Annotated in this window: 102 protein-coding genes, 1 pseudogene and 1 riboswitch (2 of these 104 cut by a window edge); of the genes and pseudogenes, 25 read left to right on the top strand and 78 right to left on the bottom strand. The window is 73.2% G+C overall.

All coding sequences use genetic code 11. The annotated features are described in order from the left end of the window. From gltB to hisI, 15 genes are all read right to left on the bottom strand, one after another. On the bottom strand, nucleotides 1-2,281 hold the 5' portion of the coding sequence (gene gltB / locus ACZ7KX_RS12930) for a glutamate synthase large subunit (protein ID WP_470326682.1). Its footprint begins 2,321 nt before the window's first position; 2,281 of the gene's 4,602 nt are visible here — the first part of the coding sequence; the start codon lies at nucleotides 2,279-2,281; the stop codon falls past the left edge of the window. A gap of 455 nt (nucleotides 2,282-2,736) precedes the next feature. Next, nucleotides 2,737-3,474, bottom strand: a complete 738-nt coding sequence (locus ACZ7KX_RS12925; protein ID WP_350523523.1) for a VIT1/CCC1 transporter family protein — start codon at nucleotides 3,472-3,474, stop codon at nucleotides 2,737-2,739. Nucleotides 3,475-3,622: 148 nt separating this feature from the next. Next, nucleotides 3,623-4,684 carry a prolipoprotein diacylglyceryl transferase gene (gene lgt / locus ACZ7KX_RS12920; protein WP_470326477.1) on the bottom strand — a complete coding sequence of 354 codons (1,062 nt, stop codon included), beginning with the start codon at nucleotides 4,682-4,684 and terminating at the stop codon, nucleotides 3,623-3,625. Between the two features lie 121 nt (nucleotides 4,685-4,805). Beyond that, nucleotides 4,806-5,669 carry a DsbA family protein gene (locus tag ACZ7KX_RS12915; RefSeq protein ID WP_470326476.1) on the bottom strand — a complete coding sequence of 288 codons (864 nt, stop codon included), beginning with the start codon at nucleotides 5,667-5,669 and terminating at the stop codon, nucleotides 4,806-4,808. Nucleotides 5,670-5,745: 76 nt separating this feature from the next. Beyond that, nucleotides 5,746-6,264: a MauE/DoxX family redox-associated membrane protein gene (locus ACZ7KX_RS12910; protein ID WP_470326475.1), complete on the bottom strand. Its 519-nt coding sequence runs from the start codon at nucleotides 6,262-6,264 to the stop codon at nucleotides 5,746-5,748. 632 nt (nucleotides 6,265-6,896) lie between these two features. Further along, nucleotides 6,897-7,709, bottom strand: a complete 813-nt coding sequence (gene trpA, locus ACZ7KX_RS12905; protein ID WP_470326474.1) for a tryptophan synthase subunit alpha — start codon at nucleotides 7,707-7,709, stop codon at nucleotides 6,897-6,899. A 2-nt stretch (nucleotides 7,710-7,711) separates the two neighbouring features. Further along, nucleotides 7,712-8,962: a tryptophan synthase subunit beta gene (gene trpB, locus ACZ7KX_RS12900; protein WP_470326473.1), complete on the bottom strand. Its 1,251-nt coding sequence runs from the start codon at nucleotides 8,960-8,962 to the stop codon at nucleotides 7,712-7,714. 49 nt (nucleotides 8,963-9,011) lie between these two features. Continuing rightward, the gene (gene trpM, locus ACZ7KX_RS12895) at nucleotides 9,012-9,161 is read right to left on the bottom strand and encodes a tryptophan biosynthesis modulator TrpM (protein WP_396547533.1); all 150 of its coding nucleotides are present in this window, start codon (nucleotides 9,159-9,161) and stop codon (nucleotides 9,012-9,014) included. 9 nt (nucleotides 9,162-9,170) lie between these two features. Further along, nucleotides 9,171-9,977 carry an indole-3-glycerol phosphate synthase TrpC gene (trpC, locus tag ACZ7KX_RS12890; RefSeq protein ID WP_470326472.1) on the bottom strand — a complete coding sequence of 269 codons (807 nt, stop codon included), beginning with the start codon at nucleotides 9,975-9,977 and terminating at the stop codon, nucleotides 9,171-9,173. Between the two features lie 212 nt (nucleotides 9,978-10,189). After that, nucleotides 10,190-10,630, bottom strand: coding sequence for a DUF2752 domain-containing protein (locus ACZ7KX_RS12885; RefSeq protein ID WP_350522444.1), 441 nt, complete (start codon nucleotides 10,628-10,630; stop codon nucleotides 10,190-10,192). A gap of 126 nt (nucleotides 10,631-10,756) precedes the next feature. Next, nucleotides 10,757-11,026 carry an HGxxPAAW family protein gene (locus ACZ7KX_RS12880; protein ID WP_470326471.1) on the bottom strand — a complete coding sequence of 90 codons (270 nt, stop codon included), beginning with the start codon at nucleotides 11,024-11,026 and terminating at the stop codon, nucleotides 10,757-10,759. Between the two features lie 242 nt (nucleotides 11,027-11,268). After that, the gene (locus ACZ7KX_RS12875) at nucleotides 11,269-11,868 is read right to left on the bottom strand and encodes a TIGR02234 family membrane protein (protein WP_470326470.1); all 600 of its coding nucleotides are present in this window, start codon (nucleotides 11,866-11,868) and stop codon (nucleotides 11,269-11,271) included. Next, a complete protein-coding gene (locus ACZ7KX_RS12870; protein ID WP_396547541.1) occupies nucleotides 11,865-12,398 on the bottom strand; it encodes a Uma2 family endonuclease in 534 nt (177 codons plus the stop codon). Before ACZ7KX_RS12870 ends, ACZ7KX_RS12875 begins: the two co-directional genes overlap by 4 nt. 20 nt (nucleotides 12,399-12,418) lie before the next feature. Next, complete coding sequence (locus ACZ7KX_RS12865) at nucleotides 12,419-13,942, bottom strand: anthranilate synthase component I (RefSeq protein ID WP_470326469.1); 1,524 nt, start codon at nucleotides 13,940-13,942, stop codon at nucleotides 12,419-12,421. A gap of 40 nt (nucleotides 13,943-13,982) precedes the next feature. Next, the gene (gene hisI, locus ACZ7KX_RS12860; RefSeq protein ID WP_396547545.1) at nucleotides 13,983-14,354 is read right to left on the bottom strand and encodes a phosphoribosyl-AMP cyclohydrolase; all 372 of its coding nucleotides are present in this window, start codon (nucleotides 14,352-14,354) and stop codon (nucleotides 13,983-13,985) included. Nucleotides 14,355-14,488: 134 nt separating this feature from the next. Here hisI and ACZ7KX_RS12855 point away from each other — a divergent pair, with 134 nt between their 5' ends. Next, entirely contained in the window at nucleotides 14,489-15,064 is a 576-nt protein-coding gene (locus ACZ7KX_RS12855; protein WP_470326468.1) for a hypothetical protein, read from the top strand. A gap of 21 nt (nucleotides 15,065-15,085) precedes the next feature. Continuing rightward, nucleotides 15,086-15,730 carry a TIGR03085 family metal-binding protein gene (locus tag ACZ7KX_RS12850; RefSeq protein WP_350522451.1) on the top strand — a complete coding sequence of 215 codons (645 nt, stop codon included), beginning with the start codon at nucleotides 15,086-15,088 and terminating at the stop codon, nucleotides 15,728-15,730. Nucleotides 15,731-15,849: 119 nt separating this feature from the next. Here the strand turns inward: ACZ7KX_RS12850 and ACZ7KX_RS12845 are convergent, their stop codons facing one another. The 5 genes from ACZ7KX_RS12845 to ACZ7KX_RS12825 all read right to left on the bottom strand — a co-directional run bounded on the left by ACZ7KX_RS12845 (nucleotide 15,850) and on the right by ACZ7KX_RS12825 (nucleotide 21,380). Next, entirely contained in the window at nucleotides 15,850-16,989 is a 1,140-nt protein-coding gene (locus ACZ7KX_RS12845) for an FG-GAP-like repeat-containing protein (protein WP_470326467.1), read from the bottom strand. A gap of 68 nt (nucleotides 16,990-17,057) precedes the next feature. Then, nucleotides 17,058-19,130 carry a glycoside hydrolase domain-containing protein gene (locus ACZ7KX_RS12840; RefSeq protein WP_470326466.1) on the bottom strand — a complete coding sequence of 691 codons (2,073 nt, stop codon included), beginning with the start codon at nucleotides 19,128-19,130 and terminating at the stop codon, nucleotides 17,058-17,060. Between the two features lie 204 nt (nucleotides 19,131-19,334). After that, on the bottom strand, nucleotides 19,335-20,735 hold the full coding sequence (locus ACZ7KX_RS12835; protein WP_470326465.1) for a C40 family peptidase: 1,401 nt from the start codon (nucleotides 20,733-20,735) through the stop codon (nucleotides 19,335-19,337). Between the two features lie 104 nt (nucleotides 20,736-20,839). After that, on the bottom strand, nucleotides 20,840-21,115 hold the full coding sequence (locus ACZ7KX_RS12830) for a hypothetical protein (protein WP_350522455.1): 276 nt from the start codon (nucleotides 21,113-21,115) through the stop codon (nucleotides 20,840-20,842). Nucleotides 21,116-21,152: 37 nt separating this feature from the next. After that, entirely contained in the window at nucleotides 21,153-21,380 is a 228-nt protein-coding gene (locus ACZ7KX_RS12825; protein ID WP_350522456.1) for a hypothetical protein, read from the bottom strand. A gap of 349 nt (nucleotides 21,381-21,729) precedes the next feature. Between ACZ7KX_RS12825 and ACZ7KX_RS12820 the strand changes: the two genes are divergently transcribed. Continuing rightward, nucleotides 21,730-22,716, top strand: a complete 987-nt coding sequence (locus ACZ7KX_RS12820) for a LuxR C-terminal-related transcriptional regulator (protein WP_350522457.1) — start codon at nucleotides 21,730-21,732, stop codon at nucleotides 22,714-22,716. 179 nt (nucleotides 22,717-22,895) lie between these two features. Further along, nucleotides 22,896-23,675: a VOC family protein gene (locus ACZ7KX_RS12815; protein ID WP_470326464.1), complete on the top strand. Its 780-nt coding sequence runs from the start codon at nucleotides 22,896-22,898 to the stop codon at nucleotides 23,673-23,675. 55 nt (nucleotides 23,676-23,730) lie between these two features. Here ACZ7KX_RS12815 and hisF read toward each other — a convergent pair whose 3' ends face one another. The 8 genes and pseudogenes from hisF to hisD all read right to left on the bottom strand — a co-directional run bounded on the left by hisF (nucleotide 23,731) and on the right by hisD (nucleotide 29,576). Next, a complete protein-coding gene (gene hisF, locus ACZ7KX_RS12810) occupies nucleotides 23,731-24,501 on the bottom strand; it encodes an imidazole glycerol phosphate synthase subunit HisF (RefSeq protein ID WP_470326463.1) in 771 nt (256 codons plus the stop codon). Next, entirely contained in the window at nucleotides 24,498-24,929 is a 432-nt protein-coding gene (locus tag ACZ7KX_RS12805) for a RidA family protein (protein WP_350522460.1), read from the bottom strand. The genes hisF and ACZ7KX_RS12805 overlap by 4 nt, the downstream gene beginning before the upstream one ends. After that, on the bottom strand, nucleotides 24,926-25,651 hold the full coding sequence (gene priA, locus ACZ7KX_RS12800) for a bifunctional 1-(5-phosphoribosyl)-5-((5-phosphoribosylamino)methylideneamino)imidazole-4-carboxamide isomerase/phosphoribosylanthranilate isomerase PriA (RefSeq protein WP_470326462.1): 726 nt from the start codon (nucleotides 25,649-25,651) through the stop codon (nucleotides 24,926-24,928). Before priA ends, ACZ7KX_RS12805 begins: the two co-directional genes overlap by 4 nt. A gap of 20 nt (nucleotides 25,652-25,671) precedes the next feature. Continuing rightward, nucleotides 25,672-26,307, bottom strand: a complete 636-nt coding sequence (gene hisH, locus ACZ7KX_RS12795) for an imidazole glycerol phosphate synthase subunit HisH (RefSeq protein ID WP_470326461.1) — start codon at nucleotides 26,305-26,307, stop codon at nucleotides 25,672-25,674. Nucleotides 26,308-26,338: 31 nt separating this feature from the next. Next, on the bottom strand, nucleotides 26,339-26,491 hold the full coding sequence (locus ACZ7KX_RS12790) for a hypothetical protein (protein ID WP_350522463.1): 153 nt from the start codon (nucleotides 26,489-26,491) through the stop codon (nucleotides 26,339-26,341). Beyond that, nucleotides 26,488-27,081: an imidazoleglycerol-phosphate dehydratase HisB gene (gene hisB / locus ACZ7KX_RS12785; protein ID WP_030062236.1), complete on the bottom strand. Its 594-nt coding sequence runs from the start codon at nucleotides 27,079-27,081 to the stop codon at nucleotides 26,488-26,490. The genes ACZ7KX_RS12790 and hisB overlap by 4 nt, the downstream gene beginning before the upstream one ends. 111 nt (nucleotides 27,082-27,192) lie before the next feature. Next, nucleotides 27,193-28,272 (bottom strand): annotated as a pseudogene (locus tag ACZ7KX_RS12780) (histidinol-phosphate transaminase); the annotation flags it as partial. Next, nucleotides 28,269-29,576 carry a histidinol dehydrogenase gene (gene hisD, locus ACZ7KX_RS12775; RefSeq protein WP_470326460.1) on the bottom strand — a complete coding sequence of 436 codons (1,308 nt, stop codon included), beginning with the start codon at nucleotides 29,574-29,576 and terminating at the stop codon, nucleotides 28,269-28,271. The pseudogene ACZ7KX_RS12780 and the gene hisD, both read right to left, overlap by 4 nt. A 90-nt stretch (nucleotides 29,577-29,666) precedes the next feature. Between hisD and ACZ7KX_RS12770 the strand changes: the two genes are divergently transcribed. The 3 genes from ACZ7KX_RS12770 to ybaK all read left to right on the top strand — a co-directional run bounded on the left by ACZ7KX_RS12770 (nucleotide 29,667) and on the right by ybaK (nucleotide 32,646). Beyond that, nucleotides 29,667-31,247 carry an oxidoreductase gene (locus ACZ7KX_RS12770; RefSeq protein ID WP_470326459.1) on the top strand — a complete coding sequence of 527 codons (1,581 nt, stop codon included), beginning with the start codon at nucleotides 29,667-29,669 and terminating at the stop codon, nucleotides 31,245-31,247. A 153-nt stretch (nucleotides 31,248-31,400) separates the two neighbouring features. Then, the gene (locus ACZ7KX_RS12765; RefSeq protein ID WP_350522467.1) at nucleotides 31,401-32,129 is read left to right on the top strand and encodes an LON peptidase substrate-binding domain-containing protein; all 729 of its coding nucleotides are present in this window, start codon (nucleotides 31,401-31,403) and stop codon (nucleotides 32,127-32,129) included. A gap of 22 nt (nucleotides 32,130-32,151) precedes the next feature. Further along, nucleotides 32,152-32,646 (top strand): Cys-tRNA(Pro) deacylase, encoded by a 495-nt coding sequence (ybaK, locus tag ACZ7KX_RS12760; RefSeq protein ID WP_470326458.1) that lies wholly within the window; start codon nucleotides 32,152-32,154, stop codon nucleotides 32,644-32,646. 123 nt (nucleotides 32,647-32,769) lie between these two features. Here ybaK and ACZ7KX_RS12755 read toward each other — a convergent pair whose 3' ends face one another. The 6 genes from ACZ7KX_RS12755 to ACZ7KX_RS12730 form a co-directional block, all read right to left on the bottom strand. Continuing rightward, on the bottom strand, nucleotides 32,770-33,525 hold the full coding sequence (locus tag ACZ7KX_RS12755; RefSeq protein WP_470326457.1) for a hypothetical protein: 756 nt from the start codon (nucleotides 33,523-33,525) through the stop codon (nucleotides 32,770-32,772). Between the two features lie 54 nt (nucleotides 33,526-33,579). Further along, nucleotides 33,580-34,389, bottom strand: coding sequence for an ABC transporter permease (locus ACZ7KX_RS12750; RefSeq protein WP_470326456.1), 810 nt, complete (start codon nucleotides 34,387-34,389; stop codon nucleotides 33,580-33,582). Beyond that, nucleotides 34,386-35,384 (bottom strand): ABC transporter ATP-binding protein, encoded by a 999-nt coding sequence (locus ACZ7KX_RS12745; protein ID WP_470326455.1) that lies wholly within the window; start codon nucleotides 35,382-35,384, stop codon nucleotides 34,386-34,388. The genes ACZ7KX_RS12750 and ACZ7KX_RS12745 overlap by 4 nt, the downstream gene beginning before the upstream one ends. 138 nt (nucleotides 35,385-35,522) lie before the next feature. Continuing rightward, on the bottom strand, nucleotides 35,523-36,866 hold the full coding sequence (locus tag ACZ7KX_RS12740) for an NYN domain-containing protein (protein WP_470326454.1): 1,344 nt from the start codon (nucleotides 36,864-36,866) through the stop codon (nucleotides 35,523-35,525). A gap of 304 nt (nucleotides 36,867-37,170) precedes the next feature. After that, nucleotides 37,171-38,199, bottom strand: a complete 1,029-nt coding sequence (locus ACZ7KX_RS12735) for an aspartate-semialdehyde dehydrogenase (RefSeq protein ID WP_470326453.1) — start codon at nucleotides 38,197-38,199, stop codon at nucleotides 37,171-37,173. Nucleotides 38,200-38,336: 137 nt separating this feature from the next. Then, nucleotides 38,337-39,269 (bottom strand): dihydrodipicolinate synthase family protein, encoded by a 933-nt coding sequence (locus tag ACZ7KX_RS12730; RefSeq protein WP_470326452.1) that lies wholly within the window; start codon nucleotides 39,267-39,269, stop codon nucleotides 38,337-38,339. Between the two features lie 29 nt (nucleotides 39,270-39,298). On the opposite strand from ACZ7KX_RS12730, the gene ACZ7KX_RS12725 reads away from it, so the two are divergent. Next, entirely contained in the window at nucleotides 39,299-40,186 is an 888-nt protein-coding gene (locus tag ACZ7KX_RS12725) for a LysR family transcriptional regulator (protein WP_350522473.1), read from the top strand. 108 nt (nucleotides 40,187-40,294) lie between these two features. Here ACZ7KX_RS12725 and dnaE read toward each other — a convergent pair whose 3' ends face one another. From dnaE to ACZ7KX_RS12710, 3 genes are all read right to left on the bottom strand, one after another. Continuing rightward, a complete protein-coding gene (gene dnaE, locus ACZ7KX_RS12720; RefSeq protein WP_470326451.1) occupies nucleotides 40,295-43,828 on the bottom strand; it encodes a DNA polymerase III subunit alpha in 3,534 nt (1,177 codons plus the stop codon). A 141-nt stretch (nucleotides 43,829-43,969) separates the two neighbouring features. After that, nucleotides 43,970-44,812, bottom strand: a complete 843-nt coding sequence (locus tag ACZ7KX_RS12715; protein ID WP_470326450.1) for a hypothetical protein — start codon at nucleotides 44,810-44,812, stop codon at nucleotides 43,970-43,972. A 76-nt stretch (nucleotides 44,813-44,888) separates the two neighbouring features. Continuing rightward, nucleotides 44,889-46,067, bottom strand: coding sequence for a GyrI-like domain-containing protein (locus tag ACZ7KX_RS12710; protein ID WP_470326449.1), 1,179 nt, complete (start codon nucleotides 46,065-46,067; stop codon nucleotides 44,889-44,891). Between the two features lie 200 nt (nucleotides 46,068-46,267). On the opposite strand from ACZ7KX_RS12710, the gene ACZ7KX_RS12705 reads away from it, so the two are divergent. From ACZ7KX_RS12705 to ACZ7KX_RS12695, 3 genes are all read left to right on the top strand, one after another. Then, the gene (locus ACZ7KX_RS12705; RefSeq protein ID WP_470326448.1) at nucleotides 46,268-47,047 is read left to right on the top strand and encodes a VOC family protein; all 780 of its coding nucleotides are present in this window, start codon (nucleotides 46,268-46,270) and stop codon (nucleotides 47,045-47,047) included. Nucleotides 47,048-47,187: 140 nt separating this feature from the next. Beyond that, nucleotides 47,188-47,994, top strand: coding sequence for a hypothetical protein (locus ACZ7KX_RS12700; RefSeq protein WP_470326447.1), 807 nt, complete (start codon nucleotides 47,188-47,190; stop codon nucleotides 47,992-47,994). Between the two features lie 84 nt (nucleotides 47,995-48,078). Beyond that, a complete protein-coding gene (locus tag ACZ7KX_RS12695; protein ID WP_470326446.1) occupies nucleotides 48,079-48,612 on the top strand; it encodes a HEAT repeat domain-containing protein in 534 nt (177 codons plus the stop codon). A gap of 126 nt (nucleotides 48,613-48,738) precedes the next feature. Here ACZ7KX_RS12695 and ACZ7KX_RS12690 read toward each other — a convergent pair whose 3' ends face one another. The 11 genes from ACZ7KX_RS12690 to ACZ7KX_RS12640 form a co-directional block, all read right to left on the bottom strand. Further along, on the bottom strand, nucleotides 48,739-49,989 hold the full coding sequence (locus ACZ7KX_RS12690) for an MFS transporter (RefSeq protein WP_470326445.1): 1,251 nt from the start codon (nucleotides 49,987-49,989) through the stop codon (nucleotides 48,739-48,741). Then, a complete protein-coding gene (locus tag ACZ7KX_RS12685) occupies nucleotides 49,982-50,707 on the bottom strand; it encodes an HAD family hydrolase (protein WP_470326444.1) in 726 nt (241 codons plus the stop codon). Before ACZ7KX_RS12685 ends, ACZ7KX_RS12690 begins: the two co-directional genes overlap by 8 nt. Before the next feature lie 168 nt (nucleotides 50,708-50,875). Continuing rightward, nucleotides 50,876-52,603, bottom strand: a complete 1,728-nt coding sequence (locus ACZ7KX_RS12680; protein ID WP_350522481.1) for a carbamoyltransferase family protein — start codon at nucleotides 52,601-52,603, stop codon at nucleotides 50,876-50,878. Nucleotides 52,604-53,147: 544 nt separating this feature from the next. Next, the gene (locus ACZ7KX_RS12675) at nucleotides 53,148-53,969 is read right to left on the bottom strand and encodes a class I SAM-dependent methyltransferase (RefSeq protein ID WP_470326443.1); all 822 of its coding nucleotides are present in this window, start codon (nucleotides 53,967-53,969) and stop codon (nucleotides 53,148-53,150) included. Nucleotides 53,970-54,130: 161 nt separating this feature from the next. Beyond that, on the bottom strand, nucleotides 54,131-54,769 hold the full coding sequence (locus tag ACZ7KX_RS12670; protein ID WP_470326442.1) for a dienelactone hydrolase family protein: 639 nt from the start codon (nucleotides 54,767-54,769) through the stop codon (nucleotides 54,131-54,133). Between the two features lie 13 nt (nucleotides 54,770-54,782). After that, nucleotides 54,783-55,655 carry an ABC transporter permease gene (locus tag ACZ7KX_RS12665; RefSeq protein ID WP_470326441.1) on the bottom strand — a complete coding sequence of 291 codons (873 nt, stop codon included), beginning with the start codon at nucleotides 55,653-55,655 and terminating at the stop codon, nucleotides 54,783-54,785. After that, nucleotides 55,652-58,444, bottom strand: a complete 2,793-nt coding sequence (locus tag ACZ7KX_RS12660; RefSeq protein ID WP_470326440.1) for an alpha/beta fold hydrolase — start codon at nucleotides 58,442-58,444, stop codon at nucleotides 55,652-55,654. The genes ACZ7KX_RS12665 and ACZ7KX_RS12660 overlap by 4 nt, the downstream gene beginning before the upstream one ends. A gap of 233 nt (nucleotides 58,445-58,677) precedes the next feature. Beyond that, entirely contained in the window at nucleotides 58,678-59,151 is a 474-nt protein-coding gene (locus ACZ7KX_RS12655; protein WP_470326439.1) for a GNAT family N-acetyltransferase, read from the bottom strand. Nucleotide 59,152: 1 nt separating this feature from the next. Continuing rightward, a complete protein-coding gene (locus ACZ7KX_RS12650; RefSeq protein WP_470326438.1) occupies nucleotides 59,153-60,091 on the bottom strand; it encodes an RluA family pseudouridine synthase in 939 nt (312 codons plus the stop codon). Between the two features lie 61 nt (nucleotides 60,092-60,152). Then, nucleotides 60,153-60,788 (bottom strand): signal peptidase II, encoded by a 636-nt coding sequence (gene lspA / locus ACZ7KX_RS12645; RefSeq protein ID WP_470326681.1) that lies wholly within the window; start codon nucleotides 60,786-60,788, stop codon nucleotides 60,153-60,155. A gap of 172 nt (nucleotides 60,789-60,960) precedes the next feature. Then, nucleotides 60,961-61,425, bottom strand: a complete 465-nt coding sequence (locus ACZ7KX_RS12640; RefSeq protein WP_350522488.1) for a TraR/DksA family transcriptional regulator — start codon at nucleotides 61,423-61,425, stop codon at nucleotides 60,961-60,963. Nucleotides 61,426-62,077: 652 nt separating this feature from the next. Here ACZ7KX_RS12640 and ileS point away from each other — a divergent pair. Further along, nucleotides 62,078-65,209: an isoleucine--tRNA ligase gene (gene ileS / locus ACZ7KX_RS12635; RefSeq protein ID WP_470326437.1), complete on the top strand. Its 3,132-nt coding sequence runs from the start codon at nucleotides 62,078-62,080 to the stop codon at nucleotides 65,207-65,209. A gap of 214 nt (nucleotides 65,210-65,423) precedes the next feature. Here ileS and ACZ7KX_RS12630 read toward each other — a convergent pair whose 3' ends face one another. The 16 genes from ACZ7KX_RS12630 to rsmH form a co-directional block, all read right to left on the bottom strand. Further along, nucleotides 65,424-66,779 carry a DivIVA domain-containing protein gene (locus ACZ7KX_RS12630; protein ID WP_470326436.1) on the bottom strand — a complete coding sequence of 452 codons (1,356 nt, stop codon included), beginning with the start codon at nucleotides 66,777-66,779 and terminating at the stop codon, nucleotides 65,424-65,426. Nucleotides 66,780-66,838: 59 nt separating this feature from the next. After that, nucleotides 66,839-67,120: a YggT family protein gene (locus ACZ7KX_RS12625; RefSeq protein ID WP_030060143.1), complete on the bottom strand. Its 282-nt coding sequence runs from the start codon at nucleotides 67,118-67,120 to the stop codon at nucleotides 66,839-66,841. Between the two features lie 98 nt (nucleotides 67,121-67,218). Then, complete coding sequence (locus ACZ7KX_RS12620; RefSeq protein ID WP_030060144.1) at nucleotides 67,219-67,833, bottom strand: cell division protein SepF; 615 nt, start codon at nucleotides 67,831-67,833, stop codon at nucleotides 67,219-67,221. Nucleotides 67,834-68,139: 306 nt separating this feature from the next. Continuing rightward, nucleotides 68,140-68,949, bottom strand: a complete 810-nt coding sequence (locus ACZ7KX_RS12615; RefSeq protein WP_470326435.1) for a YggS family pyridoxal phosphate-dependent enzyme — start codon at nucleotides 68,947-68,949, stop codon at nucleotides 68,140-68,142. Continuing rightward, the gene (gene pgeF / locus ACZ7KX_RS12610; protein WP_470326434.1) at nucleotides 68,949-69,680 is read right to left on the bottom strand and encodes a peptidoglycan editing factor PgeF; all 732 of its coding nucleotides are present in this window, start codon (nucleotides 69,678-69,680) and stop codon (nucleotides 68,949-68,951) included. The genes ACZ7KX_RS12615 and pgeF overlap by 1 nt, the downstream gene beginning before the upstream one ends. Continuing rightward, a complete protein-coding gene (gene ftsZ, locus ACZ7KX_RS12605) occupies nucleotides 69,677-70,915 on the bottom strand; it encodes a cell division protein FtsZ (RefSeq protein WP_470326433.1) in 1,239 nt (412 codons plus the stop codon). Before ftsZ ends, pgeF begins: the two co-directional genes overlap by 4 nt. A 365-nt stretch (nucleotides 70,916-71,280) precedes the next feature. Next, complete coding sequence (locus ACZ7KX_RS12600) at nucleotides 71,281-72,057, bottom strand: cell division protein FtsQ/DivIB (RefSeq protein ID WP_470326432.1); 777 nt, start codon at nucleotides 72,055-72,057, stop codon at nucleotides 71,281-71,283. Then, nucleotides 72,050-73,156, bottom strand: a complete 1,107-nt coding sequence (gene murG / locus ACZ7KX_RS12595) for an undecaprenyldiphospho-muramoylpentapeptide beta-N-acetylglucosaminyltransferase (protein WP_350522495.1) — start codon at nucleotides 73,154-73,156, stop codon at nucleotides 72,050-72,052. The genes ACZ7KX_RS12600 and murG overlap by 8 nt, the downstream gene beginning before the upstream one ends. A gap of 6 nt (nucleotides 73,157-73,162) precedes the next feature. Next, entirely contained in the window at nucleotides 73,163-74,503 is a 1,341-nt protein-coding gene (gene ftsW / locus ACZ7KX_RS12590; protein ID WP_396547604.1) for a putative lipid II flippase FtsW, read from the bottom strand. Nucleotides 74,504-74,581: 78 nt separating this feature from the next. Next, nucleotides 74,582-76,021 carry a UDP-N-acetylmuramoyl-L-alanine--D-glutamate ligase gene (murD, locus tag ACZ7KX_RS12585; RefSeq protein WP_470326431.1) on the bottom strand — a complete coding sequence of 480 codons (1,440 nt, stop codon included), beginning with the start codon at nucleotides 76,019-76,021 and terminating at the stop codon, nucleotides 74,582-74,584. Next, entirely contained in the window at nucleotides 76,018-77,079 is a 1,062-nt protein-coding gene (gene mraY / locus ACZ7KX_RS12580; RefSeq protein ID WP_470326680.1) for a phospho-N-acetylmuramoyl-pentapeptide-transferase, read from the bottom strand. Before mraY ends, murD begins: the two co-directional genes overlap by 4 nt. Next, entirely contained in the window at nucleotides 77,079-78,482 is a 1,404-nt protein-coding gene (locus ACZ7KX_RS12575; protein ID WP_470326430.1) for a UDP-N-acetylmuramoyl-tripeptide--D-alanyl-D-alanine ligase, read from the bottom strand. The genes mraY and ACZ7KX_RS12575 overlap by 1 nt, the downstream gene beginning before the upstream one ends. Next, on the bottom strand, nucleotides 78,479-80,044 hold the full coding sequence (locus tag ACZ7KX_RS12570) for a UDP-N-acetylmuramoyl-L-alanyl-D-glutamate--2,6-diaminopimelate ligase (protein WP_470326429.1): 1,566 nt from the start codon (nucleotides 80,042-80,044) through the stop codon (nucleotides 78,479-78,481). Before ACZ7KX_RS12570 ends, ACZ7KX_RS12575 begins: the two co-directional genes overlap by 4 nt. Before the next feature lie 93 nt (nucleotides 80,045-80,137). Next, nucleotides 80,138-82,366, bottom strand: coding sequence for a peptidoglycan D,D-transpeptidase FtsI family protein (locus tag ACZ7KX_RS12565; protein WP_470326428.1), 2,229 nt, complete (start codon nucleotides 82,364-82,366; stop codon nucleotides 80,138-80,140). Then, entirely contained in the window at nucleotides 82,363-82,872 is a 510-nt protein-coding gene (gene ftsL / locus ACZ7KX_RS12560; protein ID WP_470326427.1) for a cell division protein FtsL, read from the bottom strand. Before ftsL ends, ACZ7KX_RS12565 begins: the two co-directional genes overlap by 4 nt. Before the next feature lie 159 nt (nucleotides 82,873-83,031). Beyond that, the gene (gene rsmH, locus ACZ7KX_RS12555; protein ID WP_470326426.1) at nucleotides 83,032-84,006 is read right to left on the bottom strand and encodes a 16S rRNA (cytosine(1402)-N(4))-methyltransferase RsmH; all 975 of its coding nucleotides are present in this window, start codon (nucleotides 84,004-84,006) and stop codon (nucleotides 83,032-83,034) included. Nucleotides 84,007-84,545: 539 nt separating this feature from the next. On the opposite strand from rsmH, the gene ACZ7KX_RS12550 reads away from it, so the two are divergent. The 4 genes from ACZ7KX_RS12550 (at nucleotide 84,546) to ACZ7KX_RS12535 (ending at nucleotide 90,381) form a co-directional block, all read left to right on the top strand. Then, the gene (locus ACZ7KX_RS12550; protein ID WP_470326425.1) at nucleotides 84,546-85,088 is read left to right on the top strand and encodes a beta-class carbonic anhydrase; all 543 of its coding nucleotides are present in this window, start codon (nucleotides 84,546-84,548) and stop codon (nucleotides 85,086-85,088) included. A gap of 577 nt (nucleotides 85,089-85,665) precedes the next feature. Next, nucleotides 85,666-86,610: an AAA family ATPase gene (locus ACZ7KX_RS12545; RefSeq protein WP_470326679.1), complete on the top strand. Its 945-nt coding sequence runs from the start codon at nucleotides 85,666-85,668 to the stop codon at nucleotides 86,608-86,610. Between the two features lies 1 nt (nucleotide 86,611). Continuing rightward, complete coding sequence (locus ACZ7KX_RS12540; RefSeq protein ID WP_470326424.1) at nucleotides 86,612-87,934, top strand: DUF58 domain-containing protein; 1,323 nt, start codon at nucleotides 86,612-86,614, stop codon at nucleotides 87,932-87,934. Then, complete coding sequence (locus ACZ7KX_RS12535) at nucleotides 87,931-90,381, top strand: transglutaminase TgpA family protein (protein WP_470326423.1); 2,451 nt, start codon at nucleotides 87,931-87,933, stop codon at nucleotides 90,379-90,381. Before ACZ7KX_RS12540 ends, ACZ7KX_RS12535 begins: the two co-directional genes overlap by 4 nt. Nucleotides 90,382-90,471: 90 nt before the next feature. Here the strand turns inward: ACZ7KX_RS12535 and ACZ7KX_RS12530 are convergent, their stop codons facing one another. The 3 genes from ACZ7KX_RS12530 to ACZ7KX_RS12520 form a co-directional block, all read right to left on the bottom strand. Beyond that, nucleotides 90,472-90,861 carry a DUF3040 domain-containing protein gene (locus tag ACZ7KX_RS12530; RefSeq protein WP_350522504.1) on the bottom strand — a complete coding sequence of 130 codons (390 nt, stop codon included), beginning with the start codon at nucleotides 90,859-90,861 and terminating at the stop codon, nucleotides 90,472-90,474. A gap of 458 nt (nucleotides 90,862-91,319) precedes the next feature. After that, nucleotides 91,320-92,072 carry a methyltransferase domain-containing protein gene (locus tag ACZ7KX_RS12525; protein WP_470326422.1) on the bottom strand — a complete coding sequence of 251 codons (753 nt, stop codon included), beginning with the start codon at nucleotides 92,070-92,072 and terminating at the stop codon, nucleotides 91,320-91,322. 29 nt (nucleotides 92,073-92,101) lie between these two features. Continuing rightward, entirely contained in the window at nucleotides 92,102-92,692 is a 591-nt protein-coding gene (locus tag ACZ7KX_RS12520) for an SAV_6107 family HEPN domain-containing protein (RefSeq protein ID WP_470326421.1), read from the bottom strand. Nucleotides 92,693-93,245: 553 nt separating this feature from the next. Between ACZ7KX_RS12520 and ACZ7KX_RS12515 the strand changes: the two genes are divergently transcribed. Together ACZ7KX_RS12515 and ACZ7KX_RS12510 are read left to right on the top strand one after the other, a co-directional pair. Then, a complete protein-coding gene (locus tag ACZ7KX_RS12515; RefSeq protein WP_470326420.1) occupies nucleotides 93,246-93,875 on the top strand; it encodes a DUF4126 domain-containing protein in 630 nt (209 codons plus the stop codon). 32 nt (nucleotides 93,876-93,907) lie between these two features. Next, nucleotides 93,908-95,401: a phytoene desaturase family protein gene (locus ACZ7KX_RS12510; RefSeq protein ID WP_470326419.1), complete on the top strand. Its 1,494-nt coding sequence runs from the start codon at nucleotides 93,908-93,910 to the stop codon at nucleotides 95,399-95,401. A 24-nt stretch (nucleotides 95,402-95,425) separates the two neighbouring features. Here ACZ7KX_RS12510 and ACZ7KX_RS12505 read toward each other — a convergent pair whose 3' ends face one another. Further along, nucleotides 95,426-96,301 carry a hypothetical protein gene (locus ACZ7KX_RS12505; RefSeq protein WP_470326418.1) on the bottom strand — a complete coding sequence of 292 codons (876 nt, stop codon included), beginning with the start codon at nucleotides 96,299-96,301 and terminating at the stop codon, nucleotides 95,426-95,428. A 237-nt stretch (nucleotides 96,302-96,538) separates the two neighbouring features. After that, nucleotides 96,539-97,453: a methylenetetrahydrofolate reductase [NAD(P)H] gene (metF, locus tag ACZ7KX_RS12500; RefSeq protein ID WP_470326417.1), complete on the bottom strand. Its 915-nt coding sequence runs from the start codon at nucleotides 97,451-97,453 to the stop codon at nucleotides 96,539-96,541. Nucleotides 97,454-97,672: 219 nt separating this feature from the next. On the opposite strand from metF, the gene ACZ7KX_RS12495 reads away from it, so the two are divergent. Continuing rightward, a complete protein-coding gene (locus ACZ7KX_RS12495; RefSeq protein WP_470326416.1) occupies nucleotides 97,673-98,788 on the top strand; it encodes a polyprenyl synthetase family protein in 1,116 nt (371 codons plus the stop codon). A gap of 19 nt (nucleotides 98,789-98,807) precedes the next feature. Here ACZ7KX_RS12495 and thiE read toward each other — a convergent pair whose 3' ends face one another. Genes thiE through ACZ7KX_RS12480 form a run of 3 tightly spaced genes read right to left on the bottom strand, consistent with a single transcriptional unit; the run spans nucleotide 98,808 to nucleotide 101,077 of the window. Beyond that, nucleotides 98,808-99,452 (bottom strand): thiamine phosphate synthase, encoded by a 645-nt coding sequence (thiE, locus tag ACZ7KX_RS12490; protein ID WP_470326415.1) that lies wholly within the window; start codon nucleotides 99,450-99,452, stop codon nucleotides 98,808-98,810. Continuing rightward, on the bottom strand, nucleotides 99,452-99,817 hold the full coding sequence (locus tag ACZ7KX_RS12485; RefSeq protein ID WP_470326414.1) for an Rv2175c family DNA-binding protein: 366 nt from the start codon (nucleotides 99,815-99,817) through the stop codon (nucleotides 99,452-99,454). The genes thiE and ACZ7KX_RS12485 overlap by 1 nt, the downstream gene beginning before the upstream one ends. 54 nt (nucleotides 99,818-99,871) lie before the next feature. Then, the gene (locus tag ACZ7KX_RS12480; RefSeq protein WP_470326413.1) at nucleotides 99,872-101,077 is read right to left on the bottom strand and encodes an NAD(P)/FAD-dependent oxidoreductase; all 1,206 of its coding nucleotides are present in this window, start codon (nucleotides 101,075-101,077) and stop codon (nucleotides 99,872-99,874) included. 85 nt (nucleotides 101,078-101,162) lie between these two features. Beyond that, a riboswitch (TPP riboswitch) is annotated at nucleotides 101,163-101,275 on the top strand. Nucleotides 101,276-101,278: 3 nt separating this feature from the next. Here ACZ7KX_RS12480 and thiO point away from each other — a divergent pair. The 4 genes from thiO to pknB all read left to right on the top strand — a co-directional run bounded on the left by thiO (nucleotide 101,279) and on the right by pknB (nucleotide 105,457). Beyond that, nucleotides 101,279-102,451 (top strand): glycine oxidase ThiO, encoded by a 1,173-nt coding sequence (thiO, locus tag ACZ7KX_RS12475; RefSeq protein WP_470326412.1) that lies wholly within the window; start codon nucleotides 101,279-101,281, stop codon nucleotides 102,449-102,451. Continuing rightward, nucleotides 102,448-102,768, top strand: a complete 321-nt coding sequence (gene thiS, locus ACZ7KX_RS12470) for a sulfur carrier protein ThiS (RefSeq protein ID WP_470326411.1) — start codon at nucleotides 102,448-102,450, stop codon at nucleotides 102,766-102,768. Before thiO ends, thiS begins: the two co-directional genes overlap by 4 nt. Nucleotide 102,769: 1 nt before the next feature. Continuing rightward, on the top strand, nucleotides 102,770-103,567 hold the full coding sequence (locus ACZ7KX_RS12465) for a thiazole synthase (RefSeq protein ID WP_350522517.1): 798 nt from the start codon (nucleotides 102,770-102,772) through the stop codon (nucleotides 103,565-103,567). A 111-nt stretch (nucleotides 103,568-103,678) separates the two neighbouring features. Next, nucleotides 103,679-105,457 (top strand): Stk1 family PASTA domain-containing Ser/Thr kinase, encoded by a 1,779-nt coding sequence (pknB, locus tag ACZ7KX_RS12460; protein WP_470326678.1) that lies wholly within the window; start codon nucleotides 103,679-103,681, stop codon nucleotides 105,455-105,457. 69 nt (nucleotides 105,458-105,526) lie between these two features. Here pknB and ACZ7KX_RS12455 read toward each other — a convergent pair whose 3' ends face one another. Then, nucleotides 105,527-106,156 (bottom strand): sulfite oxidase-like oxidoreductase, encoded by a 630-nt coding sequence (locus ACZ7KX_RS12455; RefSeq protein WP_350522518.1) that lies wholly within the window; start codon nucleotides 106,154-106,156, stop codon nucleotides 105,527-105,529. 243 nt (nucleotides 106,157-106,399) lie between these two features. Here ACZ7KX_RS12455 and bfr point away from each other — a divergent pair, with 243 nt between their 5' ends. Further along, the gene (gene bfr / locus ACZ7KX_RS12450) at nucleotides 106,400-106,879 is read left to right on the top strand and encodes a bacterioferritin (protein ID WP_396547634.1); all 480 of its coding nucleotides are present in this window, start codon (nucleotides 106,400-106,402) and stop codon (nucleotides 106,877-106,879) included. A gap of 4 nt (nucleotides 106,880-106,883) precedes the next feature. Here the strand turns inward: bfr and ACZ7KX_RS12445 are convergent, their stop codons facing one another. Then, the gene (locus tag ACZ7KX_RS12445) at nucleotides 106,884-107,183 is read right to left on the bottom strand and encodes a (2Fe-2S)-binding protein (RefSeq protein WP_350522519.1); all 300 of its coding nucleotides are present in this window, start codon (nucleotides 107,181-107,183) and stop codon (nucleotides 106,884-106,886) included. A 174-nt stretch (nucleotides 107,184-107,357) separates the two neighbouring features. Then, nucleotides 107,358-108,707, bottom strand: coding sequence for a class II 3-deoxy-7-phosphoheptulonate synthase (locus ACZ7KX_RS12440; RefSeq protein ID WP_396547637.1), 1,350 nt, complete (start codon nucleotides 108,705-108,707; stop codon nucleotides 107,358-107,360). A 299-nt stretch (nucleotides 108,708-109,006) separates the two neighbouring features. On the opposite strand from ACZ7KX_RS12440, the gene ACZ7KX_RS12435 reads away from it, so the two are divergent. Beyond that, nucleotides 109,007-110,944 carry an anthranilate synthase family protein gene (locus tag ACZ7KX_RS12435; protein ID WP_470326410.1) on the top strand — a complete coding sequence of 646 codons (1,938 nt, stop codon included), beginning with the start codon at nucleotides 109,007-109,009 and terminating at the stop codon, nucleotides 110,942-110,944. 42 nt (nucleotides 110,945-110,986) lie between these two features. Here ACZ7KX_RS12435 and ACZ7KX_RS12430 read toward each other — a convergent pair whose 3' ends face one another. The 3 genes in view from ACZ7KX_RS12430 to ACZ7KX_RS12420 are tightly spaced (at most 29 nt apart) and all read right to left on the bottom strand, a layout consistent with a single transcriptional unit that may run on beyond the window. Beyond that, complete coding sequence (locus ACZ7KX_RS12430) at nucleotides 110,987-111,682, bottom strand: response regulator (RefSeq protein WP_470326409.1); 696 nt, start codon at nucleotides 111,680-111,682, stop codon at nucleotides 110,987-110,989. Continuing rightward, nucleotides 111,679-112,899 carry a MacS family sensor histidine kinase gene (macS, locus tag ACZ7KX_RS12425; protein ID WP_350522523.1) on the bottom strand — a complete coding sequence of 407 codons (1,221 nt, stop codon included), beginning with the start codon at nucleotides 112,897-112,899 and terminating at the stop codon, nucleotides 111,679-111,681. The genes ACZ7KX_RS12430 and macS overlap by 4 nt, the downstream gene beginning before the upstream one ends. A 29-nt stretch (nucleotides 112,900-112,928) precedes the next feature. Further along, on the bottom strand, nucleotides 112,929-113,503 hold the 3' portion of the coding sequence (locus tag ACZ7KX_RS12420) for a lysophospholipid acyltransferase family protein (protein ID WP_470326408.1). 247 nt of this gene lie beyond the right edge of the window; the window shows 575 of its 822 coding nt (coding positions 248-822); its start codon lies beyond the right edge, outside the window; its stop codon occupies nucleotides 112,929-112,931.

Raw genomic sequence — 113,503 nt, 5'->3', positions numbered from 1 at the left:
AGACCTGGGCGCCGCGGTAGGAGGCGACGGTGGAGATGCCCATCTTGGACATGACCTTGAGCACGCCCTTGCCGAGCGCCTTGATCAGGTTCTTGATGGCCTTCTCGGGCTCGACGCCCTGGATGAACACGCCCTGGGCGACGAGGTCCTCGACGGACTCCATGGCCAGGTACGGGTTGACCGCGCCGGCGCCGTAGCCGATCAGCAGCGCGACGTGGTGCACCTCGCGGACGTCGCCGGCCTCGACCAGCAGCGACACCTGGGTGCGCTGCTTGGTGCGGATGAGGTGGTGGTGGATCGCGGAGGTGAGCAGCAGGGAGGGGATCGGGGCGTGCTCGGCGTCCGAGTGGCGGTCGGAGAGCACGATGATCCGGGCGCCGTCGGCGATCGCGGCGTCGGCCTCGGCGGCGATCGCGGCGAGCCGGGAGGCCAGGCCCTCGCCGCCGCCGGAGACCTTGTAGAGGCCGGAGAGCGTGACGGCCTTGAGGCCGGGCTGGTCGCCGTCGGCGTTGATGTGGACGAGCTTGGCCAGCTCGTCGTTGTCGATCACCGGGAAGGTGATGCCGACCGAGCGGCAGGAGGCGGCCTCGGCGGCCAGCAGGTTGCCCTCGGGGCCGAGGTTGGAGAGCAGCGAGGTGACGAGCTCCTCGCGGATGGCGTCCAGCGGCGGGTTGGTGACCTGCGCGAAGAGCTGCACGAAGTAGTCGAACAGCAGGCGCGGCTTCTCGCTGAGCGCGGCGATCGGCGAGTCGGTGCCCATCGAGCCGAGGGCTTCGGCGCCGGTCTTGGCCATCGGCGCGAGGATGACCCGCAGCTCCTCCTCGGTGTAGCCGAAGGTCTGCTGGCGGCGGGTGACGGAGGCGTGGGTGTGCGCGATGTGCTCGCGCTCGGGCAGCTTGGCGAGCTGGATCTGCCCGGCGCCGACCCATTCCTGGTAGGGGTGCTCGGCGGCGAGGGCGGACTTGATCTCCTCGTCCTCGACGATGCGGCCCTCGGCGGTGTCGATCAGGAACATCCGGCCGGGCTGCAGGCGGCCCTTCTTGGCGACCTTCTCCTGGTCGATGTCGAGCACGCCGACCTCGGAGGAGAGGACGACCAGGCCGTCCTCGGTGATCCAGTAGCGGGCCGGGCGCAGGCCGTTGCGGTCGAGCACGGCGCCGATCTGGGTGCCGTCGGTGAAGGTGACGCAGGCCGGGCCGTCCCAGGGCTCCATGAGGTTGGAGTGGTACTGGTAGAAGGCGCGGCGGGCCGGGTCCATGGTGGCGTGGTTCTCCCACGCCTCCGGGATCATCATCAGCACCGAGTGCGGCAGCGAGCGGCCGCCGAGGTGGAGCAGTTCCAGGACCTCGTCGAAGGAGGCGGAGTCCGAGTGGTCCGGGGTGCAGATCGGGAAGATCCGCTCCAGGCCCTGCCCGTTCCGGTTGGCCGGGATGAGGTCGGTGACGAGCTGGGACTCGCGGGCGCGCATCCAGTTGCGGTTGCCCTTGACCGTGTTGATCTCGCCGTTGTGCGCGACGAAGCGGTACGGGTGGGCGAGCGGCCAGCTCGGGAAGGTGTTGGTGGAGAAGCGCGAGTGCACCAGGCCGATCGCGGACGCGTAGGTGCGGTCCGAGAGGTCGGGGAAGAAGGGCTCCAGCTGGCCGGTGGTCAGCATGCCCTTGTAGACGATGGTGCGCGCGGACAGCGACGGGAAGTAGACCCCGGCCTCGCGCTCGGCCCGCTTGCGGACGACGAAGGCGGTCCGGTCCAGCTCGATGCCGGCGAGGCCGTCCTTGCTCAGGAAGACCTGGCGGAAGCGAGGCATCACGCTGCGCGCGGTGGCGCCGAGCAGGTCCGGGGTGACGGGGACGTCGCGCCAGCCGAGGACGGTGAGGTCCTCGTCGGCGGCGATGGCCTCGATCTGCGCGACGGCGGCGGCGTCCTGGTCGTCGTCGTCGGGCAGGAAGGCGATGCCGACGGCGTAGGCGCCGGCGGCCGGGAGTTCGAAGTCGACGCGGCCGCGCAGGAACGCGTCGGGGATCTGGGTCAGGATTCCCGCACCGTCACCGGAGTCCGGCTCGGCGCCGGTGGCGCCGCGGTGCTCCAGGTTGCGCAGGACGTTCAACGCCTGCTCGACGATGGTGTGGTCGGCGATGCCGGTCAGCGTGGCGACGAAACCGACGCCACAGGCGTCGTGCTCGTTTCGCGGGTCGTACAGGCCCTGAGCAGCAGGTCGCGCATCCGGCACGAGCGAGTACGGCTGGCGGGCGGCGCCGGCCTGGAGCTCGTTGGCGGAGTGCATGGATGCAGGCAGCATCGGCTCTCCCGTCGTCGTCTTTCGGCAAGTTGGTGCAAGTAGGGACGACGTTGGCCCTGATGCGATGGTGCGGTGTCGTGCAAGTTACATGATGCCCAGGATCCCGAGAAGCGGAATATCCCGTCCACATGGCGGGACGAGCCGCAGGTCAGGGGGTGTGGGAAGAAGGACGTGCCACAGTGCACGTCCCGACGATTGTGCCCAACGGTCCCCGGCCTGAAACAGGGGCGAAACCGGATCGCCACAGAGGCCGATCATGGCCGCCTGCGAATCCATTCCGGGAGTCGGCCCACGGATGCGAATCCGCGGCGCCGAGGCCCGGATGGTGAGACTAGGCCAGGCATGACGCGACGCCCATGTGTGAAACGTCACGCATTGCCCGGCATAATCATGCAGAGTTCTGGGTCATCCCACAGGTCCCGACGACCGCCCGGCGGGCCTCAGCCCACGTGCCCGCCGATCAGCGAGCCGAGCAGGTAGGTCACCCCGGCCGCCGCGCCGCCCAGCACCAGCTGCCGCAGCCCGCTGAACCACCAGCTGCGGGCCGTCACCCGGGCCACCACCGCGCCGCACAGGAACAGCCCGGCCGCCGCCAGCACCAGGGCGGGCAGCAGCGAGGTCGCGCCCAGCAGGTACGGCAGCAGCGGCAGCAGCGCGCCGAGCGCGAAGCACAGGAACGACGACCCGGCCGCGACCAGCGGCGAGGGCAGGTCGGTGGGGTCGATGCCCAGCTCCTCGCGGGCGTGCACCTCCAGGGCCAGTTCCGGGTCGACCGACAGCTGCCGGGCCACCTCGTGGGCCAGCTCCGGATCCACCCCGCGCGAGACGTACAGCTGGGCCAGCTCGGCCAGCTCACCGTGCGGGTTGCGGCTCAGCTCAAGCCGCTCGGCCTCGATCTCGGCCTGCACCAGCTCCCGCTGCGAGGCCACCGAGGTGTACTCCCCCGCGGCCATCGAGCAGGCGCCGGCCGCCAGGCCCGCCAGGCCGGTGAGGATCACCGTGCCGTTGGACACCGCGCCGCCGACCACACCGGTCATCAGCGCGAAGTTGGACACCAGGCCGTCCACCGCGCCGAACACGGCCGGCCGCAGCCAGCCGCCGTTGACGTCCCGGTGGTGACCGGCCGCGGGTATCCGGGGCTGGTGCCCGGCCTCGGGTTCCAACGTGGTCGCACTCATGTCCCTGTCCCCTCCGTCGTCATTGGTCCGCCCTGAACGTAGCCCTCCTGACCTGCGCATTTCCAGCAAAGTAAGGCTGTCCGAACACGACTGAGGCCACCCTTCGCAAGCGCTGCGAAGGGTGGCCCCGGTCGGGGGAAGCCCCAGGTCAGATCGGGTTCTTGGCGTCCTCGTCGGCCTTTTCGGCGGCCACCGCAGCGGGTGCGGCGGCCGGCATTCCGTCCACGGAACGGGACGGCTTCGCCCCGTCCCCGCTCTTCCCGGCGTCGGCGTCCGACTTCTCCGCGGCCTTGGCATCCGCCTTCGCCGCGACCTTCGCCGCGCCCTTGGCGTCCGCCTTCGCCGCGGCCGTGCCCTCGGCACCCTCCGCCTCCAGGTGCGCGGCCGGGTCGATGGTCGCCGGGTCCTCCCGGCCGGGCCGCGTCCTGCCGACGATCACCAGGTACGCCACGGCGCACAGGAACACCGCGATCGACACCCAGTCGTTCAGGCGCAGACCGAAGTAGACGTGCGCCTCGTCGATCCGCAGCCACTCGGTCCAGAACCGGCCCACCGTGTACGCGGCGACGTACAGCGCGAAGGCCCGGCCGTGGCCCAGCGTGAACCGGCGGTCCGCCCAGATCACCAGCAGCGCGACACCGACGCACCAGAGCGACTCGTACAGGAAGGTCGGGTGGTAGACGCCCTGCACGACCGTGCCGTCCGGCAGCACCTTGTGGATCTTCAGGCCCCACGGCAGCGTGGTCTCGCGGCCGTACAGCTCCTGGTTGAAGTAGTTGCCCCAGCGGCCCAGCGCCTGCGCGAGCGCGATGCCCGGCGCGATGGCGTCGGCGTAGGCGGGCAGCGGCACGCCCCGGCGGCGGGCACCGATCCAGGCGCCGACCGCGCCCAGCGCGATCGCGCCCCAGATGCCGAGGCCGCCCTCCCAGATCTTGAGGGCGTTCCAGGGGTTCTTCCCCTCACCGAAGTACAGCCGGCCACCATCGGTGATCACGTGGTAGAGGCGGCCGCCGACCAGGCCGAACGGCACGGCCCACACGGCGATGTCACCGACCGTGTGTTTGGCACCGCCCCGGGCGACCCAGCGCTTGCTGCCGAGCCAGACGGCGACGACGACACCGAGGATGATGCAGAAGGCGTAGGCGCGCAGCGGGACTGGTCCGAGGTTCCAGACGCCCCGCGACGGGCTGGGAATGTAGGCGATATCCATGGCAGTTCCGACGCTACAGGGTCAATGGCCCGGGTCGGACACCCCCGGGGTCACAGAAGCCGAACAACAGGGGAAGCCGCCCCCTCCGGACGGGGAGGGGGCGGCGGGCCGGGCAGGGGGTTCAGCCGGCGTTCGGCGACGGGTTGTTGGCCTCCGAAGCGGCACTGGTCGGCGCCGGGGTCTGCCCGTGCGAGCCCGCCGTGCCGAGCTGCTTGCCCTGGTTCGCGGCGTCCACCCACTTCGCCAGGTTCTCCGGGGTGATCTCCTCGCTGCCGTTCTTCGGGTAGATCGGCTGGCCGTTGAGCAGCACCGTCGGGGTGGACTTGTAGCTGGACTTGTCGAAGTCCTGCTGCACCGAGGACACCCATCCGCCGTACTTGTTGTCGTTGACGCAGGCCTGGAACTCGGGCGTGTCCAGACCGTTGACCTGCTTCGCCAGGTTCAGCAGGACGGCCTTGTCACCGAAGGCGTCGTTGGTCTCCTCCGGCTGGTTGCGGTACAGCACGTCGTGGTAGTCCCGGAAGTGCCCGGCGTCCTGGGCGCAGGCCAGCGCGTTGGCGGCGGTCTTGGAGCCCTTGCCCGGCACGGCCCGGTCGATGAACGACACGATGTGGTAGTTGGTGTAGACCTTGCCGGCGTCCTCCAGCTGGTCGACGGTCGGGGAGAACTCCCGCTCGAACATGCCGCAGGCGGGGCAGCGCGGGTCCTCGTAGACGGTGAGGACGGAGGGCGCGTTACCGGCACCGACCGGGATGACGAGGTTCTTGTCGCCGATGGTGCCGGCCGGGGCGGCGGTCGGGGTCTCCGGCTTGGAGCGCTCGTTCTGCACCACGACGCCGACGACCACCGCGGCGGCGATCACCGCGAGCACGGCGCCGCCCGCGATCAGCTTCTTCCTGCGCCGGGCGGAGGACTCCTCGGCCGCCCGCTGCTCCTGCATCCGCTCACGGGCGGTGCGCTTGCCTTCTCGGTTCTTCTCGCTCATTGCCTTGACATCCACGGTCGGGGGCCTTCGTCGGGTGCGGGGTGGGCGGGGACGGGGGTGCGGCGGGGCCGGCGGGTCAGGTCGCCAGCCAGCGGTCCACCGAGAACCGGGTACGGGGCCGCCACAGCAGCCACCCGGCCAGCAGCAGGAACCCGGTGTCGCGCAGGATCTCCTGCAGGTACGTGGTCTGGGACTCGTCGACGTGCCCGCCGCCGCCGAAGCAGCCGCAGTCGATCGAGATGCCGCGCGCCGAGGCGGAGGCGATCCCGGCGATGAAGACGAGCAGCAGCAGCGCCGAGACCCCGGCGACCAGCCGGACACCGAGCCCGATCACCAGCAGGAACGCGAGCGCCAGCTCCAGGAAGGGCAGGCCGTAGCCGATCGGCTTGACCAGGCCCTCGGGCAGGATCTCGTAAGCCCGGACGGCCTGGGCCGCCTCCGCCGGGTCGGCGATCTTGGCCAGCCCGGCCCAGCCCCACACCACCGCGAGTCCGAGCCGTACGGCCAGGCCGACCCACTCGCTCCAGGCCGGCACAGGCCGCCGCTCCGACGGCGCGGGGGCCGGGCCGTCGGGCTGCGCTGCCGGGCCGGCCATCAGGGAAACCCCCTCGGGAAACTCGTTCACTTCCTGACGAACCGCAGGGAAGGAAGGGGGGTTCCTCCCCTTTCAGGAATCAAGCCGGAAGAGTGACGGCCCGTCCGATTCCGGCGAACACCCGTACGTCAGTGGCACCCCGGCATCCGCCCCGGATCGAACAGATCCGGCCGCCCGTGCCCCGCCCGCTCGGCCGCGTCCCACCGAGCCGCCTCGGCACACGCGACCGCGTCCCGCTCCGCCCGCTCCGCCCCCCGCTTGGCCAACGCCTGCCCCACCTCGGTGTGCGCCACGACGGCAGCACCCAGAGCCAGCGCAGCAGCCGCCGCCCGCAGCAGAACGGCCCGATGAAAACCCCGCACCGGCTCACCCCTTTCGCTCGCTCCGCTCCCCCGTGCACCTCGTTCGTGCACTCGTCCCTCCACTCAACGCCCGTCAACCCCGCCTGATGCGTGTCGCCCCCACTGTTCACCCGTTCGGTGCCGCCCCAGCACCCCCGCACACCACCGAGGGGAACACCCCCACCACCCCAGCGAAAGTGCTCCCCCCAGCCCCCCACCCACCCCGAACCCCGACGGCCCGCCACTCCCCCAGGAGTGGCGGGCCGTCGGCCAACCGTTTCCACCCGCGCGTCAGCGCCTCCGCACGCCCGCCGCCAGCTCCCCGGCCAGGCCCCGCACGGCGTCCAGCCCGGCCGCCTCGTCGTCGCCCGCCTCCAGGATCCGCTTCACGAACGCCGAGCCGACGATCACGCCGTCGGCGAACCGCGCGACCTCCGCCGCCTGCGCGGCGTCGGAGACCCCGAGCCCGACGCAGACCGGCAGGTCCGTGGTGGCCCGGGTGCGCGCGACGAGGTCCTCGGCCAGCGAGCCGACCGCCGAGCGGGTGCCGGTCACGCCCATGACCGCGGCCGCGTACACGAACCCGCTGCCCGCCGCGGTGACCTCGGCCAGCCGGGCGTCCTTGCTGCTGGGGGCGACCACGAACACGGTGTCCAGCCCGTGCTCGTCCGCCGCCTTGCGCCACTCCTCCGACTCCTCCACCGGGAGGTCCGGCAGGATGCAGCCGGCCCCGCCCGCGGCCGCCAGGTCGGCGGCGAAGCGCGCCACGCCGTAGCGGTCGACCGGGTTCCAGTACGTCATGACCAGCACCGCGGCGTCGGGGTGCGCGGAGGCGACCTCCTGGACGGTGCGCAGCACGTCCTTGATGCGCACGCCGCCGCGCAGCGCGATGTCGTCGGCGGTCTGGATGACGGCGCCGTCCAGCACCGGGTCGGAGTGCGGCAGGCCGACCTCGACCACGTCGCAGCCGCCCTCGATCAGGGCGTTGACCGCCCGGATGCCGCCGTCGACGGTCGGGAAGCCGGCCGGCAGGTAGCCGATCAGTGCGGCGCGGTCCTCGGCCTTGGCGGCCGCCAGGACGCCGCTGAGCTTCGATGCAACCATGGTCAGTTACCCCCCTGGGCGTTGCCGGCGCCCGGCTCGTCGTACAGGCCGAAGTACTCGGCGGCGGTGTGCATGTCCTTGTCGCCGCGCCCGGAGAGGGAGACCAGGATGGTGGCGTCCGGGCCGAGCTCGCGGCCGAGTTCCAGGGCTCCGGCGAGGGCGTGGGCGCTCTCGATGGCCGGGATGATGCCCTCGGTGCGGGACAGCAGCCGCAGCGCCTGCATCGCCGCGTCGTCGGTGACGGGGCGGTACTCGGCCCGGCCGGTGTCCTTCAGCCAGGCGTGCTCCGGGCCGACGCCCGGGTAGTCGAGGCCGGCCGAGATCGAGTGCGACTCGATGGTCTGGCCGTCCTCGTCCTGGAGGACGTAGGTGCGGGAGCCGTGCAGCACGCCCGGGTCGCCCTTGGTGAGGGTGGCGGCGTGCCGGGGGGTCTCGGCGCCCTCGCCGGCCGCCTCGCAGCCGATCAGGCGCACGTCGGCGTCCGGGATGAACTCGTGGAAGATGCCCATCGCGTTGGAGCCGCCGCCGACGCAGGCGACCACGGCGTCGGGCAGCCGCCCGGTGCGGTCGAGCACCTGCTGCCGCGCCTCGACGCCGATGATCCGGTGGAAGTCGCGGACCATCATCGGGAACGGGTGCGGCCCGGCGACGGTGCCGAACAGGTAGTGGGTGGAGTCCACGTTGGCGACCCAGTCGCGGAACGCCTCGTTGATGGCGTCCTTGAGGGTGCGGCTGCCGGACTTGACGGCCACGACCTCGGCGCCGAGCATCCGCATCCGGGCGACGTTCAGCGCCTGGCGCTGGGTGTCGACCTCGCCCATGTAGATGGTGCAGTCGAAGCCGAAGAGCGCGCAGGCGGTGGCGGTGGCCACGCCGTGCTGGCCGGCGCCGGTCTCGGCGATGATCCGGGTCTTGCCCATCCGCTTGGTGAGCAGGGCCTGACCCAGCACGTTGTTGATCTTGTGCGAGCCGGTGTGGTTGAGGTCCTCGCGCTTGAGCAGGATGCGCGCGCCGCCCGCCTCGGCGGAGAAGCGGTGCACGTCGGTCAGCGGGCTCGGGCGCCCGGTGTAGTCCTTGAGCAGCGCGTCCAGCTCGGCGGCGAAGGCCGGGTCGCTCTTGGCCTTCTCGTACTCCTCGGCGACCTGCTCGACCGCGGCGACCAGCGCCTCGGGGATGAAGCGGCCGCCGTACGCGCCGAAGTATCCGCGCGCGTCCGGCACCTGGGCACCGGGCAGGTAGTCCTTCTCGGACATGTGGTTTCCCTTGGGGAGTGGGACGACAGTGACGTCTGATCGGCTGGGGTCAGCCGCGCGTCACGCGCCATCGCCGTCCCGGCACCTGCCCGGGCTCACAGCCGATCACGTACCGCACCCGACGCCCCAGCACCCGGCGTGCGGGCGCGCGGCAGCCGCGCGGGCGGCAACCGGGGGCGAGTCGGGCGGCGATCTTCATCGGGCTGTGTCAGTCCTTGTGCCGGACGGCCGGGTGGGCCCCCGCGGCGACCAGGTCGGCGACCGCGGCGCGCGGGTCCTTGCCGGTCACCAGGGACTCGCCGACCAGCACCGCGTCGGCGCCGAGGTTGGCGTAGTTGATCACGTCCAGCGGGCCGCGGACCCCGGACTCGGCGATCTTCACGATGCCGTCCGGGATGGCGTGGACCACGTTCCCGAAGGTGTTGCGGTCCACCTCCAGGGTCTTCAGGTTGCGGGCGTTGACGCCGATGATCCGCGCCCCGGCGTCCACCGCGCGCTTGATCTCCTCCTCGTCGTGCACCTCGACCAGCGGGGTGAGGCCGATCGACTCGGCGCGCTCGATCAGCGACACCAGGGCCGACTGGTCGAGGGCCGCGACGATCAGCAGCGCGAGGTCGGCGCCGTGCGCGCGGGCCTCCCACAGCTGGTAGGCGGTGACGATGAAGTCCTTGCGCAGCAGCGGGGTGTCCACCGCGGCGCGGACGGCGTCCAGGTCGGCCAGCGACCCGCCGAAGCGGCGCTGCTCCGTCAGCACGCTGATCGCGGCGGCACCGCCGGCCGCGTAGTCGCGCGCCAGGGCGGCCGGATCGGCGATCGAGGCAAGGGCGCCCTTGGACGGGCTGGAACGCTTGACCTCGCAGATCACCCGGACCCCGTCGCCCTTGAGGGCGGCGACGCCGTCCTTGGCCTCCGGGGCCCTGGCGGCGCGCTCCTTCAGCTCGTCCAGGGAGACCCGGGCCTGCCGCTCGGCGAGGTCCTCGCGGACCCCTTCGATGATCGAGTCGAGCACACTCACTCAGGAGCCCCCATCGTTTCTGCCAGTTGGCCAGCGAGAGCCGGGCGGGCGGTGACCCGCCGGCTCTTCGATGGTATCGGCACCCGGGAGCGCGGGGCGCATCCGCCCGGCGCGCGTCTCGCGGACCGGACCGCCGCTCCGGAGGCCCTCAACTGCGGCTTCACCGCTTCTCCACCCGTCGGCGGGCCCGTCCGCGGGCGGTGACCCGGCGCTCAGACCAGCGGGGGCGCCAGACCGGCTCCGACCGGCGAGTTCCGCACCACGGTGAACACCAGCACGAGCAGCGCGATCAGTGCCCAGCGCCGGCCTCCGACGGTGACCCGGGGCGGCGGCCCGCCGGTCAGCGCCGCCCAGGCCCAGCGCAGCCAGAGCACCCCCAGCACGCCGAACAGCAGCACGGCGGCGGCATTGTCGTGCAGGGCCCCGGTGAGGTCGCCGTGGGTGAGCGCGTGGACGCAGCGCAGCCCGCCGCAGCCGGGGCACCACCAGCCGGTGGCCGTCAGGAACGGGCAGTCCGGGTAGTGCCCGGGGCTGTTGGGGTCCACCACGGCGACGTACGCGGTGGGGACGGCCACCGCCGCCAGCGCGGTCAGCGGCGGGCCGAGCCGGCGCAGCACGGGCGGCGGGGCGGAGGCGGTGGGGGCGGCGTTCACGCCCCGATTCTGCCCGCGCCCGGGCCCGTACACGACGAAACGGCGGGCGCGGCGCGCCCGCCGTTCGGTTGTGCGAAAAGGCGGGTCGTACGGAGGACGGTCGGGCCCCGTACGGAGGGGTGGTCGTCAGGCGGCGACGGCGGCGGCGACGCGGGCCTCGCGGGCCGCGACCTGCTCCTCGGTCGACTTGTAGACGTTGGTGCTGGGCTGCTTGCCCATGCCGGCCATCGCCATGGCCTTGCCGACCACGCCACCGGCCACGACGACCGCCAGGCCGGCGCAGACGAGGAGCACCGACGGCAGGATCATCGCGACACCGGCGATGCCGAAGCCGACGAAGGAGATGACGACGCCGGTCCAGGCGGCGGGGGTGTGGCCGTGTGCTGCTGCTGCCATCTGAGTGGTGCTCCTTGGCTCTCGGGGCCCGGCCGGGCCTGCGGGGCCGCCGGCGGGTTGACGGAGTCCATTGTGCCGGGCCACACACCCGCCGCCCAAAGCGGGTGGCGGGTCTATCGCGTCACATGTGCACGTCGGGCTGCTGCGGGGCCCGTGCGGCGCGTCACGGGGCCCGCCGCGGTGGCGGCGGCACCGGGCGCCCGGGCCGTCCGCCGGGGCCGGGGGGCCGTGGCGGGCGGGCTTCAGACCGCCGTGGGGTCCTCGCCGCGGTCCAGCGCCTTCCACAGGTCGCCCGGGGTCTCGGCCTTGGCCTCGGTCCTGGCCGGGGCCTTGCCGGTCGGCGCCTCGTAGCGGCTGCCCATGGCGGGCCAGCCGCGGCCGTAGCGCAGGGTGAGCAGTCCGGCGAGGGCCAGCAGCACGCCGCCGACCAGCGCGACCCAGGGCCAGGCCGTGTGCGAGACCCCGGTGGCCGCCGAGCCGGTCAGCGCGAGCTTGCGGGCCGCCTCGGCGTCCAGCGCGGCGGTGTCGCCCGCCCCGGCGACCGACGCGGCGGCCGCGCCGATCCCGGCGAGCAGGGTCAGCGCACCGACCGCCAGCCGTCCCGCGCCGCGCACCGCGAACACCGCGACGGCCGCGGCGAGGCCCACCAGGGCCAGCCCGCCGGGCAGTTCGGAGATCCGGCCGCCGGTGACGGCGACGTCCAGGGTGCCCGCCCGCCCCTCGGCCCAGGTCCGCCCGACCGCGGTCAGCACCAGGACGGCGCTCAGCACGGTCAGCAGCAGCATCACGCCGAGCGTGCGGCGGCTGGGGGCGGCGGGGGCGGGGGTCTGGTCAGCGCTCACCCGTCCACTATCCCCCGACCGACGCCCCGGTCCGCACCCGGGGTGGGGGGCGGGGCGGAGGACGGCGTGGGGAAGGGGTCCGTCCGCAGCACCACCGTCCGCCCGCCCAGCGACAGGAACAGGTCGTTGCCGAACGGCACCCGCTCGGCCTCCCGGTACACCCCCTCGGGGGACGGCGCGCTGTGCACGGTGCAGACCGCCGCCGCCGGGTCGACCACCACGTAGAGCGGCACCCCGCTGCGCGCGTACGCCCGCCCGGCCTCCGCCAGGCCCGGCCGGGCCACCTCCAGCACCGCCTCGACCCCGGCCGCGCCGAACCGGCCCCGCTCGCCCCGCACCGCGTCCGGGGCGAGCACCGCCAGGTCGGGGGCGAACACGGCGGGCTCCCGGTCCGGGCCGCCGGGCGCGGCCGGGAAGTCCACCGCCACGCCGGACAGCACCCGGCCGTGGCCCGCCGGCTGCTCGCCGAACTGCCCGGCCGCGCTCAGCACGACCTCCCAGCGCAGCTCGTCGTACGGCACCTCGGGCATCCGGGCCGCCTCCTCACAGCTCAGGACAGTTCCGGCCTCCGCAGCGTATTGGCGGTGGCGACGGCCCGCAGCACGGCGGCCGCCTTGTTGCGGCACTCGGTGTCCTCGCCGTGCGGGTCGGAGTCGGCGACCACGCCCGCGCCGGCCTGCACGTACGCCGTGCCGTCGCGCAGCACCGCGGTACGGATCGCGATCGCGGTGTCGGAGTCCCCGGCGAAGTCCAGGTAGCCGACGCAACCGCCGTACAGGCCGCGGCGGGTGGGCTCCAGTTCCTCGATGATCCGCATCGCCCGCGGCTTGGGCGCGCCGGAGAGCGTACCGGCCGGGAAGCAGGCGGTCAGCACGTCGAAGGCGCTCCGCCCCGGCGCGACCCTGCCGGTGACGGTGGAGACGATGTGCATCACGTGGCTGTAGCGCTCGATCTGCATGAAGTCGACCACCTCGACGCTGCCCGGCTCGCAGACCCGTCCGAGGTCGTTGCGGCCGAGGTCGACCAGCATCAGGTGCTCGGCCCGCTCCTTGGGGTCGGCGAGCAGCTCGGCGGCGAGCGCCGCGTCCTCGTGCGGGGTGGCGCCGCGGTGCCGGGTGCCGGCGATCGGGTGCAGCATCGCCTCGCCGTCGGTGACCTTGACCAGCGCCTCCGGGCTGGAGCCGACCACGTCGAAGCCGCCCTCGGCGGTGCCGTCCGGCCCCGGGAAGCGGAACAGGTACATGTACGGGCTGGGGTTGGTGGTGCGCAGCACCCGGTAGACGTCCAGCGCGGAGGCCGGGCAGGGCGCCTCGAAGCGCTGCGAGGGCACCACCTGGAAGGCCTCGCCGGCCCGGATCCGCTCCTTGATCTCGTCCACGGCGGCCCGGTACGGCTCGCCGCCGAACGGCGAGTCCACCTCGCCGGGGCCCGCCGGGGTGAAGGTGGCCAGGCCCGGGTCGACCGGCTTGAGCAGGTCGGCCTCCATCGCGTCCAGCCGGCCCACCGCGTCCGCGTAGGCCTCGTCCACGCCGGTGGCCAGGTCGTTGTGGTTGACGGCGTTGGCGATCAGCAGCACGGTGCCGTCGGCGTGGTCGAGCACCGCGAGGTCGGTGGCCAGCATCATCGTCAGCTCGGGGAGCCCGAGGTCGTCCGGGTTGAGGTCGGGCAGCTTCTCCAGCCGGCGGACGATGTCGTAGCCGAGGTAGCCGACCAGGCCGCCGGTGAGCGGGGGCAGGCCGTCGTCGGCGTGCCGCGGGGTGTGCAGCGCCTCCAGGGCGGCGCGCAGCACCTGCAGCGGGTCGCCGCCGGTGGGGATGCCGACCGGCGGCGTGCCGAGCCACCGGGCGGCGCCGTCCCGGTCGACGGTGAGCGTGGCGGCGCTGCGCACGCCGACGAAGGAGTAGCGCGACCAGCTGCGGCCCTGCTCGGCGGACTCCAGCAGGAAGGTGCCGGGCCGCTCCTCGGCGAGGCTGCGGTACAGACCGATCGGGGTGAGGCCGTCCGCGAGGAGCCTGCGGGTGACCGGGATGACCCGGGTGTCGACGGCGAGCTTGCGGAAGGCTTCGAGGTCCATGCGGGGCGGCACCTTCTTGAGTTCTGTGAGTGGGCGGGGATCAGGAGAGCGGGAGCACGTCGGCGTCGAAGCAGGTGCGGTCGCCGGTGTGGCAGGCCGCGCCGGTCTGGTCGACCTTGACCAGCAGGGTGTCGCCGTCGCAGTCCAGTGCCACCGACTTGACCGCCTGGACGTGGCCGGAGGTGTCGCCCTTCACCCAGTACTCGCGGCGGCTGCGGCTCCAGTAGGTGCAGCGGCCGGTGGTGAGCGTGCGGTGCAGCGCCTCGTCGTCCATCCAGCCGAGCATCAGCACCTCGCCGGTGTCGTGCTGCTGCGCGATGGCCGGGAGGAGGCCGTCCTCGGTGCGCTTGAGGCGGGCGGCGATCTCGGGGGCCAGGGCGGTGGTGCCGGGAGTGGCGGGTGTGGTGGACATGGGGCCCATTGTGTCAGCCCGGTGGTCCGCCCCGGCGGGTCCGTCCGGCCGGTGGTCCCGGTGGTGCCGCCCGTCCGGGGCGAGTTCGGCCAACCGCCTGCCGGGCGGCCCCTTCGTGGGCCATCCTCGTGGCCATGACGCCCGAGCAGCCGTCCGCAGCCGCCGCCTCCCGCCCCTCCCGCGGCCTGGTCCTCACCGTCGTCGCCGTGCTGGTCGTCCTGCTCGCGGTGGTGGCCACCGCGGCGCTCTGGCCGGACGACCGGAAGCCCGCCGCCGCGCCGCCGCCGACCCCCACGGCCACCCCGACGCCGACGCCCACCCCGACGCCCACCCCCACCCCGACCAAGCCGCAGCCGCCGTACGCCTTCTTCCCGGTCGGCACCTGCTTCGACCACCCGCAGCTGAGCCCGGTGATCACCCGGGCCGAGGAGCGCCCCTGCGGCGGCGAGCACGACGGCGAGGTGATCGCCGACCTCAAGCTGGCCGACAACCTGACCGGCGAGATCCCGATCGCCCTCGCCATGCGGGACGGCTGCAAGGAGGCCGAGGCCGCCGCCAAGACCAGGCAGGCCGACGGGAAGTCCTACTACGGGCGCCAGTTCGGGCCGGCCCTGGCCAACTACCAGCAGGGCTGGCGGGACTACACCTGCACCCTCACCGCGAGCAACAAGCAGGGCGGCCCCAAGCTCACCGGCCACCTCCGCCCGTAGGACGGGCCATAGGCTTCCACCATGTCGAACCACGCCCTCGCCGAACGCCACCGCCTCGCCGAACTCCTCACCGCCGCAGGGCCGGACGCCCCCACGCTCTGCGCCGGCTGGACCACCCGGGACCTCGCCGCCCACCTGGTGATCCGGGAGCGCCGCCCCGACGCGGCGGCGGGGATCCGGATCACCGCCCTGGCCGCCCGGACCCAGCGGGTGCAGGACGACTACGCCGCGCGGCCGTACGAGGAACTGATCCGTCTCTTCCGTGCCGGCCCGCCGGTCTACTCGCCCTTCGCCCTGCCCGGCGCGGACGAGGCGGGCAACACGGTCGAGTACTTCGTGCACGCCGAGGACGTCCTGCGGGCCGTCGAGGACTGGACCCCCCAGGCCGTCCCGCCCGGCCGGGCCGAGGCCCTGTGGCGCCGTCTCCCCATGATCGCCCGCTTCGAGGCCGGCCGCCGCTCGCCCGTCCGCCTGGTCCTCGCCCGCCCCGACGGCCGGTCCCTCACCGTCGGCCCGGCCGGCGCCCCCACCGTCCGGATCACCGGGGACCCGGGCGAGCTGGTGCTCTTCACCTACGGCCGCGGCGACCGCACCGCCCTGGACGTGGACGGCGCCCCCGACGCCGTCGAAGCCCTCCGCCACGCGCTGCCGCTGCCCCCGAAGTAGACGCCCGTCACCCGTCCCGCACGGACGGGTGACGGCGGGTCCGCCGGTCGGGGCTTCCCCCGACCGGCGGACCCGCCGTCGTGAACTCCGTCACCGTGCCGGTTCCGTCCGGCCGCCGGTCACCAGCCGCCGGAGCCGATCTCGGTGCGGGTGCTCAGGCCGCTGCCGGTGCCCTTGTAGAGGTAGAGCTTCCCGGTCCGGCCCGGGTCGGAGTCGACGGCGGCGAGGTCGCCGATGCCGTCGCCGGTGAAGTCCGCGCCCGCGTAGTCGGAGATGCCGTTCCAGCCGCCGGTGCCGATCTCGACGCGGTCACCGAGGCCGTGGCCGGTGCCCGGGTACAGCCACAGCTTGCCGGTCGACTTCTCGGTCGCGACGATGTCGTCCTTGCCGTCCTTGTTCATGTCGCCGGGGCTGACGATCTTGTTCATGCCGTTCCAGCCACCGGAACCGATCTCCACCCGCTTGCCCAGGGCCCCGCCGAGGCCGGGGTAGAGGAAGAGCTTGCCGGTGGAGTTCTCGCTCGCCACGACGTCGGCCACGCCGTCGCCGTTGAAGTCGCCCACCGCGGTGTTGTTCATGCCGTTCCAGCCGCCGCTGCCGAGCTCGATCCGGCCTTCGACGCCGTGGCCGTTGCCCGGGTACACCCAGAGCTTGCCGGTCGACTTCTCGGTCGCCACGATGTCGTCCCCGCCGTCACCGTTGAGGTCGCCCACGGCCAGGTTGCTCATGCCGTTCCAGCCGCCGTTGCCGATCAGCACCCGGCTCCCCAGCGCGCCCCTCCCGTTGCCCGGGTACAGCCACAGCTTGCCGGTCGACACCTCGACGGCCACCAGGTCCTTCTTGCCGTCGCCGTTGAAGTCACCCGCCGTCAGGTTCGTCATCCCCGGGTCGGCCGGTCCGGCCGGGTACGGGTCCGCGTGGTCGGTCGAGAGCCCGGTGCCGGGGCTGCAGGTCCACGCGCCGGCCCCCTGGTCGGCGAGGATCTTCTCGGCGATCAGGATCTGTTCCTTCTTGGTCGCCTGGTGCGGATAGGCCGCGTACTGGGTGCCGCCGTAGTGCTGCCAGTTGTACTCGGATATCTGCAGGCCACCGTAGTAGCCGTTCCCGGTGTTGATGGACCAGTTGCCGCTGCTCTCGCAGGCGGCCACCTTGTCCCAGGTGGCGACCGACGCGGCGCCGGCCGTGCCGGCGAGGGCGAGGGGCGCGAGGCCCAGTGCGAGGACGGCCAGGCTCTTGCGCATGCGGGTCTGTGCGGACATGGGTGTGCTCCCCCTGAAGTCGGTGCTGGCGTACGTGGGTTCGGGACGGTGCCGGTTCGCTCGGCGGCTCACCAGCCGCCGGAGCCGATCTCGGTGCGGGAGCTCAGGCCGCTGCCGGTCCCCTTGTAGAGGTAGAGCTTCCCGGTCTGGCCCGGGTCCGAGTCGACGGCCGCCAGGTCCCCGATGCCGTCACCGGTGAAGTCCGCACCCGCGTAGTCGGAGATCCCGTTCCAGCCACCGGTGCCGATCTCCACACGGTCACCCAGACCGTGGCCCGTGCCCGGGTACAGCCACAGCTTCCCCGTCGACACCTCGGTCGCGACGATGTCGTCCTTGCCGTCCTTGTTCATGTCACCAGGGCTGACGATCTTGTTCATCCCGTTCCAGCCACCGGAACCGATCTCCACCCGGCTCCCCAGACCACTGCCCGTCCCCGGGTACAGCCACAACTTGCCCGTCGCGTTCTCACTCGCCACGACATCGTCCTTGCCGTCACCGTTGAAGTCGCCCACCGCGGTGTTGTTCATCCCGTTCCAGCCACCGGACCCGATCTCCACCCGGTCACCCACACCACTGCCCGTCCCCGGGTACAGCCACAGCTTCCCCGTCGACTTCTCCGTCGCCACGATGTCGTCCCTGCCGTCCCGGTTCAGGTCACCCACGGCCAGGTTGCTCATCCCGTTCCAGCCACCGTTGCCGATCAGCACCCGGCTCCCCAACGCCCCCGTCCCCGTCCCCGGGTACGACCAGAGCTTCCCCGTCGACACCTCCACCGCCACCAGGTCCTTCTTGCCGTTCCCGTTGAAGTCACCCGCCGTCAGGTTCGTCATCCCCGGGTCGGTCACCGGGGCCTTGGCGGCGACGTCCACGTAGTTCCGGTCGATGTTGATGGTCGTCCCGCCGTGCGACTCGGTGACGTTGCCGGCGTACTGGTGGACGCGCTGGCGGTTGGACCAGTACCCCGCCGGGATGTAAGCGTCGTCGGTGTCCGCGGCGTTGTTCCAGTTCGCGGACCACGCCACGTCGGGGCGGTCGAAGCCGGTCGAGTTGTAGGCGGCGGCCATGTCCTTGATCCCGCTGGACGAGGAACTGTAGACGCCAGAGCGGAAGTTGAGCTCGTGCAGCCGGCCCGTCCAGCCCGACAGGTAGTTCAGCACGTTGGTGCGGTAGCCGGGCGAGTAGTCCTCCATGTCGGTGTAGAGCACCGTGCCGGTGGTGAAACCCAGGCCCTTGGCCAGCTTCACGGCGGCCTCCGCCGCGGCCCGGCCCTGGCCCTCGGCACCCGAGGAGGAGATCCCCGCGGCCTGGGTGCCCGCGTAGACGGGCAGCAGGTGCCAGCCGGCGCCGCTCTGCTGCGCCACCCACGACGCGGTGAGGTTGTTCTGCGCGCAGACCCGGGTCGGACCGCCGATGTAGATGCCCACACCCCGGTACGGCGAGGAGGCCCAGTCCGCCATCGCGCCGGAGGACGGGGCGGCGCAGGCGTCGAACGCCTTGCCGGTGTAGCCGGTGCTCGGTGTCTCCGAGGCGGCCGCCGACTCCGCGGCGGACGCGGCGAGAGCGCCGGGGACGGCCTTCGGCGGCTGCGGCGCCGGGGCCGCCGTGGCACCGTCGCCGATCGAGGCGGAGGCGAGGATGCGCTGCACCGCGGCGGCCGAGGCCGAGGCGTGACTGGTGGTCACGTAGACGCCGGCGCCTTCGAAGGCCACCCGCGCCTCCTGGCCGTCGCTGTCCGGCAGGGCCGGGACACCGTGGCCGGCGGGCACCGCGACGGTGGTGAGGTCGGAGCGCTCGGCAGCGCCGGCGAAGGTCTCCACGACCAGCGCGTCCGCCTTCTCCCCGATCAGGTGGGTCGGGCAGTTCTGGTCCGCGCCGGGGTGGCCGAGGTAGACGGTGTTCCGGTCGAGCCGGACGCAGGTGTCGGGCGCCTGGGTCAGGTCGACCACCGACCAGGCCGACGGCACCTGGAGCGAAAGCCCCTGGTACACAACGGTCTTGACGCTCTGCCCGGCAGTGGCAGCGGGCTCGGTACCGGCGGGCTCGGCCGCCTGGGCGGCGGCCTGTCCCAGCGGCAGGGTGACGGTGAGGGCACCGGCCGCCACGGCGAGCGCGGCGACACCCCTCAGACGGTGGTGGTTCACGGATCTCTCCAGGGAGACGGGCAGGGCGGAGCCGCCCGGGGACGGATCCGGGCAGGGCGGCGCGCACGGCAGGTCGGGGAAGGTGAGCGGGAAGGGCGGGGCGGGCCCGCGCGGTGGTCGCGGGCCCGCCCCCGGTTTCAACGGCCGGCCGGGAGTCAGCCGGGGGGGCTCAGCCGGGGGCGCCAGGCGGAGCCGGTGCGGGGTCTACCAGCCGCCGGAGCCGATCTCGGTGCGGGAGCTCAGGCCGCTGCCGGTGCCCTTGTAGAGGTAGAGCTTCCCGGTCTGCCCCGGGTCCGAGTCGACGGCCGCCAGGTCCCCGATGCCGTCACCCGTGAAGTCCGCACCCGCGTAGTCGGAGATCCCGTTCCAGCCACCGGTGCCGATCTCCACACGGTCACCCAGACCGTGGCCCGTGCCCGGGTACAGCCACAGCTTCCCCGTCGACACCTCGGTCGCGACGATGTCGTCCTTGCCGTCCTTGTTCATGTCACCAGGGCTGACGATCTTGTTCATCCCGTTCCAGCCACCGGAACCGATCTCCACCCGGCTCCCCAGACCACTGCCCGTCCCCGGGTACAGCCACAACTTGCCCGTCGCGTTCTCACTCGCCACGACATCGTCCTTGCCGTCACCGTTGAAGTCGCCCACCGCGGTGTTGTTCATCCCGTTCCAGCCACCGGACCCGATCTCCACCCGGTCACCCACACCACTGCCCGTCCCCGGGTACAGCCACAGCTTCCCCGTCGACTTCTCCGTCGCCACGATGTCGTCCCTGCCGTCCCGGTTCAGGTCACCCACGGCCAGGTTGCTCATCCCGTTCCAGCCACCGTTGCCGATCAGCACCCGGCTCCCCAACGCCCCCGTCCCCGTCCCCGGGTACGACCAGAGCTTCCCCGTCGACACCTCCACCGCCACCAGGTCCTTCTTGCCGTTCCCGTTGAAGTCACCCGCCGTCAGGTTCGTCATCCCCGGGTCGGTCGGGCCGTCATCGCGGATGGACTTGTTGCGGACCGGCACGAAGGTGCCGTAGCCGGAGAAGTACGGGTAGGGGATCTCGCGGTAGTGGACGCCGCTGCCGGTGAACTCGTAGCCCATGTAGTGGCTGGAGTCGGTCCACTTCTCGAACAGCACCACGTGGCCGTGGGCCCCGCTGTCGTCGTTGAGCAGCGCGTCGCCGGCCTTGAGGTCGCCCTTGGCGATGTGCTCGGTGACGCCCCGCGGGCCGAAGGTGTCGGTGGTCAGCGAGTCGTCGAGCTTCCAGGCCATCGAGACGTAGCCCGAGCAGTCGGTGCGGTACCCGTTGTGCGAGCCGGTCCAGCTGTAGTCGAGGCCGATGCCGACCCAGGTCTTGGCCCGCCGGACCGCCTCGCTGCGGGTGACCGTCGGGGCAAGGACGGACGCGGCGGCCGACGAGCCGTCAGCGGCGGGCGCCTGGGCGACGCCGACCGGCTGGCCGGCGCCACCGTACTCGCCGCCGGCGACCGCGGTGGCGGGGGCGGGATCGGCGGCGAACGCCGTGCCGCCCTGGACGACCAGGCCGAGCGACAGCGAGCCGGCCAGCCCGAGGGCGGCGGCGGACGTGCGGAGATAGGCCTTGCGGGACATGCGCACTCCTGAAAATGGCATCGGAAGGACCGGCGCGGCGCGACGGCGCCCGGATCACCGGAAAGGGGAGCGCCGGAGGAAACCCGGCAGGAAGCGGACGGCCGTCAGCCGGCGACGGAGACGTGCCAGGCTTGGAAGGCCGGAGACCGCGCGATGGCGGCGGAACAGATGGCCAGCGAATGGGCGGGGGCGTTGTCGCCACTCCCGCCGCTGGTGAAGACGACGAGGTCGATGGAGTCCTGACGGGCTCTCGACTGGACGTGCTCCAGGCCGCCGAAGGGATCGGCGTGGGCCCAGAGCACGTCCTTCAGGACATGGGCGTCCGCAGCGGTCGGCGGACGCCGGTCGGGGCTGGTCAGGGTGAGACGGACAATGTGCATCTGGCTCGGTTCGAGCGGCCGGCGCCGACGGCGACGGTCACTTCTTGTTGTCCCAGCTGATGCTGCCCGGGTCGCCCAGACCGCCCTTGCCGTCCCCCTTGTGAGCGGGGTCGCCGGGGTCGCCCTTGCCGGGGTCGCTCGCCGCGGACACGCCCGTCACGGTGGCCGGTGCGGCGGCGGCGAAGGCGGTGGCGGTCGGCAGAGCGAGCGTGGCCACCACAGCCGCAGCCGCGAGGACACCGGGAACGCGAGCGGTGATCCGCATGGAGAACAACCCCCTGGTCGATGGTCGGTCGGTGCGTCGGACGGCGGCTGGTTCCCGCCGTCCCACCGGCCCGGGGGCTCGGCGCCCCCGTTCGGTGATTCACATCCTGCAAGCCCGGGCGGTGCTCCGGAAGACCTTCCCCGAGGCATCATCAGGCCAGGCAGCATGGCGCCACCCCGACCGCCCCTGCCACCCCGGCCGCACCGACCGTCCCGGCCGTCCCTGTCGCCCCGGTCACATCACCGACGCATCGTCAGATCTCCTTGCACACACATTTGCGAACTGTGAGAATCTTGCCGACGGCCTTGACATGAGCTGGCCGCGCGCATCGCCGAGTCCGGGGGGAATCGTGCTCGAAGTGCTGGGACTGGACCCTACGGCGGAGGCCGTCTACGCGGCCCTGCTGGTCGAACCCGGGTGCGGGGTCACCGCCCTGTGCCGCCGGCTCGGCCTCTCCGAGACCGCCGTCAGAGAGGCCCTCGACCAGCTCGCGGACCTGACGCTGCTGCGCCCCTCCCAGGAGGTCTCGGGTGCGCTGCGCCCGGTCAGCCCGGCGATCGGCCTGGAGGCCGTCATCCGCCGCCAGGAGGACGACCTCGCCCGCCGCCAGCAGGAGCTGGCCGCCAGCAAGGCGGCCGTGGCCCGGGCCGTGGCCGCCTACGCGGACCTGGTGCCCAACACCACCTCGGACGCCACCGAGCGCCTGGTCGGGATGGACGCGATCCAGGCCAAGCTCGAAATGCTGGCGCGCGACCTCCGGGAGGAGTTCCTCGCCGCGATCTCGGGCGGCGCCCAGTCGCAGGCCAGCATGGACGCCGCCCGTCCGCTCGACCAGGACGCGCTGGAGCGCGGCGTCGCCATGCGGACGCTCTACCAGGACAGCGTCCGCAACGACCAGGCCACGCACGCGTACGCCCAGTGGCTCACCGGGCTCGGCGGCCAGGTGCGGACGGCCCCCCTGCTGCCGCCCCGGCTGCTGGTCTTCGACCGGCACACCGCCGTCGTCCCGATCGACCCGACGCAGACCAGGCTCGGGGCGCTCTGCACCAGTGAGCCCGGGCTGGTCGCCTCGCTCGTCGCCCTGTTCGAACAGGCCTGGTCCACCGCGGTGCCGCTCGGCGCCGACCAGCCCACCCACCACGACACCGGCCTCACAGCGGCCGAACGCGACCTGCTCCGGCTGCTCGGGACGGGCCTGACCGACGAGGCCGCCGGCAAGCGGCTCGGCATCTCGGTGCGCACCGTGCGCCGCCAGATGTCCGCCCTCATGGAGCGGCTCGATGCCGCCAGCCGTTTCGAGGCGGGCCTCAAGGCGGCGCAGCGCGGCTGGCTGTAGGCGCGCCCGCCGCCCGCGCCGCAGGCCGCCGACCGCCCGGGAGCGCGCGTGCCCGGGAACGCTCGTGCCCGGGTGCGGATGTCAGTGCCCGGGTGCAGACTCGCAGGTGGCCGGGGAGGGGGCGTGTGCGCGCCCGACGGAACCGCCCCGGTCACTCTCCGTCGAAGGGGCACCACTCCATGCTCACCACCGACTTCCCCACCGGCTCCCCCTGCTGGATCGACCTGGGCAGCCCGAACGTCCGGGCCACCGCCTCGTTCTACGGCTCGGTCCTCGGCTGGACCTTCCACGAGGTCCCCGAGACCGGTGGCTACGGTTTCCTCCAGCGGGGCGGCAAGACCGTCGCCGCCCTCGGCAACCTGGACGAGGGCGCCCGGTCGGCCTGGACGACGTACTTCCGCACCGAGGACGTGGACGCCACCGTGAAGGCCGCCGAGCAGGCCGGCGCCACCGTCCGGGTGCCGCCGACGGACGTCATGCAGGAGGGCCGGTTCGCCGCGCTCACCGATCCGCACGGCGCCGAGTTCGCGCTCTGGCAGGCGGGGAACACCAAGGGGCTGGACGTCGTGTCCGAGGACGGCACCCTGGTCTGGTCCGAGCTGCACACCTCGGACCAGGACGGGGCCCTCGGCTTCTACCAGCGGCTGTTCGGGTGGCGGGTGGAGAACTTCGAGCCGTCGCCGGGGATGACCTACCGGGTGATCTCGACCGCCGAGGGCGACCAGCAGGCCACCAGCTTCGGCGGCATCGCCCCGACGATGACCCCGGAGCAGCCCTCCGCGTGGACGCCGTACTTCGCGGCGGCCGACGTGGACGCGGTGATCGCCAGGGCGACGGCGGCGGGCGGCACGGTGCTGATGCCGGCCTCGGACGTGGAGAACGTCGGTCGGCTGGCCTGGCTGGCGGACCCGAACGGCGCCCCGTTCGCCCTGATCAAGGGCGAGCCGCAGGAGTCCTGAGAACGCGAGCGGGGCCCGCGGTTCCGAGAACCGCGGGCCCCGGGTTGCGCACGGGTCACCGCACCGGGTGTCCGGCCTGCCGCAGCGCGCCCTTGACCTCGCCGATCCGCAGGTCCCCGAAGTGGAAGACGCTGGCGGCCAGCACGGCGTCCGCGCCCGCGTCGACGGCGGGCGCGAAGTCGGCGAGCTTGCCGGCGCCGCCGGAGGCGATCACCGGCACCGAGACGGCCTTGCGCACGGACCGGATCATCTCCAGGTCGTAGCCGTCCTTGGTGCCGTCCGCGTCCATCGAGTTGAGCAGGATCTCCCCGGCGCCCAGCTCGGCCGCGCGGCCCGCCCATTCGACGGCGTCCAGGCCGGTGCCCCGGCGCCCGCCGTGGGTGGTCACCTCGAAGCCCGACGCGGTCTCCGTACCGGGCGGGCAGCGCCGGGCGTCGACCGAGAGCACCAGCACCTGCCGGCCGAACCGCCGGGCGATCTCCCGGACCAGCTCCGGGCGCGCGATCGCGGCGGTGTTGACGCCGACCTTGTCGGCGCCGGCCCGCAGCAGCTTGTCCACGTCCTCGACGGCGCGGATGCCGCCGCCGACGGTGAGCGGGATGAAGACCTGCTCGGCGGTGCGGCGGACCACGTCGTAGGTGGTCTCGCGGTCGCCGGAGGAGGCGGTGATGTCGAGGAAGGTCAGTTCGTCGGCGCCCTCGGCGTCGTAGAGCTTGGCCATCTCGACCGGGTCGCCGGCGTCGCGCAGGTTCTGGAAGTTGACGCCCTTGACCACCCGCCCGGCGTCCACGTCCAGGCAGGGGATGACTCGTACGGCGAGGGTCACGGCTGTTTGCCTTCCAGGGTCTTTGCCAGCCCGGAGCGGTACGCGTCGAGCTCGATCTCGACCATCATCCGGGAGTCGATCAGTCCCTCGACCACCACCATGGTGGCCACCGGGCGTGCGGCGTCGAAGAGTTCGCGGTGGGCGCGGCCGACTTCCTCGGCGTCGCGGACGTGGGTGATGTACATCCGGGTGCGGACCACGTCGTCCGCGGTCAGACCGTACGCGGCCAGGGCCTTGAGTCCGACGCCGAACGCGGCGAGGGTCTGCCGGTACGGGTCGCCCTCGTGCTCGATCCGGCCGTCCACCCAGGCGGTGGAGCCGGCCACGTGCACGTGGTCGCCCGCGGCGATGGCCCGGGAGTAGCCGAACTCGTCCTCCCAGGGAGAGAATCCGCCGACGCGCCCGCGTACGATCCGACCGTCCGTCATCCTGAAACCGCCTCCAGGGCCTCTTCGAGGGTGAACTTCTGCTCGTAGAGTGCCTTGCCCACGATGGCGCCCTCGACACCCTCGCCGACCAGGGTGGCGATGGCGCGCAGGTCGTCCAGCGAGGAGACGCCGCCGGAGGCGACGACCGGGCGCTCGGTGGCGGCGCAGACGTCGCGCAGCAGCTGCAGGTTGGGACCGGTGAGGGTGCCGTCGCGGTTGACGTCGGTGACCACGTAGCGGGCGCAGCCCTCCTGGTCGAGGCGCGTCAGCACGTCGAAGAGCTGGCCGCCGTCGCGGGTCCAGCCGCGGCCGCGCAGGGTGGTGCCGACCACGTCCAGGCCGACGGCGATCTTGTCGCCGTGCTCGGCGATGGCCTTGGCCACCCACTCGGGGGCTTCCAGGGCGGCGGTGCCGAGGTTGACCCGGGTGCAGCCGGTGGCGAGGGCGCGGGCGAGCGACTCGTCGTCGCGGATGCCGCCGGACAGCTCGACCTTGATGTCCAGCCGGCCGGTGACGTCGCGCAGCAGCTCGTAGTTGGAACCGGTGCCGAACGCGGCGTCGAGGTCGACCAGGTGCAGCCACTCGGCGCCGGCGTTCTGCCAGGCGAGGGCGGCGGCCAGCGGCTCGCCGAAGGAGGTCTCGGTGCCGGAGGCGCCCTTGACCAGACGGACGGCCTGGCCGTCGCGGACGTCGACGGCGGGAAGCAGTTCGAGGCGGCTCATCAGTAGCAACTCTCAGACAGTCAGAGGGTGTTGACCCAGTTGGTCAGCAGGGCGGCGCCGGCGTCGCCGGACTTCTCGGGGTGGAACTGGGTGGCCCACAGCGGGCCGTTCTCGACGGCCGCGACGAACGGCTGCCCGTGCGTGGCCCAGGTGACCAGCGGCGGGTTGATCCGCGCGCTGTGGCTCTCCAGTTCCCAGTGCCGCACGCCGTAGGAGTGCACGAAGTAGAAGCGGGTCTCCGGGCCGAGGCCGGCGAACATCCGGCTGCCCTCGGGCACGTCCACGGTGTTCCAGCCCATGTGCGGGACGACCGGGGCCTCCAGCGGTTCGACGGTGCCCGGCCACTCGTCGCAGCCGGCCGTCTCCACGCCGTGCTCGACCCCCTTCTCGAAGAGGATCTGCATGCCGACGCAGATGCCCATGACCGGGCGGCCGCCGGCCAGGCGGCGGCCGATGATCCAGTCCCCGCGGACCGACTTCAGCCCGCGCATGCAGGCCTCGAAGGCGCCCACGCCGGGGACGAGCAGGCCGTCCGCGGCCATCGCGGTGTCGTAGTCGGAGCTGACCGTGACGGTCGCCCCGGTCCGCTCCAGGGCGCGCTGCGCGGAGCGGAGGTTGCCGGAGCCGTAGTCGAGGACGACGACGTTCTTGCCCATGTTCAGGTGTCCAGTCTCTCTACGGCGGGTCTTACAGGCGCATGAGGCCGGAGGCCAGGCACATCACGGCACCGAACGCCAGCACCAGGATGACGCTCTTCGACTGCTTCTGCTTCCAGAAGGAGATCACCCCGCCGGCCAGGAAGAGGCCGACGAAGATGAGGATCATCGCGATGTTGTTCACAGCGCACCCTTGGTCGACGGGAGGATGCCGGCCGCGCGCGCGTCGCGCTCGGAGGCGTAGCGCAGCGCACGGGCCAGCGCCTTGAACTGGCACTCCACGATGTGGTGGGCGTTGCGCCCGTACGGCACGTGGACGTGCAGCGCGATCTGCGCCTGGGCCACGAAGGACTCCAGGATGTGCCGGGTCATCGTGGTGTCGTAGCTGCCGATCATCGGCGCCATGTTCTCGGGCTCGGTGTGCACCAGGTAGGGCCGGCCGGAGAGGTCCACGGTGACCTGGGCGAGCGACTCGTCCAGCGGCACCGTGCAGTTGCCGAAGCGGTAGATGCCGACCTTGTCGCCGAGCGCCTGCTTGAAGGCGGCGCCGAGCGCGAGGGCGGTGTCCTCGATGGTGTGGTGGGTGTCGATGTGCAGGTCGCCGTCGGTCTTGACGGTGAGGTCGAACAGACCGTGCCGACCGAGCTGGTCGAGCATGTGGTCGTAGAAGCCGACGCCCGTGGAGATGTCGGTCCGACCCGTGCCGTCCAGGTCTATCTCGACCAGGACGGAGGTCTCCTTGGTGGTGCGCTCGACGCGTCCGATGCGGGACATACGGGGTTACAGCTCCTGACTGGCAGCGCGCGCGGAGCGCGCTCGATCAAGGGTGGGGGTGGGCCTGGGCCCCTCCTGCCCGGTGGCGGGCAAGGAGGGAGGGAGGGCGGTGCGGACGGCGTCCAGGAAGGCGTCGTTCTCGGCGGGCGTGCCGGCGGTGACGCGCAGCCACCCGGGCACGCCGTTGTCGCGGACCAGGACGCCCTGGTCGAGGATGGCCTGCCAGACGGCGTGGGTGTCGGCGAAGCGGCCGAACTGGACGAAGTTGGCGTCCGAGTCGGTCACGTCGAGGCCCATCCCGCGCAGCGCGTCGACCAGCCGGTCGCGCTCCTCCTTGAGCCGGCCGACGTACCCGAGCAGGGTGTCGGTGTGCTCCAGGCAGGCCAGCGCGGTGGCCTGGGTGACGGCGGACAGGTGGTACGGCAGGCGGACCAGCTGGACGGCGTCCACCACCGCGCGGTCGGCGGCCAGGTACCCCAGGCGCAGCCCGGCCGCACCGAAGGCCTTGGACATGGTGCGGCTGACCACCAGGTTGGGGCGGCCCTCGATCAGCGGCAGCAGCGAGTCCCGGTGCGAGAACTCGACGTAGGCCTCGTCGACGACGACCAGGCTGGGCCGGGCGGCCTGGGCGGCCTCGTACAGCCGCAGCACGGTGTCGGCCTCGACGGCGGTGCCGGTCGGGTTGTTCGGCGAGCAGACGAAGACGACGTTCGGCCGGTGCTCGGCGATGGCCGCGAGGGCGGCGTCCACGTCGATGGTGAAGTCGTCGTTGCGCGGTCCGGAGATCCAGGCGGTGCCGGTGCCCCGGGAGATCAGCGCGTGCATCGAGTACGAGGGCTCGAAGCCGAGCGCGCTGCGGCCGGGGCCGCCGAAGGTCTGCAGCAGCTGCTGGAGCACCTCGTTGGAGCCGTTGGCGGCCCACACCTGTTCGCGGGTCACGGCGAAGCCGGTGGTCCTGCCGAGGTACGCCGCCAGGCCCTCGCGCAGCTCGACCGCGTCCCGGTCGGGGTAGCGGTTCAGCCCGCGGGCGGCGTCGGCGACGCGCTCGGCGATCCGGGCCACCAGTTCCTCGGGCAGCGGGTACGGGTTCTCGTTGGTGTTCAGCTGGACGGGGACGTCCAACTGCGGCGCGCCGTACGGGGACTGGCCGCGCAGCTCGTCCCGGATGGGGAGGTCGTCGATGTCCGTCACGAGCCGGGCACCGTCCAGTCGAAGCGGGCCTTGATGGCGTCCCCGTGGCCGGGGAGGTCCTCCGCCTCGGCCAGGTTGACCACGTGCGCCGCGACGTCCGCCAGCGCGTCCCGGTCGTACTCGACGACCTGGACGCCGCGCAGGAAGGTCTGCACCGACAGTCCGGAGGAGTGGCAGGCGCAGCCGCCGGTCGGCAGCACGTGGTTGGAGCCGGCCGCGTAGTCGCCGAGCGAGACCGGGGTCCAGCGGCCGATAAAGATCGCGCCCGCGTTGACGACGCGCTCGGCCACCGCGTGCGGGTCGCGGGTCTGGATCTCCAGGTGCTCGGCCGCGTACGCGTTGACCACGGCGAGACCCCGGGTCAGGTCGTCGACCAGGATGATGCCGGACTGCTTGCCGCCCAGCGCCTCGGCGACCCGCTCGCTGTGCTTGGTCCTGGCGACCTGCACGGCCAGCTCGGCCTCGACCGCGTCGGCCAGCTCCGGGGAGTCGGTGACCAGCACCGAGCCGGAGGTCGGACCGTGCTCGGCCTGGCTGATGAGGTCGGCGGCGACGTCGGACGGCAGCGCGCTGTCGTCGGCGAGGACGGCGATCTCGGTCGGGCCGGCCTCGGAGTCGATGCCGATCCGGCCGGCGAAGTAGCGCTTGGCGGCGGCCACGTAGATGTTGCCCGGGCCGGTGACCATGTTCACGGGGGCGCACTCCTCGGTGCCCAGCGCGAACATCGCGACCGCCTGGGCGCCGCCGACGGAGTAGACCTCGTCGACGCCGAGCAGCGCGCAGGCCGCCAGGATGGTCGGGTGGACCTGCCCCCCGAACTCCTTCTGCGGCGGGGAGGTGACCGCGATGCCGCGGACGCCCGCCTCCTGGGCCGGCACCACGTTCATCACCACGGAGGACGGGTAGACCGCCAGACCGCCCGGCACGTACAGCCCGACCCGCTCGACCGGCACCCAGCGCTGGGTGACCGTGCCGCCCGGCACCACCCGGGTGGTGTGCCCGGTGCGGCGCTGGTCCGCGTGCACGGCGCGGGCACGGCGGATGGACTCCTCCAGCGCGGCGCGCACCTTCGGGTCCAGCGTCTCCAGGGCCTCGGTCAGCCGCTCGGCCGGGACACGGGTCGACTCCAGCCGCACGCCGTCGAAGCGCTCGGTGATCTCGATCAGCGCCGCGACCCCGCGATGGCGTACGTCCTCGGCGATCGGCCGCACCTTCTCCAGTGCGGCCGCCACGTCGAACTCGGCACGGGGCAGCAGGTCACGCGGGTCGTCGAGCGAGCCGCGGAGGTCGATTCGAGAGATCACGCCACCCAGTGTAAGGAGTGACCGGAATCGCTGGTCCCTCATTTCAGTCCGTGATACGAAAGGCGAGACGACCGGGGGACGGGGGAAACCATGGCGGATCGCGCTCCAGAGGGCTGGACCGACACCGAAGTCGAGGTGTGGGAGGCCTACCACCAGGGCGAGATCCTGGACCTCCGCAGTGGCGAAGCCGACACCGACGACCCCTTCGGCGACGCCGTCTGGGGCGCCCGGCGCACCGTCCGCGCCGAGGTGCTCGCCCACCTGCTGCTGGCCGGCCCGGAGCCCGCCCCCGGGCACGTCGCCTCGCTGCGCCTCAGCGGCGTCCTGATCACCGGCGCGCTCAACCTGGCCGGCGCCGCCATCGGCGCCTACGTCGAACTCCACAACTGCCGCTTCGAGCACAAGATCCTCATCTCCGAGGCGGCGGCCTCCACGCTGCGCTTCGTGAACTGCCTGGTCCCCCGCCTGGAGGCCTCCCGGCTCTCCACCACCGGCGACCTCCACCTCGCCCGCTGCCGCTTCCCCGACGGCATCCGGCTCACCGACGCCCGGATCGGCACCGACCTGCTGCTCAACCAGGCCGTGATCGGCGGCGACCGCTACGGCCGCGCCGTCTCCGCCGACGGGATCACCGTCAACCAGGACTTCGAGGCCGAACGGATGGAGACCACGGGCGAGTTGAGCATCCGCACGGCCCGCATAGGCGGCCGGCTGTCGCTCCGCGGCGCCCAGCTGCGCGCCGACCGGCGGCTCAACCACACCTGTCTCAACGCCGTCCGGGTCACCGTCGGCCACACCCTCTACCTGACCGGCTCGGCGGACCTCGGCTGGGTCGGCTCCCGCGGCTACTACGGCTCCGGCTACGGCGAGACCCCTCCGCCCGACGGCCCCGTCACCCCCTTCCGCGCCTTCGGGCGGGTCCGGCTCTCCGACAGCCGGTTCGACGGCGCCTGCCTGATATCCGGCGAGTTCCACCTGGAGGATGACGACGAGCTCTCGCTGCGCCGCATCCACACCCCCGAGCTGCGCTTCACCTGCAAGTTCCGCCCGACCGGCACCGTCTCGCTCTCCCGCGCCCGGGTCGGCAACCTCGTCGACACCCCGCAGGCCTGGCCGCTCGGCAAGCACCTGGGCCTCACCGGCTTCGTCTACGAGAACCTGCGCCCGAGCACGGCCTTCCCGGTCCACGAGCGGATCGCGTGGCTGGAGGGCTCCTCCGTCGAGTTCCAGCCGGAGTCCTACGAGCAGCTGGCCGCCGCGCTGCGCCGCGACGGCGCCGACGACGACGCCCGCGAGGTGCTGTACGCCAAGCAGCGCCGCCGCCGCCGGACCCTGCCGCTGCCCGCCCGGACCTGGGGCGCCGTCCAGGACCTCACCGTCGGCTACGGCTACCGCCCCGGCCGGGCAGGCCTGTGGCTGCTGCTGGCCTGGATCGTCGGCAGCCTCTGGTTCTCCACCCACCCGCTGGACCCGCTCAAGGCCGACGAGCGCCCGCACTGGAGCCCGGTGCTCTACACCCTCAACCAGCTGCTGCCGATCGTGGACCTCAACCAGGGCGGCTGGAACCCGGGCGGCCTGTCCCAGTGGATCTCCGCCGCGCTGGTGATCATCGGCTGGCTGCTCGCCTCCACCGTCGTCGCGGGCGCCACCCGGATGCTGCAGCGCGGGTAGCCCGGGCGGCGCGGACGGCCCGGCGCCCCGGACGTTCGGGCGGCGCGGACGACCCGGCGCCCCGGGCGGTTCGGCCGGCGCCGACGGCGCCGATGGCACCGATCGTCGCGGGCGAGCGACGAACGACGGGTCGGGGGAACTACGCTGTCCGCCGTGACAGAACGGCTTCCGCTCTTCCCGCTGAACACCGTGCTCTACCCGGGCCTGGTGCTGCCCCTGAACGTCTTCGAGGAGCGCTACCGCCGTCTCGTCGCCGACCTGCTCGAACAGCCCGAGGACACGCCGCGGCGCTTCGGCATCCTCGCGATCAAGGACGGCCGCGAGGTCGCCCCGGTCCGGGCCGAGGAGGGCCCGGCCGGGCCGCTCGACGGCCTCGGAACCGTCACCGGGGACCCGCTGGAGGCGATCTTCCCGGTCGGCTGCGTCGCCGACGTCGCCTCCGCCCAGCACCAGCCGGACGGCCGCTACGAGCTCCTGGTCACCGGCACCACCCGGTTCCGGCTCCACTCGGTGGACGCCTCCGGTCCGTACCTGACCGGCGAGATCGAGCCGATCGAGGAGCACCCCGGCGAGGGCTCCGGCGCCCTGGCCGCCGAGGTCGAGCGGGCGTTCCGGGTGTACCAGAAGCGCCTCGCCGGCGCCCGCGAGGCCAGCACCGTCGGCCGTCAGGACCTTCCCGACGACCCGCAGGTGCTCTCCTACCTGGTCGCCGCTGCCTCGGTGTTCGAGACCCCGGTCAAGCAGCAGCTGCTCGCCTGCCCGGACACCGCCCAGCGCCTGCGCACCGAGCTCGACCTGCTGCGCCGTGAGACCGCCGTCCTCACCTGGCTGCCCTCGCTGCCCGCCGTCGACCTCACCCGCCAGTCCTTCAGCCCCAACTGACCCAGGAGCCCCCGGACCCCGCATGGCCAAGAAGACCAAGAAGGGCGGCCAGGGCACGCCCGCGACCGTCGCCCTGGAAGCCGCCGCCGTCCCGTTCACCGTGCACGCCTACGACCACGACCCGGCCGCCGCGTCCTACGGCGGCGAGGCGGCCGAGGTACTCGGCGTGGCCGCCGAGCGCGTCTTCAAGACCCTGGTGGCCGACGTGGACGGCACCCTCACCGTCGGCGTGGTCCCCGTCGCCGGGCAGCTCGACCTCAAGGCACTGGCCTCGGCGGTCGGCGGCAAACGCGCCGCGATGGCCGACCCCGCCGCCGCCGAACGCAGCAGCGGGTACGTCCGCGGCGGCATCTCCCCCCTGGGCCAGCGCCGCCCGCTGCGCACCGTCATCGACGCCAGCGCCCTCGCGCACGCGACCGTCTACGTCTCGGCGGGCCGCCGGGGCCTGGAGGTGGAGCTCGCCCCCACCGACCTCATCGCCCTCACCGGGGCCCTGACCGCCCCCATCGCCCGCTGACCGCCCGCCTCGGGTGGCGGCGGGGCACCGCGTTTCCCGGGCGCCCGCGCGCCCGGGAAACGCCACAGGGCGGAAGCCCGGGGCCCGTACCGGACCACCGACCCTCCGCCCTGCCACCGAGCCTCAGACCCGGTCCTGCGGCCCCTGCGGGCTCTGCGGCCCCGCCGGACCCTGCGGCCCCATCGGAGCCTGCGCCGTGGGCGCCCAGTACGGCGGCGGGTCCTCCTCCCGCTTCCCGACCGCCGCCGAGAGCGCGAGCAGCAGCACCATCGCCGCCATCGGCCACACCAGCAGCGCTCCCAGCGCCCCGAGGTCGATGTTCGCGTCGAAGTGTCCGCCGTTGCCGACCCGCCGGGCCTCCGCGATCAGGTCCTTGCTCGGCCCGAGCCACCGCCCGATCCGCCAGGCCCCCACCGATCCGAGCAGTCCGCCGACGGCCAGTCCCAGCGCGACCGCGATGCCGCCCCCGCGCCGCCGGGTGACCAGGAACGCGCCGAGCGCGGTCAGGATCCCGGCGCCCAGGCCGATGATCGCGAACACCGCGTCGGCCCCGGCCCGCTGCTCGCCCTCGGGGTCCGCGTAGAGGATCCGGTCGCCGTCCACGACCAGCGGCACCTTCGGCGCCAGCCACACCCACAGCGCGGCCATCACCAGCCCGGCCACCAGGCAGGCGACGACGATCCCGGCCCCGATCCGCACCTCCGGCAGCAGCCGCTGCACCAGCGAGGTCCCCTGGGCGCCGGACGCGTCGGACGCGACCCCCTGCGGAGGCGCGTACGGGTCGGGCGCGGTATCGGGCGCGGCGACGGGCGCGGCGTCTTCCGGCGCCGCCTGCACATCGGTGCGGGCGGGATCCGGAGGTGTGTTCGGTACGGTCACAGGCCCCATCGTTTCACGACAGCCCCCGGAAGGGCCCAACCACCCGTTCGGCCCTTACCGGGAGACGGCCCGCCGGTACGCCCAGGTGGCCACGGCCAGCGACACCACGCCCACCCCGGCGCACACGCCCAGGTCCGCGAGCACCATCGCCCAGTCCGGATCCGGCGTGAAGGTCCGCGCGAAGGCCTCCACCCCGTACGTGGACGGCAGCAGGTCCCGCAGCCACAGCACCGGCTGCGGCAGGTGGTCGACCGGCAGCACGCCGAGCAGCAGTGCGGCCGACATCCCGAGCTGCCCGAGCATGGTCGCGAGCTCCTGCCGGGGCGCCAGCAGCCCGCAGGCGGCCCCCAGCCCGGACAGTGCCGCCCCGGCGAGCGGCACGACCGCCAGCAGTACCCACAGCTGCCCGAGCGGCAGCCCGAACATGACGGCCCCGACGGCCGCCGTGACCACCGTCCCCGGCAGCGTGAACGAGGCATACGCGGCGGCCGCCCCGAGCACCACCGACGCCGCCGGCACCGGCAGCGTCGCGTAGTGGTCCAGGCCGCCGGTGGCCCGCAGCTTCCCGAAGTACTGGGCGAGCAGGTTCAGCGCGACGAACGCCACCACCAGCACGCTCGACCCGGCGACCACCGACCGCGCCGCCGAGGACTGCCCGGCCTCCACGACGCCCCGCATCATCACCAGGATGCCGAGGGACTGGAAGGTGGCGACGAACAGCAGCGGGATCCGCGCGACCCGCGCCCGGGCGAGCTGCGCCCGGTACACGGCGGCGAGGGCCGGCAGCAGCCGGGCCGCGGGGGCGAGCGGGGCGGGCTCGGCCGAGGTCCGGCCGGTCCGCGGCGGCGCCGAGAGCAGGGTCACTTGGCCAGTCCTCCGTGGCGGCCGCCCAGCTTGAGGTAGGCGTCCTCAAGGCTCGGGGTGGCGAGGGTGAAGTCGTCGAGCGCGGCGAAGGCCGGGCCGGTGGTGACGGCGGCGACCAGTTCGCGGGCCTGCTCGGGGGTGGTGCGGACGGTCCAGCGGCGGCCGGTGCACTCGGCCCGCTCGCGCAGCGCGGCGACGGCGGGCACGCCGACCGGCGCCTCGTCGCGCCAGACCAGGTCGAGCCGGACGTCGCCGTCCACGAGCGCCTTGAGTCCGCCGGGTGTGTCGCAGGCGATGACCCGGCCGTCGTCCACCACGGCGACCCGGTCGAGCACCGTCTCCGCCTCGATCACGTTGTGGGTGACCAGCAGCACGGTCGTCCCGTGCTCGGCGCGGCGCCGGTCGACGGCGCTCCACACGGCCCGCCGGGCGACGGGGTCCATGCCGGTCGTCGGCTCGTCGAGGACGAGCAGCGGCCGGTCCCCGACCAGGGTGGCCGCGAAGCAGGCGAGCCGCCGCTGCCCGCCGGACAGCTTGGCGAGCGGCCTGGCGGCGATGGCGGTCAGCCCGAGCTCGTCCAGGACGTTCCCGGCCTCGGTCCGTGCCCGGGCCCGGTCGAGCCCGCGCAGCCGTCCGGTCGTCTCGGCGGCGAGCGCGACCGTCAGCTCGTCCAGCGCGGTGGATTCCTGCCCGAGGTAGCCGAGCAGCCGGGCGGCCCGCTCGGGGTGCCGCACGATGTCGTGGCCGAGGAGTTCGACCGTTCCGGAGTCGGGGCGCAGCAGCCCGGTGATCTGGCGGACCAGCGTGGACTTGCCGGCGCCGTTGGGTCCGAGCAGCCCGAAGATCTCGCCCTGCCGGACGGTGAGGCTGATCCCGTCGTTGGCCCGGATCTCGGTGGCGGCCGCGCCGCGCCCGCTGCGGTAGGTCCTGACCAGGTCGCGCACGACGACGCACGGCGGGGTTTCCTCGGGTGCTCGCCCGGCCGTCTCACTCACGACCGGAGACTCTACGCGCTCATAAGGGCGAACCGGACACGGGGCCCGGTCGCCGGAGGCCTCGGTCACGCCCGGCCGCCGGTCGGGTGCCCGTCCGTCACCGTCCCGGTCGCCGCTCCGGGCGCGCCGGTCGCCGCCTCAGTCGTCGACGACCATCGATCCGCCGGGCACCCTCGCGGCCATCTCCTTCCAGAACCCCGCCCGGATGGCGTAGCGGTCGTGCTCGTCGATCTGGTCGTCCTTGTGCGCGAGCAGTCCGAAGCGGGCGGCGTAGCGGAGCAGCTCGCCGTCGACGCGGTGCGGGATGCGCGGGTAGTCGGGCCAGAGCACGGTGAGCCGTTCGAAGTCGCCGATGCGGTCGCTCCAGCGGCGGGCGAAGACCTGCCCGACCTCATGGGCGTCCCCGCCGATGGAGGTGATGTCCTCCTCGCGGTCGGCCCAGCGCTGTTCGGCGGTGGTGAGCTGGGCGAGCGTGGGCAGGTTGTCGCCGGCGGTGACGGCGGGCTCCGGGGCGGGCCGGTCGACCCAGCCGCGGTCGGAGGACCACCGCAGCACCGGCCCGGCCTGCGCGACGGCGCCGTGGCCGTTCGTACCGTGCCCGTTCGCCCCGTGGCCGTTGGTACCGTGCCCGTTCACACCATGCCCGCCGTGCCCGTTGACCGCGTGGCCGACCGCCCCGTGCCCGTTCGCCGCCGGGGTGATCGGTGTGACGGACGGGGCCCGCCCGGCGAGGTCCTTCGGGGTCGGGACGACCTTGAGCGCGGCCGCCGACTGCGGCCGCTCGTCGCCGGCCGGGGCGGTCGCGGTCGCCGCCACCGCCGCCGGGCGGACCGCCGGAGCCACGCCGGGCAGCGCGGCCGGGGCCGCCGGCGGTGCGGCGAGGATCTTGGCGATCTCCTGCCGCGCCCCGGGTGCCGGGAAGAGGTTGGAGTTGTCCCGCAGCGAGAACGAGCCCTCGATCCACTCCCGGTCCAGCACCCGCCGCTCGTCCGCCTCGCCGACCAGGTCCTCGGACTGGTTGAAGTCACCGTCGGCGGCCTGCAGTGCCCAGAGGTGGACGGCGACGCCGTGCTCCTTGGCGGTCATCATGCCGGGCAGCAGGTCACCGTCGCCGGTGATCAGTACGACGTCGGCGCAGGCCCGGTTGCGGGCGAGTTCGGAGAGCTCGGCGTGCATCGCGGCGTCCACGCCCTTCTGCACCCACCGCCCCTCCGCCCGGGTGAGCGCACCGAGCCGTACGGTGACCCGGGGCAGCACGCGCAGCCGACGGTGCTCGGGCATCGGACGCCGGTCGGGTGCGGCGTCGAACCAGTAGATGCGCAGCAGCGGCAGCCCGGTCTCGGCCTCGGCGCGTTCGCGCAGCGCGGTGATGAGGGCCGTGTGGTTCACCGTGACCTTGGACCGCGACGGATCCCCCGCGAGCAGGCTGGCGGCGGCGCCCAGCAGGTATCCGGCGTCCACCAGGACGACACAGCGGTCCATCGCGCACCTCTTTCCGCTCGCCCTCGGAGTCAGTCGGGTGGGTCGTTCGGGGTGGGCGGTCCGCCCTCCGTACGGGCGTGCCGAGGTGAGGGGCCCCCGTCGTCGCCCGATCGTTGGGTCACCTTTTACCCGGGGTTCGCCCGCCGAACCTTGCCGGATGTCCCGGTACCGCAACAGCCGCCCCAACGGAGCGCAAAGAACGCGAAGGCGGGCCCCGTTCAACGACGGAGCCCGCCCGGGGTCACGCGACGGTGCACCGGCCCTCGGGCCCGGGGTCCGTCCCCGGGCTCCGAGTTCCGGGGTTTCAGGCCTTGAGCTCGGCGGCGACCAGCTCGGCCAGCTGGACGGCGTTGAGCGCGGCGCCCTTGCGCAGGTTGTCGTTCGAGACGAACAGCGACAGGCCGTTGTCCACGGTCTCGTCGACCCGGATGCGCCCGACGTAGCTCGGGTCCTTGCCCGCGGCCTGCAACGGGGTGGGGATGTCGGACAGCTCGACGCCGGGGGCGCCGGTGAGCAGCTCGACGGCGCGCTCGGGGCTGATCGGGCGCTCGAAGCGGGCGTTGATCTGCAGCGAGTGGCCGGAGAACACCGGGACGCGCACGCAGGTGCCGGCGACCTTCAGCTCCGGGATGCCGAGGATCTTGCGGCTCTCGTGGCGGAGCTTCTGCTCCTCGTCGGTCTCGTTGGAGCCGTCCTCGACGATGGAGCCGGCCAGCGGCACCACGTTGAAGGCGATCGGGCGCTGGTAGACCTTGGGCTCGGGGAACTCGACCGCGCCGCCGTCGTGGGCGAGCCCGGCGGCGCCGTCGATGACCTTGGAGGCCTGGCCCTGCAGCTCGGCGACACCGGCGACGCCGCTGCCGGAGACGGCCTGGTAGGTGGAGACGACCAGTGCGGCCAGGCCGGCCTCCTCGTGCAGCGGGCGCAGCACGGGCATGGCGGCCATGGTGGTGCAGTTCGGGTTGGCGATGATGCCCTTGGGGCGGTCCGCGACGGCCTCGGGGTTGACTTCGGAGACCACCAGCGGGACCTCGGGGTCGCGGCGCCAGGCGGAGGAGTTGTCGATGACGACGGCACCGGCCGCGGCGACCTTGGGGGCGAGGGCCTTGGAGGTGGCGCCGCCGGCGGAGAAGATCACGATGTCGAGGCCCGTGTAGTCGGCCGTGGTCGCGTCCTCGACGGTGACCTCGGTGCCCTGCCAGGGCAGGGTGCGCCCGGCCGAGCGGGCCGAGGCGAACAGCCGCAGCTGTTCCACCGGGAAGTCACGGTCCGCCAGGATCTCGCGGACCACGCTGCCGACCTGGCCGGTGGCACCGACAATGCCGATCTTCATTTCCGACTACTCCTCTGAATGGTGCTGTTCACAGCCGCACTCTGCCCATCATGCCTTGTCACGCGGGCGGGGCGACCTGCCGTTTCACTGCTTGAGAGGGGAGCCACCGCGCGGGAGGCCCTCCGGACGGGCGGAGGCTAGCGGTCCAGACCATTCACCAGGTCCAGCGCAGCGCGGACCTCCGCCGCTCCCGCCGGGAGCAACGGCAGCCGGACGTCCGGGGTCGGGATCCGCCCCTGGGCGTGCAGCACGCCCTTGGTGACCGCCGGGTTCGGCGCCGCGAAGGCGGCCAGGGCCAGGCCGGTCAGCCGGTGTCCGAGGGCCCGTGCCCGGTCGACGTCCCCGGCCTGCCAGGCCTGCGCCAGCTCCACGAACCGGCCGGTGGCCAGGTGGGCGGAGGCGAGGATGCCGCCGGGCCCGCCGAGCGCCATCATCGGCGGGAGGAAGGCGTCCTCCCCGGCCAGCACCGCGAACCCGGCGGGGGCGTCGGCGAGCAGTTCCACGCCCGCCTGGTCCAGCCCGCCGGTGGCGTACTTGACGCCCACCACGCCGTCGATCGCGGCGATCTCGCGCAGCGCGGCGGCCGACAGCTGCTGCCCGGTGCGGTACGGGATGTGGTACACGACCAGCGGCAGCGGACTGCTCGCGGCCAGCGCCCGGAAGTGCGCGACCGTCCCCGCCTCGCCGGGCCGTACGAACGCCGGAACGGTGACCAGCGCGGCCGTCGCCCGCGGCACCCGCGCAGCGAGCGCGGCCAGCGACTCGGCGGTCGCCCCGGTGTCCCCGCCGTGCGCGCCGACGATCAGCTGCGCCCCGCGCGTGGCGCAGGCGGCCGCGGCGACGTCCACCACCTCGTCCCGTTCCTGCGCGCTCAGCGCGGCCGGCTCGCCGGTGGTGCCGAGCGCGACCAGTCCGGCCGCACCGGCGTCGAGCAGCTCGTGGGCGAGCTTCTCCAGCGAGTCGAGGGCGACGCTGCCGTCGGCGGCGAACGGGGTGACGAGGGGGACGTAGATGCCCTTGAGTTCCATGTCCACGATCCTGCGGCCGCCGTCACCGCAGGTCCAGTTCACATTTCCGACGCTTCTCGTAAGCTGAGCCGATGCTCGACGTCCGACGCCTGCGCCTGCTGCGCGAACTCGCCCACCTCGGCACCATCGCGGCCGTGGCCGAGGCGCTGTCCTTCAGCCCTTCCGCGGTCTCCCAGCAGCTGTCCGTCCTGGAGAAGGAGGCCGGCGTCCCGCTGCTGGAGCGCACCGGCCGGCGGGTCACCCTCACCCCGGCCGGGCGCAACCTGGTCCGGCACGCCGAGTCGGTGCTCGCCCTGCTGGAGCAGGCGGGCGCCGAACTCGCCCACGCCAAGCGGGGGTTGGCCGGTCCGCTGCGGATCGGCACCTACCCCTCGGCGGCCCGCGCGATCATCCCGGCGGTGATGGCGGAACTGGCCGCCTGGCACCCCGGGCTGGAGCCGATGGTCACCGAGGTCGACCCGGCGGCCGTCGGCGCGGCGCTGCGCGCGGGCGAACTGGACGTGGCCCTGGTGCACGAGTACGACCTCGTCCCGGCCGACCCCGAGCCGGGCCTCGCGGCGACCCGCCCGGTCTTCACCGAACCCATGTACCTGGCCGCCCGCACCCCGGGGACGATCGCCGAACAGCGCGGCGCGCCCTGGATCATGTCCCCGCCCGGCACGCTCTGCCACACCATGGCCGTCCGCGCCTGCGAGGCGGCCGGCTTCGCCCCCCGGATCCGCCACCAGATCGACGACTTCACCACCGTCCTCGCCCTGGTCGCCGCCGGTCAGGGCGTGGCCCTCGTCCCCCACCTCGGCACCGCCCAGCCCCCGCCCGGCGTGGTCCTCACCCGACTCCCGATGTACCGCCGCACCCGCGCCGCCTTCCGAGCCGGCGCCGGCTCCCACCCGGCCATCTCCGCCTTCGTCTCGGCCCTCCACACCGCGGTGCCGCCGGGCCTCGGCAGCGGCTCCTGAAGCCGGGAGCAGAAGTTCCCCGCGCCCGGAAGGGGCACGGGGAACCACGCGCAGCGGAAGGCCACCGCCCGCACTCGGGATCCGCCGGTCGGGCGCATCCGCAGGGCCTCACACCACCAGACAGCTGGGCCCGAGCAGCTGCTTCAGGTCCCCGAACAGCGCCGGGTCCGACTTCACCCGGTGCCGGTCGAGCCGCAGCACCGTCGTCTTGGAGCGGCTCTCCAGCCGCACCCGGACCTCGGTGGTGCCCCGGTGGCTCCCCAGCACCTCGCCCAGTCGCGCCACCAACGGCGGAGTGACCTTCCCGCTCGGGATGTTGATGACGATCGGCGCCTCGGCGTGCGCGTTCGACAAGTCGGGGACGGACAGCTCCATCCCCATCAGCCGCGGCACGTCCTCCCGCTTGTCGAGCTTGCCGCGCACGAACACCACGGCGTCCTCGACCAGTTGGGAGGACACCAGCTGGTAGCTCGCCGGGAAGAACATGCAGTCGATCGAGCCCGCCAGGTCCTCGACGGTCGCGATGGCCCAGGCGTTGCCCTGCTTGGTCATCTTCCGCTGGAGGCCCGAGATGATGCCGCCGATGGTGACGATCGTGCCGTCCGGCCGCTCCGCGAGGTCGGCAACCGCGCAGTCCGCCTTGTCGGCGAGCACGTGCTCGATGCCGTGCAGCGGGTGCGAGGAGACGTACAGGCCGAGCATCTCCCGCTCCTGGGTGAGCAGGAAGGACTTCTCCCACTCCTCCTCGGAGAAGACGACGTCGAGCCCGAAGCTCGGCTCGTCGGCCGTGGCGTCGCCGCCGAAGAGGTCGAACTGCCCCTCGGCCTCCTTGCGCTTCACGCCGACGACGTTGTCGATCATCGGCTCGAACTGCGCGCTGAGCCCCTTGCGGGTGTGCCCGAGCGAGTCGAAGGCCCCGGCCTTGATCAGCGATTCGACGGTCCGCTTGTTGCAGACCACCGACTCGACCTTGTCCAGGAAGTCGGGGAAGGAGGAGAACTTCCCCTTGGTCTTCCTCGTCCGGATCATCGAGTCGACCACCGGCCCGCCGACGTTGCGGATGGCGGTCAGGCCGAACCGGACGGTGTCGTCACCGTGCGGGGTGAAGTCCGAGTCCGACTCGTTGACGTCCGGCGGAAGGACGTTGATGCCCATCTTGCGGCACTCGTTGAGGTAGACCGCGGACTTGTCCTTGTCGTCCTTGACGGACGTGAGCAGGCCGGACATGTACTCGGCCGGGAAGTTGGCCTTGAGGTAGGCCGTCCAGTACGAGACCAGCCCGTAGCCCGCGGTGTGCGCTTTGTTGAACGCGTAGCCGGAGAAGGGGACGAGGACGTCCCACACCGCCTGGATGGCCGCGTCGGAGTACCCGCGCTCGCGGCAGCCCTTCTGGAAGGGGACGAACTCCGCCTCCAGGATCTCCTTCTTCTTCTTGCCCATGGCGCGGCGCAGCAGGTCGGCCTGGCCGAGCGAGTAGCCGGCGAGGATCTGCGCGGCCTTCTGCACCTGCTCCTGGTAGACGATCAGGCCGTACGTCGGCCGGAGCACCTCCTCCAGGGGCTTCTCCAGCTCCGGGTGGATCGGGGTGATCTCCTGCTGGCCGTTCTTGCGCAGCGCGTAGTTGGTGTGGGAGTTGACGCCCATCGGGCCCGGTCGGTACAGCGCCAGGACGGCCGAGATGTCCTCGAAGTTGTCGGGCTTCATCAGGCGCAGCAGCGAGCGCATGGGGCCGCCGTCGAGCTGGAAGACGCCGAGCGTGTCACCGCGCGAGAGGAGTTCGTAGGTCGGCTTGTCGTCCAGGGGCAGATCAAGCAGGTTGATCTTGATGCCCTTGTTCTTCTCGATCGCCTTGACGGCGTCGTCCATGATCGTCAGGTTGCGCAGGCCGAGGAAGTCCATCTTGAGGAGGCCGAGGCCCTCACAGGTGGGGTAGTCGAACTGCGTGATGGTGACGCCGTCGGTGTGCCGGGTCCACACCGGGATGTGGTCGGTCAGCGGCTCGGCGGACATGATGACGCCGGCGGCGTGCACGCCGGGCTGGCGGATCAGGCCCTCGATGCCCCGCGCGGTGTCGATGACCTTCTTGACGTCCGGGTCGGTCTCGTACAGGCCGCGGATCTCGCCGGCCTCGCTGTAGCGCGGGTGCGAGGAGTCGGTGATGCCCGACAGCGGGATGCCCTTGCCCATGACGTCCGGCGGCATGGCCTTGGTGATCCGGTCGCCCATCGCGTACGGGTAGCCGAGGACCCGCGAGGAGTCCTTGATGGCGGCCTTCGCCTTGATGGTGCCGTACGTGACGATCATGGCGACCTTGTCGGATCCCCACTTCTCCGTCACGTAGCGGATCACGTCACCGCGTCGGCGCTCGTCGAAGTCGATGTCGACGTCGGGCATGGAGATGCGCTCGGGGTTGAGGAAGCGCTCGAAGATCAGGCCGTGCGGGATCGGGTCGAGGTCGGTGATGCCCATCGCGTACGCGACCAGCGAGCCGGCCGCCGAACCACGGCCGGGGCCCACCGCGATGCCCTGGCTCTTGGCCCACATGATGAAGTCGGCGACCACGAGGAAGTACGCCGGGAACCCCATCTGGATGATGGTGTCCATCTCGTACTCGGCGAGCTTCTTGTGCTCCTCGTCGTACCCGCCCGGGAAGCGCCAGTCCATGCCCTCCCAGACCTTGGACTTGAAGAAGTCCGCCTCGGACTCGAAGCCCTCCGGGATGGGGAAGCGGGGCATGAGGTTCTTGAACTTGAACATGCCCTCGGTGTCGACGCGCGAGGCGACGAGGAGCTGGCTGTTGCGGCAGCCCTCCTGCCAGGCGTCCGAGGAGTCCAGCGCGTACATCTCGGCGGCGGACTTGATGTAGTAGCCGGTGCCGTCGAAGCGGAAGCGGTCCGGGTCGGAGAGGTTCTTGCCGGTCTGGACGCAGAGCAGCAGGTCGTGCGCGCCGGCGTCGGCCTCGGTGGTGTAGTGCGAGTCGTTGGTGACGACCGGGGGGATGTTCAGCTTCTTGCTGATCTCCAGCAGCCCGTCGCGGACCCGCTTCTCGATGTCGAGGCCGTGGTCCATCAGCTCCAGGAAGTAGTTCTCCTTGCCGAAGATGTCCTGGTAGTCGGCGGCGGACTTCACGGCCTCGTCGAACTGGCCCAGGCGCAGCCGGGTCTGCACCTCGCCGGAGGGGCAGCCGGTGGTGGCCATCAGACCGCCGGAGAGCTCGGAGATCAGCTCCTTGTCCATCCGGGGCCACTTCACCAGCCAGCCCTCGGCGTAGGAGCGCGAGGTCAGCTTGAAGAGGTTGTGCAGGCCCTCCTTGTTGCGGGCCCAGATGGTCTTGTGGGTGTACGCGCCGGACGCGGAGACGTCGTCCTTCTTCTGGTGCGGCTGGCCCCACAGGATGCGCTTGGTGTTGGAGCGCGACTCGGGGGCGACGTACGCCTCGATGCCGATGACGGGGGTGATGCCGGCGTCGGTGGCCTGCCGGTGGAACTCGGCGGCGCCGTACATGTTGCCGTGGTCGGTCATCGCCACGTGGGTCTGACCGAGGCGCTCGACCTCCTTGAACATCTGCTTCAGCCGGGCGGCACCGTCCAGCATCGAGTACTCGGTGTGGACGTGCAGATGCGCGAACGGCTGGTCGCTCAAGGCGGGGCCTCCGGAGGCTCTGGTGCTGGTCTGGTGGGCCGGCGAACGCGCGGGTCACAGGGAGGGGAAGCCCTGGAAATGGATGTGGCCCGGACCGCCTCACGGGGTCCGGACCATCACTCACACGTTCACGCGTCTACTCTAGCCCGCCGTCGAGCCGCCGCCGAGCCGTGTCGCGGCGGCCTTCCGGACGGCCTTCTGCTCCATCGGGTCGTCCCGCAGGCGGGCCAGGCGGTCCCGGACGTGGGGGCGGTCGGGGGCGTGCTCGACGCCGAGCAGCCGGGCTCGCGCTTCGCAGTCCCAGAGTGACTCGGTGTACGCCTCGGCCGTGCCCGCGGAGCCGAGCGCCGCCAGTGCCTCCAGGTACGACGGGCGCTCGTGCGAGTGCGGTGTCCACAGCCAGAAGCGGCGCAGGAGGGAGATCGCCCCGGCGGCCTGCGCACCGGCCCGCGCCAGCCCGCGCGCCGTGCGCACCGGGCCGCACCAGGTGCCGTCCACCCAGTCCCGCTCCAGCTCGGCGAGCAGCGCCGGGACGTCCGGCTCGCCTCCCGGCCCGTCCGGCGGCGCCACGACGAGGAGCTCGCCCTGCCCCGCCTCCTGCGCCTCCGGTGCCTCCTGTGTCTCCCGTGCCTCCTGTGCCTCCGGCGACAGGTGCGCCCGCAGCGCGTCCCGGGCTTCGGCCGAGCCGCCGCGGGCCAGCAGCGCCAGCACACCGGCCGCCCGGTCGCGGGTCCCCTCGTCCCCGGCCAGCATCCCGACGACGGGGGCGAGCGGCAGCTCCAGGTCCCGGAGCAGCCGGGCGAGGTACAGGTGGCGGTCGTCCAGCGCGGTGTCCCAGCGCCACTCCCAGCGGATGCAGCCGTACACCAGGTCGGCGGCGGCCGCCGGGTCCTCCGCCGCCATCGTGGCGCCCAGGCCGCGGCCGCGCTGCAGCAGCCCGGGGAGGGTGTTCGGCGGTGCGTACTCGTGTCTCCGCTGTGTCACGTGGTCCATCGTGCCGCAGCCCCCGATCGCCCGGACAACGCCCTCCGGCGGATCGCGGACCGGCACCGGCGGCCCCTCAGCCCAGGCGTTCGACCGGCTGGCGCACGACGGTCTTCAGCTTCTCGGGCGCCGTCCTGCGCGGGTCGCCGAGGTAGACCTCGTGGTGCAGGCCCGACGGCCGCAGGCCCTCGGCCGCGAGGAAGACCTCGTGCAGCTCCTCCATCACCGGGGTCTCGTCGTCGTACGAGCCGACGTGCAGCACCTGGGCGCTCAGGCCCTCGTGCAGCACCAGCCGCCGGATCTCCGCGATCGCCGGGAGCTTCTTCTTCGCCATCGCCGCCCGCTTCGCCTCCTCGATCGCCTCCTCGGTGATCCACTCCGGCAGGCCGATGAGCATCGTCCAGCTCCAGGAGTCCTTCTCCCGCGCGGTGAAGACCTCCGGCCGGTCCGACCACCACAGGCCTTCCAGCGGGCCCACGACGAAGTCGCCGCCCTCGGTGCCCTTGCTCGCGAACTTCAGGGTGTACGCCACCGCGTACAGCGCCTCGACCGCGGCCCGGTAGGCGGGCGCGGTGTTCGGGTTGCCGGTGCCGTCGATCCCGATGAACTGCTGCTCGGGTACGTCCACCAGGTTCCATGCGCGGTTCCTGGGAGCGTAGAACTCCTTCCGCTCCCGCTTCACGTCGTACGGTGCCACGGTGGTGCTCCTCCCCGGTCGACGGGCGTCGTCCAGCGACGCCCGGTAACTGGCCAACCACGCCTGCTCGGCGGCGAGTTGGCTCATGCTGTAGTCGAAGATGGCGTGCACGAACCCGGGGGCGCCCGCCCCGGACGCCGCGGCCGCGCCGCGCACCTCCTCGATCCGCCCGGCCAGCGCCCGCGAACGCCGGTCGAGCGCGTCGAGCAGCTCCTCGTGCCCGATGGCGGGCTGGTTGGCCAGCCCGACCAGGACGCGCGGGAACAGCGGGTGAGGCTCGGCGATCGCCTCCACGGCCGCCGCGGCGCAGGCCGTCCGCCCCTCCTCCGTCGCCGCGTACACCTTGCGCGCCTTGTCGCCCCCGGGCAGCGAGGCCCGGCTGATCAGGCCGCGCTGCCGGAGCTTGGTGAGCAGGTAGTAGATCGAGCTGAACCCGATCTCCGTCCACTCCCGCATGCCCCGCTCCGCGATCACCTTCTCCAGCTCGTACCCGTGCCTGGGCTGCTCCACCAGGAGGCCCAGCAAGGTCAGTTCGGCGGCGGTCAGCCCTGAGTCCATGCCGGCATCCTAGCGCTAGAATAGTAATCTGCGTCACGCCGCCCGCGGCCCCGCGCCGCGCCCTCCGCCGCGCGGGTCCGACCAGGGCGCCGACCCTCACCGCCACCCGGCGGCCCACCGCCGCGGCGGCGTGTCGAGTGGCGATTCGCCTCCCGCGACGAAATCGTAACCGGCAGCAAAACCCACCGGAAAGGGTCGAAATGCCTGAAGTCACCACCCCGTACGCGACCGGCACGCCCTGCTGGGTCGACCTGATGGCGAAGGACCAGCAGGCCGCGCTGGACTTCTACCGCGACCTCTTCGGCTGGCAGGGCCAGCCCGGCCCGGCCGAGTTCGGCGGCTACGCGGTCTGCGAGCTCGGCGGCAAGGCCGCGGCCGGCATCGGCCCGGCGATGTCCCCCGAGGGGATGCCGGAGCCGCCGACCGTGTGGAACAGCTACCTGTCCACCACCGACGCCCAGGCCACCCAGGACGCCATCGTCTCCGCCGGCGGCACCCTGCTCGTCCCCGTGGTGGACGTCGGCAACCTGGGCCGGATGCTGATCGCCGCCGACCCGCAGGGCGCGGTCTTCGGCGCCTGGCAGCCCGGCGAGTTCTTCGGCGCCCGGGTGGTCAACGAGGCCGGAGCACTGACCTGGAACGAGCTGCACACCAGCGACATCCCCGCCGCCACCGCCTTCTACGGCGAGGCGTTCGGCATCGAGATCGAGCCGCTGGCCGGCGCGGACTCCTACTGGGAGCTGCGGGTCGGCGGCCGCGCGGTCGGCGGCGCCACCCTCCTCGCCAACGACCCGCCCGGCACCCCGGCGCACTGGCTGACCTACTTCGCGGTCGACGACGTCGACTCCACCGTGGACGCCCTGGTCAAGCGCGGCGGCACCGTCCTCGCCCCGCCCTTCGACATGGTGGCCGGCCGGATGACCGTCGTCGCCGACCCCCAGGGCGCCCCCTTCGCCATGATCAAGCCCGGCCCGATGTAGCACCACCCCACCCCGGGCCGGGGACCGCCCGTCCGGACCACTCCGGGCGGGCGGCCTCCGGCCCGCACCCGTCCACGCCGACTTCCGCCCGCGTCAACACCCTTGAGGTGAACGAACCACTCCTGCTTGACTGACCGACCGTGACCGACGCCACCGCCGCCCCCGAAGCCCTCGGAGCCCTCCTCAGCCGCCACCGGGTCGCCAACGGCACCCGCTGGGTCAACGCCGCGTGGGCCCTGCCGATCGGCGTCCTCGCCTCCTGGCTGGGCCTGTGGGCCCTGCTCGGGAGCAGCGACGACGGCTCCTCCGGCGGCGGCCAGGGGCTCGGCGTGGCGCTCGGCCTCGGCGTGTGCGGGCTCGGCATCGGCCTCACCCAGGTCATACGGGCACTGCGCGGTGGCGGCGGCGAGTACTTCGACGTCCACGAGCACGGCCTGGTCCACGGCAATACCCGCGGTCTGAAGGGGAGTTGGCGGTGGCCCGAGGTCGTCGCCGTCACCGTCCCGACCCGCCGGGACTCGGTCGGCACCTTCGCCCACCGCTTCGGCAACGACTACCGCTGCGTCCTGACCCTGGTCGGCGGCAAGCGGGTCCGGATCGACGGCCTGGCCACCAGCGCCCCCGCCCTGGGCAACGCCGTGATCGACCACTGCCCGGACGCCCGGCTGCTCACCGGCGAGGAGTGGACCCGCAAGGCGGGCGGCTGGCTGCTCCTGGCGGCCGCGCTCTGCGTCGGCGCGATCATCGCGATGGTCACCTACGTCTCGGACCACCCGGACGGCGAGAAGGTCACCGTCGACGCCAACGGCAACACCGCCCACGACTTCGTCCAGGGCCTGGACGACGGCACGATCATGCTCCTCGGCCTCGGCATGGTCGCCTGCGGGATCGCCGCCGTCACCTGCCTCTCCCTCTTCGTCTACGGCCGCACCCGCCGCCCCCGCTGAGCCCCTGGACCCCTGGCTCCCCGAACCGGCTCCCCGGCCCGAAATCCCTTTGCCCCGCCGCCCTTTGCGGCGGACACTCGCCCCATGCTCGGATTCACACGGACCGACAACGAAGCCCTCGTCTCCTGCCTGGGCGACCCCCAGCGCACCGTCGCCGCCTACCACACGCTGCTCGGCCGCGGGGCCGACGCGCTGGACGCCGTCCGCACCGGCCTCTCCCACGCCGACCCGGCCGTACGGGAGGGCTGCTGCCGCCTCCTCGACCACCTGGTCGACCTGGACTCGATGGACCTGCTCATCGCCATGGCCGACGACCCGGACGCCCGCGTCCGGACCGCCGCCTTCCACGCCCTGGCCTGCGACCGTTGCAAGGACGACGCCTGTGCCCCCGGCGCGGACCGGGTGCTCGCCCCGGCGCTGCAGCACCTGGCCACCGACCCCGACCCGCACGTCCGCACGATGGCCGCCGAACTCGTCGGCAAGTTCGTCCACACCGATCCGCGCGCCCTCGCCGCGCTGCAGGCCTCGCACGACGGGGATCCGAACCCGACCGTCCGCAAGAAGGCCGGCTGGTTCACCCCCGGCGGCCCGATCCACGAGCGCACCCGCCCGCGCTGAGGCCCGGCGCCCGGAGTCCGGTGCCCGGCGCGCGATGCGCGATGCGCGATGCGCGATGCGCAGGAAGTCGGCCCGTCCGACCTCCTGCGCACCGGCACCGCCCTCCCGCCCGCGTACCCCTGAGGCCTACCGCCGAGCAGCCCGCAGCCACAGCGCGAGCCCGAGGCAGAGCAGGCACGCCCCGGCCAGCACCAGCGGGATCACCACCGCCCCGCCCGACCCGCCGAGCGCCCCCACCACCGCCGGTACGACGGCGTTGCCGAGCATGCAGCAGAGCGTCAGCACCGAGGTCGCCTGCTGCGGCACCGCGGCCACGCCGGAGACCCAGGCGATCAGGGTCGGCAGCACGGGCGCCAGCGCCAGCCCGGCCAGCGGGTAGGCCACCACCGCGAGGTGCGGCACGGCGGCCAGCGCGAGCGCGCCGAGTCCGGCGGCCAGGTAGGCCGGCAAGGTGGTCCGGCCCGGCAGCCGCCTGGTCAACTGCGGGACGACCAGCCGCCCGACGGCCATCCCGGCCCAGAATCCCGAGGCCGCGGTCGTCGCGGCCTGCGTGCTCCAGCCGTCGCGCACCAGCTGGGTCGACTGCCAGGTGCCGATACTGGTCTCCATGCCCGCGTACACCAGGCCGACCAGCAGGAACGGGAGCAACTCCAGCCCGATCCAGGCGCGCCGGCCCCCGCGGCCATCCGCGTCCCCGCCCGCGTTCCCGCCCGCCTCGCCGTCCGCACCGGTCGCGGCTCCGGGCGCCGCGAGCACCGCCCCCGCGCGTCCGACCAGGAAGCACGGCAGCGCGCACACCGCCGCCGCCAGCGCGAGCAGCCGGATGTCCGTGTGCCCGACGGCCCCCGCGGCCAGCGGGCCCAGCATCGCGCCGATCCCGAAGACCGCGTTCAGCCGGTTGACCATCACCACGCTGTTCCCGGCGAACCCGCGCGCGAACGCCGTGTTCAGGGTGAGCGCCAGCCCGCCGTAGCCGATGCCGGTGACCGCCGCGCAGCAGAGGTAGGCGGTCCAGCCCGGACTGGCCGCCATCCCCGCGGCGCCCGCCGCGAAGACCGAGAGCAGGACGGGCGGGGCCGCCCGGACGTTCAGCCGCCGCCCGAGCAGCCCGATGCACACCGTCGCCGCGAGCGCCCCGAGGTTGTACGCGGAGACCACCCGCCCGACCTCGTGCTCGGCGCCGAACCGCTCCCGCAGGAACGGGAGCGAGGCGCCGAGCGAGGCGGTGAGCACACCCAGGACGAGGAAGACGCAGAACGCCGAGACCGCCGCCGACCCGGCCATCACCGGCGTCGCGGCTGGCTCCTCCCCCGCCGCCGGTCCCCGCGCGGAGTCGACGAGGGCGGGGGTGGACTCGGCGCGGCGCAGCTCAGTCACCGTCGGGTCCGACCGCGAGCGCCACGGTGACCCGCCCGTCCGGGTCGGTCAGCGTGATCGCCCCGCCGGCGCCGCCCCGGTCCACCAGCAGCGCGGTGAAGTCCGGCACCGCGACCACCGCGCCGGCCTCGACCAGGGCCGGCCCGCCGATCCCGACGCACACCGACCCGGCGGCGACGGCCGAGCGCACCCCGCTGACCGAGTCCTCGAAGACCAGCGCGCACTGCGGCCGGATCCCGAGCCCCCGGCAGGCCGCCAGGTACGGGTCCGGGTGCGGCTTGCCCCGCTCGACGTCGTCCCGGGTGACCCGCACCCGGAAGACGTCGAGCAGGCCGAGCCCGCCCAGCGCGTTGTCGATCTTCCGGGTCCAGCTGCTGGTGGCCAGGCCGATCGGCACACCCGCGCGCCAGAGCCGGGTGGCGAGCCCGTGCGCACCGGCGACGGCCCGGTAGGGGGCCTCCTCCTCGACGGTGTCCACCTCGGCCCAGATGGCCTTCCGGTCGGCGTCCGAGTGGTCCGGGAAGATCAGCCGCACCGTCTGGTCGCCGGTCCGCCCGTGGACGTACTCCTCGACCTCCGGGTCGGCCAGCACCCGGCCGTGGCGCCGGGCCACCGTCCGCCACGCCTCCTCGATCACGGGCCTTGAGTCGATCAGGACCCCGTCCATGTCGAAGACGACGGCCTCGACCTCGTACCGCGTTCCGGCTTGCGGCTGCATCGGTCTCCTCACTCGGATCTCGCGCCATACGGTCTGACGACAGTTCAACTCCCATCGGCCGGACGGTCAACTGGACTAGACCTCACAGCGAGGATCCGCCCACCCGACCGAACCGGCCCCGGCCACCCGGACCCCGGAGCTCCGGACCCCGGGCTCCGGTCCGCCGGCCTAGCCCGCCTGCCGCGCCATGAAGCCGTCGGCGGAGTCCTTCCAGACCAGGTACACGTCGTCCACCAGCAGCAGGTCGATCACCTCGTCGGCCAGCGGGTCCAGCGCGTCGCGGTGCGACCCGACGATCGGCTCCTCGTGCTTGTTGAACGAGGTGTTCACCAGCGCCGCCTGGCCGCTGCGGTCGTACCAGGCCATCAGCAGGCCGTGCAGGAACGGGTCGTCCTGGGAACGGACGATCTGCGGCCGAGCGGTGTTGTCGACGTGCACCACCGCCGGGCAGGCCTTGGCGAACGGCTCGTGGCAGTCGTAGGTGATGGTCATGAACAGCGCGGCCGGCTGCTCCGGCTCCCAGCCCACGTAGCAGTCGGCGGCCAGGTCCTCGGCGGTGATCGGCGCGAAGGGCATGAACTCGGTCCGGTTCAGGCGCTTGTTGAGCCAGTCGTTCATGGTCACGTCGGCGGTGCCGTAGATGACGCTGCGCCGGCCGAGGGCGCGCGGGCCGAACTCCATCCGGCCGCGGTAGGTGCCGATGACCTGGTCCGCGTCCAGCGCGGCGAGCAGGACGTCCTGCATGGACTCGCCGAGCCGGCGGTAGCGCAGCTCGGGGTAGTCCCGCAGGATCTCGTCCAACCGGCCCTCGGAGATCGCCGCGTCCGGCCCGAGCGCCATCGAGGGCACCCGCGGGCGCTCGCCGGTCTCCCGGTGGGCCACGATCACGGCGGTCTGCAGCGGCAGCCCGCCGTCACCCATCGGCGGCAGCACGTAGACGTTCCGCACGCCTTCGGTCTCGAAGATCCGCTGGTTGAGCTTGACGTTGGCGAACACCCCGCCGGACAGGCAGACGTTCCCGCTCGGCGCCCGGCCGATGTGCCGCGCGACCACGGCGGTCAGCAGGTTCTCCACGTGCCGCTGGGCCGCCGCCGCGACGTCGGCCGGCTCGTGGGTGGCGATCTCGGCCAGCAACTCCTCGGAGTAGCCCTGGTAGGACGGCTGGTACCAGTCGCCACAACGGGCCCGGATGGCGCCGTTCTCCTCGACGTCGATCATGCGCCGCATCAGCGGGAGCAGCTTCTCCGGGTCCCCGTTGGCGGCGAGGCCGGTGATCTTGCCCTCGTGGCGGTTGGGCCGGAAGCCGAGCAGCTTGGTGATCCGGCCGTAGAAGTAGCCGAGGCTGTCGATCGAGGTCTCGCGCTGGAGCACCTCCTCGCCGCCGGGGAAGTAGTGCGTGACAGTCAGGGACTGGAAGTCCCCGCGGCCGTCGCAGGTGACCACGAGGGCGTCGTCGAAGGGGGAGCAGAGGAAGGCGCCCAGGCCGTGCGACTCGTGGTGGTCGACGTGAACCACCTTGCCGCGCAGTCCGTTCTCCTCGATGAAGGCATCGAACTCGCCGCGCTTCTCGCGGTCGTTCAGAATTTCGTCGGATATCCGCTTGCGGAGGTGCGGAAGCGCCTCCGGGCGAAGCCTGGCCTCCTCCGAAATTCGGTCCACGTAGAGCAACAGGTGCTTTTCGGCGCTGAATCCCGCCTGCCATCCGTAGGCCACCCGGTCGACATCGGAAAGGCTGACGCCGGCCTCCTTCAGGACGTAGTCGATCGACTGCTCCGGCCAGGTCTTGTGGTCCTTGACCCGGGAGAAGCGCTCCTCGCTGACGGCCGCGACGACCGTACCGTCCTGGACCAGGCAGGCGCCGGCCAGGTCGTTGTTGGTGATTCCGAGAACGAGCATGTGCCGCTCCGATGCTTGAGTCGCGGGAAATGGCCCGACGGCATTTCCACGGATTTGCGAGCTGGTGAGGCTGGAGTGCACCGCGACTCTATGGAGAGGTTTCCCGGGAGATCAACGACGCCGTGGGGAATCCGGTCAACCTGACCGGCCGTCGGACGGTGACGCCGGGACGGCCGTCCGGTTAACAACAGTTCGTAGCGTGATCATCCCTGCTGGCCGGATGGCACATGCCCGACAAGAGGTCTGGACCACAACCCCCTTGATCACTGTGGGTAGCTGTCCGGAAACAGACTTTCCGGTCCGCGGGCGGCGCGCGACCGGCACTTCCGCCGCCTCCCGGCCGTCCCGCCACCGCCCCACCACACCGGCACCACGGACAACATGACGCACCATCGGCAACGCACCATCGGCAACGCCCCGGCCCTGCGACGTCCGCCCCGGAAGCACCGAGGGCCGGACCGAGGCCCTCCGCCCCGATCCGGCCCTCCCCGAGCCGCGTCCGGCGCCCCGCGGGGAGTCGCGCCCCGCGCCCCGCGCCCCGCGCCTACCGCCCCTTCCGCGCGAGGAACAGATCACTCACGTGCAGCATCCCGATCCCCCCGCCCCGCGCCTCCAGCACCCGGGCCGTCTCCGCCAGCACCGCCTCCCGCCGCTCGTCCGGCAGCACCCGGTAGCCGGAGATCGACGCCAGGAAGTCCAGGTAGCGCTCGGTCCCGTACCGGACCTCCTGCCGGTACCGGACGCCCCGCAGGTCGGTGAACCGGCCGTCCGCCCGGCACTCGGCGTCCGGCCAGAACGGTTCCCCGTTGCCCGGCACGTCGCCGTAGACGGAGGCCGGCCGGCTGTGCGGCGAGCCGCTGACGCCGTAGCGCCGGTCGATCCCGCCGAGCTCCTCGTACAGCCCCTCGTCCGTCACCCCGTGCGGGTTCCAGAACAGTGCGACGGCGCCGCCCGGTTCGAGCGCCCCGTGCACCAGGTCCCAGCGCCGCGCCGGGTCCAGCCAGTGCCAGGAGGTGGCGGCGTACAGCAGTCCGAAGGTCCGCCCGCCCGCGGCCCACTCCTCGAAGCCGCCGGCCTCGACCCGCACCCGCGGGTAGCCCGAGGTGTTGCGCCGCAGCACCTCCGCCATCCGCCGGTCCGGCTCGACGCAGACCAGCGGCACCCCGCGCTCGGCGAAGAGCACGGAGGCCTTGCCCGTCCCCGCGCCGACCTCCACCGCCGCGCGCTCCCCCGCCCCCGCGGGCGCCGTCCCCTCGGGCCCCGGCCCCGCGTACGCCATCCCCGCGTACGCCAGCACCTCGGTCACCAACCCGTCGGCGTACCCCGGCCGGGCGGCGTCGTACAGCTCCGCCGCCTCGCCGAACACCCGACCGCGCGACCTGTCGACACGCTCTGCTGACCCCACACGAACCCCCTGCGCTCGGACCGGAACGGCCGTCACCGTACCCGCGGCACCCGCGGCCCGGCCACGGTCCGCGCCCCCGGTCCGCTCGACCCGTCCGCTCACCCGGGCCGCCGCCCCGGCCGTCAGTCCTCCTGGCCGTCCAGCTCCGCGAGGAAGTCCAGCGACGCCGCCCAGGCCCGCTCCGCCGCCTGCGCGTCGTGGTCCGGCAGCTCCGGGTCGGTGAACAGGTGCCCGGCGCCCCGGTAGCGGTGCACCTCCACCTCCGCGCCGGCCCGCCGCATCCGCAGGTACCAGGCGTTCAGCCAGTCCTCCGGCTCGAACGGGTCGGGCTCCGCGATGTGCAGCTGCACCGGGATCTCGGTGGCGGCGTCCTCCCGCAGGTCCGAGGTGCCGTGCAGGAGCAGCAGCCCGCGCGCCTTCTCGTCGGCCAGCGCCAGGTTCTGCGCGATCGCGCCGCCGAGCGAGAAGCCGGCGTACACCAGCCCGGTCTCGGAGTGCGGTGCGGCGGCCGTCACCGCCCGGCGCAGCATCTCCTCGCTGCCCCCGGCCTCCTCCTGGTACGCCTGCCCGTCCTCGATCGAGTCGAAGGTCCGCCCCTCGAACAGGTCCGGCGTGTGCACGGTGTGCCCGGCGGCGCGCAGCCGGTCGGCGGCGGCGTGCACGGCGGGGCGCAGCCCGTAGGCGGAGTGGAAGAGGACGATCTGGGCCACGGTTCCGGGTCCTTCGGCAGGTGAGTCGGCTACCCACCCATGATCCCCCATGCCCGACCCGCCGTTACGACACCACGTCCTTGCGGGCGAAGCCCCGGAACGCCAGTGCCAGCAGCACCGCCGCGTACGAGAGCGACAGCGAGACGCCCTGCAGCATCCCGCCCCACTCCAGCTGGGGCTGCAGCGCGTCCGCCCACGCGTACTGCCAGTGGGCGGGCAGCCACTCCCGCAGGTCCCCGAGCGCGGTGACGGCGTCCAGCACCCCGGTGATGATCGACACGAACACCGCGCCGCCCACCGCGCCCAGGGGTGCGTCGGTCGCCGTGGACAGCCAGAACGCCAGCGCCGCGATCACGATCTCGCTCAGGAAGACGAAGGCCACCGCGATCGCGATCCGGGGCAGCGCCTCTCCGGCGGGCAGGCTGGCCCCGGCGGGCAGCTTGAGGTCGCCCCACCCGTAGGCGGCCGTCCCGACGACCAGCCCGATCACGGGCAGCATGACGATCGCGACCGCCGAGAACGCCAGCCCGACGGCGAACTTGCGCACCAGCAGCCGGGCCCGGGGCACCGGCGCGGCCAGCAGGTACCGCAGTGAGGACCAGCTGGCCTCCGAGGCGACGGTGTCCCCGCAGAACAGTGCGACCGGGATCACCAGCATGAAGCCGGTGCCCACGAACAGCATGGTGACGGCGAAGTTGGCCCCCGACGCGGTGGCCAGCTCGATGAAGGTGGTCCGGTCCGGTCGGCCGGGGCTGCCGCCGATCTGGAACGCGGCCAGGATGACGAACGGCAGGACGGCCAGCACCGCGCCGATCACCAGGGTGCGGCGGCGCCGCAGCTGCCGCATCGCCTCCACCCGCAGCGGCAGCGTCCGGCCGGCCCGGTAGCCGTCCGCGTGGTCCTTCGAGACCGCGGAAGTCCCAGAGACCGCACTCATCCCGCACCACCTCCGATCAACGACAGGAACGCGTCCTCCAACCGCCGCTGCGGTCCGGCGCTCTCCACCGGCACCCCCAGCCGCACCAGCTCCGCGAGCAGTTCGCTCGCCGCCAGCCCGTCCAGCCGCACCAGCAGTCCGCCCTCGACGGCCTCCGCCGAGCCGACCCCGGCCAGCGCGGCGACCTTCTCGGCGGCCGACTCCGGGTCGTACGAACCGGCGACGCCGATCATCAGCAGCTCCGACGACCCGACGATCTCACCGACCGCGCCGGTCGTGACGAGCCGCCCGCGGTCCATCACGACCAGGTCCGTACAGCTCTGCTCGACCTCGGACAGCAGGTGACTCGAAACGATCACCGTCCGCCCGCCCGCCGCGTAGCGGATCATCACCTCGCGCATCTCGCGGATCTGCGGCGGGTCCAGCCCGTTGGTCGGCTCGTCGAGGATCAGCAGGTCCGGCATCCCGAGCATCGCCTGCGCGATCGCCAGCCGCTGCCGCATGCCCTGCGAGTACGTCCGGACCGCCCGGTCCAGCGCCTCGCCGAGCCCCGCGATGGCCAGCGCCTCGTCGAAGCGGGCGTCGGCCTCCGGCCGCCCGGTCGCCTGCCAGTACAGCCGCAGGTTGGCCCGCCCGGTGAGGTGCGGCAGGAAGCCCGCGCCCTCCACGAACGCCCCGACCCTCGACAGCACCGGCGCACCGGGCCGCACCAGGTGCCCGAAGATCCGGATCTCCCCGGCGTCCGGCCGGATCAGACCCATCAGCATCCGCAGCGTGGTGGTCTTGCCCGCGCCGTTCGGTCCGAGCAGCCCGAGCACCTGCCCCTGCTCCACCCGGAAGCCCAGCTCCCGTACGGCGTAGCGGTCCTGGGAGCCCTTGTAGCGCTTGCTCAGCCCGCTGATCAGCAGCGGCACGGCGGCCAGCTCCGGATCGAACTCCGGCCCGCCGGCCGCCCGCCGACGCCGCAGCCGCGGCGCCAGCACCAGTCCCGCGGCCACCACCACGGCGGCCACCGGCAGCAGCCAGGTCCGCGCGGGCAGCGGCGCCGCCTCGGTGACCAGTTCCTCGACGGTCGGCGCGGTGACCGCCCCGGCCGGCGCGACCCGGTAGGTGGCGGGCTCGACGGGCGAGGCGTACGCGAGGTCGGTGCTCGCCAGCACCAGCCGCAGCCGGTGTCCGGCGGGGAAGGTGTGGTCCACCGTCGGCAGCGCCACGGTGACCGTCCGCCCCGCGTCCGCGCCGGTGACCCGCAGCGGCGCGGCCAGCTGCTGCGGCAGCACCGCCTTGCCGTCCGGCCCGACGTCGTACAGCTTCGCGAAGAGCACCGCGTCCGGCCGGTCCGCCGTCACCCGTACCGGCACGGTCGGCTGCCCGGTCAGGTGCAGCGGCGAGTCCAGCGGCGCCGAGTCGAAGGCGGCGCTCTGCCCGGGGAAGTCCAGCGCCAGTCCGGCGCCCAGCGACGCCGCCTGGCTGAGCGCGCCGATGCCCGGCAGCGTCGAGATCCCCGGCGGCGCCCCGCCGGGCGGGTTGGCCACGGTCTTCTCCCCGCCGGCCAGCTCGACGGAGCGCGAGCCGGTCCCGCCGAGTCCCGGGTACCGGTCGGCGGTGGCCCCGCGCAGCACGGCCTGGAAGCCGGTCGAGTCGACCCCGCCGGTCCGGGTCACCCGGAAGTCCGGCCCGGTGTCGTTCCCCTGTCCCCGGAGGTAGTGGTCGAACCAGGCCGTCACCCGGTCGTCGACCCGCGCGCTGGTGTCCGTCCCGCCGTCGTGCCCGCCGGCGAACCAGTCCACCGCCACGGGCGCGCCGTTGCCGGCGATCGCCTTCGCGATCCGGTCGCCCTGGTCGAGCGGGAACAGCGAGTCCTGCTGGCCCTGCACCACCAGCGTGGGCGCCTTGAGCCGGTCCGCCACCGAGGACGGGCTGGAGCGGTCCAGCAGCGCGACGGCCTCCGGATCGGCGTGCCCGGCGGTCGCGACCCGGTCGTACATCCGGCAGAGCGACTCCAGGAACCGCCCGCAGCCGACGTCCCCGTCCGCCACCGGCTTCGGATCGCCGCTCTCGCGCGGCGCACCGCCGGACGGCCCGAGACCGCCCGCCGACCCGGGGGCCGCCGAGCCGGTGGTGAAGAAGATCCCGGCCCACAGCTTCTTGAACACGCCGTCCGCCGCGCCCGAGCCCTGCACACCCTGCGGGAACAGCGCGTCCGCCAGGTTCCACCAGGTGATCTGGGTGGCCACCGCGTCGATCCGGGGGTCGTACGCGGAGGCCAGCAGCGAGATCGCCCCGCCGTACGAGGCTCCGGTGATGCCGACCTTCGGGTCGCCCGCGCCGTCGAGCTGCACCTCGGGCCGCTGGGCCAGCCAGTCCACCAGGTGCCGGACGTCCTCGACCTCGCGGTCGGGCGCGTTGAGGCCGATCTTGCCGCCCGAGCGTCCGAACCCGCGCGCCGACCAGGTCAGTACCGCGTACCCCTGCCGGGCGAGTTGCCGGGCGCGATCGCGCTCGCCCTCCTTGGAGCCGCCGAAGCCGTGCGCGAGCAGCACCGCCGGGCGCGGACCGCTGCCGGCGGTGAAGAACGAGGTGTCCAGCTGGACCTGCTGCGCGCTGCCGGGCGTCTCCGGCATGCTGAGGAAACGGTCCTCCTCACGGACCGTCTGCTCACCGCCGGACGCCACCGTCGCCGTACCGACCGCAGCCACCGCCACCAGGGCCACCGCACCGGCCAGCACCCTGCGCCTGACGGTCGTGCCCCGGCCGCGCCAGCGACGCCATGCCCCACCGAACTCCATGGGCGCTGATCGTATCCGCCGCCCGGGTAGGCGCCGAATAAGGGCGGGCAGCGCTCGCCCCGCCAGGAGACGAACACCCCGCGAACGCGGCCCCCGGACCGCCGCCCCGCCCCGAACCGCCGGCCCCCGAACGCAAGGATCCCCGCGCCCCGAAGAGGGCGCGGGGACCCGCACACAGCGGACAGGGCCTGCCGGGCCGGGCCCCGAAGGTCCGGCGCCGCCGCCCCGAGTGCCTACAGCTGCCGCGTCATCGTCCGGTGCGGGATCCCGGCGTCGTCGTACACCGGGCCCTCCGCCTCGTATCCCAGCCGCTCGTAGAACCCGAGCGCCTGCACCTGCGCGTGCAGCTCCACCTCCGAGGCCCCACGCTCCGCGCCCGCGGCCTCGATCGCCCGCACGAGCTCCGCGCCCAGCCCGGTCCCCCGGGCCACGGGCAGTACGGCGAGCCGTCCGAGCAGCACCCGCCCGTCGACGCCGCCGGTCAGCTCGCGCGCCTGCTCGCCGAAGATCAGCCGCCCGGTCCCCAGCCCGGCCCCGTCCGGCCCGACCGCGAGCAGGTGCACCGAGGTGCCGTCGTACCGGTCGTACTCCAGCTCCTCCGGCACGTTCTGCTCGACGATGAACACCTCCCGCCGGACCTCCCGCACCAGCGCCAAGTCCGCCTCGCCCTCGGCCACCCGAATGGCGACGCCCGCCTCGGCGCCCATGTCAGCTCTCCGCCGCGATGACGTCCAGGGCGTTCTGCAGGTCCGCCGGGTACTCGCTGGAGAACTCGACCCACTGCCCGTCCGCCGGGTGCTCGAAGCCGAGCGACACCGCGTGCAGCCACTGCCGGCCCAGCCCGAGCCGCTTGGCCAGCGTCGGGTCGGCGCCGTACGTCAGGTCGCCCACGCAGGGGTGGCGCAGCGCGGACATGTGGACGCGGATCTGGTGGGTGCGCCCGGTCTCCAGCTTGATCGCGAGCAGCGACGCGGCCCGGTACGCCTCGATCAGGTCGTAGTGCGTGACGGACGGCTTGCCTTCCCGGGTCACCGCCCACTTCCAGTCCGAGCTGGGGTGCCGCCCGATCGGCGCGTCCACGGTCCCGCTCATCGGGTCCGGGTGCCCCTGGACCAGCGTGTGGTACCGCTTGTCGGTGATCCGGTCGTGGAACTGCCGCTTGAGGTCGGTGTACGCGCGCTCGGACTTGGCGACGACCATCAGGCCCGAGGTGCCGACGTCCAGCCGGTGCACGATGCCCTGCCGCTCGGCCGCCCCCGAGGTGGAGATCCGGTACCCGGCCGCGGCGAGCCCGCCGATCACGGTGGGGCCGGTCCAGCCGGGGCTGGGGTGCGCGGCGACGCCGACCGGCTTGTCGACCAGCACGATGTCCTCGTCGTCGTGGACGATCCGCATGCCCTCGACGTGCTCGGCGACGATCTGCACCGGGGCGGCGGGGGCGGGGATCTCGACCTCCAGCCAGGAACCGGCGGTCACCCGGTCCGACTTGCCGGCCGTGGCGCCGTCGAGCGTCACCTTGCCGTCGGCGGCCAGTTCGGCGGCCTTGGTCCGGGAGAAGCCGAACATCCGGGACAGGGCGGCGTCGAGACGCTCGCCCTCCAGGCCGTCGGGAACGGGGAGGCTTCGGATCTGCGCTGCGGTACTCACCCGTACGAGTATGCCGGAAACACGGCCCGCCCCCGCGCGCCGTGCTCCCCGCCCGCCGGGGCTACTCGCCCTTGCCGCCCTGCTGGTGGACGGTCCCGTCCGGGTTGCTGCCCCGGAAGGAGAGCAGCACGACCAGGATCCCGCCGCAGACGATCGCCGAGTCCGCGAGGTTGAAGACGGCGAAGTGCTGGACGGAGATGAAGTCCACGACGTGCCCGCGGAAGACGCCCGGCGAGCGGAACAGCCGGTCGGTGAGGTTGCCGAGCGCCCCGCCGAGCAGCAGCCCGAGCGCGATCGCCCACGGCAGGCTGTACAGCCGTCGGGCGATCCGCCAGATCACCACGATGACGGCGGAGGCGATCATCGTGAAGACGACGGTCAGCGCCTGCCCCATCCCGAAGGCCGCGCCGGAGTTGCGGATCACCTGGAAGGTGACGACGTCCCCGATCACCTTGATCGCCGAGTGGTTCTCCAGTCGGGCGACGACCAGCAGCTTGCTGCCGAGGTCGATCAGGAAGGCGAGCACCGCGACGACCAGCAGCACACCGATCCGCCGCGGCCCCTTGGGCTCCTCCGCCGCCGCCGGTTCGTCCACGGACGCCGCCTCGGTCGGCTCGGCCACGGGCACCTCCACGGCATCGGCGGGGGACGGGACGGCTTCGTCCCGGGTCTGGGGAGAACCTTGCGTACTGATGATCCGCTCCGCTGCCGATGGAGCTCCCCCGGCCGTAGGTGGGGGAGGGTGGTGGGCCGGTGACGGCCTGGGCCCGTCCGCAGCCGGTGCGGACGCGTCAGGCGACACTACGGGGTCGAGCGTACGGCAAGCCCGACCCCGCGCGTCGCTCCGGCCGCCCGGTTCGGCGGCCGGTTCAGCGGCGTTCCTGCTTGGTCTTGCACGGCACGCACAGCGTCGCCCGCGGGAAGGCCTGCATCCGGGCCTTGCCGATGGCCTTGCCGCAGGACTCGCAGATGCCGAAGCCGACGCCCTCCAGCCGGCCCAGCGCGCGCTCGGTCTGGGCGAGGCTGTCGCGCGCGTTGTTGGCCAGCGCCAGCTCGCTCTCCCGCGAGATGTTCTTCGTCCCGGCGTCCACCTGATCGTCGCCGGCCCCGTCGTTGGAGTCGCGCATCAGGCCGGAGATGGCCGCCTCGGCGGCCCCGATCTCGTTCTGCAGCCGCTCCAGCTCGCTGATCAGCTCGTCGTGCAGCTCGTGGACCTCCTCGGTGGTCCACGGGTCCTCGCCGGGCAGGACCGGCAGCGTGGCCGGGTCCACGGACTCGGCCCCGCGCGGCACGGTGACGGTGTCGGTGCTGGACTTCGGTGCGGTAGTGGTCACGGTCCCCTCCCCTGGATCGACCGCCACGGCCTTGCGTGCCCGCTTGGTGGCGGTACCCGCGCCGGTTCCCTTCTCAGCCATGGCTTCGACCCCATCTACGAACGAATCGAGCCGCCGGTTCCCGGCGGCTTCCAGTGCCGGAACGATAATCCCGATCAAAACCGGTCACAACATGACATACCGACGCCTCGCAACGATCCCACCCAGGCAGCCGCCACGGCCGCCACGCCCCGCGCTGACAGGGTTGTGCCCAGATCACCCCCGCCTAACCACGACCCCGACGACCGCCCTGACCAGCCCCGCCGCCCGCCCGGACGGCCGCCCGCCCGAAACGGTTTGGACAAACCGACTCGCCCGGCCGATACACTGGCCCTGCAAGGCGCAGATGGGACGAGTACCGACGTACGCAGCCACCAGCGACCCGGGGACGGTGCGAGCCCGGGGGTGTGCACGGCGGGAAGATCACCCCGGAGCCGCCGGAAGAACGGCCGCCGCGAACCCCGCAGCGGCCCACTAGACCCGGCAGCAAGCCCAAACAAGAGGGCCGCGAGCGCAACACCGCGGCCAAGGAGGGTGGTACCGCGGGGCGGCCTGGCCGTCTCGTCCCTCCGGAGGATCCAGTCACAGCATCCGCCGGAGGTAGACGCCCGCGATGAGCAGCTCCTACAACCCCGTCCCGGCGCAGGTGGACCTGCCTGCCCTGGAGCACCAGATCCTGTCGTTCTGGCAGGACAACAAGATCTTCCAGCGTAGTCTGGAGCAGTCCGAGGGCCGCCCCGAGTGGGTGTTCTACGAGGGCCCGCCGACCGCCAACGGAATGCCCGGCGCCCACCACATCGAGGCCCGCGTCTTCAAGGACGTCTTCCCGCGCTACCGGACGATGAAGGGCTACCACGTCGCCCGCAAGGCCGGCTGGGACTGCCACGGCCTCCCGGTCGAGCTCGCCGTCGAGAAGGAGCTGGGTTTCTCCGGCAAGCAGGACATCGAGGCGTACGGCATCGCCGAGTTCAACGCCAAGTGCCGCGACTCGGTGACCCGCCACACCGACGCCTTCGCCGAGCTGACCACCCGCATGGGGTACTGGGTCGACCTCGACGAGGCCTACCGGACGATGGACCCGTCGTACGTCCAGTCCGTCTGGTGGTCGCTCAAGCAGATCTTCGACAAGGGCCTGCTGGTCCAGGACCACCGGGTCGCCCCCTGGTGCCCGCGCTGCGGCACCGGCCTGTCCGACCACGAGCTGGCCCAGGGCTACGAGACCGTGGTCGACCCCTCGGTCTTCGTCCGCTTCCCGCTGACCGGCGGCCCGCTGGCCGGCCGGGCCGCGCTGCTGGTCTGGACGACCACCCCGTGGACCCTGGTCTCCAACACCGCCGCCGCCGTCCACCCCGAGGTCACCTACGTGGTGGCCACCGACGGCAACGAGCAGCTGGTCGTGGCCGAGCCGCTGCTCGCCAAGGCCCTCGGCGAGGGCTGGGAGACCACCGGCGAGTCCTTCACCGGTGCCGAGATGGAGCGCTGGTCCTACCGCCGCCCCTTCGACCTGGTCGAGATCGAGAACGCGCACTACGTCCTCAACGCCGACTACGTCACCACCGAGGACGGCACCGGCATCGTCCACCAGTCCCCCGCCTTCGGCGCGGACGACCTCGCGACCTGCCGCAAGTACGGCCTGCCGGTGGTCAACCCGGTGCTGGCCGACGGCACCTTCGCCCCCGAGGTCCCGCTGGTCGGCGGCCAGTTCTTCAAGAAGGCCGACGAGGCCCTGGTCGCGGACCTCAAGGAGCGCGGCCTGCTCTTCCGCCACCTGCCGTACGAGCACAGCTACCCGCACTGCTGGCGCTGCCACACCGCCCTGCTCTACTACGCGCAGCCGTCCTGGTACATCCGGACCACCGCCGTCAAGGACGCGCTGATCCGCGAGAACGAGGCCACCAACTGGTTCCCGGAGACGGTCAAGCACGGCCGCTTCGGCGACTGGCTGAACAACAACATCGACTGGGCGCTCAGCCGCAACCGCTACTGGGGCACCCCGCTGCCGATCTGGCGCTGCGAGGAGGGCCACCTCACCTGCGTCGGCTCGCTGGCCGAGCTGACCGAGCTCACCGGCACCGACCAGAGCGGCCTCGACCCGCACCGCCCGTACATCGACGCGGTGACCTTCGCCTGCCGCGACTGCGGCGGCACCGCCACCCGCGTGCCCGAGGTCATCGACGCCTGGTACGACTCGGGCTCGATGCCCTTCGCCCAGTACGGCTACCCGTACCAGAACAAGGAACTGTTCGAGAAGCGCTATCCGGCGCAGTTCATCTCCGAGGCGATCGACCAGACCCGCGGCTGGTTCTACACGCTGATGGCGGTCGGCACCCTGGTGTTCGACAAGAACAGCTACGAGAACGTCGTCTGCCTGGGCCACATCCTGGCCGAGGACGGCCGCAAGATGTCCAAGCACCTGGGCAACATCCTGCAGCCGATCCCGCTGATGGACCAGCACGGCGCCGACGCCGTCCGCTGGTTCATGGCGGCCGGCGGCTCGCCCTGGTCCGCCCGCCGGGTCGGCCACGGCACCATCCAGGAGGTGGTCCGCAAGACCCTCCTCACCTACTGGAACACCGTGGCCTTCCAGGCCCTGTACGCCCGCACCTCGAACTGGGCGCCGTCCGCGAGCGACCCGGCCCCGGCCGACCGCCCCCAGCTGGACCGCTGGGTGCTCTCCGAGCTGAACACCCTGGTCCGCGAGGTCGACGCGGCCTTCGAGGCGTACGACACCCAGCGCGCCGGCAAGCTGCTCTCCGGCTTCGTCGACGACCTGTCCAACTGGTACGTCCGCCGCGGCCGCCGCCGCTTCTGGCAGGGCGACGCCGCCGCGCTGGCCACCCTGCACGAGGCGCTGGAGACCGTCACCCGCCTGATGGCCCCGCTCACCCCGTTCATCACCGAGCAGGTCTGGCAGGACCTGGTCGTCCCGGTCGTCGCCGACGCCCCGGCCTCGGTCCACCTGGCCACCTGGCCGCAGGCGGACGAGTCGCTGATCGACGCCGACCTCTCCCGCCACATGGCGCTGGTCCGCCGTCTGGTGGAACTCGGCCGGGCCACCCGCGCCGAGTCCGGCGTGAAGACCCGTCAGCCGCTCTCCCGCGCGCTGATCGCGGCCCAGGGCTGGGAGGAGCTGCCGGCCGACCTGCGCGCGCAGATCGCCGAGGAGCTCAACGTCTCCACCCTGGAGTCCCTGGCGGAGGTCGGCGGCTCGCTGGTCGACACCAGCGCCAAGGCCAACTTCCGCGCGCTGGGCAAGCGCTTCGGCAAGGGCGTGCAGGACGTCGCCAAGGCGGTCGCCGCCACCGACGCCGCCCGCCTGGCCGCCGAACTGCGCGCCGACGGCCGGACCTCGGTCGAGCTGAACGGCGAGACGGTCACCCTCTCCCCGGACGAGGTGATCATCACCGAGACCCCGCGCGAGGGCTGGGCCGTCGCCAACGAGTCCGGCGCCACCGTCGCCCTCGACCTGGCCATCACCCCGGAGCTCAAGCGCCTCGGCGTCGCCCGCGACGCCATCCGCCAGATCCAGGAGGCCCGCAAGAACTCCGGCCTGGACGTCGCCGACCGCATCGTCCTGCGCTGGCGCGCCACCACGGAGGAGACCGCCGAGGCCATCGCCGAACACGGTCCCCTGGTCGCCGAGGAGGTCCTCGCCACCGACTTTGCCGCCGGTACGGCCGACTGGGACTCCGAGACCTTCACCGACGAGTCCCTGGGCCTCGCCTTCCAGCTCCGCAAGGCCTGACCCCCGACGAAGCCGCCGTCCCCGCCCGGGGACGGCGGCTTCGCCGTCCCCGCCCCCGCCTCCCGTCTCCCCCGCTCCCCCTCCCCGACCCGCCGGGGGCGCGGGACGACCCCGGTGCGCCCCTCCCCACGTCCCTCCCCGGGCACACCAAAGGCGCCCCCTCCCCGACCCGGAAGTCGGAGAGGGGGCGCCCTCGGAAGGTCCTGCTACAACCTCAGTTGTCGCCGTCCTCGTCGATCAGGAAGCCCCGCATCGGCGCCGGAGCCTGCTGCATCGGCTGCGGCGGCTGCGGCCGGACGGCCGCCATCGGCTGGGTCATCCCGGCCGGCTGCATCTGCGGAGCACCGCTGTTGCCGCCGTTGGACTGCCCGAAGCTGGGCGCCGGGGCGTTGCCACCGAAGGAGGTGTTCCCGCCGAAGGACGGCGAGCTGCCACCGAAGGACGGCTGGTTGCCACCGAAGCTCGGCGCACCGCTGCCCATCGAGCCCGCACCGGCCGGCGTCATCGACGAGGCCGCCGGCGGCAGCGACGCGGTGGCGGGGATCCGCGGCGGAGCGAGCGAGTCGTCGGCCTGCGACTCCAGCTGGCGCAGCTGGGTCTCCAGGTACGACTTCAGGCGCGTGCGGTACTCACGCTCGAAGGCCCGCAGGTCCTCGACCTTGCGCTCCAGCGTGGCCCGCGCGGACTCCAGGGAGCCCATCGCGACGCGGTGCTTCTCCTGCGCGTCCCGCTCCAGGGCGTCGGCCTTGGCACGGGCGTCGCGCTCCAGGCCCTCGGCCCGGCTGCGCGCCTCGCCGACGATCTTGTTGGCCTCGGAACGGGCCTCGGAGATCGCCTGGTCGGCGGTCTGCTGGGCGAGCGCCAGGACGCGGGCGGCGCTGTCGCCACCGGGACCCTGCTGCTGCATCGGGGCGCCCATGGGGCCGCCCATCTGCTGCGGGCCGCCCATGGGGCCGCCCATCTGCTGCATCTGCTGCTGACCCATGCCCTGGCCCATGCCCTGGCCCATCGGGTTGCCCATCTGCTGCGGGCCACCGGGGCCGCCCATGGGCTGCAGCATCTGACCGCCCATCGGCTGGACCAGCTGCTGCTGGCCGCCCATGGTCTGGTTCATCTGCTGCTGCGGACCACCGGCCGGCGGGAGCTGCGGCGCGGAGCCGGCGGGCAGGCCGAGGGGCTGGTTGCCCATCTGCTGCTGCGGGCCACCGGGGCCCATCTGCTGCGGACCACCCGGACCCATCTGCTGCGGGCCGCCGGGGCCCATCTGCTGCGGGCCGCCCGGGCCCTGCTGGCCGGGGACCGGCGGGCCGGATATGGCGGCCGGCACCGGGGCGCCACCCTGGCGGGGGGCGTCCTGCGGCGGCTCCTTGCGCAGGTTGGCCTGGTTCTGCGCGGCGGCACGAGTCGCGGCGGCCAGCTTGGCGCGCAGGTCCTCGTTCTCCCGGAGGAGGCGGGTCAGCTCCGCCTCGACCTCGTCGAGGAAGGCATCGACCTCGTCCTCGTCATAGCCTTCACGCAGGCGGACGGTCGTGAACTGCTTGTTCCGAACGTCCTCGGGGGTCAATGGCATCTCTTCACCTCAACGTGATCGTCGGCACACCGGCATCCTGTCGCATCGCTCACCTACGACTAGGGGTGCACAAGCGAGATCAGGACATACACAATGATCATCAGTACGAAGAAGGACAGGTCGAGCGCCACGCCCCCGAAACGCAACGGCGGAATGAGCCGCCGAAGAAGCTTGAGCGGCGGATCCGTGACAGTGTACGTGGCCTCCAGGACCAGGACCATGGCCTTGCCGGGCCGCCACGAACGCGCGAACTGGAAGACCCAGTCCATGACCAGCCGCACGAGCAGGAACACCAGGAAGACGGTCAGGGCGTAGTAGAGCACCGCCCACACGATGTCCATCGCGTTTCCCTCTCCCCGCTCCCGGGCCCTGGGGCCCGCCGCTCGTCACCTGTCGCCAACCACTGTTGATCAGATCCACACGTAAAGTCGTGGCCGGGTCAGCTCTGGTTGAAGAACCCACCCTCGGCGATCCGAGCCTTGTCCTCCGCCGTGACATCGACGTTAGCAGGCGACAGCAGGAACACCTTCTGCGTCACGCGCTCGATACTGCCGTGCAGACCGAAGACGAGTCCAGCGGCGAAGTCTACGAGCCGCTTCGCGTCCGTGTCGTCCATCTCGGTCAGATTCATGATCACAGGAGTGCCGCCACGGAACTGTTCCCCGATGGTACGGGCCTCGTTGTAGGTCCGCGGGTGCAGCGTGGTGATGCGGTAGGGCTCTCGTTCGTTCACTACCTTGGGCATGATCACCGGGGCGCTCTTCTCCAGGTTGTGGCGGCGTTCGGGTGTGATGGACGACACTGGGGCCATCCTCGGGGTCTCCTGCCGGATCGGCACCGCCGCCGGCACCGGCTGCGGGGTGATCGAGGAGACCGGTGCGGGCGTGGCGGCGGCCGCGGCGGCCGGCCGGGGAATGTCCTCGGTCCGCTGTCCCGTCCGGATCGGCTCGGGGTCCGCGTCGTAGTCGTCGTCGGGGTCGTACCCCTGGCCGTCGTACGTCTCGTCCTCCACGAGGCCGAGGTAGACCGCCATCTTGCGCATTGCGCCGGCCATGCTCCTGTCTCCTCCGCTCATGGCCACCTCGCTGGCGCTCGGTGGCTGCTCCGCGAAGCCGCGCCCCTTCCGATGGCCGCTCGCTTCGCTCGCTCCGTGCGGACCGGCTCCGTCCCGGCGGCCCGGGCCGTACGGCCCTGCCTGCGGACTCCGCGGTCCATCCACGACGGCGCGTCAGGCCGACGGCCCGTCAGGGTTCGTGGAGCGGGACCCGCGGAGCTGCGATCCACGGTTCGCTAGCGCTCCGGAGAGCTGCTAGATTCTGTCCTATTTTGTCCTGCAGTCTGATCTACTTACTCGGTGACGTTACCTGAGGGGTGACCTCACTCCGAGTACCGCCGTTCCGACGCGCACATGTGTCGCTCCGGCGGCAATCGCCTGCTCAAGGTCACCGCTCATCCCTGCGGAGACCATGGTGGCAGCAGGATGGTCCGTCCGTACGGCGGTTGCGATTTCCGCCAGCCGATCGAAGGCAGCCGCCGGGTCCCCGGCCAGCGGACCGGCCAGCGGAGCGACGGTCATCACACCGTCCAGCCGCAGCCCGGGCGTGTCGGCGATCGCGTCGGCCAGCCGCGCGACGTCCTCCGGCGCGACCCCGGCCCGGTGCACCCCCTCGCCGTGCTCCTTGTCCAGCGCCACCTGCACCAGGCAGCCCAGCTCCGGACGCTCCGACTTGAGCACGGCGGCGGAGAGCGACTCCACCAGTCTCAGCCGGTCCACCGAGTGCACGTGGTTCGCGTACCCGACGACCGAGCGGACCTTGTTGGTCTGCAGCTGTCCGACGAAGTGCCAGTCAAGAGGAAGGTTTCTGCACTGTTCCGCCTTGGGCGCGGCGTCCTGGTCGCGGTTCTCCGCGACGTCGGTCACACCCAGTCCGGCCAGCAGCGCGCTGTCCTCGGCGGGGTAGGTCTTGGTGACGACGATCAGCGTGACCTCGTCCCGGGCGCGCCCGGCGGCCGCACAGGCGGCCGCGATCCGGCGCTCGACCACCTCAAGGTTGGTCCCGAGCTCCTCGTACCGGGCCCGCCGGCCCCCGGTCAGTGCGGCCAGCCACCTCTCATCGGGGAAGAAGGGGGCGGGCCCGCCCGGGAACGGTCCGTAGATGTCGTTCGTCATCAGTGATCAGAGCCCAACCAGACGTAGCTCGCGAGCCGGCCCGTGCGCTGCTCACGACGATAGGAGTAGTGATCGGCGGATTCGAGGGTGCAGACGGATGAGCGCACCACCTCGTTGACCCCCATCGCGGCCAGCTGGGCCGCGACTCCCTCCGGCACGTCCAGGGCCGGGGTCCCCCAGGAGGTCTCGGCGAAGGCCTGCGGCACCACGGCCGCGACCTCGTCGCGCAGCCCGGCCGGGACCTCGTAGCAGCGGCCGCAGACCGCGGGGCCGGTGGCGGCGGTGATCCGCCCGGGCTCGGCCCCCAGCTCGACCATCGCCCGGACGACCGCGGGCACCACCCCGGCGGCCAGCCCGGGCCGGCCGGCGTGCGCCGCGCCCACGACGCCCGCCACGGGGTCGGCCAGCAGGACCGGGGTGCAGTCGGCGGTCAGCACCGCCAGCGCGAGCGGCCGGTCGGTGACCACCGCGTCCACCGTCGGGGCCTCCCCGAGCGGCTGGCGCTCCGTCACCACGGCGACCTCGGCGCCGTGCACCTGGTTCATCCACACCACGTCGGCCGGTTCGAGCCCCAGCTCGCGGGCAGCGAGCGCCCGGTTCTCCCGGACGGCGTGCGGGTCGTCGCCCACCGCGCCGCCGAGGTTGAGCTCCCCGTACGGCGAAGTGCTCACCCCGCCCCACCGGTCGGTGAAGGCGAAGTGAGCACCCGCGTGTACTGCGTGATCGATCACTTAAGGAAGTCCGGGACGTCGAGCTCCTCGGCCGGGCTCTCCACGTACGGCTGCCGGACCGGCTGGACCTGCGGCGGCACCGGGGCGGCCGCGGTCGTGGCGGCCGGGGTCTCGGCCGACCGGCTCGGCGAGGCGGCCGGGGACTCGCCCTCGGAGCGGGACGTCACCGAGCCGATGCTCCCGTACGACGGGCGGCCGGCCGGGCGCTCCGGGGCGGCCGGCGGCGTGGCCGGGCGCTCCGGCGCGGCGGTGGACTTGACCACCGGCTCGCGGACGATCGCCGGCGGCTGCCCGCCGTCGAAGCCCGCCGCGATGACGGTGACCCGGACCTCGTCGCCGAGCGCGTCGTCGATGACCGCACCGAAGATGATGTTGGCCTCGGGGTGGGCGGCCTCGCTGACCAGCTGGGCCGACTCGTTGATCTCGAACAGGCCGAGGTCGGAGCCGCCCGAGATGGAGAGCAGCACGCCGCGGGCGCCGTCGATCGAGGCCTCCAGCAGCGGCGAGGAGATGGCCATCACGGCGGCGGCCTTGGCGCGGTCCTCACCACGGGCCGAGCCGATGCCCATGAGCGCCGAACCGGCGTCCGACATGACGGACTTGACGTCCGCGAAGTCGAGGTTGATCAGGCCCGGGGTGGTGATCAGGTCGGTGATGCCCTGGACACCGGAGAGCAGGACCTGGTCGGCCGAGCGGAACGCGTCGAGCACGCTGACCTGGCGGTCCGAGATGGACAGCAGCCGGTCGTTGGGGATCACGATGAGGGTGTCGACCTCTTCGCGCAGGGCGGCGATGCCGTCCTCGGCCTGGTTGGCCCGGCGCCGGCCCTCGAAGGTGAACGGACGGGTGACCACGCCGATGGTCAGGGCGCCCAGGGAGCGCGCGATGTTGGCGACGACGGGCGCGCCGCCCGTGCCCGTGCCACCGCCTTCGCCGGCGGTCACGAAGACCATGTCGGCCCCCTTGAGGACCTCCTCGATCTCCTCGCGGTGGTCCTCGGCCGCCTTGCGGCCGACCTCGGGGTTGGCGCCGGCGCCGAGGCCCCGGGTGAGTTCACGGCCCACATCGAGCTTGACGTCGGCGTCGCTCATGAGGAGGGCCTGCGCATCGGTGTTGATCGCGATGAACTCGACGCCCTTGAGACCGACCTCGATCATCCGGTTGATGGCGTTGACACCACCGCCGCCGATACCGACGACCTTGATGACTGCGAGGTAGTTCTGCGGTGCTGCCACGTCGAAGGCCTCTCGCCTCGAATTTCCGGGTCGGCCCGGCCCGGCGAGGGTCCGTTCCGACGGATGTCGATGGGTAGGGAGGCCTGGTTCCTGACTGAATGTCCGAAATGCCGACCGCCGACCCCAACCCTAAACTTGACCTTTAGGGTTAGTACTGTGCCTCCGTCACATCACCAAGGGACACAGTCTGGTGACACAGGACACTAGGTGGCCCCGGGCACGTGTTTCAACGACACACGCCGAGCTTCCCTTTTTCTTTTGAGCCTATGTGATCATCAGCCGGCTTAGGAAACCGGGGTGACCACCAAGGGTCGGGCCGACACTTCGAGGCGTCAACCCCTCCCTCAGGCACAGAACCTACCGGATCATCCCGACACCGCCGGCGCCTCAGGCGCCGTCACGTCGAAGTTCGTACCCTTCTGACTCATCAGTGCCACCAGCACCCGGGCTTTCCGGTCGATTTGTTCCGGGCTCCCCCAGCGCACCGTCGCACCCCCGCTGAGCTGCAGTTCGATGTCGTCGTACGAGTGCACCAGCACCGCGCCGGCCCGCTTGGCGACCTCCGGCGGCAGCCCGGCGGCCACCGAGACCGCGCCCTGGACCAGCTGCGAACGGGAGATCACCCCGTCCACGTCGTTCGCCTGCTGACTGAGTCGCAGCTCCACCACGGGCACGCCGTCCGGCGGAGCCGCCTCGGTGGCGAAGCTCACGCCCGTGGCATCCACCTGGGTGAACCGGCCGTCCTCCCCCTTGACGGCGGCCACCGCCTTGCGCTCGGCGACCTTCACCTGCAGGGTGTGCGGCCAGCCCCGCCACACCTCGGCCTTCGCCACCCGGGGGATCGCCTCCACCCGGCGCCGGACGTCGTCCAGGTCCACCCTGGCCAGCGGGCCGTCGCCGAGCCCGCCGACCGCGTCGCGGACCTGGGCCGCCGTCAGCTTGTCGTCGGTCGCGCCCTGGACGGCGACACTGCGCACGTCCAGCACCGACGAGTAGAACACCAGCCAGGCCAGCCCGCCCAGCACCGCGGCGCCGAGCGCCCCCAGCACCACGATGCCCCGCCGGGAGAGCCGGAGGCGAGGAGCGGACTCCTCGTCCTCCAGCTCCGCTTCGAGCGGGTCGGCGGGCCGGCCGTCAGCCACGGCGGCGGCCGCCGCGGTGGGCCTGGATCGCCTCGTAGACCATGCCGACCAGGAGGTCGTCGGCGTCCCGGCGGCCGAACTCGGCGGCGGCCCGGCTCATGTCCCACAGCCGCTGCGGGTCGGTGAGCACCGGCAGCACGTTCTGCAGCACCCAGTCCGGGGTCAGCTCGGCGTCGTCCACCAGCAGGCCGCCGCCGGCCTTGACCATCGGCTGGGCGTTCAGCCGCTGCTCGCCGTTGCCGATCGGCAGCGGGACGAAGGCGGCGGGCAGGCCGACGGCCGCCAGCTCGGCCACCGTCATGGCGCCGGCCCGGCAGAGCATCATGTCGGCCGCCGCGTAGGCGAGGTCCATCCGGTCCAGGTACGGCACCGGACGGTACGGCGGCATCCCGGGGACGTCCGCGACCTGCGGCAGCTCGTTCTTCGGGCCGACCGCGTGCAGGATCTGCACGCCGTACTGCTGCAGCCGCGGGGCGATCGCGGTGACCGTCTCGTTGAGCCGACGGGCGCCCTGGGAACCGCCGGAGACCAGCAGGGTGGGCAGCCGCTGGTCGAGGCCGAAGTAGTGCCGGGCCTCCGGACGGGCCGCGTTGCGGTCCAGGGTCGCGATGGTCCGGCGCAGCGGGATGCCGATGTACCGGGAGTCGCGCAGCTTGCTGTCGGGCGTGGAGACGGCCACGAAGTCGCTGTAGCGGGCGCCGATCTTGTTGGCCAGGCCCGGGCGGGCGTTCGCCTCGTGCACCACGATCGGCACGCCGGCCCGCTTGGCCGCCAGGTAGGCGGGCATCGCGACGTAGCCGCCGAAGCCGACCACAGCGTCCGCGTTGACCCGCTCGATGATCTCCTGGGCGGCCCGGACGGTGCCGCGCAGCCGGCCGGGGACGGTGATCAGCTCCGGGGTGGGCTTGCGGGGCAGCGGGACGGCCGGGATGAGCTCCAGCTGGTAGCCGCGCTCGGGTACCAGTCGGGTCTCCAGACCGCGCTCGGTGCCCAGGGCGGTGATCCCGATGGACGGGTCGTGCCTGCGGAGGGCGTCCGCGAGGGCCATGGCCGGCTCGATGTGACCGGCGGTCCCCCCGCCGGCGAGTACGACATGCACCGAAATTCACCGCTCCCTGCGTGCCGGCCCTGGGGCCGGGCGCGCTGTGGTTCGTCGTCGTGGCAGCACCCGGGCCAGTCGCTTCCTGATCCGGGAGTTCTTGCTCCGGGCGGCCAGGGCCGCCTTCGCGCCCGAGGTGCTGCGTGCCAGGCACAGCAGCACACCGATCGCGGACATGGCCGACAGCATGGCGGAACCGCCGTAGGAGAACAGCGGGAGCGGGACGCCCGCAATGGGCAGCAGTCCCAGCGCCGACCCCAGGTTGATCATGGCCTGCGCCATGATCCAGGTGGTGGCGGCTCCCGCGGCGTACCTGACGAACGAGTCCTTCGTGCCGATGGCCACACGGATACCCGCGTAGCCTAGTGCCGCGAAGAGACCGATCACCGACAGCGTCCCCACCAGGCCCAGTTCCTCGCCGGTCGCGGCGAAGATGAAGTCGGTGTGCGCCTCGGGCAGCTGGCCCCATTTCTCGACGCCGGCACCGAGGCCGGTGCCGAAGCCGCCGCCGTTCGCGAACGCGAAGACCCCGTGCAGGGCCTGGAAGCAGGCGCCCTCGGGGTCGAGCTTGGTCACGCCGATGCAGCCCAGCCGCTCCGCCCGGTGCGGGACGGTCACGACGAGGGCGGTGCAGACCACCACCGCCACGCCGACGGTGGCCACGAACAGCCGCAGCGGTGCTCCGACCATCCAGAGCAGCGCGAACACCATGGCGACCAGGATCATCGAGGTGCCCATGTCGCCGCCGAACATGATCAGCGCGAGCAGCAGCAGGGCCCCCGGCACCAGTGGCACCAGCAGGTGCTTCCAGGAGTTCAGGGTGCCGGCCTTCTGCTTGCGGGCGAGCAGGTCGGCGCCCCAGAGCACCAGCGCGAGCTTGGCGAACTCGGACGGCTGGAACTGGAAGAAGCCGAAATCCAGCCAGTTCTGGTTGCCGTTGATCCGCACCCCGATGCCCGGTACGGCGACCAGCGTGAGCGCGCCGATCACCCCGATCATCACGGGATAGGTGATCACCCGCAGCACCGCCACCGGGACGGAGGCGAAGCAGATCAGCAGGACCAGGCCGAGGATGGCCGCGATCAGCTGCTTGAGGAAGTAGTACTGGGCCGAGTGGTGCTGGTTCAGGGCGAGGATCTGCGAGGCCGAGAAGACCATCATCAGGCCGAGCACGACCAGCAGCAGGGTGCTTCCGATGACCAGCAGGTACGGCGTGAGCGGCCGATCCAGCCAGTACCCGAGCCGGGCCCGGAAGGCCTGGACACGGGCCAGCGGACCGGCCGACTTGTACTTGGTCGTGGTGGCGGAGATCACTCGCCACGGCTCGGCGGCGTCCTGCTCGCGCACGCCGGATTCCGCCCTGCCCTGCCCCGCCACCACTCCCCGCTCTCCGTACGCTGCGGCTCCTCCGCCGGTGCCGCAGCCCTACTCCCCGGCGTCCGCCAGCTCCCGGACGGCCGCCGCGAACATGTCGCCGCGCTCGCCGTAGTTGGTGAACATGTCCATCGAGGCGCAGGCCGGGGCCAGCAGCACCGTGTCACCCGATCGGGCGAGCGACGCGGCCGTGCGGACGACCTCGGCCATCGCCACCGCGCCAGTCTGGCCCTCGGCCGCCTCGATCACGGGCACATCCGGAGCGTGTCGTTCCAGCGCCTCGCGGATCAGCGCCCGGTCCTGCCCGATCAGCACCACCGCGCGCAGCCGCTCGGCCGCGCCCTGTACCAGGTCGTCGAAGGTCGCGCCCTTGGCGAGGCCGCCGGCGATCCAGACGATCGGCCGGTAGGCCGCCAGCGAGGCGGCCGCGGCGTGGGTGTTGGTGGCCTTGGAGTCGTCGATGTACGTGACCTCGCGGACCACGCCGACCTCGGCGATCCGGTGGGCGTCCGGGCGGAAGGCCCGCAGGCCCTCCCGGACGGCCTTCGGCTCGACGCCGTACGCCCGGGCCAGCGCCGCCGCGGCGAGCGCGTTGGCGATGTTGTGCGGCGCCGGCGGGTTGACGTCCTCGACGGCCCCGAGCTCGGCGGCGTTCTTGGCCCGGTCCTCGACGAAGGCCCGGTCCACCAGCAGCCCGTCCACCACGCCGAAGTTCGACGGGCCGGGCGCGCCGAGGCCGAAGCCGATCGCCCGGCAGCCCTCCTCGACGTCGGCCTCCATGACCAGCGCCTCGGTGGCCGGGTCGGCCAGGTTGTACACGCAGGCGACGACGTTGCCCTCGTAGATCCGGCCCTTGTCGGCGGCGTACGCCTCCATCGAGCCGTGCCAGTCGAGGTGGTCGGGCGCCAGGTTGAGCACCGCGGCCGAGTACGGGCGCAGCGAGGGCGCCCAGTGCAGCTGGTAGCTGGAGAGTTCGACGGCGAGCACGTCGTACGGCTCCTCGGCGAGCACCGCGTCCAGCACCGAGACCCCGACGTTGCCGACGGCGGCGGTGCGCTTGCCGGCGGCGGTGAGGATCGAGGCGAGCATCTGGACGGTGGTGGTCTTGCCGTTGGTGCCGGTGACGGCCAGCCAGGGGGCGGGCTCGCCGGTGCCCGGCAGCGGCTTGCGCAGCCGCCAGGCGAGCTCGACGTCGCCCCAGACCGGCACCCCGGCCGCCCCGGCGGCGGCGAACAGCGGGCTGTCCGGCGCCCAGCCGGGCGAGGTGACGATCAGCTCGGTGCCCTCGGGCAGGCTCGCGCCGTCGCCGAGGCGCACGGCGACGCCCTGCGCCTCCAGCTCGGCGGCCCGGGCGACCAGGCCCGGCCCGCTGCCGCCGTCCACGACGGTGACGCGGGCGCCGAGGCCGTGCAGGACGCGCGCGGCGCTGATGCCCGAGACGCCGAGTCCGGCGACGACGACGGGCAGCTCAGTGAAGTCAGGATTGATCATCCGGTCCGGTATCCCGCGTAGAAGAGGCCGAGGCCGACGGCCACGCAGAGGCCCTGGATGATCCAGAAGCGGACCACGACCAGGACTTCGCTCCAGCCCTTGAGTTCGAAGTGGTGCTGCAGCGGTGCCATCTTGAAGACGCGCTTGCCGGTCATCCGGAAGGAGCCGACCTGGATGATCACCGACAGGGTGATGATCATGAAGAGGCCGCCGAGCAGGATGAGCAGCAGCTCGGTGCGGGAGCAGATCGCCAGACCGGCCAGGGCGCCGCCGAGGGCGAGCGAGCCGGTGTCACCCATGAAGATCTTGGCGGGCGAGGTGTTCCACCACAGGAAGCCGAAGCAGGAGCCCATCAGGGCGGCCGCGACCACCGCGAGGTCCAGCGGGTCGCGGACGTCGTAGCAGGCGTTCGTCGCGGAGAGGAAGTAGGCGCAGCTCTGCCCGTACTCCCAGACGCCGATGAAGGTGTAGGCGCCGAAGGCCATCACCGAGGCGCCGGTGGCGAGGCCGTCCAGACCGTCCGTCAGGTTCACGCCGTTGGAGGTCGCCGCGATCATGAAGTACGCGAAGATGACGAACAGCACCGGGCCGATCGACCACTTGAAGTCGCGCACGAAGGACAGCGACTGCGAGGCCGGGCTGAGCCCCCGGTCGTCGTGGAACTGCAGTGCCAGGACCGCGAAGACCAGGCCGACGATGGACTGGCCGGCCAGCTTCGCCTTGGCCCGCAGACCGAGCGAGCGGCGCTTGACCACCTTGATGTAGTCGTCCAGGAAGCCGACCAGGCCGAGGCCCGCGGTCAGGAAGAGCACCAGCAGCCCCGAGGCGGTCGGGGACTCGCCCGTTATCGCCTTGGTGGCGAAGTACGCGATCAGGGTCGCCAGGATGAAGGCGATGCCGCCCATGGTGGGCGTGCCCTTCTTGCTGTGGTGCGCCTTGGGGCCGTCGTCGCGGATGTACTGGCCGTAGCCCTGCCGGGCCAACAGCTTGATCAGGGCGGGCGTGCCGACCAGCGAGAGGATCAGGCCGATCATCCCGGAGATGAGGATCTGCTTCATCATCGGGCAGCACCGTCCGCAAGGAGGGCCTCGGCCACCTTCTCCAGCCCCACCGAACGGGACGCCTTCACCAGGACCACATCCCCCGGCCGCAGCTGACTGCGCAGCAACTCGACCGCCGCGTCCGCGTCGGACACCAGCACCGACTCCTCACCCCACGAACCTTCGTTCCTCGCGCCGAGTTCCATGCAGGCCGCCTCGCGTCCGCCGACCGCCACCAGCTTGGTGACGTCGAGCCGGACGGCGAGCCGCCCGATGGCGTCGTGCTCGGCCAGGCTCTCCTCGCCGAGCTCCCGCATCTCGCCGAGCACCGCCCAGGTACGGCGGCGCTCCGGACCGCGTCCCCCCATCGAGACCAGCGCCCGCAGCGCGGCCCGCATCGAGTCGGGGTTCGCGTTGTAGGCGTCGTTGACGACGGTGACACCATCGGCCCGGTCGACGACCTCCATGCGCCAGCGGGACAGCGCACCCGCCTCGCCCAGGGCGGCGGCGGTGTCGTCGACGGACATCCCGAGCTCCACCGCCACCGCGGCGGCGGCGAGGGCGTTCGAGACGTGGTGCTCACCGTACAGGCGCAGCTGCACGGGCGCGGAACCGGCCGGGGTGGTGAGCGTGAACGATGGCCGTCCGGTGGCGTCCAGGCGAACGTCCGTCGCCCGCACGTGGGCGTCCGGGGACTCCCCGAAGAGGACCACCTTCGCCTTGGTGCGGGAGGCCATCGCGCGCACCAGCCGGTCGTCCGCGTTGAGGATCGCCGTCCCCTCGGCGGGCAGTGCCTCGACGAGTTCGCCCTTGGCCTCGGCGATCGCCTCCTTGGAGCCGAACTCGCCGACGTGGGCGGTGCCGACGTTCAGCACCACGCCGACCCGGGGCGGGGTGACCGAGGTGAGGTACTCGATGTCGCCCTTGTGCCGGGCGCCCATCTCCATGACCAGGTGCCGGGTGCCGGCCTCGACCCGCAGGGCGGTCATCGGGTGGCCGATCTCGTTGTTGAGCGAGCCCGGCGGGTAGACCGTCGCACCGTGGCGCTGGAGCACCTGCGCGATCAGGTCCTTGGTGCTGGTCTTGCCGGCCGAGCCGGTCAGCGCGACCACGGCGGTGCCCTCGGCGCGGGCGACCACGGTACGGGCCAGCCTGCCGAGCGCCTCCACCACGCTGTCGACCAGGACGGCGGGCACGCCGACGGGGCGGGAGGCCAGCACCGCGACGGCGCCGGCGTCGATCGCCGTGGCCGCGAAGTCGTGGCCGTCCACGTTCTCGCCGACGAAGGCCGCGAACAGGCCGCCGGGGCTCACCCTGCGAGAGTCGACCTCGACCGGGCCGGTGACCAGGGTGTCCGGATCGGCGCCGTCCAGGGTGCCCCCGACTGCGGCGGCCACCTCGGCGAGGGTCAGTGCGATCACTGCTGCTCTACTCCTCGGTCGCCCCGCACGGCGGTGGTCCGCGCGATGGACTCGCGCAGCACCTCCCGGTCGTCGAAGGGGCGGATCTCGTCTCGTACGTACTGGCCGAGCTCGTGGCCCTTGCCGGCCACCAGCACGGTGTCCCCCGCCTGGGCGCGGGTGACGGCCAGCCGGATCGCCTCGGCCCGGTCGGGGACGACCAGGACGTCCCCGCGCTCGGCCTCGGGCACCCCGGCGGCGCCGGTCAGCATAGTGGCGAGGATCGCCAGCGGGTCCTCGCTGCGCGGGTTGTCGCTGGTCAGCAGGGCGGTGTCGGCGAGGCGGGCGGCGATGGCACCCATCGGGCCGCGCTTGTGCGGGTCGCGGTCGCCGCCGCAGCCGACGACGACGTGCAGCCGGCCCTTGGTGACCTCGCGCAGCGAGGCGAGGACGGCCTGCAGGGCGTCCGGCTTGTGCGCGTAGTCCACGACGGCGACGAACGGCTGGCCGGCGTCGACCCGCTCCAGCCGGCCGGGCACGCCGGGGACGGCGGCGACGCCGGCCACGGCCTGCTCCAGCGGCAGCCCGGCGGCGACCAGCAGGGTGATCGCGGCGAGCGCGTTGGAGACGTTGAACGGGCCGGGCAGCGGGACGGCGGCATCGGCCTCGGCGCCGTCCGGGCCGAGCACCCGGAAGGTGGAGCCGACCGGGCCGAGCACGACGTCCACGGCCCGCCAGTCGGCCCGCGGGTCGCCGGCCGCGGAGAAGGTCGTCACCGGGATCTTGGCCTCGGCGGCGAGCCGGCGGCCGTACTCGTCGTCCACGTTGACCACGCCGCGGCGGGACTTGCCGGGCTGGAAGAGCCGGGCCTTCGCCTGGAAGTAGTCCTCCATGTCCGGGTGGAAGTCGAGGTGCTCGGGCGTGAGGTTGTTGAACAGCGCGACGTCGTACGCGACGCCGTCGGTGCGGCCGAAGACCAGGGCGTGGCTGGAGACCTCCATGGTCACCGCGTCGGCGCCGCGCTCGGCCATCACGCCGAGGATCGCGTGCAGGTCGGTGGCCTCGGGGGTGGTGCGCTCGCTCTTGATCCGCTCGTCGCCGACCCGCATCTCGACGGTGCCGATCACACCGGGGTGGCGCCCGGCGCCGCGCAGACCGCCCTCGACCAGGTACGAGGTGGTGGTCTTGCCGTTGGTGCCGGTCAGCCCGATCATCAGCAGCCGCTCGGAGGGGCTGCCGTAGACGATCGCGGCGAGCTCGCCCATGACGGCCCGCGGCCGCTCCACGACCAGCAGCGGAAGGCCCGTGCCGGCCGCCAGCTCGGCCCCGGCCCGGTCGGTGAGCACGGCCACCGCACCGGACTCGGCGGCCTTGGCGGCGAAGGCCGCGCCGTGGTGGTTGGCTCCGGGGAAGGCCACGTACACATCGCCGGGGCGGACCGCGCGGGAGTCGTGGGTGACGCCGGTGACGGCACCGCCCTCGACGGGCGCGAGACCGAGCCGGACGGCCAGCTCGGTGAGCGGCAGAGCGACGGTCCCGGTCGGGCGGGGCGGACTCACGGTGGTTTGATCGGGTTTCGGCACGGCGCGAAGGCTATCCGCCGAAGGGTGCCCAGGGCCAAACCGGCCCTGCGCCGCGCCGTCGTCCAGCCCGGCCCGCTCGTTGCTCATGCTCGCTCACGGCTTCCACTCGACTGGCAGGTTGGGCGCCTGGCTGCCGCTCGGCGGGACCTGCAGGGTCTTCAGGGTGAACTCCATCACCTGCTTGAACACCGGCCCGCACAGCTGCCCGCCGAAGTGGCCGTTGACCGGGCCCTGAAGGGTGCAGGAGACGGTGACCCGGGGGGCGTCGGCCGGGGCGAAGCCGATGAACGAGGCGGTGTAGCCGTCGTAGCCGACGCCGTTGGCGGCCCCCCGGTCGGCGGTGCCGGTCTTGCCGGCGACGCGGTAGCCGGGGATGGCTGCCTTGCCGCCGGTGCCCTGCTCGTCGTCGACGACGGACTCCAGCATCGAGGTGAGGGTCTTGGCGGTCTGCTCACTGACCACCCGGGTCTGCTCACCCGCTGGCGTCGGGCTGTACTTGCCGTCCGGGCCGGTGATGCCCTGGACGATGCTGGGCGCGACCCGCACCCCGCCGTTGGCGATGGTCGAGTAGACCGAGGTGGCCTGCAGCGCGTTCATCTGCAGCGGCCCCTGGCCGAAGGAGATGTTGTACTTCTCCGAGGCGACCAGGTCCTCCGGCTTCTTGAGCATCCCGGAGGCCTCTCCCGGGAAGTTCAGGCCGGTCGGCTGGGCGACGCCGAACTTGCGCATGTAGGCGTCCAGCACCTTGTTGGCCTGGAGCTGGTCGCCGCCGCCGAGGGTCTCGATCGCCTCGATGGTGCCGATGTTGGAGGACTTGGCCAGCACCCCGGCCAGGGTCAGGTACCAGGGGTCGTGGTTGACGTCGTCCTTGAACTGCTGGCCGGCCCGGACCAGCCGGTTGGGGACGGTGACCTTGGTGTCCCAGGTGGCCTTGCCGGAGTCCAGGACGGCGGCCAGGCTCATCAGCTTGGCGGTGCTGCCCGGTTCGTACGCGTCGACCAGGGCCGGGTTGCCCAGCTGGGCCTGCTTGGACAGGCTCAGGTCGTTCGGGTTGAAGCCGGGCGCGGTGGCCATCGCGAGGACCTGGCCGGTCTTCACGTCCTGGACCACCACGTAGCCCTTCTCCGCGCCGGAGTTGGCCACCTGGTCGGTGATCGCCCGCTGGGCGGCCCACTGGATGTCCCGGTTGACGGTCAGCTTCACGTCGCTGCCGGGCACGGCCGGGTCCATCGAGCCCCCGGCGGTGGGCACCAGCCGTCCGCCCGCCTGGGCGTAGCTGCTGTGGCCGTCCTTTCCGGCCAGCTGCTGCTGGTACTGCAGCTCCAGGCCCCCGGCGCCCGCGCCCTCGCCGTTGACGAAGCCGACCAGGTTGGCGGCCAGCCCGTCGGCGGGGTAGACGCGCTTCTGGGTCTCCCGGTTGAACACCCCGGCCAGCGGGTTGGCGCACTCGTTGTCCACCCGGGTGCGCCCGCCCTGGTCGGCGGGCTTGCCGAGCTGCTTCTTCTGGAGCTGGCAGGCCCGTGAGCCGGCCTGCTTCTCCAGGCTCGACTTGAGGTCGCTGATCTGGTTCTTGGCGGCCGGGGTCTGCTGGGCGGCGAGCCGCTTGTAGCGGGTCTTCGGGGTGTGCAGGTCGGCGGCGATCCGCTCCTTGGGCACGCCGAGGATCGGCGACAGCAGGGCGGCCGCCTGCTCCGGCGCGTCCGGGATGCCGGTCGCGGCCGGGGTGAACATCGCCGGGTCGGCGGTGATGTCGTACGCGTCGACGGTGGCGGCCAGGGCCACCCCGTCGGCCGACGTTATCGAGCCGCGCTCGGCGGTGATCGGGATGTTCAGGTAGCGGTTGGTGTTGGCGTCGGCGGCCAGCGCGTCCGCGTCGACCAGCTGGAGCTGGACCAGGCGGCCCGCGAAGACCGAGAACACCAGCGACATCACCACGGTGATCACCCGGAGCCGGCGCTTCGGCTCGGCCAGCTTCAGCGCCTTGGCGCGCTGTGGCAGCCGGCTCTTGGGGCGCGGCCGCACCGCTGCCTGGCTGCGGGCCGGGGGGCGGCCCTCGGGGCTTCGCGGCTGCGGCGTGCGCGGGGTCGTCCGACCGGCCGCAGCCTTGCCGGGCTGGGCCTTCGCCGACTGGCCGCGCACCGGCTGGCCCTTCGCGGACTGGCCCTTCGCGGGCTGACCCTTCGCAGGCTGGCCCTTGGCGGACGCGGTGCGGCCGGCGGCGGACTGGCCGCGCGGCGCGGCGCTCCGGGGCACCGGGCGGCGGCCGTTGCCGGAGCCGGAGCCGGAGCCGGAGCCTCCGGAAGGCTGACGGGGCGTCGTCATCGACCGGCACCCCCGCTCGGCTGCGCGGTCGGGGCCGGGTTGAGCTGGATGACCGAGTCACCGGCCGAGGCCGCCGTCGTCGGAGTGGCGGGGACGGGCGGAGCGGTCGGCGCGGCCGCCGGAGCCGGCGGCTGGGCGGCCGACGACTGCCCGGCGCTCGGCTGGGCGCCGCCCGCTACGGGCTTCGTCGGCCAGGGCTCGGCCGTCGAACGCTTGACCGGTGGGCTGTCCTGCGCCGGGCCGGGCGTGCCGACCACCTTGCCCCCGTTCGGGACGTCCAGGAAGGCCATCCCCCCGGCCGGGACCATGCCCAGCTCGGCGGCGCGCCTGGCCAGCGCGTCCGGGGCCGAGCTCTGGTCGATCTGGTGCTGCAGGCTCTGCTGCTCGTCGGTCGCCACGGTGGTCTGCTTCTGCAGTCGGGACAGCTCGAAGGAGCCTTCGTTGAGCGCGGTGTTCAGCGCCAGCAGCCCGAGCAGGCCCGCCGCCAGCAGCACCACGACGAGCACCGCGAACGGCGTGCGCCCCCGGACCGGGCGTTTCCCCGGCCGGACCGTGATGCGTGCCCTGCCCTGTCCGGGGAGTCCTCCCCGCCCCGCCCGGACCTCACCGGCCACCGGCCCCACTTGCCTTCCCTCCGCCCTTCGGACCCCGCCGGGGCCGGTTCGTCAGCCCCGCTTGCGTCGGTCCCTGATCCTCTCCGCCACCCGCAGCCGCACGGGCGCGGCACGCCGGTTCTCCTCGATCTCCTCCTCGGTGGCCAGCTCGGCACCGCGGGTGATCAGTTTGAGCCAGGGCTGGTGCTCCTCCGGGATGAACGGCAGCCCCGGCGGGGCGGTGTTCGTCGCCCCGGCGGCGAAGTACTGCTTCACCAGGCGGTCCTCCAGGGACTGGTAGGACATCACCACGATCCGACCGCCGATCGCGAGGGCGTCCAGCGCCCCGGGGATCGCCCGGTCCAGGACCTCCAGCTCGCCGTTGACCTCGATCCGCAGTGCCTGGAACGTCCGCTTCGCCGGGTTCCCGCCGGTGCGGCGGGTCGCCGCCGGAATGGCGTTGCGCACCAACTCGACCAGACGCGCGCTGTTGGTGAACGGTTCCTTCTCCCGCTCCCGCAGGATCACCGAGGCGATCTTCCCGGCGAACCGCTCCTCCCCGTAGACCTTGAGGATCCGGGCCAGGTCGCCGTGGCTGTAGGTGTTCAGCACCTCCGCCGCGCTGATCCCCCGGGTCTGGTCCATCCGCATGTCCAGCGGAGCGTCCTGGGCGTACGCGAAACCGCGGTCCGCCTCGTCCAGCTGCATCGAGGAGACGCCGAGGTCGAACAGGACGCCGTCCACGCGGTCGATGCCGAGCCGCTCCAGCACCTCGGGGATCTCGTCGTAGACGGCGTGCACCAGGGTCGCCCGGTCGCCGAACGGGGCCAGCCGCTCGCCGGAGAGCTTCAGCGCCTGCGGGTCACGGTCCACCGCGACGAGCCGGACCTCCGGGAACTGGGTGAGCAGCGCCTCGCTGTGCCCGCCGAGGCCGAGGGTGGCGTCCACCACCACGGCGCCGGGACGGGAGATCGCCGGCGCCAGTGCGTCCATGCACCGCTGCAGCATCACCGGAACGTGCTTGGGGCCCGGTTCGTTGGTGGTCATGCGCGGTGGCGCCCTTCCTCGGTGCGGAGCAGCCCGACGTCCGGGAGCTGCGACCATTCTCGCCCACCGTGTCCCGGCACGACGAAGCGGCCCGTGGTCCCCGCCCGCTCAAGGGGAAGGTCGTGACCGCCCGGCGCCGGGGAAGGTGCGCCAGGTGGGCACGGAGCGGGTGGAGGCCACGGACCGCGTCGACCGGGCCGCACCGGCCGGGAAAGCCCGGTTGACGGGCCCCGGCGGGTGTGCTCCACTGCGCCGCAAACTCTATCGCCCGGGCCCTGCCAGTCAATGGTCCGCTCCGGCGCACCACCCGGGCGGCGGTACGGATCACTGCAGGTCGCGGCCGTTGGGGTGGCCCCCGGGCCGCCCGACCCGGGGGCCCGCGACGACCGCCGCGCGCCCCCCGCCCCGCGACCGCGTACGACCCATCCGGGACCAGCTCGGACAAACCCTCCGGTTGTGGCTATGCACTCGATCACAGCCGCCTGTTCTGTAGCTCTCCACCCCACCGCGGACACCGGATCGGCACTAACGTCGCCGACATGACAGTGACCCCCGACCGGCCCGCGCCGAACGCCGCTGCCGCCCCTGCCCGCCCCACGATCATCGACCGCTTCGTCTCGTCCAACCGCGAGTACGCGGTGACCTTCCAGGACGGCGGCATGGACGCCCGCCCGGTGCAGAAGATCGCCGTGGTGGCCTGCATGGACGCCCGCCTCGACCTGTTCGCGGCACTCGGCCTCGAACTGGGCGACGCGCACGTCATCCGCAACGCCGGCGGGGTCGTCACCGACGACACCATCCGGTCCCTGACCATCAGCCAGCGCGCCCTCGGCACCCGCTCGATCGCGCTCATCCACCACACCGGCTGCGGTCTGCTCGGGCTCACCGAGGACTTCCGCCGCGAGCTGGAGCTGGAGGTCGGCCAGCGCCCGCAGTGGGCCGTGGAGTCCTTCGTGGACCTCGACGGCGACGTCCGCCAGTCCATGCAGCGCGTCCGCACCTCGCCCTTCCTGCCGCACACCGACGACGTGCGCGGCTTCGTCTTCGACGTCCACACCGGCCTGCTGCGCGAGATCGACTAGGGCTCGTCTTCAAGCCCCCGTCGTCCGCCCGGAGGGCGGGCGGGGCGGCGTCGGGGTGCGTGCATCGCAAGGCGGAGGACGGGGGCACCTCCCGGCCGGAGGCCGGGGGCCATCGGCGACCGACGACAACGCAGCGAGGTGCGTGGCCCCGGGGCACCTCCCGGCCGCCAGGCCGGGGGAGCGTCGCCCCGCAGGAGGGTTTGAAGACGGGCCCTGGGCGCGGCCCGGGAGCGCCCGGGGGCGGTCGAGCCGTGCCCGGGCATTCGGGGTCGGCCGAATGGTGACTTCTGGCCACCGCGCGGGGGAGAATGCGCCTGCCGGTCGGACCCCGAACCACCTGGGGCGGCCGGGCCGCAGGCCGCCTCCCCGACGCCGGATCCGCCATCGGAACCGACCCCGGGACGGCCGCGTCAAGCATGGGGTGGGGTCCGGCCTCGGGACGGGGCGGGCACAGGGTGCCAGGGAGCGTAAACGGGTGACGAGCTACAACGATCAGGCCGGTCTCGGCGGTCCTGCGGGGGGCGAGCAGAGGACGGACGGGCACCAGCGGGTCGGGCTCCCCGAGCTCGCCGCGGTCGTGGACCGGGTCCGCGCCAACGTCGAGAGCGTGATCGAGGGCAAGCCGGAGGCCGTCCGGATCGCCCTGACCGTCCTGCTCGCCGAGGGCCACCTGCTGCTGGAGGACGTGCCCGGCGTCGGCAAGACCATGCTGGCCAAGGCGCTCGCCCGCTCGGTCGACTGCACCGTGCGCCGCATCCAGTTCACGCCCGACCTGCTGCCCTCGGACGTCACCGGCACCAACATCTACGACCAGCAGCGGCACGACTTCGAGTTCCGCCCGGGCGCGATCTTCGCCCAGATCGTGGTCGGCGACGAGATCAACCGCGCCTCGCCCAAGACCCAGTCCGCGCTGCTGGAGTCCATGGAGGAGCGCCAGGTCACCATCGACGGCACCAGCTACGAGCTGCCCTCGCCGTTCATGGTCGTGGCGACCCAGAACCCGGTCGAGATGGAGGGCACCTACCCCCTCCCGGAGGCCCAGCGCGACCGCTTCATGGCCCGGATCTCGATCGGCTACCCCAGCCCCGAGGCCGAGCTCGCGATGCTGGACGTGCACGCCGGCGCCAGCCCGCTGGAGGACCTCCAGCCCGTCGCGCACGCCTCCGACATCCTCAAGCTGGTCGACCTGGTCCGCACCGTGCACATCGCCGACCCGGTCCGCCGCTACGCCGTCGACCTGGTCGGCGCCACCCGAAGCAGCCACGAGCTGCGCCTGGGCGCTTCGCCGCGCGCCACCCTGCACCTGGTCCGGGCCGCCCGCGCCGCCGCCGCGCTGGACGGCCGCGACTACGTCACCCCGGACGACATCCAGCGCCTCGCCGTCCCGGTCCTCGCGCACCGCCTGATGCCGACCGCCGAGACCCAGCTCAGCCGCCGCACCTCCGAGCAGATCGTGGCCGACCTGGTCGCCCGGCTGCCGCTGCCGCGCCCGCAGGGCGGCCCGGCCGTCCGGAGGGGCTGAGGTGACCCAGTCCGACGCCGCGTCAGGGCTGCGGGCCGGGTTCCGCGGCCTCACCACGCGCGGCCGGTCCTTCCTCGCCGCCGGGATCACCGCGGTGGTCTGCGCCTACCTGCTCGACCAGGACGCCCTGCTGCGGGTGGGCGTGCTGCTCGCCGCGCTCCCGCTGGTCGCCGTGGTGGTGGTCGCCAACACCCGCTACCGGGTGGCCAGCGGCCGCCGGCTCAGCCCGCGCCGGGCGATCGCGGGCCAGGAGGCCCGGGTCCACCTGCGGCTCGACAACGTCTCCCGGGTGCCCACCGGCCTGCTGCTCCTGGAGGACAAGGTCCCGTACGTGCTCGGGCCGCGCCCGCGCTTCGTACTGGACCGGGTCGAGCCGCGCGGCTACCGCGAGGTCTCCTACCGGGTCCGCTCCGACCTGCGCGGCCGCTACCCGCTCGGGCCCCTGCAGCTGCGGCTGGCCGACCCGTTCGGGATGTGCGAGGTGACCCGGGCCTTCACCGCCTCCGACGTGCTCACCGTCGTCCCCCTGGTCCAGGCCCTGCCGTACGTCCGGCTCAGCGGCGAGTGGCTCGGCCAGGGCGAGAGCCACAGCCGCACGCTGGCCCTGGCCGGCGACGACGACGTGATCCTGCGCGAGTACCGGCCCGGCGACGACCTGCGCCGGGTGCACTGGCGCTCCACCGCCAAGTACGGCGAACTGATGGTGCGCCGGGAGGAGCAGCCGCAGCGGGCCCGGGCCACCGTCCTGCTGGACACCCGTGAGATCGGCCACCGGGGCAGCGGCCCCGCCTCCTCCTTCGAGTGGGCGGTCAGCTGCGTCGCCTCCGTCGCCACGCACCTGCTGGAGCGCGGCTACCAGACCCAGCTGCTCACCGACACCGGCCTCGCGGTGCCCGGGCCCGGCGCGGGTGGCCACAACAACGCCGCCGACACCTCCGGGCTGATCCTGGACGCCCTCGCGGTCGCCGACCTGTCCGACGGCGGCACGCTCTCCCGCGCCGAGGAGCCGCTGCGCACCGGCGGCGAGGGCCTGCTGGTCGCCGTCCTCGGCGAGCTGGACGACACGCAGACCGCCCGGCTGGGCCGGCTGCGCAGCCGCACCGGCGGGGCGATCGCCTTCCTGCTGGACACCGGCACCTGGGCCGGCCTGCGGATGCTCGCCCCGGACACGGGGGGCGACGAGTTCCGCGCCCGGGTCCGGAAGCTGCGCGAGGCCGGCTGGACGGTCATCCCGGTGCGCGCCGGGGACTCCGTACCGGACCTGTGGCGGGCCGCCGAAGGCGCCAAGACGACCGCCCCCAACCGAGAAGAGGCCGGCGCGTGACCACCCGGGCCAAACTGACCGTCTACGCGGCGCTGGCCACCGTGCTCGCCTCGCTCTGCATGCTCCCGCTGCTGACTTCGCGCAGCTGGCTGACCCACGCCGTCCTGGTGATCGTCGTCCTCGCCGCGGTCGGCGCCGGCCTGCGGCGCTCCCCGCTGTACCGCTGGACGGTGCCGGTCGGGCAGCTGCTGGTGCTGCTCCTGCTGATGGTCATCGGCTTCTCCGGCACCGCGCTGCCCGGTCCGTCCGCGCTGCGGGTCCTGGACCAGGTCTTCGCCTCCGGTCTGGACGACATACAGCAGTACGCGATCCCGGCCCCGCCCACGCCCGGCCTGCGGCTGATCCTGGTCTCCGCGGTCGGCCTGATCGCCGTCGTGGTGGACACCGTCGCGGTGACCTACCGCCGCTCGGCGCTGGCCGGGCTGCCGCTGCTGGCGCTCTACTCGATCGGCAACGGCCTGGCCGGGGACCACGGCAGCTGGTTCTGGTTCGCGCTCGCCGCGGCCGGCTACCTGGTGCTGCTCTTCGCCGAGGGCCAGGACCGGGTCTCCCGCTGGGGCCGGGTCTTCCGCGGCACCCCCCGCGGCACCGTGAGCTCCGGCCGGGTCAGCCCGGGCGGCCAGCAGGTCGGCATCCTGGCGCTCGCCGTGGCGATGCTGCTCCCCGTCGTCCTGCCGCACTGGGACCTCGGGCTGCTGCACTCCGGCTCCGGCGGGAGCCCCGGGAAGGGCGGGGGCGTGGCGACGACCCTCGACCCGCTGGTCAGCCTGGAGGCCGCGATCACCCGGCCCACCGACGCCGAGCTGCTCACCTACACCATGGACAGCGACGTGGCCGACCAGACCTACCTCCGGACGGGCTCGCTGGACCAGTTCGACGGCACCAGCTGGCGGCTGAGCAGCACCACGGTCAACGACCTCCCGGTGTCGATGCCGAATCCCGAAGGTCTGCGCAACACCAACGTCCCCCGGATCGAGGGCGACTTCCAGGTCGGCGACCAGCTGCAGAACAGCTGGCTGCCGATGCCCTACCCGGCCGCCTCCGTCCAGGTGCCCAACCGCGGGGAGTGGAAGCTCGACCCGCTGACCCGCACCGTCGTGCCGAGCAACGACAAGGCGATGCGCGGCCTGCGCTACCACGTCAGCGCCCTGGACCTGCGGCCCACCGCGAACGAGCTGCGCCAGGCCGCCGCCGCACCGCAGGACATCCGGGACCGCTACACCGCCGTCCCGGCCGACCTGCCGAGCGTGGTCGCCGAGCAGGCCAGGACGGTCACCGGCGGCGCACAGAACGACTACGACCGGGCGGTGGCCCTGGTGAACTGGTTCACCGGGCCGGACTTCAAGTACGACACCACGGTCTCCGCCGGCACCGGCAGCAACGCCATCACGGTCTTCCTGCGCGACCGCCGGGGCTTCTGCGTGCACTTCGCCTCCACCATGGCGGCGATGGCCCGCGTGCTGAAGATCCCGGCCCGGGTCGCCGTGGGCTTCACCCCCGGCGACGCCAAGGGCGGCAACGTCTACTCGGTGAACGGCCGGATGTACCACGCCTGGCCCGAGCTGTACTTCGCGGGCTACGGCTGGCTGCGCTTCGAGCCGACCCCGAGCCGGGGCGTTCCGACCCACTACACCGAGGCGTCCAGCGCGCCGACCACCGCGCCGACCCAGCACGCGACCGCGGCCCCGCAGAGCGCGTCGGCCGCTCCGGCGCCGTCCAGCAGCTCGGACTGCACCGCCAAGCAGCGTCAGCTGGGCGACTGCGGGCCCAAGGGCAAGACCGCCGCCAAGCCCACCGAGGAGTCCTGGCTGCTGTCCGGGCAGGTGCTCGGCACCTTCGCCGCGGTGCTGGCGGTGATCGCGCTGCTGCTCTCGCCGATGCTCTGGCGCACGGCCGTACGCCGTCGTCGGCTCGGCGGCGGCGGGCGGCGCCGGCCCGGCGGGAGCGGTCCCGCGGAGCTGACCGACGCCCAGGTGCTGGCCGCCTGGGACGAGCTGGTCGACTCCGCCTGGGACATCGGAATTCCCCCGGACGAGTCACGCACCCCGCGGTCGGCCGCCCGGCGGATCACCGAGAAGGCGGACCTGGACGCGGACGCCGCGGCCGCCACCGGGCGGCTGGCGCTGGCCACCGAGCGGGTGCTGTACGCCCCGCCCGGACAGGTCACCGAGGCGCCGCTGGCCGCCGACGTCCGCACCGCCCGGCGCGGCCTGCGGGCGGGCGTCGGCCGGGCCGGGCGCGCCCGGGCGCTGCTGCTGCCGCCGTCCTCGGCGCAGCTGTGGTGGCGGATCTCCGACGCGCTGCGGGCGGCCCGGACGGCCGTCGGCACCGCGGTGGCCGGGGCGGGCGAGGCGGTCTCCGCCCCGGTCCGGCGGGTCCTCACCCGGCGGCCCGGGCAGGACACCCACGGGCCGGACGCTCCCGGGTCGGACACCCGGGAGTCCTGAGCCCCGGACACGGCAGACGCCGGGGGCGGGCAGTCGGTCGACTGCCCGCCCCCGGCGTCTTCGGTCCTGATGCGCCGTACGGCCCGGTGGCTAGAAGCCGCCGGTCTGCTCGTCCCTGCGGCGCTGCCAGCGCTGCTCGACCCGGTCCATCATCCCGGCCTTGCGGCGCGGGGCGGCGGCCTGGCGGGGCCCGGAGCCCTGGGCCGCGGGCCCGCGGCGCCAGCCGGTCACGGCGAACACCGCGCACCCGAGCATCACCAGAAAGCCCACGACGCTGACCCAGATCTGGTCCGGAACGACCATGCCGCCCATCAAGAGCCCGATCCCCACCACGAATCCGGCGATGGCCAGGTAGACCCGCCGACGGGTGTAGGTGCGCAGCCCGGTTCCCTCAAGCGCCGACGCGAATTTGGGATCTTCGGCATACAGCGCTCGCTCCATCTGGTCGAGCAGTCGCTGCTCGTGCTCCGAGAGCGGCACGGAGTCCTCCTACTCGTCGGTCGCGGGTGCGACCGGTCCGCCCACCCCGGTCGGGGAGGCAAGTCCAATCAGCCTTGGGGCAACACGGTCGGACGCCTGTGCGGGGGGCCCGGCCCGTGTCGTCCATATGCCCCACGCATCCGGCTGTCATGCTTTCCGGCTTTACCCAGATCATACGGTCCGTGAGCCTGTTACGGAGTGGTCTGCGCCGCGTGGGACGGGCCACTTCGACCGGGCCCGGCCGCACCGGTGTCAACGCGCCACACCCCGGACAAGTGCCCGATCCGTTGGAATCGGTCCGGACCTGGGCAGCTTCGCCGCAGGAGAGCGGAAACCGGCCGGTCGGCCGGGCCGGGGAACCGGCGGGCGACGGCCACGCGAACCGCCGCCGTACGGTGTGCGAACCGTACGGCGGCGAAGGTCCCGCGGAGGTCTCGCGGAGGCCCGGCGGGGGCGGCTCAGGCCAGGGTGGCCAGCAGGTGCAGCTGGGTCGCCACGGCGTGGAAGGCGGGCTGCTCGGCGGCGGCCTCCTCCAGCTTCAGCAGCGCCTCCAGCGCGCCCGGCTCGGTGTCCACCAGCACCCCGGGGACGAGGTCGGCGAAGACCCGGACGCCGTGCACCGACGCCACCCGCAGACCGGCGGCCTCGGCCAGGCCGGACAGCTCCTCGCCGGTGAAGCGGCGCGGCATAGGGTCGTTCTCGCCCCAGCGGCCGTCGGTGGCGGAGAGCACCGTGCGGGCCTCGTTGAAGTGGCCGGCCAGCGCACGGGCCAGCACGGCGCCGTTGCGGTTGGCGGCCAGCAGGCTGACCAGACCGCCCTTGCGCAGGGTGCCCGCCAGGCTGCCGAGCGCCTCGGCCGGGTCGTCCACGACCTCCAGCACGCCGTGGCAGAGCACCGCGTCCACGGTGCCGGGGGCGACCAGCTCGGGCAGCGTCTGGGTGTCGCCCTGGACGGCGCGCACCAGGTCCGTCACGCCGGCCTCGGCCGCCCGGCGCTCCAGCGCGAACAGCGCGTCCGGGCTCGGGTCGACGACGGTGACCCGGTGGCCGAGCTTGGCCACCGGCACGGCGAAGTTGCCGGTGCCGCCGCCGGTGTCGACCACGTCGAGCACCGGCTGGTCCAGCTCGGCCGCCCGCTTCTCCAGGGCTGCCCGCACCACCTCCCACACCACGGCGGTACGCAGGGCACTGCGGGGACGCGTCGGGTACAAGGTGCGGCTCCTTGGCACGTGCAGTTCGATCAGGTTGCCTCCACCTTACGGGTGGCCGGTCCGGCGGCGCCCGGCGGCTCGTCGCCGTCCAGCGGCAGCCGGGGCGCGGGCGGGACCGCCCGCAGGCCCAGCAGCCGTTCGACCAGGCGCAGGAACAGGGCGGAGTTGCGGATCAGGTCGTCGGCGTCGCGGGCCGACGCGGCACCCCGGATCCCGGCCTCGGCGGCGGCCCGGCGGCGGGCGCCGGCGCCGTAGTAGAGCGCCCACTCGGCGAGCTCCGGAGCCACCTCGGGCAGCACCTCCCAGGCGCTGCGGATGGCCTTGCGCCGGCGCGGGTTCTTCTCCGGGCGCCCGCGCACCGCCAGGACGGCCGCCACCGTGCGCAGTGCGGCCAGGTGCGCGGTGGCGTAGCGCTCCAGTGGGTCCTCCAGCGCACGGGCGCGGGCGAGGGTGCGGTGGGCGTCGGCGAGCAGGTCGAGGGCGGCCGGCGGCGCGGCGATCCGGCGGACCACGGGGTGGACGTCCCCACCGCCGGGGCGTCCGCCCGGCTGGTCCGGGGCGTACGGGTGGGCGGCGGAGTGGAGGCGGGCGGTGACGGGCTCAGGACGGCTGATGGTCATGGTCTCCCCCGTTCCGAGGCAGCGCGCGGACCGGGTGGTCCGTGCCCCTCCATCGTGAACGGCACCACTGACAATCCGTCCGTTCCGGGACGGAGCCCGGGAAACGCGATCGGCGGCGGGCGCGGGCCCTCCCCCGGTCCGCGCCGCCGCCGTGTGCCGTCGCTCCGCCGTCCCCCCACGGGCGGCGGTGGCGAACTTCCCCCGTGGCCGGTCTCCCCCCGGCCCGCTCCGCCGCCCCGTGTCGGCGGTGCGGGGACCGTGACCAGCCCCGTTTCGCGGATCTCCGCCGCCGTCCCCCGGCACTCACGGCCGGAGGGACGGACGGATCCGCCACCCGGGCGGGGCGGCGCCCGACGCGCCGCTCCTCCCGGGTGCCACCACTCTCCCGTCTCCGCAGGTCGGAGGCCATCCGCTGACGTACTCAACCGCGGATCTGAGTATCCGTACTCAGACCCCGCGCGGAACCGGCCCCGGGCCGTGCGGCGTCCCGGCTCCCGGTACGGTACGGCGGGGCCGGGCGGAACCGGCCCCGGGTTCACGAGAGGGGGAGGCCATGACGATCCTGCCGCTGATCTTCACCAGCGGACTGGCCAGCGGCATCAACGCCTACGCGGTGGTGCTGCTGCTCGGCCTGCTGGGGCGGTTCGCCGACGCGCAGTCGGTGCCGCACGCGCTGGAGCGCACGGACGTGCTGGTCGTGGCCGCCGTGCTGTTCGCGCTGGAGGCGGTGGCCGACAAGATCCCGTACGTGGACAGCGTCTGGGACCTCGTGCACACCGTGATCCGGCCGATCGCCGGCGCCACCGTGGGCGTCCTGATCGCGAGCAACGACCCCGGCTCGCTGAGCGAGGTCGTGGCCGGTGCGATGGGCGGGACGACGGCGCTGGTCAGCCACCTGGTGAAGGCCTCGCTGCGGATGGCCGTCAACACCTCCCCCGAGCCGGCCAGCAACATCGTGGTCAGCATGGCGGAGGACCTCTCGGTGGCCGGCCTGGTCACCCTGGCGATCTTCCACCCGTGGCTGGCCGCCTCGATCGCCGCTGTGGTCCTGGTGGCGGGTCTGCTGCTGGTCCGCCTGGTGATCGGCAAGATCCGCGCCTTCCGGGCCCGCCGCCGCGAGCGCCGGGCCGCCGAGGCCGTGCAGGGCGCACAGGGCGCGTACGCCCGGCAGCCGGGGATCTGAGCCGGGACTCCGGGCCCCTAGGATCGGGTGCCATGGCACGGATCGTCATCATCGGCGCAGGAATGAGCGGGCTCGCGGCGGCCTCCCGGCTGGCGACCCTCGGCCACCGGGTGACGGTCTGCGAGGCGAGCGGTACGTACGGGGGCATGGTCGGCCGCCACGAGCGCGACGGCTTCGCCTTCGACACCGGGCCGGGGCTGCTCGCCCTCCCCGCGGTGTACCGCGATCTCGCGCTGAAGACCGGCAAGGAGCCGCTGGAGCAGTTGGTCGAGCTGGCCCCGGTCGATCCGGAGAGCCGGCACCTGTTCCCCGACGGCACCGCCGTCACCCTGCCCAACGCCTCCCGCGGCGGGGTCAGCCAGGCCCTGGACGCGGCCTTCGGGGCCGGCTCCGGCGCCCGCTGGAGCGCGGTGATGAACGACGGCCGGACGGTCTGGGAGGCCACCCGCCGCCCGCTGCTCGAAGAGCCGCTCCCCGCCGACCGGGGCTTCCTGGGCACCGACCCGTACCCCGTCCCGCCGCGCACCGGCCTGGCCCGGCTGCGCCGCGCCGCCCCGTGGACCCTCCACGACGTGGCGGCGCGGCAACTGGACGGGCACCCCGGCCTGACCGCCCTGCTGTTCGAGTCCGCGGTCCGCTACGGCTTCGTCCCGGGCCTGGCCCCGGCCGGGGCCACCGTGCTGCCGTACATGGAGCAGTCCTTCGGCGTCTGGTACGTCCGGGGAGGCCTGCGCGCCCTCGCGGAGGCGGTGTACCGGCGTTGCGAGCTGCGCAAGGTCGACTTCCGCTTCGACACGCCCGTCACCCGGGTCGTCGTCGAGGACGGCCGCGCCCGCGGCGTCGAGACGGCGGACGGCCGGATCGAGGCCGACCTGGTGCTCTCGGCGATGGACGCCGACGCGCTGTTCGGCCGCGGCCTGGCCGAGTGGCCCGGGAAGCCGGCCAGGGCGTGGCGGCCGTCCGGGGCGCCCGGCCGGTTCTGCGTGCTGCTCGCCCTACGCGGCGCCCGGCCGGAGGGCACCGCCCACCGCACCGTGGTGCACGCGCCCGACCTCGCCGCCGAGGAGCGGGCCCTGACCGGCGCCGGCCCGCTGTGCGAGCGCCCCACGGTGCAGGTGCTGCGCCCGGACGACCCCGCGCTGCGCCCCGACGACGCGCACGAGAGCGTGGTGCTGACCGCGACCGTCCCGGCCCAGGGCGTCGTCGACTGGACCGCCCCCGGTGTCGCCGAGCGCTACGCCGACCGGCTGCTCGCCCACGTGGACGCGGCCGTGCCGGGCCTGCGCGAGCGGCTGCTGTGGCGGGTCGTGCGCACCCCGGAGGACACCCGCCGGGAGACCGGTGCCCCGGGCGGCTCGGTCGCCCTGCCGGTGCTGGCCGGAGCGGACGGGGGCTGGCTGAGGACCGCCAACGAGTCCCCGGTCCCCGGCCTCTACCTGATCGGCGGCACCGCCCACCCCGGCGGCGGGCTGGCCCGCGTCGGCATGTCGGCCTGCATCGCCGCCGACCTGGTGGGGCCGGCCTAGGCCCGGCAGCCCACGCCGGGTTCGTCAGCCCTGGTGCCAGGTGTTCTGCTGCTGCTGGTAGCCGTAGTTCTGGTCGTACGCCTGTTGCTGCGGGATGCCCTGGGCCTGCGGGTCGGGCTGGGGCTGCCACTGCTGCTGCTGGTGCTGGTGGGCGTTCGGGTCCCAGGTCTGCTGTTGCTGCTGGTAGCCCGCGTACGGGTCCTGCTGCTGGCCCGGCTGCTGGTAGGCGCCGTACGGGTCCTGCTGCAGGTCCTGCTGCGGGTAGCCGCCGTAGGGCTGGTCGTAGGCGAAGGCGGGCTGCTGCTGGGTCTGCCACTGCTGCTGGTCGTAGCCGCCCTGGTAGGCCGTGGCGGCGTACGGGTCCTGGACCTGCTGCTGCGGCTGCTCGTAGTACGCGGGGGCGTAGATGCCGTCCTGGGCGAGCTCCTGCATCTCGAACGCGGCGGTCTGCTCGACCTGCGGCTCGTCCTCGGGCATCGGCGTCGGCGTCGGCGCCGGCTCGAAGGCCGGGGGCTCCTCGACGGCGCTGACCTCGCCGATCCGCTCCGCGGCGACCACGGCCGCCGCCACCGCGGCCCCGCCGCCGGTGAGGGCGCCGAGCAGCGGCACCTTGGCGAGCGGGCCCGGCAGGCTGCCGTCGGCCTTCCGCAGGGACCAGCCGTCGCGGTAGCCGCGCTTGACCGACAGCGTGACGAAGGTCTGGCCGACCGCGAACAGCGCCGCACCGGCCCCGATGACCACGACCGACCCGGCGCCCATCCCGCCGGCCACGCCCAGGAAGCCGACCAGGGCCAGGACCCGCCAGTGCACCGGCGCCCGGTTCTGCAGCAGCACCTCGGCGACCAGCCAGAGCGCCACCACCGCCAACGCGGTGTACAGCAGCAGGTATCCGATGCCCATCCGCCCGCTACCTCCAGTCGCGTGCCCGCACGTGTCCGCCGCGGGTGTGCGGCGACTGTACCGGTTCAACGGCCGGGGTACCGCATCGCGTTCCCGGCGCACCCGGTACCGACCGCACACGACCGAGCCCGCCACCGTCGGGACGGTGACGGGCCCGTGAACGCCCAGCGTCAGCACGCCGGCCGCAAGGACCACCCGGACGACCGGACCCGCCCTGCTCGGGCCGGCCGCGGGACCTCAGCGCTGGTGCAGCCCGAGGTTCTGGTAGATCTCCAGCGTCGCCGTCGAGTGGTTCAGCGTGATGAAGTGCAGACCGGGCGCGCCCTCGGCGAGGAGCCGTTCGGCCATCGCGGTGGCGTGCTCCATGCCGACGGCCCGCAGCGCCGCCGGGTCGTCGATGGCCGCCCGCAGGCGGGCCTCCAGGTCGGCCGGGAAGGCCGAGCCGCTGAGCTGCGGGAAGCGCTCCAGCTGCTTGGCGTTGGTGACCGGCATGATCTCCGGGATGATCGGCGTCTCGCAGCCCGCGGCGGTCACCCGGTCGCGCAGCCGCAGGTAGTCGTCCACCTCGAAGAACATCTGGGTGATCGCGTAGTCGGCCCCGGAGCGGATCTTCGCCACGAAGTGCCGGATGTCGTCGTCCCAGTTCGTCGAGCGCGGGTGCATGTTCGGCGAGGCCGCGACGCCGACGCAGAAGTCGCCGATGCCCTTGATCAGCTCCACCAGCTCGTAGGCGTAGGTGACGCCGTCGGGGTGACTGACCCACTCGCCCATCGGGTCGCCGGGCGGGTCGCCCCGGACCGCGAGGACGTTGCGCACGCCCTGGTCCGCGTACTGGCCGATGATGTTGCGCAGCTCCGCGATCGAGTGGTCGACGGCGGTCAGGTGCGCGACCGGCGTGAGCGTGGTCTCGGTGGCGATCCGGCCGACCATGTTGACCGTGCGCTCGCGCGAGGAGCCGCCCGCGCCGTACGTCATGCAGACGAAGTTCGGGTCGAGCGGTTCGAGTCGACGGATGGCGTCCCAGAGCTTCTGCTCGCCGACCTCGGTGCGCGGCGGCATGAACTCGAAGGAGAAGGAGCGCTTGCCGGCCGCCAGGAGCTCGCGGACGGTCAGTGCGCGATCCGCTCTCGTGGAAGCGATTCCGAGTGCCATGCTGGCAGGCTATCCGGCCTTCGAGGAGGCCGGACAACTCGGTTCCACGGATTGAGACAACTGATGGACGGCATTCCGGTTGGCCCCCGCCGTCCCTTCCGGGCCCGTCGCACCGCATCCGCCGACCCCGTCGCACCACCCCCGCGGGCCCGCTCGCACGCCCGTTCCCGGCCGCCCCGCTACGCTTGCTGCACCCCAGAGAACCAGCGGAGCCCCATCGTGACCTCGTCCAGCACCCGGCCGGCCAACCCCATTGACGTGGAGGACGTCCGCACACGCGTCAACGCCGCGCTCGCCGCGTTCATGGACGGCCAGTCCGCGCTGCTCGGCAAGATCTCGCCCCAGCTGGTCCCCGCCTCCGACGCGCTGCGCGACTTCCTGCTGGACGGCGGCAAGCGGCTGCGCCCGGCCTTCTGCTACTGGGGCTGGCGCGCCGCCGGCGGCCCGGCCACGCCACCCGGGGGCGACGGGATCGCCAACGCGGCCGCCGCCCTGGAACTGCTCCAGGCGAGTGCCCTGGTGCACGACGACCTGATGGACCGCAGCGACACCCGCCGCGGCCTGCCCTCGATCCACCGCCGCTTCGAGGCGCTGCACCGCGACAGCGGCTGGCGCGGCGACCGCGAGCAGTACGGCGCCTCGGCCGCGGTGCTGCTCGGCGACCTGCTGCTGATCTGGTGCGACGAGCTGTTCCTGCGCTCGGGCCTGGAGCCGGCCGCCGTCCTGGCCGCCAAGCCGGTGTTCGACCTGATGCGCACCGAGGTCATGCTCGGCCAGTACCTGGACGTGCTGGAGCCGGTGGCCGGCGACTCGACGGACGACGGCGCACTGGACCGCGCCCGGACGGTGCTGCACTACAAGTCCGCGAAGTACACCATCGAGCGCCCGCTGCAGGTCGGCGCGCTGCTGGCCGGGGCCGGACCGGAGCTGGTGGACGCCCTCGGGGCGTTCGGGCTGCCGCTGGGCGAGGCCTTCCAGCTGCGGGACGACCTGCTCGGCGTGTTCGGGGACCCCGCGGTCACCGGCAAGCCGGCCGGGGACGACCTGCGCGAGGGCAAGCGGACGCTGCTGGTCGCGCACGCGATGCGCGGCCTGCCCGCCGAGGACGCCCGGCACCTGGACGAGCGGCTCGGCGCGCCGGACCTGGCGCCCGAGGAGGTCGCCGGGCTGCGCGAGCTGGTCGCCCGCAGCGGCGCGCCCGAGCTGGTGGAGGGCCGGATCGAGGAGCTGATGCGGCAGTCGCTGGCCGCCCTGGCGGCGGCCCCGCTGGTGGACGAGCGGGCCCGCGGGGTCCTGCTGGCGCTGGCCGAGGCCGCCACCGTCCGCAAGTACTGAGGACGGCGGCGGCCGGGGATCAGCTGGACCGCACGCGGCGGGACAGCTCGGCGGCGGCCGCCCGCGGGTCCTCCGCGGCGGTGATGGCCCGGACCACGACGATCCGGCGGGCACCGGCGGCCAGCACCTCGTCCAGGTTGCCGAGGTCGATCCCGCCGATGGCGAACCACGGACGGTCGGTGGCCTGCTTCGCCGCGTACGAGACCAGGCCGAGGCCCGGTGCCGGGCGGCCCGGCTTGGTCGGGGTCGGCCAGACCGGGCCGGTGCAGAAGTAGTCCACCCCGGGCTCGGCGATCGCCGCGTCCACCTCGGACTCGGCGTGGCAGGACCGGCCGATCAGGACGTCCTCGCCGAGGATCGCCCGGGCGGCCGGCACCGGCAGGTCGTCCTGGCCGAGGTGCAGCACGTCCGGCCGGGCCGCGTGCGCGACGTCGGCGCGGTCGTTGACGGCCAGCAGCTTGCCGTGCCGGCGGCAGGCGTCCGCGAAGACCTCCAGGGCCGCCAGCTCCTGCTTGGCCTCCAGGCCCTTGTCGCGCAGCTGGACGACGTCCACGCCGCCCGCCAGCGCCGCGTCGAGGAACTCGGCGAGGTCGCCCTGCTCGCGGCGTGCGTCGGTGCACAGGTAGAGCCGGGCGTCGGCGAGCCTCGTCCGGAGGTCCGTCATCACAGGGCCATGGCCTGGGCGCGGCGCTTGACCTCGGTCGCCCGGTTCTCCCACAGCGCCTGCACCGGCGTGCCGGGCAGCGACTCGTCCTCGGTGAACATCCACTCGATGATCTCGTCGTCGCCGAACCCGCTGTCGCGCAGCACGGTCAGCAGGCCGATCAGGTGCTTGACCGGGCCGTCGTCGTCGATGAACGCGGCCGGGACCTGCAGCGACTTGTTGGGACCGCGGCGGACCGCGATCAGTTCACCCTTCTTGACCATGTTGCGGACCTCGGTGACCAGCACACCCCACCGCTCGGAGATGTCGGGCAGGTACAGCCACTCGGGGACCAGGGCTTCAGTCTTGGCATCGATCTCACTCACGGCACCAGCCTGCCACCTCGGCCCCCGGTCGCGCACACGCCCCCGGCGCCGCGGCTACGCCACGGCCGACTTCAGGGGCACCGCCGGGTCCGCCGCGCGGGCCGGGTCCAGCGCCGTGCCGCGCTCGATCAGCTTCCGCCCCTGGGTGAGGTCGCGCGGCCGGTCCACGGTCAGCAGCGCGCTCGGCACGCCGCCCCGCAGCCACAGCACCGCCCAGGAGTCGTCCAGCGGGCCGCCGCGCCACAGCACCTCGTCGCCCTCGGCGTGCCGGCCCGCGTACTGGACCATCCGCCCGAACTGCTCCGACCAGAAGTACGGCACCGGGTCGTACGGCGGTGCGTCCGCGCCGAGGACGGCGGCGGCCACCGCCTCGCCGGACTGCAGCGCGTGGTCCCAGTGCTGGACGGCCAGCCGGGCCCCGGCCCGGGCCGAGGGGTAGCTGACGCAGTCGCCGGCCGCGAAGACCCCGGGCAGGCCGGCACGCAGCCGCGCGTCCACCACGACGGCGCCGGAGCCGTCCAGCTCGACGCCGGAGCCGGTCAGCCACTCGGTCGCGGGCCGGGCCCCGATGCCGACCACCACCTCGTCGGCGGGCAGGTGCGAGCCGTCCGCCAGCAGCACCGCGCCGGGCTCGACGGCGGCCACGCCGACCCCGCAGCGCAGGTCGACGCCGGCCTCGGTGTACCAGGCGGCCATCGCCGAACCGATCACGGTCGGCAGCGCGCCGGGCAGCGGCGCCGGGCCCGCCTCGACCACGGTCACCTCGCAGCCCGCCGCACGGGCCGCGGTGGACACCTCGGCGCCGATCCAGCCCGCGCCGACCAGCACCAGCCGCAGACCGGGGCGCAGCAGCGCGCGCAGCGCCAGCGCGTCGTCCAGGGTGTGCAGCAGGTGCGCCCGCTCGGCACCGGGCAGGGCCCGCGGGACGGCGCCGGTGGCGATCACCAGCGAGCCGTACGGGAGGTCGCCGCCGTCCGTGTGCAGCACGCCGGGGGTGAGGCCGGTGGCCCGGACGCCGGTGCGGACCTCGATGCCGAGGTGCGCGTAGTCGATGTCCAGGGCGGTGCTGTCGCTCTTGCCGAGCAGCACGTCCTTGGAGAGCGGCGGCCGGTCGTACGGCACGTGCGGCTCCTCGCCGACCAGCGTGATCCGCCCCCGCCACCCGCCCTGCCGCAGCTTCAGGGCGCACTGCGCCCCGGCCAGCCCGGCTCCGACGACGACCACCCGATCCGTTCCGCTCAGCTCTGCCACGCCCGTCACTGTACTCAGCACCACGCGGCGGCCTGGGGGCCGTCCCACCCTTCGTACGGCCCTTCGGCCGCCCCCGGCCCCGGCGTTATGGTGGGGACACCATCACGGGAGCCCGGCGAACCGGGCTGAGAGGCGGGCTGGCACGGCCTGCGACCGTCCGAACCTGATCCGGGTCATACCGGCGAAGGGAGAAGAGCAGCTTTGACACGCATGCCATCGGACGTCCGCGCCGACGTCCTGGTGATCGGCGGGGGCATCATCGGCCTCGCCGTCGCCTGGCGGGCGGCGCAGCGCGGGCTGCGGACCGTCGTGGTCGACCCCTCCCCCGGCGGCGGGGCGGGCCTGGTCGCGGCCGGGATGCTCGCCCCGGTCACCGAGCTCCAGTACGGCGAGGAGCCGTTGCTGCGGCTCGGCATGGCCTCCAACGAGCGGTACGCGGCCTTCGCCGCCGAGCTCACCGAGGCGAGCGGCGGCCAGGACACCGGCTACCGACGCTGCGGCACGATCGCCGTGGCGCTGGACTCCGACGACCGCGAGGAGCTGCGCGAACTGCACGCCTTCCACCAGCGGCTCGGCCTGGACTCGACGTGGCTGACCGGCCGGGAGGCCCGCAGGCTGGAGCCGATGCTCGCCCCCGGTGTGCGCGGCGGCCTGCACGTCGCGGACGACCACCAGGTGGACGGCCGGCGGATGCTCGCCGCCCTGCTGTCGGCCGGGGAGCGGGCGGGCGTCGTCGTCCGGCCCGCCGCGGCGGTGGAGCTGCTGGTCGAGGGCGGCCGCGCGGTCGGTGCCCGGCTGAGCACCGACCAGACCGTGACCGCCGACCAGGTCGTCCTCGCCGCCGGCCCGCACAGCCACCGGCTGGCCGGTCTGCCCGAGGGCGTGCTGCCCGCGATCCGCCCGGTGAAGGGGCAGGTGCTGCGCCTGCGCGTCCCCGACGCCTTCCGGCCGTTCCTCTCCCGCAACGTCCGCGCCGTGGTGCGCGGCCGGCACATCTACCTGGTGCCGCGGGAGAACGGCGAGCTGGTGATCGGGGCGACCACCGAGGAGCAGGGCTACGACACCACCGTCACCGCCGGAGGGGTGTACGAACTCCTGCGCGACGCGCACGAGTTGGTCCCCGGGATCACCGAACTCCCGCTGGCGGAGACCTCGGCCGGGCTGCGTCCCGGCTCGCCCGACAACGCACCGCTGCTCGGCCCGACCGCACTTCCCGGGCTGGTCGCCGCCACCGGCCACTACCGCAACGGCGTGCTGCTCACCCCGGTGACCGCCGACCTGCTCTCCGAGTACCTGGCCACTGGCGAACTCCCGGAGCCGGCAAAGCCGTTCACCCCCACCCGGTTCTCCCCCGACCGCTCCACCACGAAGGCCCAGGCATGACCGAGACCGCACCGACCGGATCCGCACCGGCCGAGACCGCACCCGCCGCAACCGCGACCGCACCCACCGAGCCCGCGCCGCACGGATCCGCACCCGCCGGGACGGCTCCGACCGGGATCGTCCTGACCGTCAACGGCACGCCCCGCGAGCTGCCCGCCACGACCACCCTCGCCGAGCTGGTGGCCACCGTGAGCCGGGCCAACACCGGCGTCGCCGCCGCCCTGAACGAGGCCGTGGTGCCCCGCAGTTCGTGGTCCGAGACGCCGCTGAGCGCGGGCGACCGGATCGAGATCCTCACCGCCGTGCAGGGAGGCTGAGATGGCCGACGACCTGCTCACCATCGCCGGGACGACCTTCTCCTCCCGGCTGATCATGGGCACCGGCGGCGCGCCGAGCCTGGAGGTCCTGGAGCGCGCCCTGCTCGCCTCCGGCACCGAGCTGACCACCGTCGCGATGCGCCGGGTCGACGCCTCCACCCAGGGCTCCGTCCTGGACGTGCTGACCCGCAACGGCATCCGCGTGCTGCCCAACACGGCCGGCTGCTTCACCGCCGGCGAGGCCGTGCTGACGGCCCGGCTGGCCCGCGAGGCGCTCGGCACCGACTGGGTGAAGCTGGAGGTGATCGCCGACGAGCGGACCCTCCTGCCGGACCCGATCGAGCTGCTGGACGCCGCCGAGACCCTCGTCGACGACGGCTTCACGGTGCTGCCGTACACCAACGACGACCCGGTGCTGGCCCGCAAGTTGGAGGACGTGGGCTGCGCCGCCATCATGCCGCTGGGCTCACCGATCGGCTCCGGCCTCGGCATCCGCAACCCGCACAACTTCCAGCTGATCGTGGAGAGCGCGGGTGTCCCGGTGATCCTGGACGCGGGCGCCGGCACCGCCTCCGACGTCGCGCTGGCCATGGAACTGGGCTGCGCCGCGGTGATGCTGGCCTCCGCGGTGACCCGGGCTCAGGAGCCGGTGCTGATGGCCGAGGCGATGCGGCACGCCGCCGAGGCGGGCCGGCTCGCCCACCGGGCCGGCCGCATCCCCCGCCGTTTCCACGCCGAGGCCTCCTCCGCGATGGCCGGCCGCGCCGACCTGGACACCCGGGAACGGCCGGCGTTCTGACCGGCCGGCGCCCCGGGCGGGCGGCGTGTCACAAGCCGGGCACAGCCGGGCCCTGAGGCGGTGTCCCCAGGGTCCGGCCGCCCGGCCCGGCACTAGACTCGCCGGGTGGACATGGCACTGCACGACCCCCTGATCGGCACCCTGCTCGACAACCGGTACCGGGTCGAGCAGCGCATCGCCACCGGCGGGATGTCCACCGTCTACAAGGGCACCGACACCAGGCTGGACCGGGTGGTCGCCCTCAAGGTGATGCACCCGGCGCTCGCCGGCGACGAGGGCTTCACCGCCCGTTTCATCCGCGAGGCCAAGGCGGTCGCCAAGCTCACCCACCCCAATGTGGTCAACGTCTTCGACCAGGGCGCGGACGGCGGAAACGTTTTCCTCGCCATGGAGTACGTCCCCGGCCGCACCCTGCGCGATCTGCTGCGCGACCGCGGCGCGCTCTCCGTCCGGGCCGCCCTGGACGTCCTGGAGCCGGTGCTCGCCGCCCTGGGCGCCGCCCACCGGGCCGGACTGGTCCACCGCGACGTCAAGCCGGAGAACGTGCTGATCACCGAGGGCGGCCTGGTCAAGGTCGCCGACTTCGGCCTGGTCCGGGTGCTCGGCACCGCCGACGGCGCGCCCACCTCGGCCGACACCGCGACCGGCGGCACGGTCCTGGGCACCGTCTCCTACCTGGCCCCCGAGCAGATCCTCCCGGACGCCCCCACCGACCAGCGGGTCGACGTCTACGCGGCCGGCATCCTGCTGTACGAGATGCTGACCGGCCGCCGCCCGCACACCGGCGACAACCCCGTCCAGGTCATGTACAAGCACCTGCACGAGGACGTCCCCGCCCCGTCCCTGGTCGCCCCCGCGGTCGGCCCCGAGCTCGACGCCATAGTGGCCGCCGCCTGCGCCCGGGCCGCCGACGGCCGCCCGTACGACGCGGTCGAGCTGCTCGCCGCGCTCCAGCGGGCCCGCCGCACCCTCACCCCGGCCGAGCTGGACGCCGAGCCGCCGGCCTCCACCCGGCCCAGTCCGCGCTACCCGACCAGCGAGCCGACCTCGGTGATCGAGCCGCTGCCGCAGCCCGCCGACGCCCCGCCGACGGAACGCACCAGCGTGCTGGACGTGCCGCCGGAGCTGATGGACCAGCTGCTCACCGAGCCGCGCCCGTACGACGAGCCCGCCCCGGTGCGCGAGCGCCGGCCCGGCGTGCTGCGCCGGATCCCCCGCAAGGCGGTGATCTGGGCCGCCGCGCTGACCGCGCTGGTGCTGGCGGTCGGCGGCGCCACCTACGGGCTGTCCGAGGGCTTGTACGGCGCGGTTCCCGGGGTGCTCGGCAAGGACCGGGCCGAGGCGCAGCGGATCCTGGACAAGGAGGGCCTGCACGGCAGGTTCGTCGAGGCGTTCAGCGAGTCCGTCCCGTCGGGGCAGGTGATCTCCACCGACCCCGGGGTGGGGGCGCGCGCCCGCCGCAGCGACAGCATCACCGTCACCGTCTCCAAGGGCCCCAAGCGGATCGCGGTGCCGGACGTCGTCGGCAAGAGCGCCGCCGACGCCGCGGCGGCCCTGGCCGGCGCCCAGCTGTCCAGGGGCAGCGTGACCGAGACGTACGACGACACCGTGCCGGAGGGCTCGGTGATCAGCAGCTCGCCGGCGGCCGGGCAGCAGCTGCAGGAGAACGCCGCCGTCTCGCTGGTGGTCAGCAAGGGCATGGTGCCGGTCCCGAACGTCACCGGGCTGACCAAGGACGAGGCGCAGAAGGCGCTGCAGGCGGCGGGCTTCACGATGCAGACCACCGGCTGGGACGTGTTCGGCGCGGTCAAGGTCAACGGCCAGTCCCCGGCGGCCGGCGAGCGGCGCCCGCAGCACAGCCCGGTGACGGTCAGGTTCTCGCTCTTCTAGCCGCACCCGGCCGCTTCCGGCGGTCCGCTGCGGCCTCCGGACGGCTCGCCGCGGCCGCGGCGGACGGGCTCAGCGCAGCGGGCCCTCGCCCGGCTCCTCCTGGTAGGAGTACCGCTGCTCGCGCCAGGGGTCGGCGAGGTTGTGGTAGCCGCGCTCCTCCCAGAAGCCGCGCCGGTCGGCCCGCATGTACTCCACCGCGCGGACCCACTTGGGGCCCTTCCAGGCGTACAGCTGCGGGACGACCAGCCGGACCGGGAAGCCGTGCTCGGCGGTCAGCGCCTCGCCGTTGCGGTGGGTGGCGAGCAGGGTGCGCGGGTCGGCGAAGTCGGCCAGCCGCAGGTTGGCGCTGTAGCCGTACTCCGCCCAGACCATCACGTGGGTGACGCCGGGGGCCGGGGGCACCAGGTCGAGCACCGCGGCCGCCGACACGCCCGTCCACTCGTTGCCGAGCACGGAGAACTTGGTCACGCAGTGCAGGTCCGCGACGACGGTGGTGCGCGGCAGGGCGTTGAAGGCCTCGAAGTCCCAGCTGTGCTTCTCCGCCGACGCGGTGGCGCCGAACACCTGGAGGTCCCAGGTCAGCGGCTTGAAGCGGGGCACCGGGCCGTAGTGCAGGGCGGGCCAGCCGCGTTGCACGCGCTGGCCCGGGGGGAGCCTCGGGTCAGACGGCTGCAGCGGTTCGTGTTTGGACTGACCCATGGATCCATGGTGACAGACGGCGGACGAGCCCCGGCGCGCGCCCCTTTGTGAGGATTCACGCCCCGCCCGTACGGGCCAACGGTCGGCCGCCCGCCTGCCCACTCCGCCCAAATCGGATATTCCGACACATGTCCTAGTGAGTGTGAACTTACTGGAATTTCCTCCCGCCGCGGTGCCAGGATTCCCAGCGCAGGGCCCACCCCAGGACGTGACCCACCCAGGACGAACGCAGGAGGCACCGCCATGCAGGGCGATCCCGAGGTCATCGAGTTCCTCAACGAGCAGCTCACCGCCGAGCTGACCGCGATCAACCAGTACTTCCTGCACGCCAAGATGCAGGAGAACTTCGGCTGGACGAAGCTCGCCAAGTACACCCGGCACGAGTCCTTCGACGAGATGAAGCACGCCGAGACGCTCACCGACCGGATCCTGTTCCTGGACGGGCTGCCCAACTACCAGCGGCTGTTCCACGTCCGGATCGGCCAGACGGTCCAGGAGATGTTCGAGGCCGACCGCCAGGTCGAGGTCGAGGCGATCGACCGGCTCAAGCGCGGGATCGTGGTGATGCGGGCCAAGAACGACGTCACCTCGGCGAACATCTTCGAGGACATCCTGGCGGACGAGGAGCACCACATCGACTACCTCGACACCCAGCTGGAACTGCTGGCGAAGCTCGGCGAGCCGCTCTACCTCGCCCAGCTGATCGAGCAGCCGGAGTCCTGAGGCCTCAGGCCGCGCGCAGCGGGAGCACCGGGGCGATCGGACCCGAGGCGGGCGCCGGCGCGGCGGGCGCGGGCTGCGGCTGCGCGGGCTGCGGGTCGGCGAGGCCGAGCTTCGCGGCCAGCCGGGCGGTCGGGCAGGGCCGGGCGCCGTGCTCGCCGAGCAGCGCCTGGATCCGGCGCACGCAGGACCCGCAGTCGGTGCCGGCCTTGCAGCCCTTCGCTATCTGGCGGGGGGAGCTGGCACCCCCGTCGATCGCCTTCTTCACCTGGTCCTCGGTGACCGCATGGCACATGCACACGTACATCGCGGTCTCTCCCGGGGTGAAGCGTCGAGTGGATCTTGACTAAGGCTTGCCTTAGCTCACTAAGCCTCACCTTACCCGGCGATCCGGGTACGAAAAAGCCCCTCCGGGCTCGGGAACCCCGAAACCGGAGGGGCTTTCGTCACATCCGGCCCGGGGGCCGGCCGTGCGCGGGACTCACTGCCCCCGGTACATCTCCGCCACCAGGAACGCCAGGTCCAGCGACTGGCTGCGGTTGAGCCGCGGGTCGCAGGCCGTCTCGTAGCGCTGGTGCAGGTCGTCCACCATGACCTCGTCGCCGCCGCCGACGCACTCGGTGACGTCGTCGCCGGTCAGCTCCACGTGGATGCCGCCGGGGTGGGTGCCGAGCGCGCGGTGCACCTCGAAGAAGCCCTTGACCTCGTCCAGGACGTCGTCGAAGCGGCGGGTCTTGTGGCCGCTGGAGGCCTCGAAGGTGTTGCCGTGCATCGGGTCGCAGATCCACACCGGCTTGGCGCCGGAGGCGGTGACCTTCTCGACCAGGGTGGGCAGGTGCTCGCGGATCTTGCCCGCGCCCATCCGGGTGATGAAGGTCAGGCGGCCGGGCTCGCGCTCCGGGTCCAGCTTCTCGATCAGGGCGAGCGCCTCGTCCACCGAGGTGGTCGGGCCGAGCTTCACGCCGATCGGGTTGCGGATCTTCGAGGCGAACTCGATGTGCGCGTGGTCCAGCTGCCGGGTGCGCTCGCCGACCCACACCATGTGGCCGGAGACGTCGTACAGCTCGCCGGTGCGCGAGTCCACGCGGGTCAGCGCGGTCTCGTAGTCGAGGACGAGCGCCTCGTGCGAGGAGAAGAACTCGACGGTCTTGAACTCCTCCGGCGCGACACCGCAGGCGTTCATGAAAGCCAGGGCGTTGTCGATCTCCCGGGCGAGCTGCTCGTAGCGCTGGCCGGCCGGCGAGTTGCGGACGAAGTCCTGGTTCCAGGCGTGCACCTGGCGCAGGTCGGCGTAACCACCGGTGGTGAACGCGCGCACCAGGTTGAGCGTCGCGGCGGACGCGTTGTACATCCGCTTCAGGCGCTCCGGGTCCGGGATGCGGGACTCGGGGGTGAACTCGAAGCCGTTCACCGAGTCGCCCCGGTAGACCGGCAGGGTCACGCCGTCGCGGGTCTCGGTCGACTTGGAACGCGGCTTGGAGTACTGGCCCGCGATCCGGCCGACCTTCACCACCGGCACCGAGGCCGCGTACGTCAGCACGGCGGCCATCTGCAGCAGCGTCTTCAGCTTGTTGCGGATGTGCTCCGCCGAGACACCGTCGAAGGCCTCGGCGCAGTCACCACCCTGGAGGAGGAAGGCCTCCCCGCGCGCCACGGCTCCGAGCCGGGCGCGCAGCTGGTCGCACTCGCCGGCGAAGACGAGCGGCGGATAGGCGGCGAGCTCGGCAAGGGTCTTGCGCAGAGCCTCTTGGTCCGGCCATTCAGGCTGCTGCGCCGCGGGCAGGGACTGCCAGGAGTGGGCAGCCCTCGAAGTGTCAGTCGTAGCGGTCACACGGCCAAGGCTACGGGGTGACACGAGCGATTCGTGACCATTGCCCGAGGGGTGAGACACATCTCGGACAAAGGCGTGAGCTCGCTCACCCGTCCTGCCGAATCCGCTACGCTCGACCCATGCACGCGCCGCACAACCACTCCTGGTGGTGGGCCTCCCCCAAGGGTGGCCCACCGATCGCGCGTTCCTAGACGAACACGACGGCCGCCCCTCGGGGCGGCCGTCGGCGTCTGAGCAGACGGCCCTCCGGGAGCGGAACCAGCACCGCCCTCGCCATCCACCCGGAAGGAAGCCGTACCGTGACCACCGCCACCGACCTGCTCACCCGTCTCACCGCCCCCGGCGCCCCCGCCTTCGCCGTGCTGCACCGGCGCACCCCCCGCCTCGCCCCGGACACCGTCGAGGTGCTGCTGGGCACCGTCGGCAGCTACGAGCACCTCGCCGACCTCCCGGTACCGGACGGCGTCCCGGCCGGCGGCTCCCCGGTGCACGACCTGCTCGCGCTCGTCCCGTACCGGCAGATCCGCGAGCGCGGTTTCGAGGCGCACGACGACGGCACCCCGTTGCAGGCCCTCGCGGTCACCGAGCAGCACGTTCTCCCGTTGGCCGAATTCACCTCCGCCCTACCGCAGTTGCCGGTGGATCTTGCCGGTGGCGCGTTCGACGTGGACGACGATTCGTACGCCTCGATCGTCCGCCGGGTGATCGAGGAGGAGATCGGCAACGGCGAGGGCGCCAACTTCGTGATCCGGCGCGACTTCCACGCCGTCCTGGAGGACTTCGGGCCGGAGCTCGCGCTCACGCTGTTCCGGCGGCTGCTGGAGCAGGAGCGCGGCGCCTACTGGACCTTCCTGGTGCACACCGGTGACCGCGTCCTGGTCGGCGCCTCCCCCGAGGTGCACGTCCGGCAGAGCGGCGGCACCGTCGTGATGAATCCGATCTCCGGCACCTACCGCTATCCGGCGGGCGGCTCCGACATCGACTCGCTGCTCCAGTTCCTGCACGACCCGAAGGAGTTGGAGGAGCTCACCATGGTCGTGGACGAGGAGCTCAAGATGATGTGCACGGTCGGCGACCTCGGCGGCCAGGTGCTCGGGCCCCGGCTCAAGGAGATGGCCCACCTCGCCCACACCGAGTACGAGCTGCGCGGGCGCACCTCGCTGGACGTCCGCGAGGTGCTCCGCGAGACGATGTTCGCCGCCACCGTCACCGGCAGCCCGGTCGAGAACGCCACCCGGGTCATCCGGCGCTACGAGCCCTCCGGGCGCGGCTACTACTCCGGTGCGCTCGCCCTGATCGGACGTTCCGCCAGCGGCGGGCAGCTGCTGGACTCGCCGATCTGCATCCGCACCGCCGACATCGACCCGGCCACCGGCCGGCTGGTCGTCCGGGTCGGCGCCACCCTGGTGCGCCACTCCGTCCCGGAGTCCGAGGTCGCCGAGACCCACGCCAAGGCCGCCGGGGTGCTCACCGCGATCGGCGCCCGGCCGGCAGCGGCCCGGCTGCCCCACCCCACCGGCCCCCGGCTCGCCGACGACCACCGGGTGCAGGCCGCGCTGGGCGCCCGCCGGGCCGGCCTCGCGCCGTTCTGGCTGCGGATGCAGACCCCGGCCCAGGTCACCGAGACCGAGCAGACCCTGGTCGTGGACGGCGAGGACACCTTCACCTCGATGCTCTCCCACCTGCTCGGCTCGCTCGGCCACCGGGTGACGGTCGTCCGCTACGACACGCCGGAGCTGCGCGCACTGGTCGCGGCGCACCGCGGCCCGCTGGTGCTCGGCCCCGGCCCCGGCGACCCGGCCCTCGTCGACGACCCCAAGATGGCGGTGCTGCGGCCGATCGTCGCGGACGCACTGGCCGCCGCCCGCGCCGGCACCCGGCCGGCGCCGCTGCTCGCGGTCTGCCTCAGCCACCAGCTGCTCTCCGCCGAGCTCGGGCTGGCGCTCGGCCGCAAGGCCGTCCCGTACCAGGGGGCGCAGGAGAGCATCGACCTGTTCGGCACCAAGCGGACGGTCGGGTTCTACAACACCTTCACCGCGCGCTGCACGGAGGCCGACGCGGCCGGGCTCGCCGCCGAGGGCATCGAGGTCTCCCGGGACGCCACCACCGGCGACGTCCACGCCCTGCGCGGGCCCGGCTTCGCCGGCCTCCAGTTCCACCCCGAGTCGGTGCTCACCCGCGAGGGCGTGGACATCGTGGCGGGCCTGCTGTGCGAGGCCGCGGTCGCACAGCGCTGAGGAGTCGACCGGCCCCGGACGGGCGCACCCGCCCGGGGCCGGTCAGATCTCGTCGTCCAGGCCCTGCTCGATCGCGTACCGGACCAGCTCCACCCGGTTGTGCAACTGCAGCTTCCCGAGCGTGTTCTGCACGTGGTTCTGCACGGTGCGGTGCGACAGCACCAGCCGGTCGGCGATCTGGCGGTACGACAGGCCCTTGGCCACCAGCCGCAGCACCTCGGTCTCCCGGGTGGTCAGCCGCGGGGCGGCCGGCGACGACGCCGGGGCCGGCTCGGCGGCCAGCCGGCGGAACTCGCCGAGCACCAGGCCGGCCAGGCCCGGGGTGAACACCGCGTCGCCGACCGCCGTGCGACGCACCGCCTCCAGCAGCTCGTCCCGCCCGGCGGACTTCACCAGGTACCCGGTCGCGCCGGACTTCACCGCCTCCAGCACGTCCTGGTGCTCCCCGCTGGCCGACAGCACCAGCACCCGCACCGCCGGGTCCTGCGCGACCACCTGGCGGCACACCTCGGCACCGGGCAGCCCGGGCAGGTTGAGGTCCAGCACGACGACCTGCGGCGAGCAGGCGCGGGCGCGGCGCACGGCCTCCTCGCCGTCGCCGGCCGTGGCCACCACGTCCAGCCCGGCCTCGGCGAGGTCGCGCGAGACGGCGTCCCGCCACATCGGGTGGTCGTCCACCACCATCACCCGCACCGACCGGTCAGTGGTCGGCTGATCCGTCATCAGCTGGTCGGTCATGGAGTGGCCTTCCTCGGGACACGCAGTTCGACCTCGACGCCCTCCCCGGGCGCCGAGTACAGCTCGGCCGAGCCGCCGAGGTCCAGCAGCCGGCCGCGGATGGACTGGGAGACCCCGAGCCGCCCGGCCCGCTCCGCCTCGCCGAGCCGGCCGGGGGCGAACCCGGGGCCGTCGTCGCGGATGCTGACCGTGACCGCCTCCGGCTCGTCCTCGACCAGGATCCAGGCCCGGGCCTCCTCGCCGGCGTGCCGGCGGACGTTGTCGACGGCCGCACCGACCGCCGCGGCGAGTTCGCCCGCCGCCGGGGCGGGCAGCAGCACCGGGGTGCCGGGGGCGGAGAGCGTGATCCGCTCGTCGGCGTACGGGCGCAGCAACGCGGTGAGGTCGCGCGGCTCGGCGGCGTCGGGCTGCTGCGGCCCGCGCTGGGCCGGGATCGGGCCGCCGGTCATCAGCGTCCGCAGCGCGCGTTCCTGCTCGCCGGCCAGGCGGCCCAGCTCCGCGAAGTCCGCGCCGCCGCCGGTGCCGCCGTCCGTCCCCCCGCCCAGCTCGGCGCCGCGCCGCTGGACCAGCGCCAGCACCTGCAGCACGCCGTCGTGGATGTCCCGGGAGAGCCGCTCGCGCTCCCGGGTGGCCGCCTCGACCTGGAGCGCGCGGGTGAGCGTGGCCTCGCTGGCCCGGGCCAGCTCGATCACGTAGCCGATCGCGCACCCGGCGACCATCAGCAGCACGATGTTGTGGATGTTGTCGCCGGTCGGCCCGCCGTGGCCCAGGATGTTGGCGACCCCGATCACGGAGCCCGCGGCTGCGGCCGGGCGCCAGCCGCCCTTCGCGGCGCAGCCGAGCACCGTACCGGCGGCCCAGATGGTGGGCAGGGTGGGCGCGCCGTGGCTGATCCGGGCCGGGGCGTCGGTCAGGCCGCTCATCACGATGCCGGTCACGGCGAGGACGAGGTCGACGCCCAGGACGTACCAGGTGCAGCGCTGCGGGTTGGCGAAGGCCCGGGTGGTGGCGAGGGTCCAGAGGGTGAGCGCGCCGAGGAAGATCCAGCCGGCGACGGGGTGCAGGAAGTGCAGGTACGAGTTGAAGTACCGCAGCAGCGCGTAGCACAGGGCCAGCACCCGGAAGTAGGAGATGGCCCGCCACAGCGGGAGTTCGACGGACATGCCGCCGGCCGCCACCGTGCCGCCCACCTCGCCGGCTCTGCCGCCGTCCGTCATCCGCCCCTCCCCCGGGCCCGGCCGGGCCGTCAGGCCGAGCCGGTGTCCTTGTCCGCCTCGGCCGCCTTCTCGGCCTTCTCCGCCTCGGCGGCCTTCTCGGCCTCGGCGGCCTCCGCCTTCTCCGCCTTGGCGGCGGCGCGGCGCTCGGCGTCGGCCTTCTTCTTGTCGTCGGCGATCTGCCGCTTGGCGGCGGTCGCGTAGATGTCCACGTACTCCTGGCCGGAGAGCCGCATGATCTCGTACATCACCTCGTCCGTCACCGAACGGAGGATGAAGCGGTCGTTCTCCATGCCGTGGTAGCGGGAGAAGTCCAGCGGGCGGCCGATCCGGATGCCGGGGCGGATGCCGAAGTTCGGGACCACCTGGCCGGGCGGCTGCACCTTCTCGGTGTCGATCATGGCGACCGGGATCACCGGGGCGCCGGTGGCCAGCGCGACGCGGGCCAGACCGCCGACCTTGCCGCGGTACAGCTTTCCGTCGGGCGAGCGGGTGCCCTCGGGGTAGACGCCGAACAGCTCGCCGCGGTCCAGCACCGCGATGGCGCTGCGGATCGCGGCCTCGCCGGCGCCGCGCACGCCCGAGCGGTCCACCGGCAGCTGGCCGA

It is taken from the genome of Kitasatospora sp. NPDC038210 (genome assembly GCF_055600605.1).
Note: the sequence above shows the minus strand (reverse complement) of the source record. Positions and strands in the feature narration are given on the sequence as shown.

Coding starts and splice junctions, on each gene's coding strand:
- rsmH (WP_470326426.1), bottom strand. CDS start 84,006: ATGACCACCAACGAACCGGGCCCCAAGCACGTTCCGGTGATGCTGCAG.
- thiS (WP_470326411.1), top strand. CDS start 102,448: ATGACCGAGACCGCACCGACCGGATCCGCACCGGCCGAGACCGCACCC.
- ACZ7KX_RS12670 (WP_470326442.1), bottom strand. CDS start 54,769: ATGGGGGATCATGGGTGGGTAGCCGACTCACCTGCCGAAGGACCCGGA.
- ileS (WP_470326437.1), top strand. CDS start 62,078: ATGAGCAGCTCCTACAACCCCGTCCCGGCGCAGGTGGACCTGCCTGCC.
- ACZ7KX_RS12515 (WP_470326420.1), top strand. CDS start 93,246: ATGACGATCCTGCCGCTGATCTTCACCAGCGGACTGGCCAGCGGCATC.
- ACZ7KX_RS12825 (WP_350522456.1), bottom strand. CDS start 21,380: ATGCGGATCACCGCTCGCGTTCCCGGTGTCCTCGCGGCTGCGGCTGTG.
- ACZ7KX_RS12520 (WP_470326421.1), bottom strand. CDS start 92,692: ATGACCATCAGCCGTCCTGAGCCCGTCACCGCCCGCCTCCACTCCGCC.
- ACZ7KX_RS12655 (WP_470326439.1), bottom strand. CDS start 59,151: ATGGGCGCCGAGGCGGGCGTCGCCATTCGGGTGGCCGAGGGCGAGGCG.
- trpB (WP_470326473.1), bottom strand. CDS start 8,962: ATGTCCGAGAAGGACTACCTGCCCGGTGCCCAGGTGCCGGACGCGCGC.
- ACZ7KX_RS12835 (WP_470326465.1), bottom strand. CDS start 20,735: ATGTCCCGCAAGGCCTATCTCCGCACGTCCGCCGCCGCCCTCGGGCTG.
- ACZ7KX_RS12805 (WP_350522460.1), bottom strand. CDS start 24,929: ATGACGGACGGTCGGATCGTACGCGGGCGCGTCGGCGGATTCTCTCCC.
- ACZ7KX_RS12870 (WP_396547541.1), bottom strand. CDS start 12,398: ATGCCCGAGGTGCCGTACGACGAGCTGCGCTGGGAGGTCGTGCTGAGC.
- ACZ7KX_RS12845 (WP_470326467.1), bottom strand. CDS start 16,989: ATGTCCGCACAGACCCGCATGCGCAAGAGCCTGGCCGTCCTCGCACTG.
- hisH (WP_470326461.1), bottom strand. CDS start 26,307: ATGGGCAAGAACGTCGTCGTCCTCGACTACGGCTCCGGCAACCTCCGC.
- ACZ7KX_RS12740 (WP_470326454.1), bottom strand. CDS start 36,866: ATGGACCGCTGTGTCGTCCTGGTGGACGCCGGATACCTGCTGGGCGCC.
- metF (WP_470326417.1), bottom strand. CDS start 97,453: ATGGCACTCGGAATCGCTTCCACGAGAGCGGATCGCGCACTGACCGTC.
- ACZ7KX_RS12665 (WP_470326441.1), bottom strand. CDS start 55,655: ATGAGTGCGGTCTCTGGGACTTCCGCGGTCTCGAAGGACCACGCGGAC.
- macS (WP_350522523.1), bottom strand. CDS start 112,899: ATGACGGACGGCGGCAGAGCCGGCGAGGTGGGCGGCACGGTGGCGGCC.
- ACZ7KX_RS12510 (WP_470326419.1), top strand. CDS start 93,908: ATGGCACGGATCGTCATCATCGGCGCAGGAATGAGCGGGCTCGCGGCG.
- trpA (WP_470326474.1), bottom strand. CDS start 7,709: ATGGTTGCATCGAAGCTCAGCGGCGTCCTGGCGGCCGCCAAGGCCGAG.
- ACZ7KX_RS12925 (WP_350523523.1), bottom strand. CDS start 3,474: ATGAGTGCGACCACGTTGGAACCCGAGGCCGGGCACCAGCCCCGGATA.
- ACZ7KX_RS12445 (WP_350522519.1), bottom strand. CDS start 107,183: ATGTACGTGTGCATGTGCCATGCGGTCACCGAGGACCAGGTGAAGAAG.
- ACZ7KX_RS12630 (WP_470326436.1), bottom strand. CDS start 66,779: ATGCCATTGACCCCCGAGGACGTTCGGAACAAGCAGTTCACGACCGTC.
- murD (WP_470326431.1), bottom strand. CDS start 76,021: ATGATCAATCCTGACTTCACTGAGCTGCCCGTCGTCGTCGCCGGACTC.
- ACZ7KX_RS12455 (WP_350522518.1), bottom strand. CDS start 106,156: ATGGGTCAGTCCAAACACGAACCGCTGCAGCCGTCTGACCCGAGGCTC.
- ACZ7KX_RS12725 (WP_350522473.1), top strand. CDS start 39,299: ATGCTCGACGTCCGACGCCTGCGCCTGCTGCGCGAACTCGCCCACCTC.
- ACZ7KX_RS12550 (WP_470326425.1), top strand. CDS start 84,546: ATGACAGTGACCCCCGACCGGCCCGCGCCGAACGCCGCTGCCGCCCCT.
- ACZ7KX_RS12685 (WP_470326444.1), bottom strand. CDS start 50,707: ATGCAGCCGCAAGCCGGAACGCGGTACGAGGTCGAGGCCGTCGTCTTC.
- ACZ7KX_RS12735 (WP_470326453.1), bottom strand. CDS start 38,199: ATGAAGATCGGCATTGTCGGTGCCACCGGCCAGGTCGGCAGCGTGGTC.
- pknB (WP_470326678.1), top strand. CDS start 103,679: ATGGCACTGCACGACCCCCTGATCGGCACCCTGCTCGACAACCGGTAC.
- ACZ7KX_RS12680 (WP_350522481.1), bottom strand. CDS start 52,603: ATGCTCGTTCTCGGAATCACCAACAACGACCTGGCCGGCGCCTGCCTG.
- lgt (WP_470326477.1), bottom strand. CDS start 4,684: ATGGATATCGCCTACATTCCCAGCCCGTCGCGGGGCGTCTGGAACCTC.
- ACZ7KX_RS12815 (WP_470326464.1), top strand. CDS start 22,896: ATGCTCACCACCGACTTCCCCACCGGCTCCCCCTGCTGGATCGACCTG.
- ybaK (WP_470326458.1), top strand. CDS start 32,152: ATGGCCAAGAAGACCAAGAAGGGCGGCCAGGGCACGCCCGCGACCGTC.
- ACZ7KX_RS12620 (WP_030060144.1), bottom strand. CDS start 67,833: ATGGCCGGCGCAATGCGCAAGATGGCGGTCTACCTCGGCCTCGTGGAG.
- trpM (WP_396547533.1), bottom strand. CDS start 9,161: ATGAAGATCGCCGCCCGACTCGCCCCCGGTTGCCGCCCGCGCGGCTGC.
- ACZ7KX_RS12660 (WP_470326440.1), bottom strand. CDS start 58,444: ATGGAGTTCGGTGGGGCATGGCGTCGCTGGCGCGGCCGGGGCACGACC.
- ACZ7KX_RS12465 (WP_350522517.1), top strand. CDS start 102,770: ATGGCCGACGACCTGCTCACCATCGCCGGGACGACCTTCTCCTCCCGG.
- ACZ7KX_RS12830 (WP_350522455.1), bottom strand. CDS start 21,115: ATGCACATTGTCCGTCTCACCCTGACCAGCCCCGACCGGCGTCCGCCG.
- thiE (WP_470326415.1), bottom strand. CDS start 99,452: ATGACGGACCTCCGGACGAGGCTCGCCGACGCCCGGCTCTACCTGTGC.
- priA (WP_470326462.1), bottom strand. CDS start 25,651: ATGAGCCGCCTCGAACTGCTTCCCGCCGTCGACGTCCGCGACGGCCAG.
- ACZ7KX_RS12615 (WP_470326435.1), bottom strand. CDS start 68,949: ATGACGAACGACATCTACGGACCGTTCCCGGGCGGGCCCGCCCCCTTC.
- ACZ7KX_RS12430 (WP_470326409.1), bottom strand. CDS start 111,682: ATGACCGACCAGCTGATGACGGATCAGCCGACCACTGACCGGTCGGTG.
- ACZ7KX_RS12855 (WP_470326468.1), top strand. CDS start 14,489: ATGACGCCCGAGCAGCCGTCCGCAGCCGCCGCCTCCCGCCCCTCCCGC.
- ACZ7KX_RS12915 (WP_470326476.1), bottom strand. CDS start 5,669: ATGAGCGAGAAGAACCGAGAAGGCAAGCGCACCGCCCGTGAGCGGATG.
- thiO (WP_470326412.1), top strand. CDS start 101,279: ATGCCATCGGACGTCCGCGCCGACGTCCTGGTGATCGGCGGGGGCATC.
- ACZ7KX_RS12850 (WP_350522451.1), top strand. CDS start 15,086: ATGTCGAACCACGCCCTCGCCGAACGCCACCGCCTCGCCGAACTCCTC.
- ACZ7KX_RS12625 (WP_030060143.1), bottom strand. CDS start 67,120: ATGGACATCGTGTGGGCGGTGCTCTACTACGCCCTGACCGTCTTCCTG.
- ACZ7KX_RS12865 (WP_470326469.1), bottom strand. CDS start 13,942: ATGGACCTCGAAGCCTTCCGCAAGCTCGCCGTCGACACCCGGGTCATC.
- mraY (WP_470326680.1), bottom strand. CDS start 77,079: ATGAAGCAGATCCTCATCTCCGGGATGATCGGCCTGATCCTCTCGCTG.
- ACZ7KX_RS12505 (WP_470326418.1), bottom strand. CDS start 96,301: ATGGGCATCGGATACCTGCTGCTGTACACCGCGTTGGCGGTGGTGGCG.
- ACZ7KX_RS12770 (WP_470326459.1), top strand. CDS start 29,667: ATGGCGGATCGCGCTCCAGAGGGCTGGACCGACACCGAAGTCGAGGTG.
- ACZ7KX_RS12910 (WP_470326475.1), bottom strand. CDS start 6,264: ATGGCCGGCCCGGCAGCGCAGCCCGACGGCCCGGCCCCCGCGCCGTCG.
- ACZ7KX_RS12710 (WP_470326449.1), bottom strand. CDS start 46,067: ATGGACTCAGGGCTGACCGCCGCCGAACTGACCTTGCTGGGCCTCCTG.
- bfr (WP_396547634.1), top strand. CDS start 106,400: ATGCAGGGCGATCCCGAGGTCATCGAGTTCCTCAACGAGCAGCTCACC.
- ACZ7KX_RS12880 (WP_470326471.1), bottom strand. CDS start 11,026: ATGGCAGCAGCAGCACACGGCCACACCCCCGCCGCCTGGACCGGCGTC.
- hisI (WP_396547545.1), bottom strand. CDS start 14,354: ATGTCCACCACACCCGCCACTCCCGGCACCACCGCCCTGGCCCCCGAG.
- ACZ7KX_RS12695 (WP_470326446.1), top strand. CDS start 48,079: ATGCTCGGATTCACACGGACCGACAACGAAGCCCTCGTCTCCTGCCTG.
- ACZ7KX_RS12705 (WP_470326448.1), top strand. CDS start 46,268: ATGCCTGAAGTCACCACCCCGTACGCGACCGGCACGCCCTGCTGGGTC.
- hisB (WP_030062236.1), bottom strand. CDS start 27,081: ATGTCCCGCATCGGACGCGTCGAGCGCACCACCAAGGAGACCTCCGTC.
- ACZ7KX_RS12565 (WP_470326428.1), bottom strand. CDS start 82,366: ATGACGACGCCCCGTCAGCCTTCCGGAGGCTCCGGCTCCGGCTCCGGC.